At 37.5% G+C, this 115,343-nt stretch carries 98 protein-coding genes and 1 pseudogene (1 of these 99 running past the window's edge); 42 read left to right on the top strand and 57 right to left on the bottom strand.

From position 1 onward, the window contains the following. The 4 genes from GQR44_RS12225 to djlA all read right to left on the bottom strand — a co-directional run. Window positions 1–354, bottom strand: the 5' end (the start) of a protein-coding gene (locus GQR44_RS12225; protein ID WP_166372050.1) for a phosphate ABC transporter substrate-binding/OmpA family protein. It extends 1,422 nt beyond the left edge of the window; 354 of the gene's 1,776 nt are visible here — the first part of the coding sequence; the start codon lies at window positions 352–354; its stop codon lies beyond the left edge, outside the window. Window positions 355–639: 285 nt separating this feature from the next. Further along, window positions 640–1,668 (bottom strand): 2,3,4,5-tetrahydropyridine-2,6-dicarboxylate N-succinyltransferase, encoded by a 1,029-nt coding sequence (gene dapD, locus GQR44_RS12220; RefSeq protein ID WP_166372049.1) that lies wholly within the window; start codon window positions 1,666–1,668, stop codon window positions 640–642. Window positions 1,669–1,976: 308 nt separating this feature from the next. Next, window positions 1,977–2,528: a DUF2937 family protein gene (locus GQR44_RS12215; RefSeq protein ID WP_166372048.1), complete on the bottom strand. Its 552-nt coding sequence runs from the start codon at window positions 2,526–2,528 to the stop codon at window positions 1,977–1,979. A 1-nt stretch (window position 2,529) separates the two neighbouring features. Continuing rightward, window positions 2,530–3,345 (bottom strand): co-chaperone DjlA, encoded by an 816-nt coding sequence (gene djlA, locus GQR44_RS12210; protein WP_166372047.1) that lies wholly within the window; start codon window positions 3,343–3,345, stop codon window positions 2,530–2,532. 222 nt (window positions 3,346–3,567) lie between these two features. On the opposite strand from djlA, the gene lptD reads away from it, so the two are divergent. Genes lptD through GQR44_RS12185 form a run of 5 tightly spaced genes read left to right on the top strand, consistent with a single transcriptional unit; the run spans window position 3,568 to window position 9,960 of the window. After that, window positions 3,568–5,970 (top strand): LPS assembly protein LptD, encoded by a 2,403-nt coding sequence (lptD, locus tag GQR44_RS12205; RefSeq protein WP_166372046.1) that lies wholly within the window; start codon window positions 3,568–3,570, stop codon window positions 5,968–5,970. 10 nt (window positions 5,971–5,980) lie between these two features. Further along, window positions 5,981–7,297, top strand: a complete 1,317-nt coding sequence (surA, locus tag GQR44_RS12200; RefSeq protein ID WP_166372045.1) for a peptidylprolyl isomerase SurA — start codon at window positions 5,981–5,983, stop codon at window positions 7,295–7,297. After that, window positions 7,297–8,295, top strand: a complete 999-nt coding sequence (pdxA, locus tag GQR44_RS12195; protein WP_166372044.1) for a 4-hydroxythreonine-4-phosphate dehydrogenase PdxA — start codon at window positions 7,297–7,299, stop codon at window positions 8,293–8,295. Before surA ends, pdxA begins: the two co-directional genes overlap by 1 nt. Window position 8,296: 1 nt before the next feature. Next, on the top strand, window positions 8,297–9,112 hold the full coding sequence (gene rsmA, locus GQR44_RS12190; RefSeq protein ID WP_166372043.1) for a 16S rRNA (adenine(1518)-N(6)/adenine(1519)-N(6))-dimethyltransferase RsmA: 816 nt from the start codon (window positions 8,297–8,299) through the stop codon (window positions 9,110–9,112). Window positions 9,113–9,147: 35 nt separating this feature from the next. Further along, the gene (locus GQR44_RS12185) at window positions 9,148–9,960 is read left to right on the top strand and encodes a symmetrical bis(5'-nucleosyl)-tetraphosphatase (RefSeq protein ID WP_166372042.1); all 813 of its coding nucleotides are present in this window, start codon (window positions 9,148–9,150) and stop codon (window positions 9,958–9,960) included. Between the two features lie 7 nt (window positions 9,961–9,967). Here the strand turns inward: GQR44_RS12185 and folA are convergent, their stop codons facing one another. After that, a complete protein-coding gene (gene folA, locus GQR44_RS12180; protein WP_166372041.1) occupies window positions 9,968–10,459 on the bottom strand; it encodes a type 3 dihydrofolate reductase in 492 nt (163 codons plus the stop codon). A gap of 394 nt (window positions 10,460–10,853) precedes the next feature. Between folA and GQR44_RS12175 the strand changes: the two genes are divergently transcribed. Then, window positions 10,854–11,843 carry a DUF2333 family protein gene (locus tag GQR44_RS12175; protein ID WP_166372040.1) on the top strand — a complete coding sequence of 330 codons (990 nt, stop codon included), beginning with the start codon at window positions 10,854–10,856 and terminating at the stop codon, window positions 11,841–11,843. 161 nt (window positions 11,844–12,004) lie between these two features. Here the strand turns inward: GQR44_RS12175 and GQR44_RS12170 are convergent, their stop codons facing one another. From GQR44_RS12170 to GQR44_RS12155, 4 genes are all read right to left on the bottom strand, one after another. Continuing rightward, window positions 12,005–12,340: a PBPRA1643 family SWIM/SEC-C metal-binding motif protein gene (locus GQR44_RS12170; protein WP_166372039.1), complete on the bottom strand. Its 336-nt coding sequence runs from the start codon at window positions 12,338–12,340 to the stop codon at window positions 12,005–12,007. Window positions 12,341–12,519: 179 nt separating this feature from the next. After that, window positions 12,520–12,996 (bottom strand): threonine/serine exporter family protein, encoded by a 477-nt coding sequence (locus tag GQR44_RS12165; protein ID WP_205963059.1) that lies wholly within the window; start codon window positions 12,994–12,996, stop codon window positions 12,520–12,522. Then, window positions 12,996–13,772: a threonine/serine exporter family protein gene (locus GQR44_RS12160; RefSeq protein ID WP_205963058.1), complete on the bottom strand. Its 777-nt coding sequence runs from the start codon at window positions 13,770–13,772 to the stop codon at window positions 12,996–12,998. The genes GQR44_RS12165 and GQR44_RS12160 overlap by 1 nt, the downstream gene beginning before the upstream one ends. 12 nt (window positions 13,773–13,784) lie before the next feature. After that, window positions 13,785–14,741, bottom strand: a complete 957-nt coding sequence (locus GQR44_RS12155) for a hypothetical protein (protein WP_166372038.1) — start codon at window positions 14,739–14,741, stop codon at window positions 13,785–13,787. Window positions 14,742–14,994: 253 nt separating this feature from the next. Between GQR44_RS12155 and rsmE the strand changes: the two genes are divergently transcribed. The 10 genes from rsmE (at window position 14,995) to GQR44_RS12105 (ending at window position 23,292) form a co-directional block, all read left to right on the top strand. Continuing rightward, entirely contained in the window at window positions 14,995–15,723 is a 729-nt protein-coding gene (gene rsmE / locus GQR44_RS12150; RefSeq protein ID WP_166372037.1) for a 16S rRNA (uracil(1498)-N(3))-methyltransferase, read from the top strand. 36 nt (window positions 15,724–15,759) lie between these two features. Further along, complete coding sequence (gene gshB, locus GQR44_RS12145; protein ID WP_166372036.1) at window positions 15,760–16,713, top strand: glutathione synthase; 954 nt, start codon at window positions 15,760–15,762, stop codon at window positions 16,711–16,713. 256 nt (window positions 16,714–16,969) lie between these two features. Next, entirely contained in the window at window positions 16,970–17,644 is a 675-nt protein-coding gene (locus tag GQR44_RS12140; RefSeq protein ID WP_277344381.1) for a YqgE/AlgH family protein, read from the top strand. Further along, entirely contained in the window at window positions 17,644–18,120 is a 477-nt protein-coding gene (gene ruvX, locus GQR44_RS12135) for a Holliday junction resolvase RuvX (RefSeq protein ID WP_166372035.1), read from the top strand. Before GQR44_RS12140 ends, ruvX begins: the two co-directional genes overlap by 1 nt. 304 nt (window positions 18,121–18,424) lie before the next feature. Continuing rightward, entirely contained in the window at window positions 18,425–18,931 is a 507-nt protein-coding gene (locus tag GQR44_RS12130) for a DUF3087 domain-containing protein (RefSeq protein WP_166372034.1), read from the top strand. Continuing rightward, window positions 18,931–19,560 (top strand): LysE family translocator, encoded by a 630-nt coding sequence (locus GQR44_RS12125; RefSeq protein ID WP_166372033.1) that lies wholly within the window; start codon window positions 18,931–18,933, stop codon window positions 19,558–19,560. The genes GQR44_RS12130 and GQR44_RS12125 overlap by 1 nt, the downstream gene beginning before the upstream one ends. Before the next feature lie 428 nt (window positions 19,561–19,988). Next, on the top strand, window positions 19,989–21,017 hold the full coding sequence (locus GQR44_RS12120; RefSeq protein WP_166372032.1) for a DUF2157 domain-containing protein: 1,029 nt from the start codon (window positions 19,989–19,991) through the stop codon (window positions 21,015–21,017). A gap of 271 nt (window positions 21,018–21,288) precedes the next feature. Further along, the gene (locus tag GQR44_RS12115; RefSeq protein WP_166372031.1) at window positions 21,289–22,167 is read left to right on the top strand and encodes a DMT family transporter; all 879 of its coding nucleotides are present in this window, start codon (window positions 21,289–21,291) and stop codon (window positions 22,165–22,167) included. Between the two features lie 55 nt (window positions 22,168–22,222). After that, window positions 22,223–22,546 carry a N(4)-acetylcytidine aminohydrolase gene (yqfB, locus tag GQR44_RS12110; protein ID WP_166372030.1) on the top strand — a complete coding sequence of 108 codons (324 nt, stop codon included), beginning with the start codon at window positions 22,223–22,225 and terminating at the stop codon, window positions 22,544–22,546. 98 nt (window positions 22,547–22,644) lie between these two features. Further along, window positions 22,645–23,292, top strand: coding sequence for a peroxiredoxin-like family protein (locus GQR44_RS12105; protein ID WP_166372029.1), 648 nt, complete (start codon window positions 22,645–22,647; stop codon window positions 23,290–23,292). A gap of 235 nt (window positions 23,293–23,527) precedes the next feature. Here GQR44_RS12105 and GQR44_RS12100 read toward each other — a convergent pair whose 3' ends face one another. The 4 genes from GQR44_RS12100 to ung form a co-directional block, all read right to left on the bottom strand. Beyond that, on the bottom strand, window positions 23,528–24,601 hold the full coding sequence (locus GQR44_RS12100) for a Preprotein translocase subunit SecY (protein WP_240923643.1): 1,074 nt from the start codon (window positions 24,599–24,601) through the stop codon (window positions 23,528–23,530). A gap of 469 nt (window positions 24,602–25,070) precedes the next feature. Continuing rightward, complete coding sequence (locus tag GQR44_RS12095; RefSeq protein ID WP_205963057.1) at window positions 25,071–25,745, bottom strand: 2OG-Fe(II) oxygenase; 675 nt, start codon at window positions 25,743–25,745, stop codon at window positions 25,071–25,073. Between the two features lie 413 nt (window positions 25,746–26,158). After that, window positions 26,159–26,698, bottom strand: coding sequence for a hemerythrin domain-containing protein (locus GQR44_RS12090; RefSeq protein WP_166372028.1), 540 nt, complete (start codon window positions 26,696–26,698; stop codon window positions 26,159–26,161). A 137-nt stretch (window positions 26,699–26,835) separates the two neighbouring features. Continuing rightward, on the bottom strand, window positions 26,836–27,495 hold the full coding sequence (gene ung, locus GQR44_RS12085) for a uracil-DNA glycosylase (protein WP_166372027.1): 660 nt from the start codon (window positions 27,493–27,495) through the stop codon (window positions 26,836–26,838). Between the two features lie 374 nt (window positions 27,496–27,869). Here ung and grcA point away from each other — a divergent pair, with 374 nt between their 5' ends. Continuing rightward, window positions 27,870–28,250 (top strand): autonomous glycyl radical cofactor GrcA, encoded by a 381-nt coding sequence (gene grcA, locus GQR44_RS12080; RefSeq protein ID WP_166372026.1) that lies wholly within the window; start codon window positions 27,870–27,872, stop codon window positions 28,248–28,250. A gap of 254 nt (window positions 28,251–28,504) precedes the next feature. Here the strand turns inward: grcA and GQR44_RS12075 are convergent, their stop codons facing one another. Beyond that, entirely contained in the window at window positions 28,505–29,416 is a 912-nt protein-coding gene (locus GQR44_RS12075) for a ZIP family metal transporter (protein ID WP_166372025.1), read from the bottom strand. Window positions 29,417–29,870: 454 nt separating this feature from the next. Here GQR44_RS12075 and GQR44_RS12070 point away from each other — a divergent pair, with 454 nt between their 5' ends. After that, window positions 29,871–31,616, top strand: a complete 1,746-nt coding sequence (locus GQR44_RS12070) for a carboxypeptidase regulatory-like domain-containing protein (protein ID WP_166372024.1) — start codon at window positions 29,871–29,873, stop codon at window positions 31,614–31,616. 270 nt (window positions 31,617–31,886) lie between these two features. On the opposite strand, the gene leuE is transcribed toward GQR44_RS12070, so the two are convergent. Further along, window positions 31,887–32,558: a leucine efflux protein LeuE gene (gene leuE, locus GQR44_RS12065; RefSeq protein ID WP_166372023.1), complete on the bottom strand. Its 672-nt coding sequence runs from the start codon at window positions 32,556–32,558 to the stop codon at window positions 31,887–31,889. Between the two features lie 433 nt (window positions 32,559–32,991). Here leuE and GQR44_RS12060 point away from each other — a divergent pair, with 433 nt between their 5' ends. Further along, the gene (locus GQR44_RS12060; protein ID WP_166372022.1) at window positions 32,992–34,284 is read left to right on the top strand and encodes an alpha/beta fold hydrolase; all 1,293 of its coding nucleotides are present in this window, start codon (window positions 32,992–32,994) and stop codon (window positions 34,282–34,284) included. A 355-nt stretch (window positions 34,285–34,639) separates the two neighbouring features. Here GQR44_RS12060 and GQR44_RS12055 read toward each other — a convergent pair whose 3' ends face one another. The 11 genes and pseudogenes from GQR44_RS12055 to gltB form a co-directional block, all read right to left on the bottom strand. Further along, the gene (locus GQR44_RS12055; protein WP_166372021.1) at window positions 34,640–37,618 is read right to left on the bottom strand and encodes a DUF748 domain-containing protein; all 2,979 of its coding nucleotides are present in this window, start codon (window positions 37,616–37,618) and stop codon (window positions 34,640–34,642) included. Between the two features lie 386 nt (window positions 37,619–38,004). Further along, window positions 38,005–38,103 (bottom strand): annotated as a pseudogene (locus GQR44_RS12050) (transposase); the annotation flags it as partial. A 576-nt stretch (window positions 38,104–38,679) separates the two neighbouring features. Next, window positions 38,680–39,567, bottom strand: coding sequence for a DMT family transporter (locus GQR44_RS12045; protein ID WP_166372020.1), 888 nt, complete (start codon window positions 39,565–39,567; stop codon window positions 38,680–38,682). A gap of 583 nt (window positions 39,568–40,150) precedes the next feature. Continuing rightward, window positions 40,151–41,245: a YdcF family protein gene (locus tag GQR44_RS12040; RefSeq protein WP_166372019.1), complete on the bottom strand. Its 1,095-nt coding sequence runs from the start codon at window positions 41,243–41,245 to the stop codon at window positions 40,151–40,153. 544 nt (window positions 41,246–41,789) lie between these two features. Continuing rightward, window positions 41,790–42,059: an EamA family transporter gene (locus tag GQR44_RS12035; RefSeq protein ID WP_166372018.1), complete on the bottom strand. Its 270-nt coding sequence runs from the start codon at window positions 42,057–42,059 to the stop codon at window positions 41,790–41,792. 412 nt (window positions 42,060–42,471) lie between these two features. Beyond that, the gene (locus GQR44_RS12030) at window positions 42,472–42,624 is read right to left on the bottom strand and encodes a hypothetical protein (RefSeq protein WP_166372017.1); all 153 of its coding nucleotides are present in this window, start codon (window positions 42,622–42,624) and stop codon (window positions 42,472–42,474) included. Window positions 42,625–42,642: 18 nt separating this feature from the next. Further along, on the bottom strand, window positions 42,643–43,362 hold the full coding sequence (locus GQR44_RS12025) for a zeta toxin family protein (protein WP_166372016.1): 720 nt from the start codon (window positions 43,360–43,362) through the stop codon (window positions 42,643–42,645). Between the two features lie 638 nt (window positions 43,363–44,000). Then, the gene (gene hrpA / locus GQR44_RS12020; protein WP_166372015.1) at window positions 44,001–47,888 is read right to left on the bottom strand and encodes an ATP-dependent RNA helicase HrpA; all 3,888 of its coding nucleotides are present in this window, start codon (window positions 47,886–47,888) and stop codon (window positions 44,001–44,003) included. A 333-nt stretch (window positions 47,889–48,221) separates the two neighbouring features. Next, window positions 48,222–49,808: a Na+/H+ antiporter NhaC family protein gene (locus GQR44_RS12015; RefSeq protein ID WP_166372014.1), complete on the bottom strand. Its 1,587-nt coding sequence runs from the start codon at window positions 49,806–49,808 to the stop codon at window positions 48,222–48,224. A 231-nt stretch (window positions 49,809–50,039) separates the two neighbouring features. After that, window positions 50,040–51,509 (bottom strand): glutamate synthase subunit beta, encoded by a 1,470-nt coding sequence (locus tag GQR44_RS12010; protein ID WP_166372013.1) that lies wholly within the window; start codon window positions 51,507–51,509, stop codon window positions 50,040–50,042. Beyond that, window positions 51,509–56,029 carry a glutamate synthase large subunit gene (gene gltB / locus GQR44_RS12005; RefSeq protein ID WP_166372012.1) on the bottom strand — a complete coding sequence of 1,507 codons (4,521 nt, stop codon included), beginning with the start codon at window positions 56,027–56,029 and terminating at the stop codon, window positions 51,509–51,511. Before gltB ends, GQR44_RS12010 begins: the two co-directional genes overlap by 1 nt. A 686-nt stretch (window positions 56,030–56,715) precedes the next feature. Between gltB and GQR44_RS12000 the strand changes: the two genes are divergently transcribed. Next, complete coding sequence (locus GQR44_RS12000; RefSeq protein WP_240923641.1) at window positions 56,716–57,897, top strand: MFS transporter; 1,182 nt, start codon at window positions 56,716–56,718, stop codon at window positions 57,895–57,897. A gap of 3 nt (window positions 57,898–57,900) precedes the next feature. Next, complete coding sequence (locus GQR44_RS11995; protein WP_166372011.1) at window positions 57,901–58,200, top strand: MGMT family protein; 300 nt, start codon at window positions 57,901–57,903, stop codon at window positions 58,198–58,200. 707 nt (window positions 58,201–58,907) lie between these two features. Here the strand turns inward: GQR44_RS11995 and aroC are convergent. Both aroC and prmB read right to left on the bottom strand, forming a co-directional pair. Further along, the gene (gene aroC / locus GQR44_RS11990; RefSeq protein ID WP_166372010.1) at window positions 58,908–59,996 is read right to left on the bottom strand and encodes a chorismate synthase; all 1,089 of its coding nucleotides are present in this window, start codon (window positions 59,994–59,996) and stop codon (window positions 58,908–58,910) included. Between the two features lie 241 nt (window positions 59,997–60,237). Further along, window positions 60,238–61,149, bottom strand: a complete 912-nt coding sequence (prmB, locus tag GQR44_RS11985) for a 50S ribosomal protein L3 N(5)-glutamine methyltransferase (RefSeq protein WP_166372009.1) — start codon at window positions 61,147–61,149, stop codon at window positions 60,238–60,240. Between the two features lie 57 nt (window positions 61,150–61,206). On the opposite strand from prmB, the gene smrB reads away from it, so the two are divergent. Further along, complete coding sequence (gene smrB, locus GQR44_RS11980; RefSeq protein ID WP_166372008.1) at window positions 61,207–61,752, top strand: endonuclease SmrB; 546 nt, start codon at window positions 61,207–61,209, stop codon at window positions 61,750–61,752. Window positions 61,753–61,778: 26 nt separating this feature from the next. On the opposite strand, the gene GQR44_RS11975 is transcribed toward smrB, so the two are convergent. Further along, complete coding sequence (locus tag GQR44_RS11975; RefSeq protein WP_166372007.1) at window positions 61,779–62,684, bottom strand: LysR family transcriptional regulator; 906 nt, start codon at window positions 62,682–62,684, stop codon at window positions 61,779–61,781. A gap of 172 nt (window positions 62,685–62,856) precedes the next feature. On the opposite strand from GQR44_RS11975, the gene GQR44_RS11970 reads away from it, so the two are divergent. Then, window positions 62,857–63,282: a PACE efflux transporter gene (locus GQR44_RS11970; protein ID WP_166372006.1), complete on the top strand. Its 426-nt coding sequence runs from the start codon at window positions 62,857–62,859 to the stop codon at window positions 63,280–63,282. A gap of 235 nt (window positions 63,283–63,517) precedes the next feature. Here GQR44_RS11970 and GQR44_RS11965 read toward each other — a convergent pair whose 3' ends face one another. Continuing rightward, window positions 63,518–65,416, bottom strand: a complete 1,899-nt coding sequence (locus tag GQR44_RS11965) for an EAL domain-containing protein (protein WP_166372005.1) — start codon at window positions 65,414–65,416, stop codon at window positions 63,518–63,520. Window positions 65,417–66,127: 711 nt separating this feature from the next. Between GQR44_RS11965 and GQR44_RS11960 the strand changes: the two genes are divergently transcribed. Genes GQR44_RS11960 through GQR44_RS11950 form a run of 3 tightly spaced genes read left to right on the top strand, consistent with a single transcriptional unit; the run spans window position 66,128 to window position 68,724 of the window. Continuing rightward, complete coding sequence (locus tag GQR44_RS11960) at window positions 66,128–67,144, top strand: ABC transporter substrate-binding protein (protein WP_166372004.1); 1,017 nt, start codon at window positions 66,128–66,130, stop codon at window positions 67,142–67,144. 13 nt (window positions 67,145–67,157) lie between these two features. Further along, window positions 67,158–67,928: an ABC transporter ATP-binding protein gene (locus GQR44_RS11955; RefSeq protein ID WP_166372003.1), complete on the top strand. Its 771-nt coding sequence runs from the start codon at window positions 67,158–67,160 to the stop codon at window positions 67,926–67,928. Continuing rightward, window positions 67,918–68,724: an ABC transporter permease gene (locus GQR44_RS11950; RefSeq protein ID WP_166372002.1), complete on the top strand. Its 807-nt coding sequence runs from the start codon at window positions 67,918–67,920 to the stop codon at window positions 68,722–68,724. The genes GQR44_RS11955 and GQR44_RS11950 overlap by 11 nt, the downstream gene beginning before the upstream one ends. 247 nt (window positions 68,725–68,971) lie before the next feature. Here the strand turns inward: GQR44_RS11950 and GQR44_RS11945 are convergent, their stop codons facing one another. Continuing rightward, a complete protein-coding gene (locus tag GQR44_RS11945; RefSeq protein ID WP_166372001.1) occupies window positions 68,972–69,961 on the bottom strand; it encodes an LLM class flavin-dependent oxidoreductase in 990 nt (329 codons plus the stop codon). 191 nt (window positions 69,962–70,152) lie between these two features. Then, window positions 70,153–71,088: an EamA family transporter gene (locus GQR44_RS11940; protein WP_166372000.1), complete on the bottom strand. Its 936-nt coding sequence runs from the start codon at window positions 71,086–71,088 to the stop codon at window positions 70,153–70,155. A gap of 126 nt (window positions 71,089–71,214) precedes the next feature. On the opposite strand from GQR44_RS11940, the gene GQR44_RS11935 reads away from it, so the two are divergent. Next, window positions 71,215–71,673, top strand: coding sequence for an Lrp/AsnC family transcriptional regulator (locus GQR44_RS11935; RefSeq protein ID WP_205963056.1), 459 nt, complete (start codon window positions 71,215–71,217; stop codon window positions 71,671–71,673). A gap of 280 nt (window positions 71,674–71,953) precedes the next feature. On the opposite strand, the gene GQR44_RS11930 is transcribed toward GQR44_RS11935, so the two are convergent. The 5 genes from GQR44_RS11930 to GQR44_RS11910 form a co-directional block, all read right to left on the bottom strand. Beyond that, window positions 71,954–72,502 (bottom strand): hypothetical protein, encoded by a 549-nt coding sequence (locus GQR44_RS11930; protein ID WP_166371999.1) that lies wholly within the window; start codon window positions 72,500–72,502, stop codon window positions 71,954–71,956. A 273-nt stretch (window positions 72,503–72,775) separates the two neighbouring features. After that, window positions 72,776–73,804 carry a LacI family DNA-binding transcriptional regulator gene (locus tag GQR44_RS11925; RefSeq protein WP_166371998.1) on the bottom strand — a complete coding sequence of 343 codons (1,029 nt, stop codon included), beginning with the start codon at window positions 73,802–73,804 and terminating at the stop codon, window positions 72,776–72,778. A gap of 9 nt (window positions 73,805–73,813) precedes the next feature. Then, complete coding sequence (locus tag GQR44_RS11920; RefSeq protein ID WP_166371997.1) at window positions 73,814–75,256, bottom strand: sucrose-6-phosphate hydrolase; 1,443 nt, start codon at window positions 75,254–75,256, stop codon at window positions 73,814–73,816. A gap of 1 nt (window position 75,257) precedes the next feature. Beyond that, window positions 75,258–76,196 (bottom strand): carbohydrate kinase, encoded by a 939-nt coding sequence (locus GQR44_RS11915; RefSeq protein WP_166371996.1) that lies wholly within the window; start codon window positions 76,194–76,196, stop codon window positions 75,258–75,260. 92 nt (window positions 76,197–76,288) lie between these two features. Next, the gene (locus GQR44_RS11910) at window positions 76,289–77,638 is read right to left on the bottom strand and encodes a PTS transporter subunit EIIC (RefSeq protein ID WP_166371995.1); all 1,350 of its coding nucleotides are present in this window, start codon (window positions 77,636–77,638) and stop codon (window positions 76,289–76,291) included. A gap of 517 nt (window positions 77,639–78,155) precedes the next feature. On the opposite strand from GQR44_RS11910, the gene GQR44_RS11905 reads away from it, so the two are divergent. The 3 genes from GQR44_RS11905 to GQR44_RS11895 all read left to right on the top strand — a co-directional run bounded on the left by GQR44_RS11905 (window position 78,156) and on the right by GQR44_RS11895 (window position 80,842). Then, window positions 78,156–79,199 (top strand): GMP reductase, encoded by a 1,044-nt coding sequence (locus GQR44_RS11905; protein WP_166371994.1) that lies wholly within the window; start codon window positions 78,156–78,158, stop codon window positions 79,197–79,199. Between the two features lie 384 nt (window positions 79,200–79,583). Beyond that, a complete protein-coding gene (locus GQR44_RS11900; RefSeq protein WP_166371993.1) occupies window positions 79,584–80,408 on the top strand; it encodes a DUF2914 domain-containing protein in 825 nt (274 codons plus the stop codon). A gap of 50 nt (window positions 80,409–80,458) precedes the next feature. Further along, entirely contained in the window at window positions 80,459–80,842 is a 384-nt protein-coding gene (locus tag GQR44_RS11895; RefSeq protein ID WP_166371992.1) for a 3D domain-containing protein, read from the top strand. Window positions 80,843–81,921: 1,079 nt separating this feature from the next. On the opposite strand, the gene GQR44_RS11885 is transcribed toward GQR44_RS11895, so the two are convergent. The 7 genes from GQR44_RS11885 to GQR44_RS11855 form a co-directional block, all read right to left on the bottom strand. Continuing rightward, window positions 81,922–82,215 (bottom strand): hypothetical protein, encoded by a 294-nt coding sequence (locus tag GQR44_RS11885; RefSeq protein ID WP_166371991.1) that lies wholly within the window; start codon window positions 82,213–82,215, stop codon window positions 81,922–81,924. A gap of 297 nt (window positions 82,216–82,512) precedes the next feature. Further along, on the bottom strand, window positions 82,513–83,388 hold the full coding sequence (locus GQR44_RS20055) for a HEPN domain-containing protein (RefSeq protein ID WP_166371990.1): 876 nt from the start codon (window positions 83,386–83,388) through the stop codon (window positions 82,513–82,515). Between the two features lie 423 nt (window positions 83,389–83,811). Then, window positions 83,812–85,035 carry an organoarsenical effux MFS transporter ArsJ gene (gene arsJ / locus GQR44_RS11875; RefSeq protein WP_166371989.1) on the bottom strand — a complete coding sequence of 408 codons (1,224 nt, stop codon included), beginning with the start codon at window positions 85,033–85,035 and terminating at the stop codon, window positions 83,812–83,814. Window positions 85,036–85,089: 54 nt separating this feature from the next. After that, window positions 85,090–86,091, bottom strand: coding sequence for an ArsJ-associated glyceraldehyde-3-phosphate dehydrogenase (locus GQR44_RS11870; protein WP_166371988.1), 1,002 nt, complete (start codon window positions 86,089–86,091; stop codon window positions 85,090–85,092). 178 nt (window positions 86,092–86,269) lie between these two features. Then, window positions 86,270–86,608, bottom strand: coding sequence for a metalloregulator ArsR/SmtB family transcription factor (locus tag GQR44_RS11865; RefSeq protein WP_028867049.1), 339 nt, complete (start codon window positions 86,606–86,608; stop codon window positions 86,270–86,272). Between the two features lie 235 nt (window positions 86,609–86,843). Beyond that, window positions 86,844–87,761 carry a pyridoxamine 5'-phosphate oxidase family protein gene (locus GQR44_RS11860; protein WP_166371987.1) on the bottom strand — a complete coding sequence of 306 codons (918 nt, stop codon included), beginning with the start codon at window positions 87,759–87,761 and terminating at the stop codon, window positions 86,844–86,846. A 40-nt stretch (window positions 87,762–87,801) separates the two neighbouring features. Beyond that, window positions 87,802–88,257: a VOC family protein gene (locus tag GQR44_RS11855; protein WP_166371986.1), complete on the bottom strand. Its 456-nt coding sequence runs from the start codon at window positions 88,255–88,257 to the stop codon at window positions 87,802–87,804. Window positions 88,258–88,395: 138 nt separating this feature from the next. Here GQR44_RS11855 and GQR44_RS11850 point away from each other — a divergent pair, with 138 nt between their 5' ends. Next, window positions 88,396–89,001, top strand: a complete 606-nt coding sequence (locus tag GQR44_RS11850; RefSeq protein ID WP_166371985.1) for a TetR family transcriptional regulator — start codon at window positions 88,396–88,398, stop codon at window positions 88,999–89,001. A 154-nt stretch (window positions 89,002–89,155) separates the two neighbouring features. Here the strand turns inward: GQR44_RS11850 and sixA are convergent, their stop codons facing one another. Beyond that, entirely contained in the window at window positions 89,156–89,632 is a 477-nt protein-coding gene (gene sixA / locus GQR44_RS11845; RefSeq protein WP_166371984.1) for a phosphohistidine phosphatase SixA, read from the bottom strand. A 106-nt stretch (window positions 89,633–89,738) separates the two neighbouring features. Then, window positions 89,739–89,879, bottom strand: a complete 141-nt coding sequence (locus tag GQR44_RS11840; RefSeq protein WP_084296167.1) for a TIGR02808 family protein — start codon at window positions 89,877–89,879, stop codon at window positions 89,739–89,741. A 226-nt stretch (window positions 89,880–90,105) separates the two neighbouring features. Here GQR44_RS11840 and GQR44_RS11835 point away from each other — a divergent pair, with 226 nt between their 5' ends. The 10 genes from GQR44_RS11835 (at window position 90,106) to GQR44_RS11790 (ending at window position 101,730) form a co-directional block, all read left to right on the top strand. Then, window positions 90,106–91,065, top strand: a complete 960-nt coding sequence (locus GQR44_RS11835) for a MoxR family ATPase (RefSeq protein WP_166371983.1) — start codon at window positions 90,106–90,108, stop codon at window positions 91,063–91,065. Then, on the top strand, window positions 91,065–92,006 hold the full coding sequence (locus GQR44_RS11830; protein ID WP_028867054.1) for a DUF58 domain-containing protein: 942 nt from the start codon (window positions 91,065–91,067) through the stop codon (window positions 92,004–92,006). Before GQR44_RS11835 ends, GQR44_RS11830 begins: the two co-directional genes overlap by 1 nt. Beyond that, a complete protein-coding gene (locus tag GQR44_RS11825) occupies window positions 91,990–92,505 on the top strand; it encodes a DUF4381 domain-containing protein (RefSeq protein WP_166371982.1) in 516 nt (171 codons plus the stop codon). Before GQR44_RS11830 ends, GQR44_RS11825 begins: the two co-directional genes overlap by 17 nt. After that, entirely contained in the window at window positions 92,498–93,481 is a 984-nt protein-coding gene (locus GQR44_RS11820; protein WP_166371981.1) for a VWA domain-containing protein, read from the top strand. Before GQR44_RS11825 ends, GQR44_RS11820 begins: the two co-directional genes overlap by 8 nt. Then, on the top strand, window positions 93,471–95,519 hold the full coding sequence (locus GQR44_RS11815; RefSeq protein ID WP_166371980.1) for a VWA domain-containing protein: 2,049 nt from the start codon (window positions 93,471–93,473) through the stop codon (window positions 95,517–95,519). Before GQR44_RS11820 ends, GQR44_RS11815 begins: the two co-directional genes overlap by 11 nt. Next, window positions 95,519–97,300 (top strand): BatD family protein, encoded by a 1,782-nt coding sequence (locus GQR44_RS11810; RefSeq protein ID WP_166371979.1) that lies wholly within the window; start codon window positions 95,519–95,521, stop codon window positions 97,298–97,300. Before GQR44_RS11815 ends, GQR44_RS11810 begins: the two co-directional genes overlap by 1 nt. 328 nt (window positions 97,301–97,628) lie before the next feature. After that, on the top strand, window positions 97,629–98,642 hold the full coding sequence (locus GQR44_RS11805; protein ID WP_028867058.1) for an amino acid ABC transporter substrate-binding protein: 1,014 nt from the start codon (window positions 97,629–97,631) through the stop codon (window positions 98,640–98,642). A 64-nt stretch (window positions 98,643–98,706) separates the two neighbouring features. Further along, window positions 98,707–99,891 carry an amino acid ABC transporter permease gene (locus GQR44_RS11800; RefSeq protein ID WP_205963055.1) on the top strand — a complete coding sequence of 395 codons (1,185 nt, stop codon included), beginning with the start codon at window positions 98,707–98,709 and terminating at the stop codon, window positions 99,889–99,891. A 1-nt stretch (window position 99,892) separates the two neighbouring features. Beyond that, window positions 99,893–100,972 carry an amino acid ABC transporter permease gene (locus GQR44_RS11795; RefSeq protein ID WP_166371978.1) on the top strand — a complete coding sequence of 360 codons (1,080 nt, stop codon included), beginning with the start codon at window positions 99,893–99,895 and terminating at the stop codon, window positions 100,970–100,972. 11 nt (window positions 100,973–100,983) lie between these two features. Continuing rightward, window positions 100,984–101,730 carry an amino acid ABC transporter ATP-binding protein gene (locus tag GQR44_RS11790; protein ID WP_028867061.1) on the top strand — a complete coding sequence of 249 codons (747 nt, stop codon included), beginning with the start codon at window positions 100,984–100,986 and terminating at the stop codon, window positions 101,728–101,730. A gap of 170 nt (window positions 101,731–101,900) precedes the next feature. Here GQR44_RS11790 and add read toward each other — a convergent pair whose 3' ends face one another. The 8 genes from add to GQR44_RS11750 all read right to left on the bottom strand — a co-directional run bounded on the left by add (window position 101,901) and on the right by GQR44_RS11750 (window position 109,982). Beyond that, window positions 101,901–102,902, bottom strand: a complete 1,002-nt coding sequence (gene add, locus GQR44_RS11785; RefSeq protein ID WP_028867062.1) for an adenosine deaminase — start codon at window positions 102,900–102,902, stop codon at window positions 101,901–101,903. A 626-nt stretch (window positions 102,903–103,528) separates the two neighbouring features. After that, window positions 103,529–104,314, bottom strand: coding sequence for an outer membrane protein OmpK (locus tag GQR44_RS11780; RefSeq protein WP_166371977.1), 786 nt, complete (start codon window positions 104,312–104,314; stop codon window positions 103,529–103,531). 173 nt (window positions 104,315–104,487) lie between these two features. Next, entirely contained in the window at window positions 104,488–105,198 is a 711-nt protein-coding gene (deoD, locus tag GQR44_RS11775; protein WP_028867064.1) for a purine-nucleoside phosphorylase, read from the bottom strand. Between the two features lie 16 nt (window positions 105,199–105,214). Next, window positions 105,215–106,462 carry a phosphopentomutase gene (locus GQR44_RS11770; protein WP_166371976.1) on the bottom strand — a complete coding sequence of 416 codons (1,248 nt, stop codon included), beginning with the start codon at window positions 106,460–106,462 and terminating at the stop codon, window positions 105,215–105,217. Continuing rightward, the gene (gene deoC / locus GQR44_RS11765; protein WP_166371975.1) at window positions 106,462–107,235 is read right to left on the bottom strand and encodes a deoxyribose-phosphate aldolase; all 774 of its coding nucleotides are present in this window, start codon (window positions 107,233–107,235) and stop codon (window positions 106,462–106,464) included. The genes GQR44_RS11770 and deoC overlap by 1 nt, the downstream gene beginning before the upstream one ends. Window positions 107,236–107,357: 122 nt before the next feature. Beyond that, window positions 107,358–108,620, bottom strand: coding sequence for a NupC/NupG family nucleoside CNT transporter (locus GQR44_RS11760; protein ID WP_166371974.1), 1,263 nt, complete (start codon window positions 108,618–108,620; stop codon window positions 107,358–107,360). Window positions 108,621–108,777: 157 nt separating this feature from the next. Further along, window positions 108,778–109,728, bottom strand: a complete 951-nt coding sequence (gene tal, locus GQR44_RS11755; RefSeq protein ID WP_166371973.1) for a transaldolase — start codon at window positions 109,726–109,728, stop codon at window positions 108,778–108,780. An 83-nt stretch (window positions 109,729–109,811) separates the two neighbouring features. Further along, the gene (locus tag GQR44_RS11750; RefSeq protein ID WP_166371972.1) at window positions 109,812–109,982 is read right to left on the bottom strand and encodes a XapX domain-containing protein; all 171 of its coding nucleotides are present in this window, start codon (window positions 109,980–109,982) and stop codon (window positions 109,812–109,814) included. 157 nt (window positions 109,983–110,139) lie between these two features. Here GQR44_RS11750 and GQR44_RS11745 point away from each other — a divergent pair, with 157 nt between their 5' ends. Then, on the top strand, window positions 110,140–111,510 hold the full coding sequence (locus GQR44_RS11745) for a hypothetical protein (RefSeq protein ID WP_166371971.1): 1,371 nt from the start codon (window positions 110,140–110,142) through the stop codon (window positions 111,508–111,510). A gap of 154 nt (window positions 111,511–111,664) precedes the next feature. On the opposite strand, the gene cdd is transcribed toward GQR44_RS11745, so the two are convergent. From cdd to tkt, 3 genes are all read right to left on the bottom strand, one after another. Further along, window positions 111,665–112,072: a cytidine deaminase gene (cdd, locus tag GQR44_RS11740; protein WP_028867070.1), complete on the bottom strand. Its 408-nt coding sequence runs from the start codon at window positions 112,070–112,072 to the stop codon at window positions 111,665–111,667. 380 nt (window positions 112,073–112,452) lie between these two features. Beyond that, a complete protein-coding gene (udp, locus tag GQR44_RS11735) occupies window positions 112,453–113,211 on the bottom strand; it encodes a uridine phosphorylase (protein ID WP_166371970.1) in 759 nt (252 codons plus the stop codon). Window positions 113,212–113,356: 145 nt separating this feature from the next. After that, the coding region (gene tkt, locus GQR44_RS11730) for a transketolase (protein ID WP_240923640.1) at window positions 113,357–115,343 on the bottom strand (1,987 nt) is incomplete at its 5' end.

The following is a 115,343-nucleotide window of genomic DNA, read 5'->3' as shown; positions in this document are numbered from 1 at the left end:
CGCCAACAGTAAAATAACGAAAGAAGATTTATTAAGTGTATGCTCTCTTATCGTATTAGCGTGTTTAATACGCTGGTTATTGAGTTTAACTGTTGTTTCTTGCTTACTCACATTCCCAGTTGCTGGCTCAATATACACAGCTGTTTGCTGCAATGATTTTACTTGTGCCGTAACTTGCTCATTACCTAAGCTAAGTAATTCATCAAAAACATTTAACCTATACACAGTATCATGTACCAATTTATCAATCGGCAACTGAATATCAAAGGCTCGACTCAGGGTTGCCTTGAGTTTGATCAGTTTATTTTTAAAGTCCACATTCAATGTGAATGACGTTTTATTATTGACTGACATTTGCACTTCCCCTAGCGCTTTACTTACCAAGCATGGTATAGATCCAGCATGACAATCATGTGACGCTTTAAAACCCTGAAGCGAGCAAACACTATTTAACAGTGGTTGTAGTTTATAAAGAGGAATACAGCGATATAAAAATAGATAGGTTTAAAAGTAGACAGATAAAAATAAAAAATTATAAAAAATAGACGAGTATAAAAAAGGCTACTAAATTGTAGCCTCAATGATTAAACGCACATTCAAATATTACCTAAAATAATACTTAGAATATTAGTTAGGGTATTAGTTAGAATGCAACATGCTGTTTAATTCTACTGCACTTTTATTAACTAGACATTCAATTTGACCTGTCGTTGAATTACGACGGAATAATAAGTCATCTTTATTTGCTAAATCACGTGCTTTAACAAATCCAGCGTCATTACCTTCGTTATCTAACATTTTAACTTTAGAGCCCGCTGTAACGTATAAACCAGATTCAATAGTACAACGGTTACCCAGTGGGAAGCCTAAGCCAGCATTAGCACCTAATAAGCTATTTTCGCCAATAGCGACAACCATTTTACCACCGCCAGACAGTGTACCCATAATAGAAGCGCCACCACCGATGTCACTTCCTTCACCAACCATAACACCCGCTGAAATACGACCTTCAACCATGCTAACACCCGCTGTACCAGCATTGAAGTTAATGAAACCTTCATGCATGACTGTTGTACCTTCACCAACGTGAGCACCTAAACGAACACGTGAAGTATCAGCAATACGTACGCCCGCTGGCACCACGTAATCAACCATTTTAGGGAATTTATCAACACAATCTACAATGATCGTTTTGCCTTTTAAGCGCGCTTTCATTTGACGTTCTTTAAGTTCAGGTAAGTCGATAGCACCTTTGTTTGTCCATGCGATATTGTGTAATAAACCAAAGATACCGTCTAACACTACGCCGTGCGGTTTAACTAAACGATGCGAGATAAGTTGCAGTTTTAAGTAACCTTCAGCGACACTCTGTGGTGCTTCGTCAGTGGCTAAAATAACTAACACTAATGTTTGTTTTGATTTAGCTGCAGCAACTGCAAAATCTGCATTATCAGCATCGTCTTCACCATTAAAAGCGGCAGCCAGTTGCTCAGCAACAGCTGGTTTAATTTCGATAACTTGATTGCCACCTTCATAACCAGCAATTGCACCAATAGTTGCAACTAGATCTTCGTTTGGATTTAAAATTGGGTTTGGAAAAAATGCTTCAATGATTTTTTGGTCACGGTTTTTAGTCGCAGTACCAAACGCAAGTGAAAATGTAGACATGTATTGAGCTCCGATTTAAGGTCTATTCGGTGAAACACCGTAATTGATTACTAAAATAATAAATAGGCAATAATAGAGAAGCACCACGACAGATGCAAAATTAAAATGTTATATGAGTAAATTAATTAGTCTAGCATCGCTTTATGTGACTACTTTTTATAAAAACCTTTTGCAGACAGGAAGACAAAGAGAGAAGGAATCCTCGAGAATTGTTCGGTTAATAATTGATGACAGGTTGATTATTGATTATTCATGACTGATGATTAATAGAATAGATTTATTGCAGCTCCTACAATATGCTCTCTGGCTTATAAGCCAATTTTTCTCTTTAGTTTTTTCGGCTTTTGTTTAACATAAGAAAAAATACGACAACAACAATACTTGCTTAATCCTAGCAATATCTCAAGGCATAACATCATCAACACAGCTACCACGACTCCCACTAAAATAGCCTGTTGATTAAGTATAATATTAGCTTGATAGCCAAACCAAGCCTCTTTAACAATAGGCTGTTTTATTTGTTGGCTTAATGACCACAGTCGATACCATATTGGCTGGTCAAGAATATCTATTTGTTGCTGTAATTGTTGTACACGTAAATAATGTGATTCAATTAACAGGGCTTCATCTTTGAATACTCGCACATCACTACTTTTATGTTGTGCAATAAGTGCTTGCAAGTCACCTTGAAAATATTGATCCGCTAATGACTGAAACTTACCCAGTTGCATTTTTGCCTCAGCAAAATGGCCCTGCAAACGTAATTCGTATTGCTGTAAAAAATTCGGTAACTGTAAACCTAATAATAAGCTAATAGTAAATACTAGCTGTAAACTATAGCGTTTTATTACCGATAGCATGTTATTTAAAACCTCGGCTACTTCGCAGTACTTCATAGGCTTTTTGAATATCTTGCGTTTTCTCTTTAGCTAATTCCATCATTTCTTCCGGCAGCCCCTTTGAAGCTAGTTTATCAGGATGGTTTTGACTCATTAACTTACGATAAGCTCGTTTCACTTCTTTATCCGTAGCGGTACTTTCAACCCCTAAGACTTGATAAGCATCATCTTCAACTTCCGCTTTATTGTATTGCTGACCACCCTGCTTACCTTGATGGAAGTGTTGCTGCCCCTGAATCATTTGAATCAAGCGGTCTAGTTCAAAACGAGAGAAGTTTAAATTTTCAGCAATGGTATACAGCAAGGCTTTTTCGTTATCATCAATCACACCATCTGAGTAAGCGACTTGAACTTGAATGGCCAAAAACATTTGCAGTACATTCCGCTCGCCGTGCAATTTACGAACAAATTCTTGCAATGTTTCTACTAGTGCAAAGTCAGCACTTTTACCATTATTGAAGGCATGTTGAGCTTGCGATCTTGCATCACCGTGCAAATTCATTTGGTCCATATAGGCATTAGCGACTTGAATATCGGTTTGAGTGACTTGCCCCTTTGCTTTGGCAACGTGTCCCATCACCGAAAAAGCAGTCTCAAAAAATGCTTTTTGTTTATCCGCACTGTTGGTTCGCCCACCTAACATGCCATCACGCATATTAAAGTTACGCCCTACGGCCACATCAAAACGATGCCCTAACCAAACGCCTAACAGCAGGCCAAAGAAATGACCAAACATAAATCCAAAAAAACCACCTAATAACTTGCCCCATATGCGCATAATTAATCATTACCTTTAAAATTAAGAAAATATTGAATTTTTCTATTATTTTGACTAACTATGTGAAGATTTACCAATTATTTGTAATAAATAGCCAAAATACTCGTGTATTAGCCAATCAAAGATTGGAGACAGCAAAAGATTACTTTATTATAAGGGGTTATATTGTTGTTTCTGCTTAGCGTCTCCTTTTTCTTTCTAAGCCCTTGTAGTGAGTTATTAATGTTAAAACTAATCCCCTTATTATTTGTCTTATCTCCAGTTGCTAGTGCGGTTGCACAGGAAATTGAAAATAAAAACACTTCTGGAACGCAAAGTAATACAGATAGTAGTGTTAGCACCAAGAGCAATGCAACAACTAAGATTGCCAGCTTAGAAGAAAAATCAGCGCCACGTGACGTACAAGTATTCTTTAAGCAGTGTTATAGCCAAGTCCCTCCGGTAACAACTCGTAATAGCAATCTTGATAAAAACCAAATTCCAATCAGCATCAATGCCAATTCATTACGAGGTATTAATGGCGAAATTATTTATCAAGGTGATGTCAACGTGGTTCAAGGCGAAAAGAGTCTAGATGCAGACCGATTAATTTATAACCGCAATACTGAGCAAGCAAATGCAATAGGCAATGCGCGCTACGTCGATGGGCAAATCACCCTGTTAGCCGACCAAATCGATACTAATTTTAAAACTGATGAAGCCTCGTTATTACAAACCCAGTATCAATTCCATGGTCAGTCGGGTCGTGGTAATGCAGATCGTGTGTATGATAATGGCCAAGGTTTTTATGAGTTAAATTCGTCTAGTTACACAGCGTGTCCACCGGGAGATATTACTTGGAGCATCGACTCATCGACCCTATACATTGATAAAGAAAATGATATGGGCACAGCTTATAATGCTGTATTAAGAATAAAAGATGTACCTGTTTTTTACTTCCCTTATATCAGCTACCCTTTATCCGACACACGAAAGACCGGGCTTTTATTTCCAAAATATGAGTTTTCATCAGTTAATGGTTTTTCTTACAGCCAGCCTTTGTACCTGAATTTAACATCCAATCAAGACGCAACGATCACACCGACTTATATGGAAAACCGGGGTCTATTAGTTGCTACTGAATATCGTTATATGTTTGATATTGGTTCAGGTCAGATTCAAGCTGAATATCTTGGCGACGATAGAATACGTGAAGACGATGATGGCGATTTAATTGGAGAGCGCTATTTATTTCATTTTGAGCATCACGTGAATCTTTCCCAAGATTGGGCGTTTACTGCAGATTACAACAAAGTCAGTGATGATTATTATTTCACCGATATTGATACCGAGTACGGTACCAGTACAGATAACCAATTATTACAAACTGCTAAATTAAGTTATACAAAAAGTAATTGGAATAGTGAACTGGAAGTACGCGATTTCCAAATATTAGGCGATGACGATACACCACACATTGTATTACCTAAATTAGCCATAAGTGCTTACCAACCGCTCAACTGGAAAAGCCTACAATTTGATTGGTACTCAGAAGTCACGCGCTTTGAACACAGTGACAGTGATGTATATACCGGTACGCGTATTCATGCTGAACCAAAGTTATCTTTACCACTTTATTACGATTCTCTGTTTATCAATACTGAACTAAAGTACATGCTTAGCGTCTATCAACAGGACTTAGATAACGCAACAAAATACAGTTGGTATGATGAATTAGATGAATCTGTTGTGCGCTACCTTCCGTCATTTAAAATACATTCAGGTATCAACTTAGAACGCGACTTTTCAGTCTTTGGTAATAGTTACCGACAAACATTAGTACCGCAAATGCAGTATTTATATGTGCCATACCAAAATCAATCAGATATTGGTTTATACGATACAACAACATTACAACAGGATTATTACGGCTTATTTCGAGATAATCGTTATTCTGGTTATGACCGTATTGCCGAAGCAAACCAGATCACTGTGGGTGTTTCAAGTAGCTTCTTAAATGAACAAGGTGAAGAAAAATTACGCTTTGCTATTGGGCAAAATTATTATTTATCGAAATCTCGTACCGTATTACCAACCGATGACGATGATGACAGCCAATCTGTGAGCCGTTCTTCAATTATTGCTGAGTTTGATGTTAACTTTGAAAATGATTATTTCCTTCATGCAGGGATAGAGTGGGACAGTGATGAAAACCTTCTTAAACGTGCTAATACTACGCTTGAGAAACGTTGGGCTTACAATACTTTTATGCAGTTAAGCTACCGTTATTATAAAGAAGATGAAGATGCGGAGTGGGATGAAATTGTTAACCAAGTTGGCAGTAAAGTAAACTGGTCAATCAACACGCAATGGTCAGCCTATGCAAGTTATTATTATGATCTTGAATTTGAAAATAGTTATGAAAGTATCATAGGTATCAAGTATCAATCTTGTTGTTGGGCTCTTGGTTTAAGCTACGATAAACATATGCAATCTTATTATGGAACAGAATCTGATTTTAACGATGATATGGAAACAGAGAACAGCATCAACTTAACAATTGAATTAATGGGGTTAGGTGGTGTCGGTTATTCAGATAGTGAAGATGGTTTATTCGACTACGGTCGTCCATTTTATTTAAAGTAATGGGTAAAAAATGAAATTAACAAAACGATTTTTAAGTGTATTGGTCTTAGCAAGTACTTTACCTCAATTGGCAACGGCTGCGGAAGTACAACTAGATAAGATTGAAGCAGTAGTGAACAAAGAACTGATTTTAAGCAGTGATATGAGCAACCTTAAGCGTGACTTAATCACACGCTATCAAGATAGTGGTCAAACATTACCGGATCCAAAAAATATTGATAAGCAAATTCTTGATAAATTAATCAGTGATAAATTACAGTTACAAATTGCAGAACGTATAGGCTTGCGTATCAGTGATGCACAACTTGATCAAACCATTACCGAAATGGCGAAAAAGCAAAATAAAACATTAAACGAACTACGTGCCGATATAGAAGCATCGGGTACTAATTATAAGGCATTCGTTGCTAACATTCGTGACGAACTGACTATTAATGAAGTACGTCAAGTGCAGGTTCGTCGCCGTATCAACATTTCCGATCAAGAAATTCAACAAGTAGTCGACCGTATTAAAGAACAAGGTGAGCAAACCACTGAATTTCATTTTGCACACATTCTACTTAAGTTATCACCGGAAGCTTCTGAAGAAAAACGAGTCGCGGTAACCGATGAAGCAAACTCGTTAGTAGAAAAAATAGAAAACGGTGCAGATATCAAACAGCTAGCGATTGCTAATTCTGAAGGACCAAAGGCCTTAGAAGGCGGTGATTGGGGATGGCGTAAACTAGATTCGATTCCAAGTTTATTTGTAGATAACCTACAAGAGAGCAATAAAAAAGGCGATATCATTGGTCCTTTCAATACCAGAATGGGAGTACATATCATTCAAGTATTAGATAAAAAAGGTAATGATAACGTGATAACGGAAGAAGTGAATGCACGTCATATTCTGGTTAAGCCCACTATTATTTTGAGTGATGAAAAAGCCAAATTATTGTTAACAACTTTACGTCAGCAAATATTATCAGGTACAAAAACCTTTGATGAATTAGCCAAAGAGTATTCTCAAGATCCAGGCTCTGCCGTAAAAGGTGGTGAACTAGGTTGGGCTGATCCGAACATGTATGTACCTGAATTTCGTGATTTAGCACAATCACAAGCAATCGGTGAAATCAGTCAGCCTTTCCATACAATGCATGGCTGGCATATTCTTCAGGTGCTTGATAAGCGCGAATCTGATACGACAGAGAGTGCCACTAAACAAAAAGCTTATAGCATGTTATTTAGACAACGCTTTCCTGCTGAAGCTTACGCTTGGTTAAATGAAATACGCCAAGAAGCGTATATTAAAATTAATAATCCTGCTTATATTATTGAGGAAGAATAATGTTACCTCGTATTGTTGTCACTGCTGGTGAACCAAGCGGCATCGGTCCTGATTTAGTTTTACAATTAGCAGAACAGACTTGGCCGGTTGAATTAGTTATTTGTGCTGACTTAACACTGCTGAAAGAGCGTGCACAGCACTTAAATAAAAAAATCGATTTTATTGAATATGATGCTGCACAACCTCAATCAACACCGACTTTAGGTCAATTAACCGTAGCCCACATTGCGACTGACGTCCCCGTACAGATAGGGCAACTCGATGCTCGCAATGGTGAATATGTTTTAGAAACCTTACGTTTTGCAAGCCAAGGTTGTTTAAGTGGTGAGTTTTCTGCGGTAGTGACAGCACCAGTACATAAAGGCATTATTAATGATGCCGGCGTTACTTTTAGCGGCCATACTGAATTTTTTGCTGAGCAAGCTAACGTTGATTTAGTGGTAATGATGCTTGCTACAACGGGTTTACGTGTTGCCTTAGCAACTACGCATTTACCACTTTCAGCTGTGCCCAGCGCGATTACAAAACCTCTATTAGCAAATATTATTACAATTTTAAATGCTGAGTTAAAAGAAAAATACGGCATTAAACAGCCTACTATCTATGTCTGTGGATTAAACCCACACGCAGGAGAAGGAGGTCATATGGGCAGAGAAGAAATAGATACCATTGAACCTGCACTAGACAACCTTCGAGCACAAGGAATTCAGTTAATAGGCCCACTGCCTGCTGATACTTTATTTCAAGATAAATACTTACAACATGCCGATGCGGTATTAGCTATGTATCACGACCAAGGCCTACCTGTTTTAAAATACAAAGGTTTTGGTCGATCCGTTAATATCACTTTAGGTTTACCATTTATACGTACATCTGTTGACCATGGCACCGCATTAGATTTAGCAGGAACAGGAAAAGCTGACTCAGGTAGTTTATTATGTGCAGTCAACGAGGCTATCACCATGGTCCAAAGTAACATCAACAAGGTTAATGAATAAAATGAATGATAAAACCCACCTAGGCCATACCGCTCGTAAACGATTTGGACAAAATTTCTTACACGACGATTACATCATCGACTCAATTGTAGCTGCAATCGCACCACAACCTGACGATAATATTGTAGAAATTGGCCCCGGTTTAGGCGCATTAACAGAGCCTGTTGCACGTAAAGTAAACTGCTTAAATGTAGTTGAATTAGACCGTGATTTAGCGGCACGTTTAGAGCAACATCCAACGTTACGTGATAAATTAAAAATAACCCAAGCAGATGCCATGCGTTTTGACTTTGGGCAATTAGTCCAAGGTGATAAACAATTACGTGTGTTTGGTAACTTACCATACAACATTTCAACGCCTTTAATGTTTCACTTATTTGAGTTTGCAGACAAAATTTCTGACATGCATTTCATGTTGCAAAAAGAAGTTGTAAATCGTTTATGTGCAGGTCCAGATTGTAAAGCTTACGGACGTTTAAGTGTAATGGCGCAATATTACTGTAATGTAATTCCAGTATTAGAAGTACCACCGACGGCTTTTAAACCCGCACCTAAAGTTGATTCTGCAGTAGTAAGATTAGAGCCTTACGATACGCCGCCTTTTGTTGCCAAGAGCATGAAAGTATTAAACCAAGTCTGTTCAATGGCCTTTAACCAACGCCGTAAAACAGTACGTAATGGTTGGAGAGATTTATTAACTGCTGAAGAATTGACTGATCTTGGCATTAATATTGGCCACCGTGCAGAAAACATCTCTGTTGAAGAGTATGTGCGTGTTGCAAACTATGTTTATGATCGTTTACAAAAAGAAGATTAAACCTCAATAACATTTTTTAATAGGATCAAATAACGATGGCAACTTATATAGTAGGTGACATTCAAGGTTGTTATGACGAATTGATGCAGCTTCTATCTTTGGCCAATTTTGATCCAAAAAATGATGAATTATGGGTTGCTGGCGATTTAGTCGCTCGCGGCCCTAAGTCATTACAAACATTACGCTACCTTAAAAAGCTAAAGGCAAAAGTGATTCTAGGTAATCATGATTTGCACTTATTAGCGACGTCTTTAGGCATTCATAAAGCCAAGGAAAAAGACAAAATATCCCCTATTTTAGAAGCGGAAGACAGTCAACAACTTCTAACATGGTTACGTAAGCAACCTTTATTATTAGAACATCCTGAACATAAGTTTATTATGGTTCATGCGGGTATATTGCCTTCTTGGACAATCCCACAAGCAAAACAATTTGCCAAAGAAGTTGAACAACAGTTGCATGGTGAAGATTACCAATCACTGCTTAAAAATATGTACGGTAACCATCCTACTAAATGGCAAGCGTCACTGTCAGGTATTGAGCGTATACGCTACATTATCAATGTGTTCACTCGTATGCGTTATTGCACATTAGATGGTGAGCTAGAGTTCTATAACAAACTATCACCAGCGGAAACAGATAGTAGTGTATTAAAACCTTGGTTCGAAATAACGCCAAGAGATCATAATCAGCCTATCTTATTTGGTCACTGGGCAGCATTATTAGGCCAAACAAATCAACAAAACTTATATGCATTAGATACGGGGTGTGTGTGGGGAAACAGACTTACCATGATACGCTGGCAAGATAAAAAACTATTTTCATTATCCTGCCCTGCATACGGTTAATTAACGCTTAGTTTACTCGGTCTAAGGTTACAAACTCTAAATTGTGCGCATTCTTTTCATCTGCTAAATAATGTTCACTACTTACTTTTTCCCATTCACCTTGAGTTAGGTAATCAGGAAAGTGCGTATCACCTTTAGTTTCCAAATCAATAAATGTTAGATACAGGCGATTAGCGACCGGTAAAAAGTGTTCATATATAGTTGCTCCACCAATAATCATCACTTCTGCAACACCTTTAGCAGCTAATAATGCTTGTTCAACCGAAGTCACGCAGGTTACACCAGTAATCTCTAAACTATCATCACGAGAAACAACAATATTTAAACGCCCTGGTAATGCTCTACCTATTGAATCATAGGTTTTTCGTCCCATTATCACCGGTTTTCCTAGTGTTGTCTTTTTGAAATATTGTAAATCTGCTGGCAAATGCCATGGCATTTTGTTGTCTAAACCAATTACACGATGATTCGCCATGGCTACTATCATTGAAATTTTCATTTATTTTCCAAATTTTTACATATTGAGCATGAGTTTATCAATTACGTTTTAAAATTCATCTATTTAATTACTATCTTCTTCTGAAATGACCTTATTGATAGGTAATCAGGTGAATACCATTATGTTTATTAATTTTTTAATCTTTTTGTCCGTTAACACTTAACCCTAGCGCCAACTATTTATAAGTATTCATTATTTGTATTCGAGCAATGACGACAATATTTTCTTTAAAATCTACACAACTAAACGCACCAATCAACATGAAAAATAACGAAATAGAATAATATTTATAACTTTATGATTTTACACTCCCATTAACGATAATTGAGGTGAAATAACAAATAGGGTTATGGTAAAGTTAATACCCATTCAACATGATATTAAGGAATAGATCATGGCTACTTTAACTAAAAAAAGCATCATTCCAATACTGCTGATCATTGTTTTCTTATTATGGATAATGTCTATTTGGTCTGGCTGGATGCCATCAACATTTGATGTAAAAGCAAAAACACAAGAAGCAGCAACTGCATCCAATAGTGAAATAGTACCTGGTTATGCAACCACAACAACGCTTATTGATGTAACTAGTTGGTTAGTAGATAAACGCGGTGGTTTCCTATCTAACGATGTCACTCCACCAGGATTTTTTATGGATAATATGCCTGCCTTTGAGTACGGTGTATTAGAGCAAGTTCGAGATTTAGCATTGGTGATGCGTTTAGACTTCAGTCGTTCACAATCACAATCGACGGGTGATAAAGATTTAGAAATAGCACAGAATAAAATGAATATTTCACATACTAACTGGGTTTTACCTAGCGCAGAAAGTGAATATAAAGATGCAATTAAGGCCTTCAAACGCTATCGTGCTCGCCTCTCTGCAACAGACCAAACAGAAGCGCAATTTTATACGCGTGCGGATAATCTAAGTGATTGGTTACGTGAGATTGAAAAACGATTAGGCTCCATTTCACAAAACTTAAGCGCTAGTGTCGGTAATGATATATTTGATACGAACCTAGCAGGTGATACTTCAGCAAAACAATCAACGGCCAGTGCTGACGAAATTGAGATCAAAACAAATTGGTTTAAGATTGATGATGTTTTTTATCAGAGCCGCGGTTCAACGTGGGCTATTCTGCATTTTTTAAAAGCAGTAGAAATTGACTTTCAAGATGTGCTCGAAAAGAAAAATGCACAGGTTAGTTTAAAACAAATTATTCGTGATTTGGAAGCAACTCAACAAGCGGTCTGGAGCCCAATGGTATTAAATGGTAATGGTTTCGGTTTCCTAGCAAACCACTCCTTGGTCATGGCAAACTATGTTTCTCGTGCAAATGCAGCACTGATTGATTTAAGACGTTTGTTAGAGCAAGGTTAAAATAAGTGATGACTGATTAAGGTTGCTCTTATTAAGATCACCAATACAAAAATATAAAATAGCAGCCACAAAAAAGCCCCGATAAATATTACTCTATCGGGGCTTTTTAATGTCTGCTTTACGCTTGTTCTATTAACTCTTTAATAAATTAATAGTACCAATTAACCACAGCACTTTTTATATTTTTTACCACTACCACAAACACAAGGTTCGTTACGAGCAGGCATTTTTTCAAAACGAGTAGTGACTGGTTTATTAATCAACACATCTAATTCGGTAGTATTCTCAGCTTGTTCAGCATCAACGGTAATAGCGATAACTAAGTTATGTTCTTCAGCTAGTGCTTGTACTTCTTCAGCACGGGCATCAGTATTAACAACAACCTGTAAAGGTAGCTCTTCTGTACCTATTTTTACTGCACGCTTTGTATTAAAACCATAACTTGAATGTTTTGGTTTTTTCTCTTTTTTACCTTTAAAGAAAAATTTATCTGACATATTGGACCTTTTTTATTCCACACACTTTGTTCTGCACACTTTATGTACTTAGTATTTTTCGCACAGTGTACAGTATTCCTTAGACCAATCTAGCGTAATATTCGCTGATCCACTTACCTATTTTTTGCGATTAAACTAATCCTTGCAATTATATGCTCACTGTTAGTATTAAATTATGATTAAATAATTGGACGACCGCGATAAATTAAAATAGATGGAATAGCTAAACCAAAACTTAATGCCGTTAAGATAAACAAAGTACGTAAACCATTTTCCATCACTACACGCATGATCTCTAAGCTATAACCACTGGTATTGATCTCCACTAAACCAATCATCGCAGTAAAAGCATAACTACCAGGAATCATTGGAATAACAGAAGCAACGGTAAAAACAGGACGAGGGATCAGGTGTTTACGCGACCAATACAAACCTAAAAATCCCATACTTGCAGATGCAACAAATGTTGCCCACTCAATCGGTAAACTAAAGTGCATTAATAAAAAGCGCAAACTATGTGCAAATGCACCACCTGCGGCACAATAAACTAACATTTTACGCGGCACATTAAACACCATGGCAAAACCCACTGCAGGTATCCAAGCAAACCAAGCATCGGTTAAAAATAAGATGAAAAGATCAAAAAATGCCATCATTATAGTGCCCACCCTGAAACGCCTGTTAATTCTATCGCAGCAACAATACCAATCGATACACTGACCGCTAATAATGTTGAAAACACCCAACGTGCAATACCCATATTCACGTAACCTTTAAGCATATCTGACACTGCATTAATCAAAGGAAAACCAGGAACCAGTAATAATACACTCGCTGCCATCGCAATTTTCGGGTTTTCACCTATTTCAAAAACTGAGGCTAAACAAGTAATGGTAGTCGCAACAAAAGCGGTTAAAGCAAAGTTAACAAAAGGGTTATGCTGACGATGGCCAAGTTCTTGACGTATTACCATTGCGCAACTGGATGCAATAAAAGTAGTCCAATAAACAGCGCGATCACCACCAAAGAAATGACTAAAACTGGCACATGAAAAACCAATCATTAATACCACTAACCAGCGATTGTATTTATAAGGTTTTAAACGGTGCAATCGTTTTTTGACTTCTTTTATATCAATTAGCTGTTTTTCTAACATCACACAAATACGCTGTACTTCACAAACCATTTGCATATTAATGCCACGGTCGCCGCAACGCCTTGTGGTTGTTACACAATGCCCCTCAACCAAGCTAGTGATCACAATTGCATCTGGAGTAATCGCTAATTCTATACTCTCTGCCCCAAGCGCAATGCCTAAACGCTGGGTCGTTTGTTCAATCAAACGGCTTTCTGCACCATGCTGATGTAAAATTTGCCCAGCGAATACTGCTATCCGTGTAATTTCTGTTTGTTGTTCCTTTGACAAGATCATTATTTCATCGACTTATAGTTGTGATTCAGCCAGTTTTAAATCCAACGTGGCTTTAAGAAGTTTAAATAATAATATAGCAGCATCTATCTCTTCTTTGCGATTGGTTAAACTTTCTATATTTAAACCTAATGGAATATTTAGTGGTAATACCGCTAATAAAATTTGCTCGAAGTTATTTCGACTAATTTGCAAAGACTCTTTGAGTGGATTTTCTGACTCAAGAATACGTAGCGATGTTGCTTCCGGCACGGAAATCCCCAACCATTCGATAAATTCTAATGTTTTAGCACTGCCACAAGGAGAAAAAGTTAAAATTACCCGTTTAGGTTGTACACCCTGTTGTCGGCATTCACTCGCATAGCGAGTTAATAAATCAATGGTGGCCTGTGCATTATAAACAGCTTGTGTAATAAAATATTCACAGCCCTGCTCTTGCTTAGCACGTAAACGGACATGCTCATCCCCTTTAGCAACATGGCGCTCTGCAATTGTCACTCCGCCTAGGTAAAACTCTTGAGGATGTGCCGCTAAGCTTTTGTAAGCATCAGAAAGCGATAGTTTGATTTCACCGTCCGATGATGGCGAGCCTACCAATACGATATCCCGCACTGAAAACTGATGCCAAGCATCAGACAACCAGCGTGAAAAGTCAGCTTCATCGCGTTGTGAAACACTTTTATAAGTGATCACCGGCTTACCGACTTTATCGTGTAATATTTTTGAATATAAGCGTGAATCATGCGTATATCTAAATGGAAAAGGACGCGGTTTATCAATACGAGAGGTTTCATCTTGAATGTCGTAAACGATAAAACCATCGTAATCAATTTCTTCTAATCGCCCTACTAGTTTATCGGCAATACCAGAAACAAGTTCAAGGTCAGTATCATGTTTGGGAGGGGTGGTACCAATGAAATAAACGCCACGCTTAGCGTCAGTAGTTATACTTTTTAACTTAGAACTGTACATATTAAATTCCTGAACCATCACACAAAAATAAAAGCAAAAATTATCCCATATGTTGCCCTAAATTGATATTAAGGAAGTAATAATTCAATATATCCTTTAGCAATAGTTTATACCCGTTACCCAGGAAGACTCTCAATGCTCACTGATTAACATAAGTTATGCTAACTAAGTGTAATAATTCAGTCTTTAGCAATAGTGATATTAAAAATTTTCGCGTTATACTAAGCTTTTATTTTCAATCAAAAGTAACCTTATGCGTAATCCTCGTTTTTATGAACCGCAATCATTGACCGAAAACACCTGTATCACATTATCAGACGACGCTACTCAGCATATTCGCGTGTTACGTTTAAATGTTGGCGATAGTATTACCTTATTTAATGGTCAAGGTGGTCAGTATTTAACACAACTGCATGAAGTCCAAAAACGAACTTGCCAAGCGAATATTCTTTCATTCCAAGAAACTGACAATGAAAGCCCGCTTCATTTACATTTAGGGCAAGTTATTTCACGTGGTGACCGCATGGAATTTGTGATCCAAAAGGCAGTCGAATTGGGTGTAAATGAAATAACTCCCTTGATCAGTGAACGTTGTGGTGTAAAACTTAACGCAGAACGGATGGCAAAAAAGCAACAACAGTGGCAAAAAATAGCCATCGCAGCCTGCGAGCAATCGGGTAGAAATATTGTACCAACAATACATACAACACAAGCTTTAACACAATGGTGTGAATATGAGATTGATTGCTGTAAATTAACCTTGCATCCTCGCGCAAAATATTCAATTAATACATTACCCAACGATATCAAACATGTGCGTTTATTAATTGGTCCTGAAGGAGGCTTAAGCGATGATGAGATAAGCCTCACTGAAAACTTGGACTTTACTGAAACATTATTAGGCCCTCGCGTATTACGCACAGAAACAGCAGCATTAACTGCAATCACAGCATTGCAATGTCGCTTTGGCGATTTAGCATAGCTTTTATTACTTAATAGATTAACGACAGGAATAGATATGACCATAAAAATTGGCATCGTGATGGATCCCATCGCAGACATCAACATTAAAAAAGACTCAAGCTTTGCAATGTTATTAGAAGCTCAATCTCGTGGTTGGGAACTTTATTATTTAGAAATGAAAGATTTATATCTAGAAAATGGTCGTTGTTTTGCTACCAGCAAAAAATTAACGGTACAACGTGAAGCTGGCAATTTTTATCAATTAGAAGATGCAGTAGATCACCCTCTTTCAGACCTTGATGCTGTATTAATGCGTAAAGATCCACCTTTTGACACAGAATATATCTACGCTACTTATTTATTAGAGCGTGCTGAAGACGAAGGTTGTTTAATCGTTAATAAACCACAAAGCTTACGTGATGCAAATGAAAAACTATTCACCGCTTGGTTTAGTGAATTCACTCCGATCACCTTAGTGACAAGAAGTGCAGCAAAAATTCGTGCTTTCCATCAACAACATAAAGATGTAATTTTAAAGCCATTAGACGGTATGGGCGGCGCTTCTATTTTCCGTATTAAAGAAAATGATAGTAATGTTGGCGTGATCATTGAAACACTAACAGAGCATCAGCAACGTTACTGTATGGCACAAGCTTTTATTCCAGAAATTAAAGACGGTGATAAGCGTATTCTGATTGTTGATGGTGAGCCAATGCCTTATGCATTAGCACGTATTCCTGCAAAAGGTGAAACACGTGGTAATTTAGCGGCTGGCGGCACTGGTGTTGCTCAACCTCTTTCTGAGTCTGATTGGCATATTGCTAATACCATTGGTCCAAAGTTAAAAGAAAAAGGACTCATTTTTGTTGGCTTAGATGTTATCGGTGACAAAGTGACAGAAATCAATGTGACTAGCCCAACTTGTATTCAAGAAATTGATAATGCTTATGGGACGAATATCAGCGGCAAATTAATGGATGCAATTGAAAAACGTATCAAAGGCGCTTAAAAGATATCGTACTTAAGGCCAACAAAACGATCGCTATTCGATTGAATATATTACCCGCGATTACCGCGGGTAATATACATGTGACCAATCAAGATAAGACTTAACATGATGATCTTTTGAGCGGTTTACTAGATTAATCCTGTATTGGTAGGTGTAAATACAAGTCTTAATACCTAAAGTCTATTCACTTCTTGGCTTGCTGATTTTTGCCTCTTAAATAGTGACCGGCATATATTCATTCCTGATGGAGAATCAAATGACAATAGATAAAACTAAAAACCCTTTTTCTGATTCTGACATGAGTGATGAACATTCAGTTCCCCTACCAACAGATCAAGAAAAACAGTTGGAAAATAATACTCAAACTGAAATCGTAAGTTCATTAAAGAATCATTTTTTAATCGCTATGCCTTCATTAACAGACCCATACTTTAAGCAATCTGTTGTTTATTTATGTGAGCACGATGATCAAGGTGCGATGGGCTTTATTATTAACTACCCGGTTAAGTTAACGTTACAAGAGTTATTAGAAAATGCAGAAAGCATTGAACATGAACCTAGCCCACCTTTGATTGACCCCGTCTTTTTAGGTGGTCCATTAGACATGGACAGAGGTTTTGTATTACACAGCCCGACATCTGACATATCACAAAGCACTATGCTTAATGAACAATTAATGATGTCTAACTCGAATAAGATCCTGTCTAGTTTAGGGACAGATAACGCACCTGAGCACTATATGGTAGCCTTGGGCTATTCAAGTTGGGACTCGGGACAATTAGAAGAAGAGATAAACCAGAATCAATGGTTAATCATTCATTGTGAAAATGACATTATTTTTAACACACCGGTCGAACAACGTTGGAATACTTCCTTACAACGTTTAGGCGTCGACCCATCACAATTAAGTAGCGACGTAGGCCACGCATAATGACATCAGTAAGCGATTCAGAACAAGAAAAGAACACCTCAGCAAACGAGCCTAAAGTGCCAAGTACTTTATTAGGTTTTGACTTTGGTACAAAAAGTATTGGTGTTGCAACAGGGCAAATGATCACCGCGACTGCACAACCACTAGCAGCCATTAAAGCAAATGATGGTATTCCTAATTGGGATACGGTTGCAGCTGTTATTAAAGACTGGGCACCGGATTTAGTCGTCGTAGGATTACCATTAAATATGGATGGAACCGAGCAACCTATTACGCAAAGAGCAAAAAAATTTGGCAATCGCTTAACTGGGCGTTTTGGTGTAAAAATAGCTTTTCAAGACGAACGCTTAACAACGGCAAGCGCTAAAGAATTTATTTTTGAACGCGGCGGATTTAAAGCGCTTGAAAAAGGAAAAGTAGATAGTGTATCTGCAGCTCTTATTTTAGAAAGCTGGATGGAAAGCTACTATCAATAAGTGCATAGCAATAAAAGCATAGTAATAAATATCAATAAACACATAACAATAAATAAAGCGCAACAAATACAGTGCGATCAATGACTAACAATGAATAACTGCTTATAAATTACTGTCTATAAATGACTATAAATTATTTACATTACATAACCTATGAGCGATTATTCACACTCTTAATAACCTATACCAGTAATCTATTGTTAGTAATCTATGTTGATAATCAGTGTCAATCCCTCTCATCACATTCAGGATTAACATTTCATAACCATGTTTGCCCATTTTGTTAAAGGAATAAATAACCAGAATGCAACTTATTGAAATAGATCCAGAGCGCTATCGTAAACGCTTAAACAAAGTCATTTTTGCCTGTATTGGTACGCTTACTGTTGGCAGTTTAGGTATTAGCCAATTACTTATTCGACTAATGCCTTCGCCGGACGGTAGTCATTTTTACTGGAATTTATTGGGTGTTATTGTTACTGCAGGGGCACTTTTATTTATATTAAATAAACTTAAAAGCCATGCCTATTTCCACGAGGTCACTTATGTTTGGCATTTAAAACAAGCTTTAAATAGAATTAATCGACGTATGAAAAAAATAGAATCTGCTGCGCAGCAAGGTGATCCCACTGCGATGCAAATTTTACACTTTAATTACGCAGGATCTCGCCAACTTTGGCAATTAGACAATAATACATTAACTATTAACCACTTAACTCACCTTGAAAATAAGCTTAATGAGCTTGCTGAAGCACATCAAGTCACTTTAGATGTGAGCCTTTATAATCCACAACAATTAACGGACTACTGATGCCTATTTTACACATTGAAGCGTTTTTAATTGCGATTACTATTTTAACGATGACACCAGGCCTAGATACTACCTTGGTGATTAGAAATACTAGTCGTGGCGGTGAAAAAGATGGTTTTGTTACTAGTCTGGGTATATGTACGGGATTATTTTTTCATGCATCTTTGTCTGCGGTAGGTATTTCACTAGTATTGTCACAATCGCCGCAGTTGTTCCAAGCAGTAAAAATGATTGGTGCACTGTATATTTTATATTTAGGAGTTCAGGGACTAAGACACAGTTTCTTTGCTTCAACTAAAGGTCCCGCTAAGCTATCAGCACAGGGTAACTTTAAATTAACAAAAAGTTTTAGAGAAGGTTTACTCTCAAACGTTTTAAATCCTAAAACGGCTATCTTTTATCTGGCTTTTTTACCACAGTTCATCAATCCTGAATATTCTGCATTTATGCAATCATTACTAATGGCAGCTATTCACTTTGCGATTGCAATGTGTTGGCAAGCATTCATCAGCCGCATGATTGTTACCGCGCAAAAACGATTTGATGGTGGTAAAACGCAAGTAATAATGGAACGTTTAACCGGTGTCGTATTAATTGGGTTAGCCGTTAAGTTATTATTAGAAAAGTAACTTCATTTAAAACGTAAAGGGTTTTCATTGTCAAAGTGATAACCCTTTATATATTTCCTTACTGCCTCCATAACAACCAACTCATCAAAAGTACCTGAAAGAACTCACCCTGTTATTACTTTCTTTTATTGCCCTTGTTATTAACTCAGTATTACTGTTAATGTTTTATTGAATTTAAGATGGAGCTGTTAAAGCAGTATCACCGAACTTGGCTTTACTGAGTTTTATAACCAATTTAAATCTAGCAGCATTCAGTTTTATAGTAATTCATGGGAGTATGTGCCTTTAAAATCAAAGGTAGGATTCTGTATCCAAAAATGATCAAATAGGCATAAACTGATAACTCACTTCACAGTTTAATAACGAAATAGACAGCGAAATACGGTAGTAAAATATAACTGCTAAATATAGCAACAAGGGAGATTAGATTGAACTTAACAAAACAAGATCTTAAAAATGCTGTAAATGAAAATATAATTTCCTTTGAGCAATCAGAAAAATTAATTGAATTTCTCAATAAACAACCCCACTCTGGGCCTAAATTCGATTTCACTCATGTGCTTTATTATGTGGGTGGCATGATCGCAATCGGTGCCATGACACTTTTTATGAATTTAGGCTGGCAGTCCTTCGGAGGCATAGGAATTACTGTAATTGCTTTATTATACACAGCGATAGGCATTAAACTTACTCATCAGTTTAAAGCCAAAGGTTATGCAATACCCGCTGGAATATGTGCTACTTTTGTGATCGCATTAACTCCTTTAACTATCTATGGGCTACAACAATCATTAGGCTTTTGGCCTGACGACAGTGTCTATCGTGATTACCATCGTTATGTTCAATGGCACTGGCTTTACATGGAGCTAGGCACATTAGTTGTCGGTATTATTTTAGCTTGGAAATATAAATATCCGTTTTTAATGATGCCGATTGCCGTGACACTTTGGTACCTATCAATGGATATTACCGCAATGCTAACAGGCGGTGATTTTAACTGGGAATTAAGAAAACTAGTTTCAATGATCAGTGGATTAGTGATGATTGGTTTAGCTTTCTGGGTCGATATTCGCGCGAGAAATAAAGCAGACTATGCATTTTGGATCTATTTATTTGGCGTGATTGCATTTTGGAGCGGAATGTCACTTCAGTATTCAGATAGTGAGTTATCTAAATTTCTTTACCTTTGCATTAATTTATTGATGATTGTTATAGGCGTAACATTAGTTCGTCGTGTATTTGTTATCTTTGGTGCAATAGGGATTAGTGGTTATTTAGCTCACCTAGCCTTTAGTATTTTTGAAGACAGTTGGTTATTTCCAATTATCTTAACGGCATTAGGTTTATTAGTCATTTACTTTGGTATTCTTTGGCAAAAACATGAACCAATCCTCACTAAAAAAGTGAGAAGTAAACTGCCCACAGCATTGGCGGAGTTATTAGCATCAAAAACATAAACGGTAAGCGATAGAGGACTTTAATAGCTTATCTCTGCCTTGTACAAAATAAAGCAGCATAAAATGTAACATCGGAAACAGTTCAATACGATTATTGCCAATTAACTAAATGATTTAATTGGCAACAATTCTTCCACTACAGAATTAACATTAGTAAATTAAAAAAATAAAACCGTGTTTTTATTACTGAATTATTGCAAAAAATAGTTTACTCTAATGTGCTTCCTTATCAACACTCAAACACAGTCAACCTTAAAAATAAGGGTATATTTTGCAACAAAAATTTGCATTCCGAGCAGAACTGATTTTAATACTAGTGACTATTTTAGCAGGCCTTGGTTGGATTTTTTCTAAAGAAGCCTTAGCGGGAATGACACCTCTATTTTTTGTTTCCATGCGTTTTTTAATTGGCGGCATTGTATTGTTCTTAATTGGCCCCCGCTATTTTCGAAACCTTAAATGGAATGATGTTAAACCCATTATGTTAATTGGTGGCGTTATGGGCTTGGCGATGATGTGCTGGGTATTAGGGTTAGATCAAGCCTCTAACCTTGGTGTTGGCGCATTCATTACCTGTCTTGGTGTTGTTTTTGTTCCTATTATTGGACGCTTTATGTTTGGTGATAGGCCCGCCACCAGCATTTGGGTTGCGCTACCCGTTGCCGTAACAGGCTTGATTTTTTTAGCACTAAGTAATGGTATGAGTTTTGAAATTGCTCACTTATATTTCTTAGGTACTGCTATCGGTGTCGCATTCCAGCTTAATCTACTGTCTCGTTTTTTAATGCGTATGCATGCTTTAGTGATCACCAGTATTCAATTAACCAGTGCAGGTGTTTTATTACTGATCATGTCATTATTCACTGAAGCAATGCCACAAGGCATTACCTTTAGTATTACCCTTTGGTTTTTAGCCAGTACTTTAATCGCAACCAGTTTACGTTACCTACTTCAGATGTATGCAATGAGCTTAACACCCGTTAGTCATGCAGCAGTGATCATGAATTTAGAGCCGGTATGGGCTGCTATTTTTGCTGTTTTGTGGTTTGGAGAAGTGATGACATTAGGGCAAATTTTTGGGTGTTTCCTCATTTTTATGGCAATGCTCATTAGCCGTTGGTCGCAGATAAGAAAACTGTTTAAAGGTTAACTTAAAATAATCAATTTATGCCCTTCAGTAGGCATCGCAAAACTGGATATAAATAATGACAATCCTGATAACTAATAAAATTACGTTTTTTGAGTTTTTAACGCCATCTGTCGCATCGGGCGAAAAAACCATTACCATTCGCGATAAATCTGAGAGTCACTATGTCGTAGGCTCTGAGGTAGAAGTCTTTACCTTAGAAACAGATCAAAAGGTATGTAATATAAAGATTGAATCAGTGACACCATTAAAGTTTGAGGATATTAATGAATTTCATGCTCAACAAGAAGCAATGAAATTACAACCGCTTAAAGATTTAATACAAAAAATTTATCCAAATACTAACGAGTTATTCATGATAACTTACAGCCTGTTACCTTAAGACTTGGAACAATAACGCCTATATAACCTTAATGTAATTATAACCTCAATGTAATTGGGAATACCAAGGCCGCCATATCAACCACTCAGGAATAAAATATGACAACGTTAAAACAACAAACTGAAGCAAAAGTAGAAGCTGGACGTAAAGGTGATCCTGATTTTATGGCCGGTGTTGATCAGGTTATTGCCCAAGCAAAATCTTTTCAGCAAGGTAAAGATGCACTCGATGTGGGTAAAAATGCGCCTAATTTTGAACTTCCTGATGCGCAGGGTAAATCTATTTCACTAGCGGATTTATTAATAAAAGGCCCTGTTGTGATCACTTTTTATCGAGGCAGTTGGTGCCCTTACTGCAATCTACAACTAAAAGCATTGCAGGCTCAATTAGCAGACATTCAAGCATTAGGCGCAACCTTAGTCGCAATTAGTCCACAGATACCCGATGGTTCATTAACTGCCGATGAAATAAACAATATGGGATTTACAGTATTATCAGATCAAGATGCAAAAGTGGCTGCTGAATATGGCGTAGCATGGCAGGTACCAGAGTTTTTGCTGGATCATATGCGTAATGACCGTCAACTAGACTTAGAAGCCATTAATAATGGTAATGCTAATATCATTCCAATTCCCGCAACCTTTATCCTTAACAGTGACGGTGAAGTGACATGGCGTTTTGTTGACCTTGATTACCGTATTCGTTCTGAACCTTCGGATATTATTGAAGCACTGCAGAAGTTATAGGTTATAGATTAAATAACAAAGCAAAAAACCTTTATCCTAAAATAGATTAAATAGGGTAAAGGTCCTCTAGTATCGTTAAAATCAAATGAATGACAGCAGTTATTAGCAATCATTATGTGATGACTTTATGTTTATTAGCTAGCCTCACTGCGTTGACAAGCATAAGTAAATCCTGCTAACCCTGAACCTATTAACCCTTAACCTAGTAACGTTTATTTAAAAATAACGCTACCGATTAAGCAGCCTGTTCAATCATCGATGGTAATTTTTCAGACACGCTTTGTTTATTACTATTTTGTCCACCCTCACCTTGCCAAACAAAATGGCGATTCGGTTTTTGCCTAATTAATCCCTTTGCTAATAAAGCAGTAAACACTTGATCCGTATCTTCAGCATTCAATGTTAGTTTGTCGGATAATGCCTTTTTAGAGCAACGCACACTACCGCTACTTAATAATGGAATAGCTTGTTGCAATAATTCTTCACTGCGAGACACTGTACTCGCTTTATGGCTAGCACTATTATCGAGTAAATCGGGCTCAGGTGACGAGTGCTTATTTTGTTCAACTTGCTGCAATTTTAAGGTACGGGTAAAACGCAGCTCTTCGCCAATTAACCCCACAAAAAAAGCGGCAAATAAATCTAATAATACCGATAGAAATATGACCAGTGATAATTGTGCAGTCTTAGTCTCAATATTTAATGCCGTTGCCACACTACCGATTAACCCTAATACTGAACCTTGGCTTGCAACAGGTTGTTTATCGCGTTCAATCGCAAGTGCTAACTGTTGTTGACGTAATTCAGTATTCTCTTTTTGAATACGCGCAACACCAGTGACGATACGATTTAACTCAATGTATTTTTCTGCTGCAACATTATTAAGCGCAATCTGTTTATCAATTGCCGCAATTTGAAAATCAAATGTCGCCTTTTTATTGTTTTGTACATCTAAGTGGCTCTGCGCAGTATTAGTTGCACTATTGATCCCACCGATACTACCGCCAATGGAGATAATGGCTAAAATGCTATAGAAAATAAAAGCGGAAAAAGCTGCGCTAATATTGTGCCTTGCTAAACGCTCCCCAAACTCGTACCAAGCAAAGAATTTGCCCAATTCAAATATAACAGCTAACGAACCAAACAAAACTTGCATCCACAGTCCATCATCAATCGATAAGAATAATAACAATGAAAAAATAATAGAAGCTAATATAGATGCGCCGGTAAAACTATAAACAACGGTCATAGCAAAAGGGCCTTTGGCATGGCGAATGCGTTTTTTAGGTAGTGTCGTGAGACTAGTCATGAATTATCTACTTATAATTGTTGATCATTGCTCAAGTCGTGAAAGCGGACAGCTAACAAAGCGGATCAAATAAAGACGGAAATTGGCGGCGAATTGTAGAGGGGCTTTTAGCGAAAAGCCAGTAATGACGGGTTAGCAATGAAAATAAAAGTAAAATATTAATAATTTGTTTGTTTTTCACACAAGGCTAAAAAGACAAAACGCCACTCTAAGTAATAACTTGATGATCTTGTAAGGCATTATCGAATGTTACAATGCGCCCTCATTTTACAAACAGGTATTTTTGAGTAAGCGACCCATGTGGCAAGTCGCGAGGTAACCCTGTTAGTTGTAGTTATAAAATGGCAATAAAGGTTCGATTTACCCCATTAGACCTTGAACTGTATACTTAGTACCTGCTCAGTTCATGGCTTGATGATTCTTGTATTTTAAATCACCACGAGTATATCGTTTACATTAACAGGACTAATTAACGTGGTGGATCAACGCGGTCTGTCACTGATGTATTAACCCTGAACCATCCAGCAATAGAATAACGGTCACGATTCGCCGCTAACACCTCATGAGGAAATTCTTCACTTAAAAAAGCCACCACAGTCCCCATTAATGGCACAACTTTAATGCCTTCTTTATCATGGTCACTTTTGTATAACACCAATTCACCACCATCAGTCGCTAACCAATGGCTATTAAAATAGACCACTAGTGACAAAATGCGATTTGATTCACCTTTAAAAGCATCATAGTGGCGTTTGTAATAATCGCCAGGACTGTAATGGGCGAAATGGCTTTCAAATGAAAATAATCCTAAAAATAATCGTCTATTTAAATAACGTTGAAAACTAGCTGTCCACTCCAGCCATTCTTTACCAGCTTCGCTTTCACCCGTTATCCAACTGATAGCATCGGTTCTAACAAACTCATTTTTTAAATATTCTTTCCCCCTACCAATACCAGCATTTTTAAACTTATCAGCCTCCATGTCCTGTTGATGCATAAATAGCGTTTCAGTTAACTGTTCAGGCAAAGCTGTTGGTCTAATACTGTAACCTTGTTGATGGATATCTTTTGCGATCAATGCAAATAGAGATTCATCAATTATTTTATTTCCGCCTATTTCTCTGATCTTTTTTGCTGCTAGCAAAGTGGTGGCCTTAACATAAGTATGAATAGATAATAAGTTAACTAAAAAGTAGCGAGTGCATAATTGACAGAGCGTTTATCACCATGAACTGGGGGTGATGAAATGCCTTATCAACAAAGCTATTAGGCAATTGTTGACTGTCTTTTTACTACTTTTAACGGGAGCGCATAATGCCACTTTTACATCAGAAGAAAAGCTTTATTATGCGAATCTAAGATTGAAGTTTGAGAAGTCTAAAATTGAGATGAAAAACTGTTATCTAAACACTTATCATTTAAATCTAAGCCAACATTTAATATGTCTTTTTAACCATTAGCTTAATGGTAGTAGTGGTACAGGTAGCGGCTTAAAAGAATTAGTCTTAAAAGAGTTATACCACTAAGTTAAGTTCGGTTCGGTTAAATTAAGTTGAATTAGGTTAAGTTAATACGTGCCGCTAAAGATTTAAACTCATGGCTAATGTTAGCCCCAAATAGTGGGTCAGCATATTCGTTATGTTTCCATTCCAAACTGAGGTGGATCCAATCATCGGCAGTTAAACTTTTTTTGATAGCAGGCAAAATATCTTGCTCTTCATAATTCAAATGCGACTTTTGATTACTGACGAATTGAGCCAATTTTTCAGTGAAGAGTTCTTTAGGAATAATTGCATCCAACAAAATCATATCTAACATCTCATCTAACTCACGAGTCATGACTTTTAAATGTTGATGATCATCGGCCAAACGATTAGCAACTTGGTCTTTTACTACTCGATATTTTAAATAATAAGCATAAATAAGATCTTCCATCGGATGATGGTATTTATCCGCATAGTTTTTCAGATAACTGATAATTGATTTAATAAGTCGATAATCAATTTCTTTGTCTTCTTTTAATAAATTGACTTTAGCCTCTAGAACCTGCAATAACTGCATTATATTGCGGTGATCTTGTTGAATTTTTGCAATCATTTGTTAAGCCTCGAATGTAATAGAACAATATATGGATGGTATTTAATCACTCATAACAAGGTCAAATTATAATCAAAGTGACAATTTAAATACCTGTAGTAAATCAAGAAACCAATTAATAATCTAGATTCGTATAATCAGTCAGCTTTCCAATTTATTGGTGTCTTATTTTGCACAATCAATAAATTATTCGTTTTAGAAAAATGCTGGCAACCAAAAAATCCACGATAAGCAGATAATGGAGAAGGATGCACAGCAGTTAAAATATGATGCTTGTTTGAATCTATCAAAGTCGATTTTTTTATTGCATAACTACCCCACAATAAAAATACGACCCCTTCATTATTATCATTAATATGTTGGATTACATTATTCGTAAATTGCTCCCAACCTCGTTTGGCATGACTGCCTGCATTACTCTTTTCAACGGTTAACACCGCATTAATTAATAACACACCTTGTTTCGCCCACTCACTCAAATCACCATTTTCAGGTAAGTTATCCCAACATAAATCATCAGCAAGTTCTTTATAAATATTACGTAAAGAAGGCGGTAACTTAACACCTTTTGGTACTGAAAAACTTAGGCCATGGGCCTGCCCTTCTCCGTGATAAGGATCTTGACCTAAAATAACCACTTTAGTATTTTTTAGCTCAGTTAACGAAAAAGCTTTAAAGCGATCTTCTTCACTAGGATAAATACTTTTGCCCGCTGTAATCTCTTGATCAATAAATTGCTGCAAATTCTTATAATATGTTTTTTGCTGCTCTTTTTTTATAAACTCTTGCCAGCACATGGCACACTCTCCTTTAAGAACCTCAATACAGAATAACACATAAGCAATTGTTAAATATTAACTTTTAAGTTACATTTAATTAACACTTACGATTGAAAAGAAACATCAATATTATTCCATTTAAGATCTCATTAAAAACAGCAAGTTATAAAACCACCTTGATATCGCTCAATTTAAATACAATTAAACCATACAAAAAACAAGTGAATATTGATTTACATCAATCAAATCCCGCCATATAATCTGACGTAGATTCATTAAAACGTTATATTAAATATAGTTTATTTACAGTATCGTAATTTTATTACGATATAAAATGACTATTAATCGTTTTAATTAACATTAATTATTTCAACCAATATTAAGGAAATATCATGGCTTTAGGTATCCAGATTACTAAATCAGATAACGCAGCATTATTAAACTCTTTCTGGTTATTAGATCAAAAAAACGCTCAAGCACGTTGTTTATGTGTAAAAGACAATGCATACGCTGAAGATCAAGTGATTTCATTAGCTGAGTTGGGTGATATTGAATATAAAGAAGTACCTGTTCAAGCACCTGCTGCACAGGAAGGCGGACAGCACTTAAATGTAAATGTGCTACGTCGTGAAACATTAGAAGATGCAGTTAAACACCCTGAAAAATACCCGCAATTAACTATTCGAGTATCAGGATATGCAGTACGTTTTAACTCATTAACACCAGAACAACAACAAGATGTATTAACGCGTACTTTCACTGAAAGTTTATAATCATAGCGTTATTTTTTGTTTAAAATAAAAGCGTTCTTAATGCCATTAAGAACGCTTTTTAGCACAACTATTCAGTCAGTATTCATTACCTTCCCTACTCTGTGCTCTTATTACCTGCCAGCTAGCCCAAATAGCTAAGTAGATAGCTACTTATACAACCCCACTTGGGTCACCAATTATCTCGTTTCCTATAAAGCGTAAAACGAAATATGACGCGTAAATAGTTATAAACTGTCAATAAGCGCCATTGGTATTTACCCTAGAGTAGTATCCAATAACATCATCAGAGCAAAGCCAATCATTAAACCAATGGTGGCCACCGTCTTATTACCATTACTATGTGTTTCGGGGATCACTTCATGAGACACCACAAATAACATCGCCGCACCGGCTAAACCTAAACCGATCGGATAAGCAATCAGATAACCACCAGCCAAACTGACTCCCAATAATGCACCAAGTGGCTCAAGTAGCCCAGTTGCAGCAGCAATTAATACAGAGAACCCTGCTTTAAACCCCGTTGCACGAAGAGTTACTGCCACCGCTAAACCTTCTGGAATATCTTGCAATGCGATAGCTGTCGTTAATGGGATGCCAACCGATAAATCACCTTGTGCATAACCAACCCCAATCGCCATACCTTCAGGAAAATTATGTAATGCAATCGCAAATACAAAAAGCCACGCACTACTATAAGCTTCGTGCCCTGCACCACATGGGCCAGAATCCAAATGTTCATGAGGTACAAATTCATCTAACCCCATCATCAAAGCCACACCCATGATCATACCAAACAGCACAATCATCCCACCCAAGAAAGCACTGCCAGAAATATCAATGGCAGCTTCAATACCCGGTAATAATAATGAAAAAGCAGCAGCAGCTAACATCATGCCTGCAGCAAAACCTAACATTGTGTCTGATAACTTTCTTGGGATCTCTTTAATAAACAAAGCAGGTAATGTACCTATCGCAGTCGCTAAAAAACCAGCGGTTCCACCTATTAAGGCATACTTAATAAATACTTGTTGATCCGAATAGACTGAATTCAATATCATCAAAGCAATGAATACAATAGAGGCAATAAGAATTAAGATTAAATAAGGATGGTTTTTACAATGTTTTTTAAATCCAAAAAACCAACTTGAAGGTGCAGTGACATCCATATTCGTTCCCCATATGATGTTAGTTTTTGCAGTTTAAGATAATTGATTAAATCAAAACAAATAGTAGCACACCTCAATATTTATCTTTGCTGAATCACAGCTAGAAAATTGAACTCTACCTCCTATATTGCCAAAAATTTATATTTTAAAGTGAAAATATATCATTTCCTTTGTATCACTTAATATAAAGCTCTTAGCAATAATTACATCCACCAATTTTACATGTTCTTTGCTAATTTTTTTTAAAGTAAAAATATCCGACACATTAAAGTCAAAAAAACAACATTTACAATTTAATATTTTTCCCTTATAAATAAATCACTTATAATTAAAATTATGACCTAAATCTGACTTTTAATATATTATATATATTAAATTTATAATAGAATGCCAAATCAAAAAATAGTACTTTCATTGAAATACAACAATAAATTAAAAAAGGAATTTAAAATCCATGAAGTTTAAATACTCAAAAGTCGCTATGTTGTTGGCGCTATCTAGCGCTTTAGTTGCCTGTAATGATACATCCAATAATCAAGAAATAGTGCAGCAGAAAGAGGGAAAATCATCGGTAACGGGTAATTTAAAAGATTATTATACCAATGCTGCTATCGCTCAAAAATCGGTACAGCTTTCTATTAACGGAGTGGTCGTTGATAGCACAATGAGTAATGATGATGGTTCATTCGAGCTACAATTTTTAGATACCTTAATCTTTGATAATGCCATCCTGTCTTCAGATGCAGTGGGTTATACGGAAGTATCAAAAAGAGTGGCTAGCACTGAAATTGATTTAGAGAACAATCTATATTTACCCCCAATTCATGCTCAAGTAGTGTTTTCAGCTTCTGAAAATAGTGAACTTCAAGTGGATGGTAATACTTTAGTCTCGATAGACGCTGACAGCTTTGTTAATGCTAATGGTGAGACTGTCACTGGCAATATTACATCCGAACTATTTATCATTGACCCAACCAATGATATCGACTTAATGCCAGGTGAAATGGTAACTGCCAGTGCAACAGATCCTTCAGCAGAAGTACCAATTGAATCATTTGGGGCAATTACTGCAACCTTTACTGATGATTCAGGTGAAGCAGTAAAATTAGCAGATGGAAAAACAGCAGAAGTACGCATTCCAGCTTCAGGCTCCCCGCTTCCGGAAACAATGCCTTTGTATTATTACGATAATATTAATGGGATCTGGGTAGAGGAAGGTGTAGCGACATTAACGGACTTGGATTCTGGTTATTATTACGTTGGTACAGTTTCTCACTTTACAACTTGGAATGCCGATAGAGTATACGAAACGATTATGATTGGAGGTTGCGTTGTTGACACGGAAGGTGAAGCTATAAGTAATGCCCGTATTAGCACTGAAGGACAAGATTATAATGGTCGTTCATCTGCTTATTCAGATGCCGATGGTTACTTTTCAATTGCAGCAAAAATGGATAGCCAAGTATTTGTATCTGCAAATACAGGCCAACAAAGTAGAACACTGACCATTGATACAGAGGATCAAAATACCACTATCGATGAGTGTTTAATACTAGATAACGCGACCTCTAAAATAGAGCTGAAATGGGGTCTAAACCCTGATGATCTTGATAGTCATTTCTTCGGTCCAAGCGATGAAAATAATCGTTTTCATATTGCTTATTACAATCAAACAGTAGTAGTGAATGGATCAAATATTTACCTCGATGTAGATGATACCGATAGTTACGGACCTGAGATAATTACCGTACCTCAATACAGCTTACCTGGGATATATAAATATGCTATTTATAACTTCTCAAACGAAACAGCCATTAAGCCATCAGAAACACGAGTAGAACTAATTCTTGATGAGCAAAGAACCCTTTTTGTTCCACCTACAGGCGAAGCTAAACGTTGGTGGCATGTTTTCGAAGTTGAAGTATTTGAAGATGGCACAAAAACAGTTACAACAGTTAATGAATGGTCAAACGCTGCGCCTGAAGAAACGGATGGTGAAGAAGAGTTTGAAGAAGAGTTTGAATCTAATGATGGTAATAGTTTACAGCAAGCATCAACTGCTCAACTATCGTCCATTTCTATGCAATCAACAAGATCATTAATAAATAGCAATGACAGTAAAAAAATAACAACCAGTAACATTGTAGAGCAATCAAATACTGCATCTTCTTTGTTAATTAATAAGTATTACGCCAAGTAATTTAAATAACTTAAGTCGCTATAACTTAAATTCAAGTAATGATACTAAGGGCTTGTTATTACGCCTATTAATACAATAATAAAAGTCTGTTAATATAACTCAACTTTCATTAACAGACTTATTTAAGGATTTATATAAAGGGGAAACCACCATAAATAACTTATTCACGAACGAACAACATTCAAGTTAGCTAACATATTAAAAAATTCAAAATCCACAGCCACACAATGATCTATTCCAAATCAATAAGCTCAAATTAACTTTCTGTGACTAACTTGCACTCGCTAATGCTAGCTTAATTGCAAAGCCTACAAAACCAACGCCTACACCACCAGCAGAAATTGAACTTACTTTTTGACGTTTTCTAAAACCCTCTGCCAACTTTTGCCCTGCGTAAACTAATATCACTAAATATGTGAGGCTCAATGCTTGCAGAGTCAGGGCTAATATCAAAAATGGCACCGCAGGTTGCGGGTAGCTAGGGTCAACAAACTGTGCAAAGAATGAAAGGAAAAACAAAATAGCTTTAGGGTTTAACAGGCTCACTAATAAAGACTTTTTAAACGCTTTCGCCCCCGTAGTCCGGTTCTCAGTAATTGAGCTTTGTAAATCAGTTGTATCGACTTTGCGCCACGTTGTAATGGCATCTTTAATTAAGTGATAGCCGATATAGATAAGGTAAGCTGCTCCAGCGTATTTAATGATCATAAACAAGGCAGGATAAGTCACCAGAATAGACACAGCACCAAGCGCAGTCGCTAGCATCAATAATGAGTCGCCGACCAAAATACCCAATAAAGCAGCCCAACCTAGGCGTGCTCCTTGTCGAGCAGAAAGCGCAAGAACATAAAGTGAATTAGGACCAGGCAATAACACAATAAATAACGTACCCACAAAATAGGTCGTATAACTCAATACACCCAGGTTTTCTAAATTTAACATTTATCTTCCATCTCCTAATGCCAATGACGGCTAATCATTTAATATCAATTTGGTCTGTAAAGTATAATAAAAAAGTAAAGCAAACAACCTTACTTAAGGTAACTTTCTCATGTTATTTCAAGATGCTTTTTAAAGTTTAAGCTAGGCCACGTAAACTAACGATTTAAGCGAAGAGCGGATAGTAAGTGAGGACACCAAATAATATTGTTCATTGCTCATTCAGCATCGACCATCGCTAAATTTTATACCTATCTTTACCACTACAATCATCAGGTTTAAATTAACTTTAAAAGTAAATAATGACTATTTGCGACTTTTTTATCTTGAAGTATCATGGTTAACCATAGATTGATGACGGGTGCTAAGAAAAACATTAATAGCAAAAAGCTATTGTTAGGCTCCGCGAGTAAAAACTCATAAAAAGGATAGTACTTTGCAAACAAGTTTTATTGATGGAACAACCTTATATCGTCAACACCACTTTCAATTACCGCTCGATCATAGCCATTCTGATGGACAGAAAATTGCTGTTTTTGCGCGAGAGTTGGTAGATGTAAAAAAAGACAAACAAGATTTACCCTGGTTAGTTTTTTTTCAAGGCGGTCCCGGTTTCCAATCACCTCGTACAAGTGGTGAATCCGGTTGGTTAAAACGATTATTGCAAGAGTATCGAGTGTTGTTATTAGACCAACGAGGAACAGGTAACAGCTCGATGATCAATCAAGCGTCTTTGGCTCACTTATCGGCAACTGAACAGGCAGAGTATTTAACACACTTTAGAGCCGACAGTATTGTGCGTGATGCCGAAGCGATTCGCATTAAGTTTAATATCAAACAATGGGCAACGTTAGGGCAAAGCTTTGGTGGATTTTGTATATTAACCTACCTATCATTATTCCCAGAAAGCCTACTACGTTGCTATGTTACAGGTGGCATTCCTTCGCTTACACGACAAACCGATGATGTTTATCATGCAACTTATCAACGTACGACAGATAAAAATAAGGCCTTTTTTGCGCAGTTCCCAGCGGCACAACAAATGTGTTGTGATATTGCTCAATATTTACTGAATAACGAAGTTACCTTACCCAACGGACAACGCTTCACAGTAGAGCAATTTCAGTTAATAGGTATTAATTTGGGCCGAGGAAATGCCGCTTTACCGCTCTACTATCTTTTAGAAAGTGCATTTATACACTGCAATGGGCACAAACAACTTAGTTACAGCTTCTTAAATCAGATGCAACAAGAGCAAGGTTACCTTACCAACCCAATCTATGCCATTTTGCATGAATCCATTTATTGCCAAGAAAGTGCATCAAATTGGTCAGCGCATCGTGTGCGTGAACAATATTCACAGTTTAATTACCAATCTGGTAAAGCATTCATGTTCACCGGAGAGATGGTCTATCCATGGATGTTTGAGCAATTAGAAACATTAAAAGCACTTCGCCCTGCGGCCAATCTTTTAGCAGAAAAACAAAATTGGGGTAAGTTATACGACACTGACATATTAAGTAAAAACAAAGTCCCGTTAGCATGTGCCGCATACGCAGATGATATGTTTGTAGAGCTTGATTATACGCGAGAAACCTTAGCGAGTATTCCGATGTCAAAAGCTTGGATCACCAATGAATATGAACATAATGGTATTGGCGTTGACGGTGAGAAAATTCTCAGCCGTTTAATTAAAATAGCAAATGCATTGGATAATTTACCGAAATAGCTTTGCGAGCTATTCATTCTTACTTTCTATTATCAGAAAGGAAAGTAGGAAAAAGGCAGACCCAATTGTTTTTAATCTATAAAGCAACACCGATGTTCAATGGACTTTTCTCTATAATTATCTTCAATACATAGATAAGAACAGCGAATACGATATGAAATACAGTAATAATCAGGCGATTAGATAGGATACTTAAGACTGACGAGGCGGTATCAGAGCAACGCCCTCTTCGCATGTAAAAAACACTAAAAATTCTCTTCGAAGAGTTATATTGGATAAATGAAAAGAGCGACTAAAATCCCGCTCTTTTCATTTTTAATTAGTGCACTGCGTGATTAAAAGTAGCTTGAACAAATTATTTTGCGCTCAAAGTAAACTCTGTGATAATTTTGTCTTTGTCTGCTATGCCATCCAAAGAAGGATTTAAAACAAACACTTGTGAGTTAGGTAATTTATTTACTTTAATCAGTTCTTGTTTAATTACGCTGACGCGCTTTTTAGCTAATGTTAACATATCTAAACTTTCTAATGGTTGAGTCTCTAATAACGCATCGGTTAAAGCCTGTTGGTAACGAGCTTTATACTCATCTTCTTTTTGTTCAGTCTCCACATTTAACTTAATTTGAGCTTCAAGCTGATCAAGTTTTTGCCTTGATTCACGACTAGCATATAACGCTTCCATTGCATCAACAAGCTCGTTAGAGTCATTAATATTAACATCGGATTCAATGAAATATTGATCCAGATTGTAAGTTTTCAATGCTTTTTCTTCTGCTTTTTGGTCGACATTAACCCGTACCTCTAATACTAACTCAGGACGTTTATTTAATACTTCAGCTAATACTTTTAATGCCTCTTTTTGTTCTAAATTAAGTTCACTGCTGCCTAAAGAAAATGCAATTTTATTCAAGTTATCGGTGTTGCTACCAGCAAGACTAGCAATAGCAGAGAAAGGAGAAGTAATCGCTTTTGTTAGTAAGTTACCTAATGTTTTTAATAATATTGCTGTGATTTTAAATTCAGGATCATCTAAATTGCCAGTGACCGGTAAATCAATATCAATCACTCCATCTTTATTTTTAAATAAGGCTAATGCTAATTTAATGGGTAAATCTAACGCTTCATCACTTTTAACAGTATCTCCTAAGTTAAACTGATCTAAAATAATACGATTTTTCGCTTCTAATTTATTATCTTTTATTTTGTAATCAAGCTGAACATTTAACTTACCTTTATCAATTATATAACCGATATGGCGGCCTGAATAAGGCGTAAATGCCGTTAAATCTATCTTATCAAACTTAACGTTTAAGTCTGTATACAGGTCATTAGATAAAGGGTTTAATTTACCCTTGACCAACATCGTTGCATAGTCGTCAATCGTGCCTTTAATTTCAACATTGGCTATTTTTGTATTATCTGAAGACAAGTTGCTTATTTGACCATTCATATGTTCAATGGCGGTGCCAAACTGAGGTTGTAAAGAGAGATCTGCAAAATAAGCACTACCTTCACTTAAACTAACTTCACCAATGCTTAATGGTAATGGCGCATCATTAGAGGAAGTAGTTTTAGGTGCTTTGTCCTTCTTATTGGTTGCTTTTTCAACACTTAACTTTGATAGATTAACACTGCGGTCTTTAGCAATTACAACTCTAAAGTAGGGTTCAATTAAAGCAATTTTTCCAATATCAATAGCGAGAGGATTAAGGTCAACTTTTATGGGGTTAATTGATAATTCATTCCACCCGAGAAGGCGTTTATTTAACACTTTGTCCAGGCTATTAAATGCTTTGATATTAATGTTACCAGTGAATTCGCCCTGAATTTGTCCATCGGCAGCTTCATTCAACTGAAAGTCTGCATCTGTAAACAAGCGTCCTTTTTCAAGTTTAATTTGAACAGACTCTGCGACGTAAGGCTGTACTGCGGTTAAATCTATTCCTGCAAGCGTTAAATGTGAGTTTAATTTTAAAGGGGCAATGACTAAGTCGCCCACCACTGTATTCTTTTGTGATGAATCAACAAAATAATTTATTGAAAAAGGTAATGTTGATGTTAAATCTTGGTTTAATTTATTTAATTCAATATTAATCTGTTTAACCGCAATAGCGGCCGGTTTTTTTGGTTGTTTATCTAGCCAATTAACGTGACTATTTTGCACTAAAACCTGCTCAACAGACCACATAAATGGAGGTGTCACTTGTGATGATGCATCATCTTTTACAGTAATGTCTTTAGCATCGTCAGTTTGTGTTGTATTAGTGTCGCTTTCAGGTGTTTTGGAGTTGGCTAATGGTGCTAGCATTGCTAATTCACCCTGTTGATCTCGTAATATATCAAGCAACAAAGTATCAATAACAACTTGTTTAATGGCTATGTTGTTTTCCTGTAGGTCAAAATGACTTGGACCAATATGGATTTTTTTAATTGCAAGTAATCCGTCAGGTGTGTTTTCTGAAGTTAGCTTAATGCTATCAATATCAATTAGCGAATTTTCTATTTTTAAAGCGAGCTCGTCTTTTAATAGACTCACTTCATAGTCACCCTTCACTGAAGCAATGGCATTAATTAATTGATAAGGAACTGCATCTTGGAGATACGGCCAAAGTTCATGCACTTTAATGCCTGACAGATCTAAAGAACCAGATGAATGGATAGGGTTTACCGAAATTAAACCATTCCAATTTATTGTCTGGCCAGTGCCTAATGTTATATCAAGTTTATATTGACCATCTTCATTCAATTTTGTTGAGAAATTTTCTAAGTCAAAGGAGATTGGTGTCACTTGATGTACAACCGAATTACTTGGCTGAAAATTAGTGAGTTTTAAAGCACCATTTTGTAAGCTGATTTTATCAATTAATAAAGGAATAATAGATGATTCTTCTTCCTCATCTTCAATTTCGTTTTTTTCAGGAGCAACGGCATGCTTTGCAAGGGCTTTACTAAGGTTATTTTCACCTTCTTTGTTGATGGTTATATCAATACGAGGATCAATTAACTCAATACTTTGAAAAGTAACGGCTAACTCAAATATTGAACGTAAAGTGAAATTTGTATAAAAACGAGAAAAACCAATGACTTCTTTGTTATTTTGGTCAATGATACTCAATTGTTCAATATTTAAAGCTAAGCTATAAGGATTTAATTCGATTTTTCCAATTTCAGTATTCCAACCTAAATTCGATTGAACTTGTTCCTTTATCGTCTGTTGAATTAAAACAGGCGCTAATAAAAACCCTGCAGCACTATATATTGCAGCAAAAAGTAATACCCAAAATAGAAAATGGCGATAACAATGACGGCTGAATAAATTTTTAAAATGTTGCACAGGAAATCCTTTCATTTATGGTAGAAAAACTCGCTATTAAAGTATACGGAATAGGCAAGATATTGCACATAAGCAAATTATAAATAATGAATAAGAATACGATATTTTTAATCTGCATAATTGTAAACAACAAACAAAACGTGCTCCCTCCTCAAAAAAGCTAAATGCATGACACCCGGTTTTAGGACAGAGTTCAGATCGAAAGTTCCAAATCGGACAGGCAAATACTTTTACAGTAAAAATATTGTTAATTGATAACGAGGAGATAGTGAAAAGATCGGCCATTAAAGTTTCTGCGCAAAGCAAAAGCCACCGTATAACTCACGTCGAATCAATTATAATGGCTCCTTCGGGGCCATTTTGCACACAATCAAAGACCCTATAGTTTTTTCTCCACATAAATAAGCGCAACCAGCACAACGTGAAATACAGTGATAATAAGGTGTATCTGATAACGACATTTGAGGTTGGCGAGACTGAGTCATAACAACGCCCCTAGACATGTAAAACTACATCATTAAAAGATAGAGCTGAAAATATTACTTATCACACGTCAAAGTTTATGGCTGTCTTGCTCTTTATTTTGGTTCGCCTTTACTTATCAAGGTTATGTTGATATTTCCGGCTTTGTATTTAGCCCTATCGGCGGCTTTACTTTATCTCTGCCAGCAGAGAGCCAGATACTTACAAGAGTGCAAAGAGACTGGCACCGAGTCACTTTCTTCATCTAAACCATCAATTTTTTTCTTAACACAACAATTCATACTGCAAACGTCCTATTTACAATTCATAATTTGGGAAAGCTCAACAGAGGAGAAGTCGCAACCTCATTTAGAATCAATTTAATCATTAACTAATTGATATTAAAAACTTAAATGTATGGGCACCCACAAGTTTTTACACCTTTTTTGTCCATAACTTTTATAATTTTTTGCGGGCTTTCAATTTTTGACAAAGACCGCAACAGCTATTATGTGCTTATTTAAGTCACTTGATGGAAAATGTGTAATTGGAATACCACTGATTAACACGACACTCCCGAAAACCCACAAACACCTAATTTAATCAACAACTCGCTTCCGCGTTAGCGCTATTCCTAAAATTATTAATAACATCGCCGCTAGGCTGTGCCATTCAATGGCTTCGCCCAAAAGAAGCGCGCCAGTAAAATACGCCACAATAGGAATCACGTAATTAATATACGATAGAAACGTAGGGCCTGCCGTGCCGATAACAGCAAATAAAAGAATGGTAGCAAATGCAGTCGGCCCGACACCTAACCACAACATGGATAACGAGGCTTTTAAAGAGTAACTTTGTTGCCACGGTAAATCTTGCCACAGCCACAATGGCACTATCACGATACTGGAAATAATCATCACGCCTGCCGCTGTCACAACAGGATTATAAGAAGGTAATCGCCTCACCAAAATGGCATTTATCGCATAACTAAAAGTGGCTAGTAAAATCAATAAACCGCTCAGTAAATTACTGTAAGCTCCTACTAACGACGGCCATAGCACAATCACCACGCCAGTAATACCTAACACAAAACCGAATATTTTAAAGCGATTGAGGCTTTCTCCTGATACAAAATAATGTGCCAAAATCATTGTCGCCAATGGCATAAAAGCCATCAACAATCCCGTAATGCCCGAGCTAATATCTTTCTGACCCGTTGAGATAAGAAGAAATGGCAACAAGTTACCCATAACACCCAGCAATAAAAATACCGCCCAAGCCAACGGCTCTACAGGCAAACGCCAACCCTTGGCATACATAAACAGAGTTAGAATAATCGCAGCAATCAACACTCTAAGAGAAACGATAGCCACAGGACTAAAGCTTTGCAGTGAAACAGCGGTAAACATAAATGATGTGCCCCACAGCAAAATGAGTAACAGCAGAGAAAGCCAGTCTTTAACAGTAGGTGTGTAGTTATGAGGCATGTGTTTTATCCAATTAGCATGTTTAATAGGTAAATATTACTAGAGAATGATAACTAGAGAGTTTAACCAACAACCTCCTATTTGTTGATGGTTTTAATACAGAATTACAGCTCCAAATAACTTTAAATCGTAAAAATCTAATTTGATTGTGAGCAAGTAATGGATCCAATACTTTTATGTTGGTAGTACTACCACAATTAAACCTGCGAGCATACACGCAGTAACAACACCTCCCATGAGTATCATATTATTCGTTTCAATTTGAATTGGTTAGGTGTGGCGTTATATTTAACCTTTGCAGGAAAACAATAATTCAATTAACTATTAACATTGTCTTAAATTAACTTTAGCGATCTCAATCCTGATAATTTACTTTTCAAATTATCTAATTAAATTTTTAGCCTTGAGTGTTTTCGGTATGGTCATTCTGTAATAAGGGAACGATTGATTAGCAAGATTGGGTCATAACAAACTACCTCCAAGTGCAAAGTATGCACCTTTAAAAGGCAGTTTGTGAACAATCATCAGTCAAAGTAATAGGTGCCCAGTACTTTGTTATCTTTCCTGATTTTTTCCATTTCTACTATCGTGCAAGTAGTGGTTTAGAACGGTAGCTCCACATACCATAGGTGCGTAAAGCATCTCGGTAAATGCCTAAAAGTTCTTTATCACTAGGAACTTTTAGATTAGAAAGGGGCTTATCAGGGAAAGCTACAGTATCAAAAGTAATCCCTTTAGGGCCCGTTTGCCAACTAGCAATTTCAAATAAAGATTGTCCACGCCTTACATGACTTGCTGAGCTAATAATTGTTGCATGGTCAATGTTATGACGAGCAAGAGCATAACTACTAAGTAACGCGTTATCAACGGTACTTGTCGCATAGTTTTCTTCAATGATTCTATTTTTATCAACACCTTTATTAATCAACCAGTCAGCCATAAGCTTGCCTTCGGTTTTATGATTTTTTGGTACACCACCAGTAAGAACAATAAGAGACTCAGGCTGTTTTTTTGCCATTTCAAGTGTTGTTTGTAAACGCTTAATTAATATCTCATCCATTGAACCGTCCGGATTCAATGCATAACCTAGAGTAACAATAGCGGTATTTCCTGCGAGTGGTTTCCCTGGTTTATCTTTCAATGGAGTATCTACTACACGGTCTATTGTTTTAAATATACGCTTAAGATCAGCTTCTTGACCGGAATCTAACTCTGCTATTCGAGCCATATATTTTTGTGAAACAGCTTCATTACCCTTGAATTTTTGCCATACCGCAAGATAAGAATTCAAATCCACATCATCTGGTGCAACAGAAAGGGCTTGTTCAAAAAGCTCTATAGCATAATCTATATTTTTATTGTAGACCTGTGCATTAGCAGCAGAAATCAGCAGATCAGTTCTATATGGTTCTAGTGCATAAGCGGATAATAATCGTTCAGTAATAGTTGCCATATTACTCGGCATTTTCGCGGTGAAGCCAGCATGTGAGATACGGGCAGGAGATTCAAATACTTTTAAAGCTTCTCCTAACAACTGATCAACAACCTGCCGTTTCGTCATAAAATCAGCAGGAGAAACTTGAGCTTGTACAGCAACCTCTTGCTTGGCGAATACAACTGGAGACATCGATAAAGCTAATGCACCTGTTAGCGCTATAGCAATTATATTTTTTTTCATATCTATTACCTTATTATAATGGGACCTTCAGAACTTCTGTTATTTCGCACTATGAATTATCTTTTTTTAACGAAAATATAATATCACTCAAACTTCTGACAACAAGACGTAAACCTTAAAATAAACGTGACCTACCACTAAAATAAAGCCATTTCCTATTATTTAATTTATTTAAACGAGACACTTCCATTAATTCACCAAGCGAATTAAGATTAAAAATAATTGTAATTTTCTAATTATTAACATTCGATGAAGAAAAACAATGGCATATCCATATCTTTTAAAAATGGTTTACATTGCCAGTAGATCTCATTTAGACACATGAAATTAGTGTAGATAAATTAGGAAGGAAACTAGTAAATAGGTAAATTAGTAAATTAGTAAATTAGTAAATAGCCATAAACTATGAAGCGGAACAAACAGGAAAACTTGTGATTGTTGAGATTGAGCTATAAAAAATTACTCCAAGTGAAAAATATGCACCTTGAAAGATAGTTTTATTAAGAATCATCAGACAAAGTTTATGGGTGTTCTGAACTTGGCTCTAAATTTTTGGGTGTCCAGAACTGCTGCTAGAACTGCCCAGCAATAAAAATACCGCCCAAGACAACGGCTCTACAGGCAAACGCCAACCCTTGGCATACATAAACACAGTTAGAATAATCGCAGCAATCAACACTCTAAGAGAAACGATACCCACAGGGCTAAAGCTTTGCAGTGAAACAGCGGTAAACATAAATGATGTCCCCCACAGCAAAATGAGTAACAGCAGAGAAAGCCAATCTTTAACAGTAGGTGTGTAGTTATGAGGCATGTGTTTTATCCAATTAGCATGTTTAATAGGTAAATATTACTAGAGAATGATGACTAGAGAGTTTAACCGACAACCTCCCTCTTTGTTGATAATTTTAATATAGAATGACTGGATACCCAGTGTATTAAAATCGTAAAGGGTTGATTTTATTGTGATCAACTAATGATAGTCTAGAACTTCTATCAAGGAAGTCGTAGCCACATTGAACATCGTTTGAAGATTAACTAATTGATATTATTGACTTCAATGTATAGGAGTCCACTACTTTCAGTGTTCCAGACGGGCCAATCCTTGCCCTAAAAATACTAAAGTGTGCATTCCCACAGAGGACAGTGGGAACGAGAAAAAAGCGGATTCTACTACGTAGTTTAAATCTGCTTAGCTATTTAGAAACAGCGAGCATAAATAATAGTTACACAGCAGCTTTAGCTTTCTCGATAGTAGAATTTTGAGACTGTGAAGCTGCCGTAATGACTTTTTGATAGACTTTTTTCTTTTCATCAGAAGAAGCTCTCTTCACAAAATCTGATAATGGCGTTGAAGCCACTTTCTTATTATTCAACATAAAATATTCTCCCTACCTTTAAATTCCTACGATTGCTTTTAATGCTTCTAAAGTATAACTCTCCTTCAGGTAAGGCTTCAAGGTATTAATATCAGTATGATGAGTTCTAGTATTACCATCGTTATCTTTGATTAATAAATCAACTTGAATTCTATCCCCAAACTTTTCTTTCAATATTTTGATCACTTCTTGAGCATCAAAAAATTGTTTAATAAAGTGCTCTGGCAGAATTTTTCTACCTTCAACTTTTTCTCTAGCACAAACAAACTCCCAAGCTAACTCAGGACGTTGATACACAAATATTATCAGCACATCTCTATTTTTTTCTAAAGATCTTTGTATGTTTTTTTCTGCAACGGAGTAACTCGCTAAAGTACCATCCAATAAAAAACTTTGACCATTTTTAAAGATGTAATCCATAGTCCGTTCAATAAGTATCACAACTGCTTTCTGAAATAGGTATGAATTCGAACCATCATAATCTTTAAATTCAACGCGTAAATCATCAGGATCTAAACGGAGAGTTTTAGTTTTACCATCGGAAATAGAAGCGACAAATTCTTTAGATGATTCAGTTTTACCAGCTCCGGGTGACCCGCCCATAAATACAGATACAGGGTAACTTTCTGGTAAATACATTGTTTTGTCTGTAAGCCTTCTACATATCTCAGTTCTATTCTTTTTGGCAAACGTAACAGCACGCTCTCTAATCTCAATTTCTGCATCATTAAGCTTCATATATCAGACTCCGATAAGTAACGAGTATATATACTATAGTTGTCGCATCTATAAACTGATATTAAAAATCTCAAAAATATTATAAATCCCCCCTTTCTCGACTGTCCAAAAAATCGGTCGATAATCATCAATATGTTTCTACGAACGCTGACGAGCATTAACTAATTAATTTCAAAGGAAATAGTAAATAGAGTAAATCCTGCGCCCCAACATCGAACCTTTACGGTTCGTCTAAAGTACAGAAACTATAAACGAAATTAATAATAATAACCTTACTCAAGGTGGCTACATCCATCCCCACCGTTGAGCTTTCCCAAACGAACAATACCTTTCAGCAACAGCAAACAGGACGTTTGCTGTAAGTTCATTCGGCACAGGGACGTGCCGTATGAACTGGTGCGTTAGGAAAGGTATTGCTCGTTTGGATAAGAAAGCGATTCGGTGCCAGTCTCTTTGAACTCTTGTAGGTATCAAGTTCTCTGCTGGCAGAGAGAAAGTAAAGTCGCCGACAAGGCGAAAACACTGAAATTAATCAGCACAATGTCCCGATGAGCGAAGACGAACCTTCAAAACTAAAAAAGCATAAAAAAAGCAAGCCGAAGCTTGCTTATCAATTTACATTTTAAAAGGTTAATGACTTAACCCTTAAGTTCCGTCAACTTCAACCTCACTCGTTTCGCTGACACTGGATACGGAGTCCCCAACTGCTGTGCAAACAATGAAACGCGTAACTCTTCCATCATCCAATACACTTCTGCCAAATCAGTATTTTCAGTTTCATCACTTAATAAGCTCTTACAAAGTGCACGATAACGCTCTTCGAGGTCGTGTAACTCAATAGTATTTAAACGGTCTTGATTTGGATTAACGGGTAACTTCTCTAAACGCTTTTGTAACGCTAATAAATAACGCTTAATGTCGTTAAGTTTTCCCTCACCCACTTGGCAAACAAACCCAGGGAAAATCAAACGCTCTAGCTGCGACTTAATGTCCCCTTTAGCCACCAACATACTTAAATCCGCTTTGCCTTTTAATTGCTTATTGACGGCATGAGCAAGGGTTAATACTTGTTCCACTTGCTGTGTAATTTGTAACGTTTTATCTGCCAATTCAGCGCGCACTTTTTCTTTTTGTCGCTCAAATTCAGGTGCTTCTTGCGGATGTGTCTGCCCCACAAGAATTGCATCAACGGCGCAGCTAATGCAGTCATCAATTAAGTCTTTCACTTGACCAAAAGGGTTAAAGTACAGCCCAAGCTTGGCCTTATTAGGTAAACTTTGTTGCAGGTATTTAATTGGTGAAGGTACGTTCAACAAAATTAATCGACGTAATCCTGCTTGATTAAAACGTTGTGCTTTGGCTTCGCTGTCAAATAACTCAATCGCCACACTTTTGCTTTTATCTACCAAGGCAGGATAAGCCTTCACTTCATATCCGCCATGGTCTTTTTTAAACGATGTTGGTAACTTACCAAAATCCCATTCTAATAAATCTGATTTTTCAATACCTTGCTTTGAAACCTTTGATAAGGTTTGTTTCACTTTACCTTTTAGGTCGTGCTGCAATAATTTTAAATCGGTGCCGACAGCAACACTTTTTTGCTTATCGTCAATCACTTTAAACTTGATACGCAGATGCGTCGGTAATGCAGATAGATCCCATGAATTTTCAGGAATTCGAACACCAGTCATGCGTAGTAATTGTTTTTCAAAAGCCTCTAATAACGGCCCCTGTAAAGGGGCTAAATTAGCCATTGCGGCTTCTGCATAGTTTGGAGCAGGGACAAAATTACGACGAATAGGTTTAGGCAATGTTTTAATTAGCGCGACTAATAACTCTTCACGTAGCGCTGGTATTTGCCACTCAAAACCTTGGTCTGATATTTGGTTTAATAATGCCAGTGGAATATTCACCGTTACACCATCTTGGCTAGTGCCTGGTTCAAAGGCATATTCAAGCTGTAAACGGAAATCACCTTGCTGCCAATGATCTGGATAAGCATTGGCGGTGACTTTATCTGCATCATGCGCCATGACTTGATCACGTTGATAGTTTAATAATTGTGGCTGTTGTTTTTTTTCTTTATTCCACCAACTATCAAACTGTTTTGCACTACATACATTTTGCGGCACAAGTTCATCGTAAAACAAAAACAACGTTTCATCATCGACCAAAATATCGCGGCGACGTGATTTATGCTCTAACTCTTCAATGTCATTTAATAACGCTTGGTTATCTTTAAAGAATTGATGACGTGTTTCAAACTCCCCTTCTACTAAGGCATGACGAATAAATAACTCACGACATAATATTGGGTCAATATGGGTGTAAATAACTTTACGCTTACTGACAATAGGAATGCCGTATAAGGTTTGTGTTTCGAACGCGCCAACCACGCCTGACTTTTTCTGCCAATGCGGTTCAACGTAACTACGTTTAATAAGATGTTGCGCTTGGTGTTCTACCCACTCTGGCTTGATACGTGCCGCGACTCGTGCAAATAGTTTTGATGTTTCAACGAGTTCCGCAAACATGCCCCACTTTGGCTGTTTTTTAAATAAACCTGAGCCTGGGAACATATAAAATTTACTATTCCGCGCACCTAAATATTCGGCGTCTTTATCTTTTAAACCGATATGTGATAAAAGGCCTGCTAATAAAGCTTGATGGATCGCATCAAAGTTAGACGGCGTGCTGCTCACCTTAATGTCTAGCTCATCGGTCACTTGTTTGATTTGTGTATAAATATCCTGCCATTCACGCACGCGCATATAAGCTAAAAAGTCTTTTTGGCACATTTTACGGAAATGGCTACTAGACAATTCTTGGCGCTGTTCGTTGATGTAATTCCATAAATTAACATAGGTGATAAAGTCAGAATCTTTATCTTGAAAGCGACGATGTTTTTCATCGGATGCTTGTTGCTTATCCATTGGACGTTCGCGCGGATCTTGAATACTTAAGGCCGCACTGATCACCATCACTTCATGTACACAATCAAAGTCTTTAGCCGCTAAAATCATACGCGCTAAACGTGGGTCTACGGGTAATTTCGCTAGTTGACGACCCAAAGGTGTTAATTTTTTGCGTGGATCTTTGGCTTTTAGGTCAACCGCGCCTAGTTCTTCTAATAGGCTCAAACCATCTTTGATATTTCTATCTTCCGGAGGCTCTACAAATGGGAATTTATTAAGCTCACCTAAGCCAAGCGATAACATCTGCAAAATAACTGACGATAAGTTAGTACGTAGAATTTCTGGATCAGTAAATTCAGGACGACCATTAAAGTCATCTTCACTGAATAAACGGATACACACACCTTCGCTAACACGGCCACAACGACCTTTACGCTGATTTGCACTGGCTTGCGATATTGCCTCAATCGGTAGACGTTGCACTTTAGTACGGTAGCTATAACGGCTGATACGCACGGTACCTGTATCAATGACGTATTTAATACCCGGTATGGTTAAGGATGTTTCTGCTACGTTGGTGGCTAGCACGATACGTTGACCACGATGCCCTTGGAATATCTTGTTTTGCTCTGCCACACTTAAACGCGCAAACAAAGGCAGTACTTCGGTATCCCGTAGTTTTCGTTTGGTTAATGCTTCTGCAGTATCGCGAATTTCACGTTCACCATTCATGAAAATAAGAATGTCGCCACGACCTAAACGTTGTAGTTCATCAACGGCTTGGAAAATACCTTCGATTTGGTCGCCTGCTGCGTATTCATCCAATGGACGATATAAGGTTTCAACAGGAAATGTACGGCCAGACACTTCTATAATAGGCGCAGCTTTACCACGTTTATCACAAAAGTGTTGTGCAAAACGTTCTGGGTCAATGGTCGCGGAAGTGATAATTACTTTTAAATCTGGGCGACGGGGTAATAGACGTTTTAAGTAACCCATTAAAAAGTCGATATTTAAACTACGCTCGTGCGCTTCATCGATAATGATGGTGTCATATTGACTTAAGAAACGGTCGTTTTGTATTTCAGCTAATAAAATACCGTCGGTCATTAGTTTGATATAAGATTTGTCGCTTACTTTGTCCGTAAAACGAACACGATAACCTACTGTTTCGCCAAGCTCAGAATCTAACTCTTCAGCAATACGATTTGCCACGGTTCTAGCGGCTAAACGTCTCGGTTGAGTATGACCAATCAAGCCCGATACACCGCGCCCTAGCTCTAAACAGATTTTAGGTATTTGCGTTGTTTTACCAGAGCCTGTTTCACCAGCAATAATGACCACTTGGTTATTGGCAATGGCTTTGGCTATTTCGTCTTTTTTCTGGCTAACGGGCAGGTCAGGATAAGTCACTTCTGGCAGGTTATCTAAACGTTGCTTACGTTTATCCATCGAGACCTGTATATCAATGGCAATTTTAGTTAGGCTTTGTTCTACTTTTTCAGGCGATTTTAAGTTAGCAAGATCATCAATCCTACGTTTTAAACGGAATTGGTCTTTGTATAACACGTCATTTAAATGGTCTTTTAAAGCAGTAGCAGAAATGGTCAAAACAGTTACCTAGCAGAAACAAAAAACAGATCCTAGCAAGGCTACTCGAAAAAGGATAGTCACGGAGGCTTGTTTATTATTGGGTAAGCTAAATTGCGCCTCAGTTACCAATAAGAATGCAGAATCTGTAAGCCTTAAAGTCAAATAAGGTGAGCAGGTGAGACATTAAAGGCATGTTTTTGAAGTTACGGAATTGAAGGTATGATATTGATACGAAGGTATTAAAGCATGTTATTGAAGGTATGGCATGAGTCATCACATTAAGCGTAAATCTACAGGCACAAAAAAAGCAGGCAAGCCTGCTTTTTAGTTTTATTCAAAGTTTAGTTTTTATCACTGAGTAATAGGCGAAGAAATTGACGAACGAAGTGAATATGTTTTCATCACCACAATCACGGTCACAAAGGCAGCTGCTGAGGCAACTAAAGCACCTATAGTTGAACCAGTAAAACCAATCACAACAAAACCAACAATAGACACTAATGCCATTGCAAGCGCGTAGGGTAATTGTGTTGCAACGTGGTCAATATGTTCACAACGCGCACCCGTTGACGATAAAATAGTGGTGTCTGAAATCGGAGAACAGTGGTCGCCAAATACAGAACCCGCTAATACCGCACTTAACATCGGTAACATCATGGTTAAATCCGTTGCGCCGGCCATGTCGCCCGCAATCGGTAACATGATCCCAAAGGTACCCCAAGAAGTTCCTGTTGAGAACGCCATTGCACCAGAAAGGACAAATAAGATAACCGGTAACCAATGTAATCCAATATTACCTTGTACTAAACTTGATAGATAAGTACCGGTATTCATATCACCGATCACAGTACCAATAGACCAAGCAAAAAATAGAATAATAATGGCACCGAACATCGATTTTGCGCCAACCCAAAGAGCAAATTTAATATTTGTAAAGCTTTGCTTTTGTCTTACTACGGTCAATAAAGAAAGTACTAAGCCGATTGAGCCACCGTAAACTAAAGAAGCACCGACATCAGTATTCTCAAAGGCACCTAATACAGAGAAATTTTGACCTGCTTCAGCTAATGCAGCATTACCGGTATAAAGCATAAAAAATAACGTTCCGATAATTAAGCCAATGATTGGGTAAACTAAATCGCCAACCTTACCTTGTTCATGCTCTTCAATACCCATTTCATCTTGTAAATCGATATAGTCTTGTTCACCCTTGGTGATCTCTTTTTCTGCCATTGCTTCATGTTTTTTCATTGGCCCAATATCAAGTTTGAAAATAATCACAGCAAAGACCATTAACAAAGTAAATATTGCGTAGAAATTCATAGGAATTAATGCAACATAAGCCCCTAACGGCGAATACTCTGTCATACCATGGCTAACCAAAATACCACTGATAATGGTCATGATATAGGCGCCCCAGCTTGAAACTGGCATCAGAATACACATTGGCGCAGCAGTTGAATCAAGTATATAAGCTAATTTTTCGCGTGACACATTAAAACGGTCAGTAACAGGGCGAGAGATAGAACCAACGGCCAAACTATTAAAGTAATCATCTATAAATATGAACACGCCTAAAAATGCCGCCAATAGCGACGCACCACGTTTATCTTTAATATGGTCAAGTGCCCAATCAGCAAAGGCACGCGTGCCACCAGAAAGCGTCAATACCGCCGTCATCATGCCCAGCAATAACAGGAAAGCGACAATACTCATATTCCAAGTATTTAATCCGCCATCTTCAACTACCACACCTTTAACCGTGTTAAAAATGTAAGTTCCCGCTGCTACCACTGAAAAATCAACCAGTAATAAAGCACCTAATATAATACCTAAACCTAACGACAATAAAACTCGACGCGTAAGAATAGCTAACCCCAGTGCAACCACTGCAGGTAAAATCGACAGCGTAGAAGCTGAAAAATCGATTAAAGACATTAATCTTTCCTTTGTTCTACATTTGAAAATAAACTGCACGATACAGCAGACTTTCAAATGTTTTTAGTATGACCGGTACAAAATACCGAATTTAAGGGAAACGGATTTTAACCTACTTTTAAAACAAAAAAACCCCCTGCTCTAAAAAGAGAGGGGGTTTATTAACACTAAATTACATGTTAAGTAATGTTGTTAGCAGATTGCCTAACAAACAACCAATAATGGTTTGTTTTAGTTAGCCATCATTAATGAATCATTGATACATTCAAGATTAGAGTTACCCATCAAGTATGCATCAATAGCACGTGAAGCTTCACGGCCTTCATTAATACAACGTACGATCAGAGACTGACCAGTACGCATATCACCTGCGGCAAATACGCCTGCTTGGGTTGTTTGGTAATCGTTAGTTTTAACGTTACCGCGCTCATCTAAGCCAATTGATAACTGCGCTAAAACACCCGTTGGTTCTGGGTGTAAGAACCCCATTGCCAAGAAAGCTTTAGTACAAGGAATTGAACGTACAGAACCTTCAATTTCTTTAAAGTTAGGACGTTGACCCGGTGCTGCTTCTTCCCATTCGATATCTGCAACCACTAACTCTTTAACATTACCATTTTCATCACCGATGAATTCTTTAGTTAGGATTGACCAATGACGATCTACACCTTCTTCGTGTGAAGTTGTTGTTTTCAAGATCATTGGGTAAGAAGGCCATGGCATATTCACAGTACGTTTTTCAGGTGGGATCGGCATAATTTCCACTTGCGTAACCGATGCGGCTTTATGACGGTTAGAAGTACCAACACAGTCAGAACCCGTATCACCACCACCGATAACCACTACATGGTCATCTGCTGCATGAATTTCTTCAGTCTTAAGATCCATACCGTTTGCACGGCGGTTATTTTGACCAAGGAATTCCATTGCAAAATGAACACCTTTTAAGTCACGACCAGGGATTGGTAGGTCACGAGGAACCGTTGAACCACCTGTTAATAACACAACGTCAAATTGCTTACGCAAATCTTTTGCATCAAAATCAACACCAATGTGTGCATTCACAACCATTTTAATACCAGCTGCTTCCATTACCGCAATCTTACGATCGATAATGTCCATACCTAGTTTAAAGTCTGGAATACCAAAGCGTAATAAACCGCCTATTTTTTCATCGCGCTCATAAACAGTCACAGTGTGACCTGCTGAGTTTAATTGCTCTGCTGCTGCAAGACCTGCAGGGCCAGAACCGATGATAGCAATTGTTTTGCCACTACGAGATCTTGGTATTTTTGGTTGAACATAACCATTCTCGTATGCTTTTTCTACAATTGTTTTTTCAATATTACAAATCGTAATAGGATCTTGGTTAATACCTAAAACACATGAAGTTTCACATGGAGCAGGACAAACACGCCCAGTAAATTCAGGAAAGTTATTCGTTGAGCTCAGGATTTCCCAAGCCTCTAACCAACTTTCACGATAAACCGCATCGTTGAATTCAGGAATGATGTTACCAATTGGACAACCGTTATGACAAAACGGTACGCCACAGTCCATACAACGAGAGGCTTGGTCATTAATCTTTTTACCAAACACGTCGTTTTGTACAAACTCTTTATTATCTTTTAGACGCTCTTCAACCGATAATTTCGGTGGAAGTTCACGACCTAATTCTAAAAATCCAGTAGGCTTACCCATTATGCTGCTTCTCCTTTGACTCGAGCTGCTAATGCCGCTTTATAATCACGAGGCATCACTTTAACAACTTTTGCTAAGCTTGCTTCAACATCCGCTAAGAACTTCGCCGCCATATTAGACTCCGTAAGCTCTAAATGTTTCGTGACTTTTGCAATTAACAGGTCTTTATCTGCTTGATCTAGAGGATCGAGGTCAACCAGTTCCATATTACAATTAGCTGTAAACTTATCATCTTGGTCCCAAATATAAGCAACACCGCCACTCATACCCGCCGCAAAGTTACGACCCGTAGACCCTAAGTTGATCATTATACCGCCGGTCATGTATTCACAACCGTGATCACCGATACCTTCAACAACTACTTCTGCACCCGAGTTACGTACACAGAAACGTTCACCAGCCATACCATTAATGTATGATTGACCAGATGTTGCGCCATAAAAACATACGTTACCAACGATAATATTATCTTTAGCAACTAATGTTGATGAGCGGTATGGATAAACCACGATTTGACCACCAGATAAACCTTTACCCCAGTAATCATTTGCATCACCTTCAACAGTAAACTCAACACCCTTAGCAAGGAAACAACCAAATGATTGTCCAGCAGAGCCTTTGAATTTAACTTGCATCGATTTAGGCAAACCTTGGTCGTCATAGACTTTTGAAATTTCATTAGAAAGCATGGCGCCACAAGAACGGTCGACATTAGTGATAGGGAATTCACCCGATACTGCCTCGCCTTTCTCTAACGCTGGTGCTGCTAACTCAATTAGTTTTCTATCTAATACTGCTTCAAGGTTATGATTTTGAGTTGTTTGGTTAAACATCCCATCTTCTTCTTTACCCTGTTGCTTGAATAGAATAGTACTTAAATCTAAGTTTTTATATTTCCAGTGCGTCACATCTTCGCGTACTTTCAAGTTTTGTGTTTGGCCAACCATTTCAGTGATTGATTTGTAGCCTAACATCGCCATGTTTTCACGCATGCCTTGAACCATATAACCAAAGAAAGTAACAACATCATCTACACGGCCGTCGAAACGTTCACGTAATGTTTTGTTTTGTGTTGCGATACCAACAGGACAAGTATTTAAATGACACTTACGCATCATAATACAACCTTCAACCACTAAAGCAGCCGTTGCAACGCCCCATTCTTCAGAACCTAGTAAAGCAGCAATTGTTAAGTCACGAGGTGTTTTCATCTGGCCATCAGCTTGTAACACAACACGGTTACGTAAACCGTTTTTCATTAGCGTTTGATGTGCTTCAGATAAACCTAGTTCCCATGGTAAACCAGCATGACGAATAGATGATAATGGTGATGCACCTGTACCGCCGTCAAAACCAGCGATTAAGATTACGTCAGCTTTTGCTTTAGCAACACCTGATGCAATCGTACCAACACCGGCTTCTGATACTAATTTAACGTTAACACGACCTTCGCGGTTAGCATTTTTCAAATCGTAGATAAGCTGCGCTAAATCTTCGATTGAGTAAATATCATGATGCGGTGGCGGTGAAATTAGACCTACGCCAGGAGTAGAGTGACGAGTACGACCAATCCAGTCATCAACTTTATGACCTGGTAATTGACCACCCTCACCTGGTTTAGCGCCCTGTGCCATTTTAATTTGGATTTCAGCAGCGTTTGTTAGGTAGTACGACGTAACACCAAAACGACCTGATGCTACCTGCTTGATAGCAGAACGTTCCCAATCACCATTTTCTTTTGGTTTGAAACGGATTGGATCTTCACCACCTTCACCAGAGTTTGACTTCGCGCCAATTCGGTTCATTGCTATCGCAAGTGTTGAGTGAGCTTCATGTGAGATAGAGCCAAAGCTCATCGCACCCGTTGCAAAACGTTTTAGAATTGATTCCGCTGGCTCGACTTCGTCAATTGAGATTGGACCTGTTTCTTTAGGTACAAATACAAATTGGCTACGTAACGTTGCTGCATCATCACCCTGTTTATCAACGGCTTCTGCGTATTGTTTGAACTGCTCATAATTTTTGTTACGAGTCGATTCTTGCAATAATGAAATCGTTGTTGGGTTAAATAAATGTTTCTCACCACGTTGTTTCCACTGGTATACACCGCCTACATCTAAACGTTGCACAGGTACTGCACGTAATGGGTAAGCAAAACGATGACGCACTAAAATTTCATGTGCAATATCATCAATTGATAAACCTTGAATACGCGTTACAGTGCCTTTGAAGTAATCATCAACCACTGCTTTACTAATGCCCAATGCTTCAAATATTTGTGCGCCTTGATAAGACTGAATCGTTGAGATACCCATTTTTGAGAAAATCTTCAACAGACCTGCGTCAATCGCATATTTGTAAGATTTAAAGATTTCATCAACAGATTTATCAGCTGGTAAACGTTTCTTGTTTTGTAGATCAACAATCATTTCTTCAATTAAGTAAGCATTAACGGCAGAAGCACCGTAACCGATTACTGTTGCAAAATGATGTGTTTCACGTACGTCACCTGTTTCCACTACGATGTCACACATAGCACGTAGACCACGTTTGATTAAGTAGTGATGTACCGCACCTGTTACTAACATAGCAGGAATTGGCGCATGGTCAGACGTTGCATTACGGTCAGAAAGAATGATGATTGAGTAACCATCGTGAATCGCATCTTCTGCGTAACGACAAATACGTGCTAGCGCTTTTTTCAACTTACCTGGCTCACCAGAAGCGGCAAAGAAAGTTTCTAATGTCTTAGCTTGTAAGTGCTTGTCATCCAGTGCATTAATTTTTTGTAACTCAGCATTACTTAATACAGGCGATTCCAGCTCAACTTTATGACAATGTTCTGGCGTTTCTGCCAGTAAATTTTTGTCTTTACCTAAATAAGTATTTAACGACATAACCATACGCTCACGAATCGGATCGATTGGTGGGTTAGTTACTTGTGCAAATAATTGTTTAAAGTAATGAGATAAATGTTGAGATTGATGTGACAGTACCGCTAACGGCCAATCCACACCCATTGCACCTAATGGCTCTTTACCATCAAGTAACATCGGTAGAATAATGTCATTAACTTCTTCAGAAGTTACACCAAACGATTGTAAACGTTTTAACAATTTACCCGCATCTGGTTGGATATTACGCTCTAATGCTGCAGGCTGATCTTCTAATTTAACTAAGTTATTTTGTAACCAAGTTTCATAAGGTTTTCTTGCTGCAATGCCATCTTTCACTTCATCATCAGAAATGATACGGCCTTGTTCAAGGTCAGCAACAAAAATACGACCAGGTTGTAAACGACCACGTAACTTAATGTTTTCAGGGTCAATTTCAACAACACCTGATTCAGATGCCATCACTAGGAAGTCATCTTTTGTCACTGTATAACGAGATGGACGTAAACCATTACGGTCAAGTGTTGCACCTACTTGTACACCATCGGTGAAACAAACAGAAGCTGGGCCATCCCAAGGTTCCATTAGATTTGCGTGGTATTGGTAGAAAGCACGACGCTTAGGATCCATACTTTTATTTTCTTGCCAAGCTTCAGGGATCATCATCATCAATGCATGAGGAAGACTACGGCCAGACAGCACTAATAATTCTAATGCCATATCAAAGCTTGCAGAGTCAGACATACCGTCAGTACAGATTGGCATTAACATGTCTAATTCAGAACGAGTGAAGAACTCAGCTTCAAGCAAAGCTTCACGTGCTTTCATCCAGTTGATATTACCGCGAACCGTATTAATCTCGCCATTGTGAGCAATGTAACGGAACGGTTGCGCTAAACGCCAACGTGGGAATGTGTTTGTTGAGAAACGAGAATGAACCAATGCAAGTGCAGTCACCATACTTGGATTTTGTAAATCTAAGAAATATTGTGGCACTTGTTCAGTGGTTAATTGACCTTTATATACAATCGTTTTGTAAGAGAAAGTGTTAATGTAAAAGTTATCTTTAATGCCATTAACAGACTCTAAACAAATGCGTGTTGCATAATTACGTAGAATAAATAATTTACGTTCTAATACAGCAGGTTCCATATCAGGACCGCCAGTCACGAACATATGTTCAAACTGTGGTTCGCTGCTTAATGGATCAGCACCAATCATTGAGTTATCGGTAGGTAGTACACGGTAACCAATCACTTCAAGAGAAAGACGTTCAGCAGTTCTTGCTAAAATTTCGCGACAATGGTCACGATGATTTTCATCTTTAGGGAATAGAATGGTTCCTACGCCGTACTGATCAAATTTAGGAAGGGTAATGCCTTCTTTTAATGCTTCTGTTACTAAAAACTCATGTGGTTTTTGTAAAAGAATACCCGCGCCATCACCACTACATGGATCGCAACCTTGACCACCACGGTGTTCCATACGCGCTAGCATATCTAAAGCTTGTGTCACAATCTTGTGAGACTTGCTGTTTTTTAGATGTGCGACGAAACCGATACCACAAGCATCATGTTCCAGTTCAGGCACATAAAGGCCTTGAGCGTTTTGCTCTATATTAGTCATAAACATGTCCTTCAAGATAAAACAGTAATGTTACTTAACTGTAAGATCTAATGTTTTCGAAGTGCTACACACGACTTGTAATTGAGTTACCAAAAACAAGCAATTAATTTTTTTACTTTTTTTGTAAAGGAAACTACTTTCTTATGAAAAGTGCACTTAACAAAAACTCCCTTGACCAAGAAATAACGCGCATAAGAGCAGTACAAGCACAGGGCTTATACATTATTTCTTGAAATCACCCTACTGTTAAAGGTGTAATTTTGTCTGTATTCTATCTTTTAAGCGGCATAAAATCCAATTTTCTTATTCACTTCCCCCGCACTCTCGTGTTAAAGCAATGTTAACCGCATCAGAACCCTTGTGATCACCCTGTTAAAGCCTATGATCCACTAGGAATAAAGCGAGATGGGAGATGACGTCTAAAGATAATGATAAAGATAACTACTAACAAAGGTAGACTCAAACGCTATAAGACACTTACTTTATGAATTTATATTTACGAATAATGCATATAAATTCACAAAAAAATCAACTTAACACCGTTTGATAAAGTAAAGATATCACCATAAGATGCTTAACGGCTAGATTTTATTGTCATTAACTAAATTACAGCGCAACTAAAGACAAGATTCGCTTTAGACAGTAAAAAGCGTAAAATGTTTTTTTATCATAAATCACGGCTACCCATGAAATCGCATCCTTTTTTACAAAAACCTGAAAGTTTATTACTTGTAATGGCTTTTATCATGCCATTAGTATTTTCCGTATGGATGGTGTTGTTGAATAACTTTGTGGTTGAAAAAGCAGACTTTACGGGTGTTGAAATAGGAATTTTACAAAGTTTACGTGAAATCCCCGGCTTTTTAGCTTTTACTGTCATTTATGTTCTCTTATTTATTAAAGAGCAACGCTTAGCGATCCTCTCTTTGGGCATAACGTCGGTAGGTGTTGCTATTACAGGCTACTTCCCACAGGTAATGGGCTTATATTTAACGACTATGTTAATGTCGATCGGGTTTCATTATTTCGAAACAGTTAATCAATCGCTCACCCTGCAATGGATCAATAAATCAGAAGCAGCGCATTTCATGGGCCGAATACTTTCTGTTAAAGCCATTGCTTCATTACTCGCTTATGCCAGTGTTTGGGTTTTGATGGACCACTTCAAAGTAAGTTATGAAGTCACTTATTTATTATTTGGTGGATTAGGCTTAATATTAACGCTCCTTTTAGCTTCAGCTTTTAAACAATTCCCGCCACTTACCGAACAAAGCAAAAAGTTCATAATAAAAAAACGCTATTGGTTGTATTACGCACTGACTTTTTTCAGTGGCGCTCGTCGACAGATTTTTGTGGTATTTGCTGGTTTCCTAATGGTAGAAAAATTTCACTACAGCGTCGCTGAGATCAGTGCATTATTCTTAATTAATTATGTTTTTAATTGGTTGTTTGCCGCTAAAATTGGCAAACTCATTGCTTATTTCGGAGAGCGTTCCGTACTTATTTTCGAATATTTAGGGCTAATTATTTTATTTATTGCCTACGGTTTAGTTGAAAACAGCACTATTGCTGCTTCGTTATACGTTATTGACCACCTCTTTTTTGCGCTAGCAATTGCCATTAAAACTTACTTTCAAAAAATAGCAAATCCAGAAGATATAGCGGCGACGGCTGGTATTAGCTTTTCAATTAATCATATTGCAGCGGTGGTGATCCCTGTATTATTAGGTTTGGTTTGGATAGCTAACCCATCGTGGGTATTTTACTGCGGAGCAGGCTTTGCACTTTGTTCTTTGAGCCTTTCTTTTCTGATTCCTAACAACCCTTCGAAGGGCAACGAATTTACATATCAAACAAGAGAAGCCTGAAAGATGGAAGAGTTTGCACAAAACGTCTATACCATTTTGTCTTATTTAGACGAAGGTAAGTTAATAACCTATGGGCAACTAGCGAAACAAGCCGGCTTTCCTCTTCATTCCCGCCATGTTGGCAAGGTACTAGCGAGGCTACCTAAAGATTCCCGCTTACCCTGGTTCAGGGTGGTGAATTCGCAGGGTAAAATATCTTTAATAGGCGAGGCATTTATCAGGCAAAAGGCTTTATTGGAAAAAGAAGGTATAGAAATAACTGACCAAGGTAAAATTGTAAAATTTAAACAGTACTTGGATTAAATATCAGTTAAAGCTAATTAACTACGAGGTTACGAATTTAAGGTGAAAAACTTCAAGCAAAAGCGAATTAACCACGAAGGCACGAAGTTAAAAGAAGTAAACCTTAAAACAATACAAAAGTTGCTACTTAATTTCTCAGTTTATTTTTTCTTCGTGCTCTTCGTGCTCTTCGTGCAGCGTAGCGGCTTCGTGGTTGCTTAGGTCTTAAATCAAAAGCCATTTAACCACGAAGGCACGAAGTGAAAAGAAGTAAACCTTAAAAAATACAAGAATAAATACCTTTAAATATTTTCTGCTTGTTCTTTTCTTCGTGCTCTCTGCGTGGCTGCTTAGGTCTTAAAGTCAAAAGCCATTTAACCACGAAGACACGAAGTTAAAAGAAGTAAACCTTAAAACAATACAAAAGTTGCTACTTAATTTCTCAGTTTATTTTTTCTTCGTGCTCTTCGTGCTCTTCGTGCAGCGTAGCGGCTTCGTGGTTGCTTAGGTCTTAAATCAAAAGCCATTTAACCACGAAGGCACGAAGTTAAAAGAAGGAAACCTTAAAAGAAGAAAAACATAACTAATTCTTTCTTCTTTTATTTATATTCTCCAAGTGGATAACACAGTAAATAGGTATAAAAAAATCCGAGGCTGTTAGGCATCGGATTTTTATTTTCTGACTTATTGCTTAAGAGTGCCTTAAGCGAATTAAACGACCATTAACACTATCTTAAGTGCGGGGTATTAGTGGTCACGTGCAAGTTTTGTGCACGGTGACGTAATACGTGGTCAAGTAACGTGATCGCCATTTGCGCTTCTGCGATAGGCACTGCACGAATACCAACACAAGGGTCATGACGCCCTTTTGTAATCATTTCTGTTGCTTCACCGTCAGTTGTGATGGTGCGACCAGGAATAGTTAAACTTGATGTTGGTTTTAAAGCAATAGACGCAATGATATCTTGCCCAGTTGAAATACCACCTAATACACCACCAGCATGGTTTGATAAGAAACCTTCAGGTGTCATCTCATCGCGATGTTCGGTACCTTTTTGGTTCGCCACAGCAAAACCGTCACCAATCTCAACACCTTTAACTGCGTTAATACTCATTAACGAGTGAGCTAATTCAGCATCTAAGCGATCAAATACAGGTTCGCCTAGTCCAACCGGCACTCCAGAAGCGACCACAGTGACTTTAGCGCCAACAGAATTACCTTCTTTAATCAACGCTTTCATATAATCTTCAAGCGCTGTAATTTTGCTGGCATCAGGGAAGAAGAATGGATTATTTTCTACTTCATTCCAGTCAATCGTATCCGGTGTAATATCCCCTAATTGGCTTAAATAACCACGGATTTCAACACCAAACTGCTCTTTTAGATACTTTTTAGCAATCGCACCTGCAGCAACACGCATTGCAGTTTCACGTGCAGAAGAACGGCCACCGCCACGGTAATCACGGTGTCCATATTTCTGATGGTAAGTATAATCTGCATGGCCAGGGCGAAATAAATCTTTAATTGCAGAATAATCTTTAGAACGCTGATCGGTATTTTCAATAATCAATCCAATGCTGCATCCCGTCGTTTTACCTTCAAATACACCCGATAAGATCTTTACTTGATCGCCTTCTTGGCGCATCGTGGTATAACGAGATTGTCCCGGACGACGACGGTCTAAATCGTGCTGTAAGTCTGCTTCAGTGATTGCTAAATTAGGTGGAATACCGTCAATAATACAACCTAATGCTGCACCATGGCTTTCACCAAAAGTTGTCACCTTAAAAACTTGACCAATACTGCTTCCTGCCATTTTTAATTTCCCACTTCATAATGTTTGATATTGAAAAGGCACCTTACTCGCCTTTCCAGTTAACTTATTTACAAATTTCAATGCCACTTTTTAATGCTATTTTTCAGTTTTATTTTAAAAGTACTTAAGAGCATTTAGTCTAATTTAAGTGTTTCATTGCAGCTTAAATATCGGCTTATAATTATGCTTAACTATGCTTATTTTATGCTTTTATAGCCTTTTATAGCCTTTTATAGCTTAATTATATTTTAATATTATCAAGCTGTGCTTTAGTTAAAACAAATACGCCATGTCCACCAATAGAGAATTCAATCCATTGGAATGGGATATCAGGATAAGCAGCTTGTAAATGTACCTGTGAATTACCTACTTCTACAAACATAACGCCATCTTCATTTAACATTGAAGAGGCTTGACGAAGCATATCACGTACCAAATCTAAGCCATCATTACCGCAAGCTAATCCTAATTCAGGCTCATGCTTATATTCTTCCGGTAAGTTTGCCATATCTTCAGCATCTACATAAGGCGGGTTTGACACAATTAAGTCATATTTCTCGTTTTCAACACCGCTGAACAAATCAGACTGGATAGGGAAAACTTGCTGCGATACACCATGATTTTGAATGTTAATGTCTGCAACTTCTAAGGCGTCTTCAGATAAATCAACGGCATCCACTTCCGCATCAGGAAAGGCATAAGCACAAGCAATCGCAATACAACCGCTACCAGTACATAAATCGAGAATACGTTTTGGAGACTCTTTTACCCAAGGGGCAAACTTAGCTTCAATTAATTCAGCAATAGGTGAACGAGGCACTAAGGTGCGTTCATCAACGTAAAACTCTAATCCTGCAAACCAAGCACTATTGGTTAAATAAGGGACTGGAATACGTTGTTCAATGCGCGTCACAACCAAATCAACTAACATTTGGCGCTCACGTTTGGTTAGTCGCGATTGCAGAATCATAACATTGCTTTGCAGCTCGATATTCAACGATGGAAAAATTAATTGTACTGCTTCGTCCCAGGCATTATCAGTGCCATGACCAAAAAATAAGCCCGCACGATTAAACTCAGTCACAGCCCAACGTACAACATCTTGAATGGTTACTAACTCTTCAACCGCTTCATCACTAAAAATCGTATCCAATTTATTCTCCACTTGAGGTAAACTTCGCACATTCAACTACCTAGTTTTGGAAAAAACATGACCGATAAAAATAATGATAATGATTTTTCGCTGTTTAGCGCAGAATTTGCTGGTATAAAAAAATTGCAACAGGATACCATAAAATTGCCACCGAAAAACATCAAGAATAAAGCGGTCATTAAAGAAAAACGTGAACAAAATTTTGAGCAGAGCCACTTCTCGGATGCCTTTGAGCCTCATTTACCTGAAGATGGCCCTGTTCGCTACAGCCGAACTGATGCACAAAAATATTTAGTGAAACAATTACGCCGAGGCGATTTCACGCCAGAAATTATTCTTGATTTACATGGTTTGACACAACACCAAGCAAAGAATGAACTGGCTGCGCTGATTAGCTGTTGTAAAAAAGAAGGATTATATTGCTGTAGTGTGATTCACGGAGTGGGTAAACATATATTAAAAAAACAAGTGCCGTTATGGTTAGCACAACATCCCGATATCCTAGCGTTTCACCAAGCACCACTGGAATTTGGTGGCCAAGGTGCTTTATCGGTGTTAGTAGAGTTAGCCGATTGGCAAATGAAAGAAGAAAAAAAGCGTTAACATCCAAGCATTATGACTTAAGAGGATTATGATTTAAGAGTCCAATGTTTATTAAGCAAACTATGATCTTTTAATGTTTTAACCACTTTTTCTAATACTGGTCCCGATGCATGACGACGAGAAACTAAACAACCGACAACAGTCAGCCAACCATCAAACTCGTGTGAAACAGGTAATGAAATAACACTCCCATTGTTGATTTGTTGATGCGCTAATAACTCAGGTACAACAGCCCAACCTATATTATTTTTAACAAGCTCAATCAAGGCCATATGACTGTTTGCATACCAAGCCGTGGGGCTTATTTTATAACTAAACCATAACTCCTTTTTGTGCGCACTACGATGTACACATTGCCGATGAGCTTGCAAATCGGACTCAGTCACTGAGGATAAAGCGGAAAGTGGATGTTGCGGCGATGCAATGGTTAAAAAGCGAGCATGCCCCAAAGTAAAAAAATCCATACCGGTTTTTAATTCACCATCAACATAGATAATACCAATATGAGCTTGTCCCACTCTCACTAACTCTTCCACATCAAAAGTAGAGGTAATGATGATCTCTACATCTGTAATAGGAAACTGATTTGCCAATGGCGAGAGTATAGTCATCAATTCGTCATTAACCACACTTTCATCAATCGCAATGACCAATTCATGTTCAGCTCCCTTCGCTAATGATTCAACCTTCTGATCAAAAAACTGCTGCTGATGCAATATCGACTTTGCAATTGGCAGTAATGCTTTCCCCTGCGAGGTTAAGCTCGGTATGTTTTTTTCCCGGCTAAACAACTCTTGGTTGATCGCTATCTCAAGGTTAGAAATAGCTTGGCTTACGCCCGATTGAGCACGTTTCAACTGGCGAGCTGCTGCCGAGAAAGAGCCTTCTTCACAAATTGTCACAAAGATTTTTAATTGTTCCAGACTATACATGATGCTTACTCGAGAAAATAATAATTCAGACTATCATCATTCGTGATGGCTGTTAATTTTATCCTGTGATAAAGATCACTATAATCGCAATTTCTATCCGTACTTCCTATCTGTATTCACTACCTGTATAGGAACCTTTTATCAAAAACTTAAAGAGAGAGAAAGTAACAAAATGAAACCGATTGAACGTATCTTTCATGCTGTATTATTTGAAGTATTAGCAGTCACCTTAGCAATTGTTGTACTGAGCACATTTACAACCCATGATGCAGGAGCACTATCAGGAACAATGATAGCTGTAGCAACTATCGCGATGGCATGGAATTTCATCTATAACTGGGGTTTTGACCAAATTGTCACAGGCGATAAAACAAAACGTACGTTAATTTTACGTATTGCTCACACTGTTTTATTTCAAATAGGTTTATTAATTGTAACTATTCCTGTGATCGCATTATTGTTGGAAATCGGTTTATGGCAGGCACTTATTATGGATATTAGCGTCACTATTTGCATAACAATTTATGCCTTTATTTATAACTTAACCTATGACCATGCAAGAGCATTTATTGTTCGCAAGCCTTTGGCAGTTAGTTAAGTCATTAATTTTAGCAGTAGTAAAATGCACCATGTATTTTGTAGATTACAAAATACATGGTGCAAGATTAGTGGTCATTAATTGTTTTATTGCTTTCTGTTAATGAGCGTCAGTTAATGTGAGTCTTTTATCACTTGATTCTTTAAGCCTTTTTATTTCACCCCATGATTTTTAATAAATAACCTAAGTAGATTCAAGTTATTTGTTAACTGGTATTAATTGCTATTAAGAATTATCAAGCGTTTTTAATATCATTATATATTTTAAATATATCGATTTGTTCAGCTAAAACAGGACGTTGGAAAAAATACCCTTGAGCAAAGTCACACTTCTGCTGTTGTAACATAGCCAAACTATGTTGGGTCTCCACTCCCTCTGCAATAATTTTCATATCGAATTGTTTACCCATACTAATAATAGTGGATGCAATCGTATCGTAATCACTGACAAAGCTTTTATCGATTTTTAATACATCAAAGGGGAGCTGTCTTAAATAACTTAAACAAGAGTACCCTGTTCCAAAATCATCCATTAATAGCCTAACACCCATTTCTGAAAGTTCATTTAATGTTTTTAAGAACACATCATTATCAGAAACTGTCATGCTTTCTGTAATTTCAAGGTCTAAACAATGTGGGGGAATATCAAACTCAGCAAGTATACTTTGTACTAATTTAGGAAAATTCGGATTGAATAATTGATAAGGAGATACATTCACAGCAATATTTAATTTGCTAGCACCACTATCTCGCCATAGTTTATTTTGTCGACAGGCATTTCTTAATACCCATTCACCTATCTCTATAATCTGACCAGAATACTCAGCAATAGGAATAAATACCTCAGGTGAAACAAACGTATCTGGGTCCAATTGCCAACGTAATAAAGCCTCTGTACCTTGCGTTGTATAATTATTTAAATTAACTACAGGTTGATAAGCAATATGCAGTTGATCTTTATCTATTGCAGAGCGTAATTGAGACTCATAGGATAAACGTCGAGCATGGTCTTTACTAAAAAGATCCTGATAAAATAGATATTGATTTTTGCCCTCTTTTTTAGCTTTATACATGGCTGTATCAGCATATTTAACAAGACTTTCAGCATCATCGGCATTATTTGGATAAACCGAGATACCAATACTAGCAGTGACATGAACCTCGCTATCTTCTAATGCGATAGGCTCAGCAATAACCTTAATAATATTAGCGGCAATATGTTCAACTTCATGAGTATCAGTTGAAAAGTTAACGATAGCAACAAACTCATCTCCCCCAAACCTAAATACAGCATCATTATCACTCATCGCTTTAAATAACCGTTTGGCTATAATATTCAGTAATTTATCACCTTGTGCATGGCCTCGAGTATCATTCACATCTTTAAAGCGGTCTAGGTCAATAAAAAACACGGCAAACTTTTTATCGCCACACATTAAAATATTGTGGTTTATTTTTTTGTCTAACGCGTTTCGATTAGGTAATTCGGTGAGTGAATCTTTATGAGCAAGCAGTCTATTTTTTTTCTCACTAATCATTAATGCACTTTTTGTTTTTTCCATTTTTTCTACAACTTTTAAAATTGCTTTAGCAATAGTAAGCGCCATTAGAAAAAAGACTACTGATAATACAACTGTCACCATCGTTGAGGTTGTAACAATAAAATCAGCTAATTTATTAACCGGTACAATAAACTCAATAGAGTTGATTCTGAATTTTTTATAACCCTCATTAAGGTCAGATTTCATGGTAGCTGGAGAGATCAATCCTTGCTCAAATAATCTAATACTTTCCAATAAGTCATCTGCGATTTTGATATCATATTTACAAATGGTAATGATACTTTCCGCATTGATCATTCTCATAAAAAATCGGTCAATCTTGCTAGGTAATTCAATGCAAGCTTCAGGTTGATCTTGAATTTTTTGTACCACTTTTTTAAGCGTAGCAGTGTCAGGAATGGCATTAGGATAACGAGAAATCAACTCACTGAGTTCGATAACATGATTAAAATGTTGACTATTAAGTTGGTGGAATCTTGCAGCATCAGCAATTTTGAAGGCACTAGTCACAACAATAATAGAAAATAATGAGATAAGTAACATTAAGATGGTGAGTTGTTTATTGATCGTCATTAAAAGTCCATTTTTTAATTAATCTGAATATATCAGTGTAAAACAAATTTCTTTATATAGACTTTATGATGGTTATTTAAGCCTAGTTCAGTGCAAATTTAAGATAAACATCCTTGATTAAAAAACATCAAAGCTCTTTATAAATACCATCCATTTTGTATTATAAAGTTTGAACAAAACCATCAAAGTATATTGACAATAAAAGTATAGAGCAGTTAATAAAAAGCACGTCCAAGTATCAGTAATCAATCATTTCATCAATCTAAAATAACTAATATGGAGTTTCATCTAAAACTTGTTCCTATACATTTATGTACGCATATTAAATGAAAATACATACATAAATGTTAAATAATTGATATTAAGTTAACTGACGCATAGCTTAGGTCACAAAGGCTATAATATAAAGTTTATTCAACACCCCTCATGTTTTTCGAGAAGGCACTCTAATTAAAATTAAGTATTTTGAGTAATAACTGCTTTTTATTAAATGCGAAAACCAAAGTCAGATGCATTATCTAAACTCATAATGATGAAAACTTAGTACATAAGTTTGATCCACTATCAAATAACGCAAGCAAGCGTGCTTAATGTGTTGTAAGTTAATATAAAATAAATTATTTTTTGATATTAGTCATTCTCACATAAATCTAGGTTATCTATTTAAGTTATCTACTTTTTAGATAATTCACTCCATCAATAAGGGTTACCATGATAGGAAAAATAAATAAAAGCTCACTTCTCTTAGGCCTACTTACGTTCATTTTAAGTATAAATGCGGCCAATGCAGCAGAAAAAATTCGTGTTGGGGCATTACGCTGGACATCTCACGCTGCAAGCTTTGTGGCATATGAACGTGGATATTTTAAAGAAGCGGGATTAGATGTTGAATTTAAATTTTTTAAAGCGGCACAACCCATGGCAATCGCTATTGCTTCCGGTGATGTTGATTTTGGTATCACGGCCGTTTCAGGTGGTTTAATTAACCTTGCTGGAAAAGGTGCGATAAAAGTGATCGGTGGTGTGTTAAATGAAGAAGACGGTGTTGATGGTCAAATGATCCTTGCGTCTAAAAAAGCCTATGACGCAGGACTCAAAACACCTGCAGACTTAAAGGGGCACTCCTTTGGTATCACTCAAACTGGCTCATCTTTTCATTATATGGCGCATAAAATAGCACAAAAAGAAGGTTTTTTAGACTCCGATATCAGCTTTAAACCGTTACAAAAAATTGGATCAATTATTGGTGCATTAAAAACTCAACAAATTGATGCTTGGGCAGTGGTACCTCATATCGCTAAAGAGCTGATTAAAAATAAGAATATTACGTTGATTGGCAAAATCTCTGATTATATACCCAACTACCAGGTGACCACTGTTTTCACTTCGTCCAACACCGCTAAAAATAAACCTGAACAGGTGAAATCATTTCTTGCTGCATTTTCAAAAGGTGGAGCTGATTTTAATGCTGCATTAGTAGATAAAACTGCAGGTGAAGAAGCTGCTACTGAAATGGTGACATTAATTCACAAATACGTTTATAGCGATAAACCTTATGATAAAGCCGCACCTTCTATCATCAATGGCGCAATGCGACTTAACCAAGGTGCAAAATTAAATATCGCCAGTATTGAAGATCAATTAAATTGGTTTAAAACCGAAGGTTTGGTTAAAAGTAATATAACAATGGATATGTTAGTTGATCCTAGTTATGTAGATAGCTACTAAATTTGAGTATTTTATGAACTTACATATCAACAATATTTCTCATCGTTACTCAGATGTTAATGTGCTAGAAAATATAAACCTTGAAATTAATCAACACCAGATTGTCTGTTTAGTAGGGCCTTCTGGCTGTGGAAAGTCAACATTGCTTAGACTCATTGGAGGCTTGGAAAAGCCTTCTAGTGGTCAAGTCACACAAATTGGAAATCCACCAGAAAACTCTATTAATCCACTTACCTATATATTTCAAGATTTTGCGCTGCTGCCTTGGCGCAGTGTCTATGACAATATTTCATTAGTGCTTGAAGATCATGGCATCGCCAAAAAAGAAATTAAATCAATCATCGATGATGTACTCGAAAGAACAAAACTCAGTGAATTCGCCAATGCTATGCCCAAACAACTCAGTGGAGGTATGAAACAAAGGGTTGCCATTGCCAGAGCTTTGAGCGTTCGCCCTGCAGTTTTATTGATGGATGAACCACTTTCGGCATTGGATAGCCAAACCAGCGAATTACTGATGGATGATTTAGTTTCTCTTTGGGATAGAGAAAAGTTTACCGCATGCTATGTAACACACAATTTAAGTGAGGCAGTACGCTTAGGTCATAAAATTGTGGTACTCAGCCGAAGACCGGGCACCATTAGCGAAGTAGTCACTATCGACATTCCCCTAAATGAAAGGAAAAACCACAGCGAAGCACTGGATATTAAGCAAAAATATTTATGGAACCTGATGCGCGAAGAAGCTTTACTTGCCGATAAGGAGCTGATCAATGTCAACTAACAAACAGCAAGTGAGCAAAGAAGTCCCCTTTAGAGGAGGTGGTTTTACACATAAACCAATCATTTTTGTTGGCCCACTTGTCTTTGTCTGCCTGATCGCTTTACTTGAATGGGGAACGAGTACGGGATGGATTTCAGACTTAACATTGCCTCGCCCATCAGGTGTAGCGCAAACCCTTGTTGACCTTTACAACTCAGGCCTGTTATTTAAGCATCTACTACCTTCATTAACACGTTTACTAATGGGTTCAATAATGGGTATAACTGCCGGTATTGCTGTCGGGCTATTAATTGGGCTGTTTAATCTAGTGAGAGCGGGTGCATTACCTGTTGTTGCCGCCCTTTTCCCTGTGCCTAAAATCGCCCTTTTACCTTTATTTGTGATTTGGTTTGGCATTGATGAAGGCTCAAAATATGCTTTGATCGCTTTAGGATCTTTCACACCGACCGTAGTGGCGACCTATGCAGCTATTGATAATGTGGATAGAGGTTATATTCGCATGGGGCAAAGCTTTGGACTGTCATGGGTTTCAATAGTACGTAAAATTGTATTACCCGGTGCGCTTCCAGGCATTCTGTCAGGACTTAGAATTTCCCTTGCAATATCAATTATTCTTTTAGTTGCTGCAGAAATGCTAGGGGCAAGTTATGGAATAGGCGCTTATGTGCTTGAAGCAGGATCACTTTATGATTTAGAGCGTCTTTTTGCAGGTGTATTTATATTGTCTGTGCTTGGCGTAATTATAAATTGGTTTGTTGGTGTATTAGAGCATCGACTTTTAAGTTGGAGAACTTAGAAAGTAGTGCTTATAAAGATTTCTATCAAAAGTATCTTCCGGTCACACCCGAAGGAACATTTATGACAGCGCTTTAAGACTGTCGGAAAGCAAAGCAGTAGCTATTTTTCTCAGCTAGCTACTGCTTCTTAATTAACGATTGCTGTTTTGTAGCTATCTAAATATTTGTACCTAGTATCTGCATCTAAAAGCTCGAAACTTACACCTAGCAACTATCAATCTAGCACCTAAAATCTAACAACAATAATCATTGTTTGATTGACATTAATATGTCCAATGCTTGATGACGTTTTTCGCTATCATAAAGATCATTTGTAAATATAAATTCATCAATATTTAATTGCTGTGCGATTATTTCCAGTTTGTGCTTGATACTCGTAGGGCCTCCTATCACGCTAAGACTTAAAAAGTTATCTACTTGTGCTTTTTCCTGTGCGTTCCATAAATTATCCATGCTAGTAACCGGTGCTTTTAACCATAAACCTTGACCACGCATTAATGCCAATACGCGTTGCTTTGAAGTGGTGGATAAATATTCAGCTTCTTCGTCGGTTGCGGCGGCAACGAGTGGTAGTGCAAGCATAAAGTAAGGTACTTTAAGTGTTTCAGAGGGTTTAAATTCACGTCGATATAACGCCACAGCATCATGCAAGAATCGAGGAGCAAAATGGCCGGCAAACACATAAGGTAAGCCTTTTTGTGCAGCTAATTGCGCACTAAATAAACTAGAGCCTAACAACCACAGCGGCACATTTGTATTTTCACCGGGGATGGCACGAATAGAATGCTTTCCATCATAGGGACCTAATAGTTGTTGTAACTCACTCACTTCAGAAGGAAAGTTATCTGCACGGCGTAAATCACTGTTTAATGCTTGGCTAGTTACTGGATCACTGCCCGGAGCTCTGCCTAAACCCAAATCAATTCGCCCTGGATATAAACTTTCTAGAGTACCAAATTGCTCTGCGACTACTAAAGTGGAATGATTAGGTAACATAATACCACCTGAACCTACACGGATTTTTTGGGTATTACCCGCAATATGACCAATTAAAATCGACGTTGCAGCACAAACAATACCAGGCATATTATGATGTTCAGCAAGCCAAAAACGATGGAAGCCAAGTTGATCGGCGTGTTGCGCATACTGAGTACTTTTTTGTAGTGTTTCAGAGACACTTGCATCTTCCCGCATGGGCGCAAGTTCTAATAATGAAAAAGGGATATTAGCTAACAATGTTTCACCTCGTAATGAAAATAAACTTATCACGGCAAAAATATAACAATCATAATCAAGCTGTAAGCAGTATTTCAAGTTATAGCAAATTTTCCCACTTTTCAATGACAAAGACTCTCAGCTAAAAAATAGCAAGGGCAAGGAGCAGATTAAAATGAACATTATTAACCTACCCTCATTTATCAATAATCTCACTTCAAGCTTTCAGCCACTGGTTTGACTTTTACTGCACCATTGCCGTTTATTTTTACTGCTACATTATTGGTTGTATTAACCGAAGGTGATAACACAGAAGCGATGGAGGCAAACACAATAATGCTAATACCAATACTTTGTGTAATAACAAGTTGCTCATTTAAAATAAAGAACCCAGCCAATGCACCTAAAACAGGTTCTCCACTTGTGAGTACACCATAGGTTTTAGTCGGTAAATGTCGTAATGCTTGCATCTCCAAAACTAAAGGGATCAAACTCGATAATAATGCAACGCAGATCAACAACCCCACTATTTCGATGCTCATATCACTTAAAGAAAATGAGTTTGCTGCTACCGGTAATAGCGCCATCGATGCAACGATTAACCCTAACGCAGGGGCTCTAAAACCGTGAGCGGCACCTGCTTTTTTACCAATAATAATATAACTCCCCCAAAAAAAACCAGCAATTGCTGCATACACTAAGCCCCGACTATCTAAGACTACATCACTTGAAGCACTAGGGATCAGTAGATAAATACCTATCGCTGCGAGTACCGCCCACATAAAATCACTTTTCTTTTGAGAAAAAAGAATTGCAACCAATAACGGACCAATTAATTGAACAGCTAATCCAACGCCAATGGGGATAGTTTTAATGGCCAAATAAAAAAATAAGTTCATGCCAGCAATGGAAATACCATAAAGAAACACTGAACCTCTATTTTGACGCGTTATTTTGACCTCCCACACACGACAAACAAAAAACAACATGATCGCCGCCATAGTTAAGCGCATAAAAGTAACGCTTTCAGGTTTGACAGAAGAAAATATAGACTTCGCCAGTGAGGCCCCAACTGTGATTGATAACATCGCGACTATTATCGCTACAACAGCGAATAGAGTTTGATTTTTATTGATTAAGGAACGCATAGGCTTCTCACTTTGATGAAGAAATATCTGTGATAAAATTTATCAATAATGAGTGATTAATATTGTTTATTTAGCGGGCAATATGATAAAAATTATCATTATTCATTTAAAAAAGGCCTTGTAATTATGGACAACATAGATCTTAAGATTCTTCAACAACTACAAATAGATGCCAAGACATCGATGGCTGAGATTGCAGCACAAATTGGCCTCTCTGAACCTGCTTGTTATCGTCGAGTAAGAGAGTTACGCAAAAGTGGTGTTATTGAAAAAGAGATGGCGATCATCAAACCTAAAAATATGGGCTGGCCGTTAAGTATGATGTTATTGGTTGAATTGGAAAGAGACCATAGCACTATCGTCAATGCATTTTTAAGCAGAATAAATAAACAACCAGAAATCATCGACTCATGGTTTGTAACAGGCGATTATGACTTAGTTTTACAAGTGATCGCAGCAGATATGGAAGCCTTCGATCAATTCACACAACAAGTGCTACATAAGGATAATAGCGTCAAAAACTTTAAAACTTTAGTTGTGATGCGTCACTCCAAAGCACATGGCGCTATTCCACCAGCTCAATAATAGAAAATGCTTTATATCTAGTTTTGCTTTTTAACTTAATGTGAAAAGAACACTACTACTCACTTTACGTATTCGAAATGAGGTTACTTAACCTCAATTCTGGATAATGAAAGCGTATTCATATTTAAATTCATAAAGCTATATTGCACATTAGACGGCATCACTAGTTTTGTGAAGTTTAAAGCGGTTTAATGAAGTAATAACCGGTTATCCCAAGATAAATCAACACAGAAACTATTAAAAAGAACGGTGTTGACTTGTTTTGCTTATCCCAAGGAGGTCACTTAATCATTTGTTGATGCATTGCTTTAACCAAAGCAACTAGAGCATCTTTTGATAACTTATCAGCCTTGTGAACGGTATCCGCTAGGCTTTTTTTGTCAGCGACAATTGGCATGAAATCAATGGTTGGCTTAAGTACTTTTTTAATTAATTTTTTAGCTGTTTCAGGATCATTATTAGCAATAATTTCCAACACTTCCGCTTTCATTGCAGCATTTTTATCCAACAGTAACTTAGCCACGTGAGTAAAACCTACGACTTCACATTGCGCTAATGTGCCAAATTTAGGCAGCATACGCCAAGAAATCAACGTATTAGGTGTTACTTCTTCAATATCTGTTGAACACTCATCGATAACATTTGACCAAACCCAATCTAGAAAAGCTTCATCACTACACAGTATTTCTCTCGCTTTGTTACAAGCTTTACCAATTTTATATTTAGCTTCTTGTTTCTGTTCTGCCGTGGGTGAATCAAAATCAATATAATGTGTTGTATTTAAATATTGTAAGATAATTTCTTGCTGTTCTTGTAACGCTGAGCTCATGAGTATGCCTATTTTAAACACTTTTTAATGTGTCGTTTTTATGTGTATGTTTTACGTATATTGACGAATTCAGCGCAGTGTATCGGCCACTCGCTAGAAAACCAATACTAAATTGTAACATTCGATAAAGACTAGCCATTATCATCATGTTACGCCTTGTTTTGTCATCTTAGTGAGCGAATGAATAATACATTTTGATAGCTAACGGGTATATAACACGACAAAACTAATTGCTGATCTAGGCGGACAACAAATTGTAATCACTTCGAATAATCAATTACTGTTTAATTTGACACTATTTCTGATCTCTAACTTATATTGAACGAATTCAATATGATTTTTTAAGAAATCTTTTTCGTCACTCTGTATCAATCGATATAACAAGTTTGCAGCTGCTCTTCCGGCTGAATTAGAGTCATAAAAAAGAGAGGTTATCTTTGGGTTGTAGTGTTGGGCAAACACTCCACCACCTACCCCACATACGCTAACATCTCCAGGTATAGAAAGGCCTTGATCCAAAATATAGTTTATTGCGCCAATTGCCATCTTATCGTTTGCAGCAAATATTGCATCAGGAGCAGAACCAAATTGTTCGAATATACGCTGACAAGCATCATAGCCACTTATAACAGAAAATGCCCCGATGCTGAGTAGCCGTTCATCTTTCTTTATGCCATGTTTTTCAAGTGCATTCAAATACCCTTGTTTACGCTCAACTCCTACTGAGACATCTTCCTCGCTAACCCCTATATAACCAATATTATGATGATGATTATCGAGTAAATAATTGGTTAACTCTTGAGCCGCTGCTATTTCATTAAATACAACACATGGCGTTCCATCTAACGATTTTTGTCCCATAATAACAATAGGAATATGAAGTCGTTTAATACGAGACTGGTGTTCAGGGGTGAGTGTTGTTGCAATTAAAATAATCCCATCAACTTGCTTCTCTTTAAACAGGTCAAGATATTCAAATTCTTTATCTACAGAGTGGTTTGTGTTGCCGAGAATAACGCTATAACCTTGCTTTGAAAAATAATCATCAATACCTGCAACATTTTCACCCGATGAAGTGGCATTAATTTTTGGCAAAATAACACCAATTGTAAGACTTTTTTTGCTATGAAGTGCTTTAGCAAATGCGTTTGGCCGATACCCTGTTTCATCGAGTATGACTTGGATACGATCACGTACTTCTTTTTTTACATAACCAGAAGAGTTGATCACTCTTGATACGCTGGAAGATGATGTTTGCGCTAGATTAGCAATATCTTTTAGATTCAAAATACTTTTCGTCAACCTGTTACCTCATGATAAGTCATATTTATCAAATCTTGCTATTGTACAAGATCCATGGGAGTAAATACTAATATTACGAGCTTCACTTAATGGAAACACACGGCTAGTAAAAACTTCTTCTCCATTATTAACAAATATTTCAATAGATGATTTATCTAGAAACATATGCAGCTTTAAACTTTGCTTTGATAGCAATGTACAACTGCGTACACCTGATTGATTTGGTGTTGAATTTCGGTCTAAACTTAATTTGCTATTGTTAGGGTTGAATGTAAGATCAATATGATAATGGTCATAAGCATTAAAATGAACACCACATTTCCCCTGAATGTCATTTAATTCGATTTCAATTTCACAGCAAGGTGTGTGTATTTGAGTAAATGATTGTGAATTGCTAACTAGAATGTCTTGATAACTCAATTGGTTTTTACGTAACTGTTTTAATTCTTCAACTGGGTACTGATATAAACGACCATTTTTAATTTTAAGCTCACGAACCAGTGTTAGGGCATGTAGCCAGTTATACGCTAATGTGGGTTGCTCATCTTCTTCGGGTATTCCCATCCACGCACTCATTAAGCGCCGTCCCTTTGAGTCAGTAGTCGTTTGCGGAGCATAAAACTCAAAACCGCGATCAAGTTCTATAAATTCATTATGCTTAAACTCATGAGCTTGTATATTATATGAGCCTATAAAATATCCTGATTGATATTTATTGTGGTACTTATCCCCCTCCTTTTCTATCCCTTGAGGTGAGCATATCAAAATGTGGTTATTATCGAGTTCAAAGAAATCTGGGCATTCCCACATATAACCAAAATAACCCAATTCATTAAGCCCACTACCAGCTAATGGCCCCATTAACTCCCAATCATTTAACTTGGTGGCACGATATAATAATATCTGCCCTTTTTTATCGATCGTTTGTGCGCCAATCACACAATACCAAACCCCATTATCATGCCAAATTTTAGGGTCACGAAAATGTGCAGTATAACCTGCAGGAGGACTATCGATCACAGGCCCCTTTTTTATAAACTTGTCATTTAAGCTATTCGCTTCTGCGATACATTGAGTTGACAGCCTTGTTCCATCTTTATTTTTTACATTTCCAGTATAAAATAGCATCAACTTTTCATTATCAACAAACGCGCTACCAGAATAACAACCATTTTTATCATAATCCTGATCAGGTGCCATTGCTGTAGGCAACAAACGCCAATTAACTAAATCATCACTGATACAATGTGCCCAAAACTTACTTCCATGTGCGCATTCAAATGGATTCCATTGATAAAATAAATGATATATACCTTTATGCTCTATAAAACCATTAGGGTCGTTGAGCAAACCAACGGCTGGGCTTATATGGTATTTAAGACGAAATGGATCTTCAATATTACACAGAGCAGCACTCGCAGCGTTATCTGCCTTTAATAGCAAATCAACCATACTATTTTACTTCCTTTAGTTGGTCTAATGTTGGGATGGCAGATATTGCCCCCATTTGAGTACAAGTTAATGCACCTACTTTGTTTGCAAACGTCACCATTTGACATAACTCAGAATGATCAAAACTCACTTTTCTATGTTTTGCTAGTTGATATAATATTGCGCCAATAAAAGCGTCTCCTGCCCCCGTAGAGTCAATAGATTTGATAGGAATACTGGGTACTATTTTATGTAGGTTATTATAAGAAACTAATGTTCCCTTTTTTCCAAGTGTCACCAGAATAAAAGGGCAACCAAGACCATGTAAATATTCAAGCCCAATAGAGCTATCATTGTTTCCCCCTAAAATAACTAACTCTTCTTCACTGACTTTTAACAAATGTGTCCACTTTAAACAGGGTAAAACGGCTGTTTTGAACGCATCTTCGTTCAACCAAAGTGCTGAACGGTAATTAGGATCAAATGAAACAAACTCATCTTTTGAAGAACACTCTTCCATAACACTAATATAAGTATCTCTTGTAACACTAGGCAAAAGAGCTGTTGCTGAGCCAAAATGATAAATTTCTGACTGATTAGTTTTTATCAAGACATCAGTCCGAGTAAGCTCTCCATCCGCACCTCGATTAAACACAAAGTCTCGCTCTCCGTCATCTGTTAACGAAACAAAAGCTAATGTAGTTGGATGTTCAGCATCAAATAAAACCCCCTTAGTTCCGACGTTAGCATCAGTTAACACCTGCTTTAGAAAAACACCAAAAGGATCATTTCCCACTTTTCCGATGAACTCTGCTTTACCTCCTAACTTACTGACGGTTGCCGCAACATTAGCAGGTGCACCACCGGCTTTTTTGATAAAATTTACGCTGTCATGCAACTGCTTATTTGTATCTGTACAAATAAAATCGATCAGCAACTCACCAATACAAACCACTTTCATGTTAGATCCTTTATAAATATATTAACTATTTATTGGTTGATAAAAATATCTATGGATAGAAAAATGGCTCATTAAATAGTGAGCCATCCCCCCTATCTATTCGTATTTGGTCTTACTAATATTTTAGTGAAAATCATTGCACTTCCCATTCCGATAACAATCATTGCTAAATACATTCCTAGCCCATGACCTAGATACGCAGGTATTGCGGGTAAAAAAGTAACGCCCATTACGGCTGGAGCAATATGTGTAATAGCGGCAAATGTACCTGCAATTGCGCCACCGATAATGCCAGAGATAAATACTTTTGAGTTTGTTAATGTGACACCAAAAAGTAGCGGTTCAGTGATCCCAAAGAAACAAGGTATTATCGAAGAGTATTTAAGCGCTTTTTCTTTTTTATCTTTAATGGTCATGGTGTAAGCGATAGCTGCACCAGCTTGCCCAGCCATCGAAGCGGTAATGAAAGCATTGAGCGGATTCACACCTTTAATGGAAGAAAGGAAGTCAAGTTCGACAACCATTAATGAATGATGCAGACCTGTCACTGTCAATACTTGTTGAATACCACCAAAAATAGCGCCGCCTAAGCCAAATGGTAAGTTAATAATCGCATCAGCTGAAATCATTACCCCATGTTCTACAACATTAAATACAGGGCCAATAACTAACAACCCAGCAAACACGGCAATAATAATGGTTAAAAATGGTGTGAATACAAGGGCAACTACAGATGGCATCCAGGATTTAATCCAACGTTCTACATACGACCCAAAAATACCGACGATAAGGGCAGGAATAATTGTCCCTTGAAAACCTTGCACTTTAAATATACCAAATGTAAGCGCTTCGGCATTCCCACTCGCTACGTCCCATGCATTTGGCAACATCGGGGCTATCAACATTAAACCAAGCACAATACCAATAACCGGTGTACCACCAAATCGATTAAACGCAGACCACACAACAAGAGCAGGTAGAAATATAAAAACGGTATCAGTGATCATTTGTGACATAACAAGCAAGTCACTTGAAAATGTCATACCTAATTGCTGAGCAAATCCACGTAAGCCCATAAATAGGCCAGTAGCTACTAAAACGGGTATCAATGGTACAAACACATCTGCTAAAGCACGCAGTGATTTTTGAAAGACATTTAAGTCATCGTAAGCTGCACTTTTTGCATTATCGTCAGTCTCACCGACCATATTTTTCAAAATACTATAAATTTCATTGACCAACCCCGTACCGATAACAATTTGATGTTGGCCAAATTGAAAAAAGTAACCCGCTACTTTTTCTACTTTTTTAATTGCTTTGGGATCCACCAAGTTGTTGTCATCAACCACAATTCGTAATCTAGTTGAACAGTGTTCCATAGCCCTTATATTTTCTTTGCCGCCCAATGATTTTAGCAACGATCCTGCGATGTCATTATTCATTTGTAACCTCACGTAAACAAAAAATGTGAAAACCTTTTCACACAACATGGTAAGCTTTTCACATCTATATTTTAAGATCAATAACGAGCTAACTTCATTTTAAATAATATGAAGTTCATCACCTTTATCATGCTTAAAGTTTTTACTTACTGACGCTGAGTATTAAGCAGTACTATTAATAAAAATTCGATTTAGAGAAGGACATTACATATAAAAGAGGTGAAAACCAAAGTAGTAAAGTAGGAAAAATTTAATCCAAAATGATGCTATGCTAGTTCATAAAAGTTATTATTTTGCAGTAAATATAGGTTACTTCCTTCAAATTAATGAATTAACAAGTTGTTTAATAGCATGTTATAAGTTGCCATAATTAATTTACACCGTACAATACTGAAAACCGGGGCCTTTGATAAATATCAAATGCCCCGGTTTTTTTTGCCCATTTTTTAGTGTTTTGATTTTTAGCCGATCAAAACATAGGCATTATTATTAATGGCTGATCTCAAAAGGAATAATCATGCGTATTGAACAAGATTTAAAGTTAGGCTTTAAAGATGTACTTTTTCGTCCTAAACGATCCACGCTTAAAAGTCGCTCTCAAGTAGACCTAACTCGCTCTTATACTTTTAAACATAGTGGACGTGAATGGTCAGGCGTGCCCATTATTGCCGCTAATATGGACTCAGTTGCAACTTTTGAGATGGCTGAAACGCTGGCTTCCCATAATGTAATGACGGCTATTCACAAACATTATAGTGTTGAAGAATGGGCTACTTTTATTAATAAAACTGATGCCAATGTATTAAAGAATATGATGGTGTCTTCAGGGACTTCTGAAGCTGACTTTCAAAAAACCAAACAGATTATGGCATTAACAGATGATCTCATTTTTATCTGTGTTGATATTGCAAATGGCTATTCTGAACACCTCGTTGATTATGTTGAGCGTGTTAGAGCTGAGTTCCCAGACAAAGTAATCAGTGCAGGTAACGTAGTCACCGGAGACATGGTTGAAGAACTTATTTTAGCAGGCGCTGATATTGTGAAAGTAGGTATTGGACCTGGCTCAGTATGCACCACCCGTGTAAAAACAGGCGTTGGATATCCTCAACTGTCTGCCATTATTGAATGTGCTGATTCTGCTCATGGTTTAGGTGGCATGATCATCGGTGACGGCGGCTGTAGTTGCCCCGGTGATGTATCAAAAGCCTTTGGTGGTGGTGCTGATTTTGTAATGTTAGGTGGAATGCTCGCAGGCCACCAAGAAAGCGGCGGTGAAATCATCGAACAGGATGGTAAGCAATTCATGAAGTTTTATGGCATGTCTTCACAAAGCGCAATGAAAAAACATTCTGGTGGTGTCGCTAAATACCGTGCTGCCGAAGGAAAAACAGTACTGCTTTCCTATAAAGGTAGCGTTAATGCAACCATTGAAGATATCATGGGTGGTGTTCGTTCAACCTGTACTTATGTAGGTGCATCTAAGCTCAAAGAACTAACTAAACGCACTACGTTTATTCGCGTGCAAGAACAAGAAAATAACGTTTACGGTAAAGAATAACGTCCTATCTGAGCCAAGTCGTTATGGGCTATGGAGTTCAAAGAAGGGTATTCGTAGTGATACCCTTCTTCACCCCAAAAGTAATAAATAATAAATGTAGCTGAAGCACTTAAAAAACGGCAAATATACAATTATAGATATTTAAAAAAATACCCACCTATGGCAACGTTTGATAACAACTTTTGATGGCAGTGCTTGAACGCAATATTTAATGGCAACATCAGATGGTTCAGCACACTGGGGAATGCAGGCATTAGCATAAATCAGAAAAATAAAAGCAAAATTAAAAGCAAATCATACTTAAACAACCCGAAATAATAGCTGAATTTAAAGCGCATTTTAAATACAACCATCTATTTCTCAAACTTCAGTGAGAATAACAATATGAAGGAATCGGAAAAATTTACCATCCGTGTTAACTTTAATCGAAGACAGAGCAATATATCGCAGGACGAAGACACTCATGGTTATCATTGGGGAAGGATTTTAGGGGTTTTGTTGCTTGTTATCATTGCAATTTGGTCATTTATTTTTGCGAGTGGATATTATTCCGAGCAAAATAATCTCTCTGATAAAAAAACGGCAATACCGGTAGTGAGTACCGCAGCGTTAACACCAACAAACAAAACTCCTAGCGCGGTAGAAAAAGATGAAGTGTCACCCTCCTCCATTACAATATCAGACAAAGCTGAAAGCGAAAAAGCTAAAATAACAGCACAAACAGATGAATTGTTAAATGATAAAATCACGGAATCTACCAGCAATAGTTATCAAGATAAAAGTGAAAGTTTAACGAAAACTGAGTCAGTATCGGCCCCCTCGACTAATTCAACCATAGAAAATACAGACAATGCTGCTATATTCTCTCAATCTGACATTGAAATACTGTCGAGTAATGTCGCGCGTTTTGTTATTACCTCATCAGTAATAGAAAATGAGCCTAATGGTAAGATCGATAACATTATTTTCAAAGATAATATCGCAACCGTGTATGCCTTTTCTGAAGTTAATGATTTAAAAGATACCACACTCTATTATATTTGGAGTATGGATGGTCAGCAGATTGCAAAGGTTAAATTAGCGATTAACGGTGATCGTTGGAGAAGCCATTCAAGTAAATTTATTCAACCAACAATGCACGGACAATGGAAAGTAGAACTAAAAAATGGGCAGGATGAAATACTCGCCGTCAATAGATTTACTTATTAGCTTTGCTTACTAGGTTTACTTACTTTGATTTTTACAAGGGACAACATTTTATGAAGCCGAGCTTTTACCTTATAACTGCAATGGGCATACTCTCTCTCATGAGTTGTGCTGAAGCAGAACAATCTTTAACGGTAACGGCAAGTGCCTATACGTCAAGTGTTGGTGAAACTGATTCAACTCCAAACCTAGCGGCATGGGGTGATACCTTGAAACCAGGAATGAAATCAATCGCAGTATCAAGAGACTTAATCAAATTGGGATTAACTCACCAACAAGAAGTAAGAATCGAAGGATTTGATGGAAAATACACAGTACTGGATAAAATGAATAAACGTTGGACCAATAAAATTGATATCTACATGGGAGAGGATGTCGAAAAAGCAAACCAATGGGGAAAGCAAGAAGTAGTGATATATTGGATTGATCAGGATTAGCAATTTAACTATTCAGCGATAAGATAGCTTGATTCGGAATACTTAATAAAGGAATTGATGTCCACAACTAGGACAATGAAGGTTCAAAGTATGCCTTAATCGCATTAGTCTCTTTCACTCCGACCCTGGTACGACCTATACAGCTATTGATAATGTGGATAGAGGTTATATTCACATGGGGCAAAGCTTTGGACTGTTATGGAATAGGCGCCCATGTATCTAAAGCACGGTAACCCAATGATTTATAAATATTTTTTGACGTGTATTTATTTTATCTGTTCTTGACGTGATTATAAATTGGTTTGTTGGTGTGCTAGAACGCAGGCTTTTAAGTTGGAGGACTTAAAAAACATGCTTCACTTATGTCTAAGCCGGTAGATTCAACTCATCATTGCATTACTTTATTATGTAGTGAAATAGAGTGACCTATGGGGATCACATTTACCGTTCGTCTTTGCTCATCCTATCACTTGGGTATTTATTAACTTTGATTTCGCCATGTCGCCGACTTTACTTTCTCTCTGCCAGCAGAGAAAGTAAGCAAAGAGACTGGCCCCGATAGTTTTTTTAATCTGACTCAATGATTACCTTCTTAACGCACCGTTCATACTCCACATCCCTGTATCGAGCTGAACTAGCAACGGCATCCATGCCTAAACTTGCTAAAGGCACTCATTGAGCCAGAAAAACATAACGGGGGAATGGACGTAGCCACAATGAGCGTCGACTTTACTCATTAATTAGTTGGAATTCTTAGTTTCCATATATGGACATCTCCTACTCACGTACTATGTTCAACAGCACGTCAGGTATAGCTCAAATCAGCACATGGATGTGCTGTTTTGAGTAGTGCGTTAAAAAGACGTTGAATAATACAAGATCAAAAAGATGGCTTGGGTGCCTGTACAGTCAAGTTCTTTGGTTACTTTATTTTGGGCAAGTAAAAGAAAGTAACACGCCGCTAGGGCGAAATACAAAGCTGGAAATATCTATTCTAAATGATGAGCGTAGCCGACCCACACTTATCAAAAACTAAGTTTAGAGATTTAACTATCTAATTTTAATCTGATCCCAGTTATTTATTCCTTTGAACCACAGAACAACTTTAACTGCATACACTTCACTTTATTAATCACATGGGGTTGAAATTTATGACTGATATAAATCCCAATTGCAGATAAAATTAATGCTGGTAGTTGGCTATAAATAAACATATAGCTACTTTGTAGAGGATGTAAAACCCAATCTAATATAAAAAATACCAATATATTACCAATGACATAAAGGCTTAATACATACTTCAATTTAAAGAACAGCGCGACGATCGTAAAAAACAAAGTAATCATTGAAGCCATTATGATTAAAGATACCACGTCAGTCCAACCTCCTTGAGAAAACAGCACATAACGCAACATGCCCACAAATATTAATACTGAAAATCAACTTGAATTGATTAATGCTTAAACCATCCATTGACGGTGATGTTCACATAATTTGCCTGAATATTGGTCAAAGTTTGTGGGTGTCCAAAACTACTATTAATAGGAACCAATTCAACTATTCAACGGATAAATAGGTTAATTAAAATATTGCGCAAAGTTAGATGCTGTACACGACTAAATATTTGTGCACTTGTAGCCCAACATACAACCTCTTTTGACAAATAGTAATTACTCTATTATTGCTAACAACATATCAGACATATAAACTTCCATGGCTGACGCCAATCTACTAATATTATATTTGCTTTCATCCACTCCCCCTTCATGTACTAATTTACTTCTGGCGTCATAACATTCTTTAATAAAAATATGTGAATCTACCCCGTTGTATTGCTTTTCAGATAAGTATTCAATAGCCATTTTTTTTAAACTTAAAGATATAGAATCTTTTTTTAACCATTTTAATGATCCTGCTATAGAATTTTGTTCAGATTCACTAAGCTCTGTACTTCTTACCACAGAAATAAGCTCTTTAACTACTGCTTTAACTTTTTCATTCTTACTATCAATGACGAGAATAGCTTCAGCTGCAAGTACTAAAGTTAAAAATTTAGAACGCGAACTCGTTTCAAAAAATGAAGCTGTAACTAATTCCATTGCTAAAAGAACTTTATTACTAATTTTTTTACCACTGCTAAATAAAGAGCAAATTTCATTAGAAAAAAGAGAGCAGTCTTTAGCATTTCTAATGCTATTCATTCTGGGTGAAAAAACATAAGAGATAGGGTGCTCTTCTGAGTAAACACTAAGCCCATGTACGTCTGGCTCTAGTCTAATTCCACTTTCTCTAAATTGGGCCTCTCTAATGCTATCCCCTAAAAAGCAGCTTGCTTTGTTTTTTCCCAAATCAATACCTATACGACATTTAACCGCAAAACATAATAATGAATTTTTCATTGTTGTGCCGGCTAATAAAGCATCGTTTTCACTATAAAAACCTCCAGAAAGGATAAAAAATCGAGTGGACTCTGAAATAGTTTTGGCATCAATAGCGACTAAGACTGCATTTTCACCGCTAGGTAATTTAAACCTATACTTTTTCACATCCCCTGTAATATTCCCCTTACTAGAAATATTAAAACGAATTCTAAATTGATAAGTAACGGTAATGGTATTCTCCCAACTTTAAAATGACACTTAACACTTAGTTAATCGGAGTACAAGTTGATATCGTTTATGCACTTTTGCCTTTATGCAAAACGATACCAGTCATTTGCCCTTTCATTCTTGTCGTATTGTTAAGTTTTTATACCAATATTCAATGGCTTTCTCTACAGCACCATCTTTAAATACTTTTCCGCTAATATTTCTATATTATTCTCAACATATTTTTTTACGTGAACAACAATCTCAAATACGTAATTTAAAACCTAAAAATATGTTTAATATTAAAATAAAATGTGAAAAAACGTTATCCGTAGCCCTTATTCCAAAGAGTTAATTTATCCTTTACTTAAATTTCCTTAACTACACTTTACTCGACTCCGGCAGCTTTAATGAAATCAAACAGGTGATTAGCAGAAATGCAAAGGCTATCCATAAACAGGCGGCAAAACCGTAGGCTTGGTAAACCCACCCAGATAATACGGTTCCTACTAAACGCCCCATGGCATTTGCCATATAGTAAAAACCTACATCTAATGACACGCCATCTTGTTTGGCATAGCTGATGATTAAGTAAGAATGTAAAGATGAGTTAATGGCGAAGATTGCACCAAAGATTAATAAACCCACGATTATCAGTTTCTGCACTTGCCATTCAAGTTGAATGCCTGCTGCTAATACACCTGTCACAACTGCTAATAATGCACACCATAACATGGCATGTTTACCGCCTGGCGCTGAGCCCTCTTTAGCAAAGAACGCAGTGATCTTAGGCGCAAATCCTTGCACGATGCCGTAGGCAATCACCCAAGCAGCCAAGAAACCACCAACTATTGAATGTGACCAACCAAAGATACTCGCTAAGTAGATAGGCAGAGCTACTACAAACCAGACATCACGTGAAGCAAACAAGAATAATCGCGCCGCTGACAATATGTTCACGGGACCAGATTTAGAGAACATCTGGCTAAATTTAGGTTTAGTTTTTGCTTTGCCTAAGTCCCCTTCTAGGAACAATAAACTCATTATAAATACTACGCTTAAAACGCCTGCCATGATCAACAAAGCAACTTGGAATCCCACCAGCGTTAACAGTAAACCACCAATGAAAAACCCCGCGCCTTTTAAAGCATTTTTGGAACCAGTTAATACTGCAACCCAATGATAAAGTTTACCTTGTTGGTTATTAGGAATGAGGGTTTTGATGGAACTTTTGGCACTCATTTTATTCAGATCTTTGGCAATACCCGACAAAGCCTGTGCCATCATCACCCAAGGAATAGTTAACCATTCACTGGGGACGGTCAGTAGCAATAATGCAAACACTTGCATACCTAAACCGATATTCATGGTGCGATTTAAACCTACTCTTGCACCTAACCAACCGCCAACAAGGTTAGTCACCACACCAAAAATTTCATAAAATAAAAACAATAAAGCAATATTTAATGGGCTGTAACCCAGTTGATAAAAGTACAGCACCACTAACATACGCAGTGCGCCGTCAGTGACAGTAAAGTTCCAATAGTTAAACGTTACTAAAAGGTACTGTCTTAAGGATTTATCAAGCTTTAAAAACCACTTCATTGCTACTATTCCTAATGCTACCTGCGATTAAGTCGTTTAAGTCGTTTAAGTCGTTTAAGCTAAAGCGACTTTTTTCATTAACTCAGCGGTACGCGTTGCATAACCCATTTCGTTATCGTACCAAGCGTAGATTTTTAACATACGCTTACCAATCAACATGGTAGATAATCCATCAACAATGGTTGAGCGTTGGTCTCCTCGGTAATCGATTGAAACTAACGGGCGCATTTCAAACCCTAAGATACCTGCTAGTTCACCGTCAGCCGCTTCTGCTAATAACTGATTGACTTCTTCCACCGTAGTATCGCGCGCTACTTCAAAAACGATATCGGTTAATGAAGCATTAGCTAAGGGAACACGTACTGCGTGACCATTTATTTTATCTTTTAATTCTGGAAATATTTCTACAATCGCTTTCGCTGACCCAGTTGTGGTTGGGATCAAACTCATGCCACAGGCACGGGCACGACGTAGATCTTTATGCGGTGCATCAAGAATAGTTTGAGTGTTAGTTAAATCATGAATAGTCGTAAATGCGGCGTTGCTGATACCAATTTTTTCATGAATAACTTTAACGATTGGCGCCAAGCAGTTAGTAGTACATGACGCAGCGGTAACAATTTTATGTAACTGCGGATCAAAAACATGGTCATTCACACCCACAACAATGTTTGCGATGTCAGGATGCTTAACCGGTGCAGATACCACCACACGCTTCACACCTTGTTGAATGTATTTATCTAATAATGCTTTATCTCGATTCACACCCGTTGCCTCAATCACAACATCACAAGCAGACCAATCCACAGCATCAATTTCACCCTGTTGTGTCACCGCAATCGATTTACCCGCAACTTGCATGGTATTTTTGGTACAAGCCACCTCATGCTTCCAGCGCCCTTGTACTGAATCGAACTCTAATAGATGAGCTAATGTTGCGGCATCACCTGCGACATCATTGATTAGTACAAATTCTACTTCAGGCCAATCAAATGCTGCACGCATTGCTAAACGACCGATACGTCCGAATCCATTTATACCTACTTTAATTGTCATTACATTTCTCACTTTTATAAATTAAGCTTTTATTAGCATTCTCGAATTCAAGTAATAAGCTTTCGTTAGCATTAATTGTTTTAGACCAAGCCTGAGTTCGGTGTTTTTCAAGACAGTTAACACAGGCGTTACCGATTAAGTTTTTAATTATTTTTTAGTAACTAATTTGTTTTAGCGACTAACTTGTTTTAGCTATTTGTTTCGCAAGTTGAAATTTTTCAATATCTTGTTGATATTCTGCTTTCAAGCAATTGGATGCGGTTAATCCACTAATGACTTTACGCATCCATCCTGGCAACTCTGAATTCACTTTGTAATACACCCACTGCCCTTCACGTTGATCAAGTAACACACCTGACTGTCGTAAAATAGCAAGATGCCTTGAAATTTTGGGCTGGCTTTGTTCCAGCGCGATACATAATTCACCGACACTCACGCGATCTTCACGCGCAATTAAAATCAAACAACGTAAACGTGTTTCATCTGATAACATTTTGAAAAATTGGTTAGGTAACATAACTACATCCACATATACGAATATCCACATATGTTAAATTAATTGAATAATATTTCAACGAAAAAATTAATAAAATAATTTCAGAAATAATAAACGTGAAATATTTTTTAATATCATAAAGATACGTTTCAGCTGAGATGAAGCTGTTTTTCAGATCGAATGGTATGCAGGTTCTATGACAGGAATATGAATGAATTAATATTTTAACCAAATAGGAGGTAATAAAACATCACGATTAAATAACTCGATACGCCAAGCTATCGGTTAATTTTTCTATTTTAATTGGAGTAAAACAAAGTGTGCGTGCTGTTTTTTGTTGCGTATTCACTTGAATACTTTGTAGTCTTTGCTCTGACCACAAAATTTCACTTGATACCGTTATTTGATAGGCATGACCTTGTTGCCAATCGCAAAATAATAAACTCGCAATAGGATTTTCTAACAAATTACCTAAGGTATTAAAAAAACCATTACCAACGTAATCAGGCACTAATAACTGTCCTTTTTCATTAATAGTAATGAAACCAGCCACACCACCTCGATGAGAAATATCAACACCTCGATTATTTAATGCCTGTCCATCATCAAAGCGGCTGGCAATAAAAAAGGCATCTGCATTAATTATCAATTCTTGAATGTTTTGCGTTAACGATACGGTCGAACTAGTTGATTGAGCATCATAATGTGGATTCGTTACCAGTATTTTAGGTTGAATATATTTAGGACAATTGCCGTAGCTTTGTAATACCTTAACTTGAATATTTTTTTGGTTGATATCGGTAATTATCACGTTGAGTCGGTTGCGCCTTTTACTGATAAACTCAATCCCCAACAACCCAATCCTATCACCCACATTAAGATGATTATTATTAAAATCATTAAGCGAATATTGTGTATTGATCTGCAAGGTGGTTTCACTGGATGAAGTTATAAAGCCGGGTTCACCAAATAATAGGCTGGCGCGAGTTTCCGACTTTGAATCACTATAACCGATATATATCATCGATAGAGATTGAAAAAAATCACGATGTTGTTGTGGCATAAATTCTCGAATAAATTTAGGGCCAATTTCTGCCATTTTTTGCGCTGTACCCGCACGTTTTTGTACCGATAATTCACCTTGATGCCAGCTATTGACCACTAGTTTATTCATTTGATTAACTCACTTATAATTAGATTTTTTTGTTAACTTACTATTCACTAATAAGTTCAAGTCTAATGCCACCTGGGATCAAACACATCATGTGTTGAAAAGGTGAAGTACCTAAGGCTTCTGGTGCAAATTCAATCTCAACATTATCGAGTTTAGTCAGGTTTTGATAAACGGCTTGTAACTGATCGATAGTGCTAACTTTCAAGGCAAAATGATGTAGGCCTACATTTTTTGTACGGTCAAACTCCACTCTATTATCAACATCTTTAATCTGCCATAACGTCAACATCACCGTACCATCAGAGATAAAAATAGCTGGGTAGTCAGGTTTTTCACCGACCTGTTTAAAATTTAATTGCTCAATGAAAAAACTAGCCACCTCTTTAATATTGGTAACGCTCAGACCAAGATGGTGAATACCTAAAGTAGTAATAGCCGTTACATCGCTGTTTGTAGTTGTGTTTGATGCTGTATTTGATGATGAAGTAGTGCACATAATGAAGCCCTTTTAGTTTTATAAATTAGAGTGAACAAATCTGTTCACTCACTATAGGTGAACAGAACTGTTTACGTCAAGTTTAAATTGGTTATACTTACTAAAAATAAAATGGTGGTCTAAAGGACAATCGATAATATGCAACCAAGAAAACAACATTTGATCGAAACTGCGCTGACTCTGTTTAATCAATATGGCTACCATGCAACGGGTATTGATTTGATTTTAGCGGAATCAGGGGTTTCCAAAGCAACCCTATACAAACATTTTCGCAGTAAAGAGGCGTTAATTTTAGCTGCGCTGCAACTTCGTCATGAACAAGTGATTACAAGACTTCAAGCGACCATTGATAACAATACTAAAACACAGTTAAAGCATGACTTAACGGACCAAAAAACCATGAATAACGCATCAACTAATGCGGCAACGAATAAAGCAGATAGTGAAAAACTATTGGATATTTTTGATGATTTAAATGATTGGTTTAACAGTGAAACGTTCTTTGGCTGTAACTTTATTAATGTCAGTGCGGAATATGCCGATCCTAATCATCCAATCAATCTTTTTGCGGCAAAACATAAACAAGCGATTGTAGATGTCATCGGTGCACAGTTAGCAGAACAAGAAAGTCACAAAGCGGATCAAATAGGTTTATTAATTGAAGGGGCTATTGTGATGGCTCACACGCGGGGTATGAAACAATCAGCCTTGCTCGCAAAAGAGATGGCTAGACAATTGATTTAATGCTTTAAGATTTCGGATTTCGGATTTCGGATTTCGGGCATTTTAAACTGAGCAAATCTATTGATTGGAATAACCGATAATAATAACTTACCATCTCAGCAACACACTTTTAGGGCTGAGACAGTTGTTATTCATTACTCTTGTTTGAGCAATATTAATCGCTTATTTGAGGAACCGTTGTCAAACTTAATAACTCGGCAAAACCATCTTCATCACTCAAAGAAAGGTGTCCAACCGCTGACGTTGAAAAAGCAGGCACGCCAGCTGCAGGTGCTAGCTCACCCACAATATAACCCACTAAAGGTAGGTGAGAAATAATCATCACTGACTTCACCCCTTGTGCTTGCATTACTAATAACTCATCCACCGTTTTACGGGCGCTGCCGCTAGGGGTCAAACAAGGTAATACTTGAATGTTAGTAACACCTTCAAAAAATGGGCTTACAGACTCCCAAGTTTGCTGCGCTCTAACATAGGGACTGACTAATACGGCATCTAGTGACACATCCTGTTCCACTAAATATTTAGCCATTAATTCAGACTCTAAACGACCGATATCGGTCAAATTACGCTCAGCATCTGAATAAGCCATCATCTCTGCCTGTCCGTGGCGCATTATATATATCTGCATAAACTTATTTCTCCTGAGCAAAAAAAAGCCCCATTACATTAAAATGGAGCTTGAGCATTATAAACAATTGATAGCTATCTTTATAGGTAGTATTAACATGCTTTGATTAATCTTCGACAGGTGTATCACCTGAGATTTTTAAAATAGCAACAGCACCTATAAATACAGCGACAAAACCAGCCACAAAAATAGTTGGCATAGCCATATAACCTAGTACATGCCAAATGATCGATTCTAATTGACTCATAGTGGTTCCCTTAAATAATGAATGGATAAAGTAATACAATCAATATAGCCTAAATAAAATAATAAAAGTCTTTTTTCAGCAAAGCTTTTGATCTATTACAATATTTTTAAGTACTTTAAAGAAATAATTGTAACTTATTGTTTATAACGATTGAACTTTTGGGTCTTGAACTTGCCTTTTATAAGCAGTATATTTTCCTCAAAATAAATTAATGAAGATATTTACAATGGCAAAACAACAATTAAATCAATTACGTCACTATTTAAATCAAATGATATTAGGGCAAAGCGAGTTAGTTGATAGCTTATTAATTGCCTTATTAGCCGATGGACATATTTTAGTTGAAAGCCCACCTGGTTTAGCAAAAACACGTGCTATCAATGCATTATCTGATGGTATTGAAGGTGACTTCCACCGTATTCAATTTACCCCCGACTTATTACCTTCTGATGTCACAGGTACTGATATTTTTCGTCAGGAAACGGGTCAATTTATTTTTGAAAAGGGTCCGATTTTTCATAACCTGATCTTAGCTGATGAAATTAATCGAGCACCGGCTAAAGTACAATCTGCATTACTTGAAGCAATGGCAGAACGGCAGGTAACCGTTGGTAAAACAACCTATCCGTTACCGGAGCTATTTTTAGTGATGGCAACACAGAATCCGCTTGAGCAGGAAGGCACTTACCCCTTACCTGAAGCACAATTAGACCGTTTTATTATGCATATTCAACTGGATTATCCGGATGCACAAACCGAACGCGCGATTCTACAGTTGAACCAAAAAGAGATTTTGAAAGAGAAAGTAGCGGAAGTTACTCCCCTATTAAATGAACAAATTTTTGCCATGCGTGAAGAGGTCATGAAAGTGAGTATTGCTCCGCACCTAGAGCAATATCTGATTGATTTAATTATTGCAACGCGCCAGCCAGCTCGTTTTGGTGAGCAGTTAGCACAATGGATAAGCTATGGCGCTAGCCCGCGTGCAACACTGGCTTTAATGCGTACCGCCAAAGCACGCGCTTGGTTAAATGACCGTGATTATGTAATGCCAGAAGATATCATTAGTAACTTGTATCCAGTGTTACGCCATCGTCTTATTTTAAGTTATGAAGCCGAAGCACAAGGTGTCAGCGCCAATCAAGTTATTCAAGAAATCATTAATCAGGTGGCTATTGCAGGATAATGGATAATAACGTGCCCGCTATTTTTACTAATACGCCTTATACCACAGGGGTGGATGTGCAATTAACTGAATTGCTCAGTTATAAACAGCACGGTAAGCTTTCGCTTAATGCCAAACGCTTACCGGCAACACGCCAACTCTCTGGTAATTATTTAGCGAATATTAAAGGCCGTGGTATGGAGTTTGCTGAAGTACGTCATTACCAACCTGGTGATGATGTACGTGCCATTGATTGGGCGGTAACCGCAAGAACAGGCAAAGCACACACTAAATTATTTCAAGAAGAAAAAGAACGCCCTGTTTTTTTATTAGTTGATGTTTCCGATAGTATGATCTTTGGCAGCCAATTAGTGTTCAAATCTGTACAAGCCTGCCATTTAGCCGCCCTATTAAGTTGGCAAGCCAAACAGAGAAATGACCGTTTGGGTGGGATTGTATTTAATCAACAACAGGTTGCAGAGCTAAAACCAACATCACGTAATAAAGGCTTAATGGCCTTTTTACATCAAAGCCAAACGTTATGTAAAAAAATAGCGTTTAAAACAGCGCAGCAACAATCACTTTTTTTACAGCTAAAACGACTATCTCATTTAGTGCAAACCGGTAGCCAAGTTCATTTAATCAGTGACTTTTCTCAATTAGATTCAGCCTGTTATAAACTTATTAATTTAATGCGGCGACATAATCAGGTCACTGTCTGGCAAATTAGTGACCCTCTTGAATCGCACTTACCCAAACAAGCGTTACAAGCGGGTTTAAAAATTAATTCAATCAAGGGCAGTGGTTTTTTACGTAATCAACGACAACAACAATCTTACCAAGAAGCTGCTAGTCAACGTCAGCAATTAATGGAAAATAATTTACTTAAGTATGGTATTGCACATTACCATATCAGTGCAGCAGTGCCATTATTGGAGCAATTTAATGCCTACGCCCAATAATCCATTTGAACAAATAATATTGCCTGTCGATGTGCCGTCTGCTTGGCCTCCAGCACCTATTTATTGGTTAATTTTGGTTGCGGTCATTGCCGTTAGCTGGTTAACGTTTTTTTTAGTTAAACGCTATATCAAAAAGAAAAGAATAGTTAAACAAGCCTTGGCATCATTGCAGCAATTACAAAAAGATAATGCTAGCTTTGCACAATTAAACCAATTATTAAAAGGCTTATGTTTACATTATTACCCTCGTGAACAAGTCGCATCGATTACTGGACAAGCATGGTTTAACTTTTTACAAGCACACCATACGCAACAAGGTGTTACTCTGTTCAATAATCAGGATGAGTTTTGCCGTCGTTTATATCAAGATAACTCCTCTTGTACTGAAAAGGATTTTCTCTCTGCCAAAAAATGGATACAAGCATTTCCAACACAGTTTAAAGCACGTCAAACGTTAGCTTTAAAAAATAAGCAGTTAGCAGGTAAAAAAGATGTTTGAATTTGTATACTGGTGGATTTTTCTATTATTACCAATGCCTTTATTAGTCCGTTATTTTCTAAGCCCTAAAAAACAATCTTACACACAGGTATGGATCCCGCTTGCTGATGGTTTACAGCAACAAAAAACGACTAAAAGAAATCCTCTGATCAGTTTTATTATTCCTTGGTTGTTATGGCTTTTATTACTTGCCACCATCGCTAAACCTATTTGGTACGATCAACCTATTCGCATTCAACAACAAAGCCGCGATATGATTTTATCTTTGGATTTATCAGGCAGTATGGATGAAGTGGATATGCCATTAAATGGTAAAACGGTAAATCGTTTAACCTTAGTAAAATCAATCGTTAAAGACTTTGTTAAAACACGACAAGGTGATCGCTTAGGGCTTATTTTGTTTGCCGACCATGCTTATTTACAGACTCCGTTAACCTTTGATGTGGAGACTGTTTCCACCATGGTAGATGAAACACAAATCGGCCTAGTAGGGAACCGTACCGCGATCGGAGAGTCGATCGCAATGGCCATTAAACGCTTTGTAGAAAATAAAAATGAACAACGTGTTTTAATATTACTGACCGATGGCGCAAATACAGCGGGTAAAATTAAACCGATTGCCGCAGCGCAACAAGCCGCTAAAAATAATATTAAAATATATACCATTGGTATTGGTGCCGATGAAATGATTAAGCGAGGTTTCTTTGGCAACCAACGTGTTAACCCTTCTGCGGACTTAGATGAAAAAACATTAACTAAGATTGCAACATTAACTAATGGGCAATACTTTAGAGCCAGAAACCAGGAAGACTTACAAAAAATTTACGATACGATTAACCAATTACAACCCGTAGATAGTGAGTTTTTAGAGTTTAGACCAGAGAAAAACTTGTTTTTTTGGCCTTTATCGTTGGCAATATTGATTTTATCAATGGTAATTATTTCATTAAAACTAAGAGGTGAAGATGAACTTTAATGACACCTTAGCCAGCACTTTTGGCCCATTAAGCTTTATTCGTCCTTATTGGCTAATTGGGTTAATCATTATCGCCGTCTATAGTTTATGGCGTTATCAGCGTAGTCAACATAAACAAACCGGTATTATTGCCAATCATTTAAGTGAACATTTGGTTACCTTGCCTGAAACCAGCAAAAATAATCGCCTAGTTATCACTATATTATCTGCCATTGCCTGTATTGCATTATCAGGGCCGAGCCTGCGTAGTGTTGAATTACCTGTTTATGAAATACAAAAAGCACAAGTTATTGCACTCGATTTATCTTATTCGATGTATGCAACGGATATTAAACCTAACCGATTAAGCCGCGCCAAATACAAAGCAATCGAACTATTAAAACAATGGTCGGAAGGTGAAAAAGGGCTGATTGCCTATGCCGGAGATGCCTTTACTATCACCCCTCTCACCATAGACAGTAATGCCATTATTAATCATATTCCGCACCTTTCACCGGAGTTAATGCCAGTGAAAGGTTCTCGACCTGACCTAGCGCTACAAAAAGCGATTTCATTACTCGAAAATGCTGGGTATCAACAGGGACAAATTGTCTTTATTAGTGACGGGTTTGATCAACAAAGTTTGAATAAAATGAAGGATCTCATTACAGGTACAAAATGGATGGTATCAGTATTAGCAATGGCTACACCTGCGGGGGCTGCGATCACGTTACCTAATGGCAGCTTATTAAAAGATGATGCGGGTAATATCGTTATACCAAAACTAGAAGCAAATAAGCTTTATCCGATCGCTAATATGAGTGATGGTTTGTATTTAACTTTCGATGCTAAGGGACAAGAAATTCCTTTACTAGCGAATCATTATGACACTAATAATACAGTAAAAGAGAACCAGAAAAATGCTAAAAACATGGCCAGTAAACAATTGATTGATGATGGTTATTGGTTAAGTTTATTACTTTTACCCCTGTTTTTATTGTTATTTAGGAAAGGTACTTTTTATGTTGCATTATTAGCGCTCACTTTGCCATTAACAACACCGAAAGTAGAAGCGTCAATATGGAAAAATAGTGAGCAGAATGCCTATCAGGCTTTGCAAGATGGCGACTATACACAAGCCAGTGACAACTTTCACAACCCAGATTGGAAAGCCGCCGCACTATTCAAAGATAAACAATACAAACAAGCTGAAGCGATTTATTCAGAACAAACAACAGCAAATCCCAAAAATGCAACCACGCTTTATAACCTCGGTAATGCACAAGCGATGCAAAAAAAGTATCAACAAGCATTAGAAAGTTATCAGCAGGGATTAGCACTCCAGCCAGACTTTGCACAAGCTAAAGCTAATAAAGAAGCGGTTGAAAAATTACTTGAGCAGCAAGAGCAAGAGAAAAAACAGCAACAGGATCAGCAAGGTCAAAGCCAGCAAGATAAACAACAATCATCTGAGCAGCAGGATCAACAAAGTCAAAGCCAACAAGATGAACAACAATCATCTGAGCAACAGAATCAACAAGACCAACAAGGTCAAAGCCAACAAGATGAACAACAATCATCTGAGCAGCAGAACCAACAAGACCAGCAAGGTCAAAGCCAGCAAGATGAACAACAATCATCTGAGCAGCAGAACCAACAAGACCAGCAAGGTCAAAGCCAGCAAGATGAACAACAATCATCTAAGCAGCAGAACCAACAAGACCAGCAAGGTCAAAGCCAGCAAGATGAACAACAATCATCTGAGCAGCAGAACCAACAAGACCAGCAAGATGAGCAACAAGAGCAACTGGCTCAGCAACAAGCGGAAATGAATGCAGCGGCACAGTCACCGCAGGATCAAGCCGCTGAGCAGGAAGCCAATGCATTATCATCAACAAATGAAGAAGACGTTAATAAAGAGTATGAAGAATTACCGATTTGGTTAAAAAATATGCCCGATGATCCTTCTTTATTATTACGCAATAAAATGCAGCTTGAATATAGAAAGAGAGCCGCTAATAAACCTGTTTTACAAAAAAATAACGGAGAAATCTGGTAATGCCGTTTTTACATAAATGTTTAAGTGTGATCCTACTTTTAATTGCGATCAGCTCCTCTGCTTCTGCCGCGACACAAGCAACGGCATCGGTTAGTAATAATCAGGTTTTTCAGGGGGATACTTTTATTTTAACCATAGAAGTTAATGACACGGGGTCAGAATATCAACTCGATACCAGTGCATTGACTGATGACTTTAAAGTAAGTGGCCCGTCTCGAAGTCAAAGCACTTCAATTATTAATGGTGATATTAATCGAAAAATCACATGGGTATTACGCTTACAGGCCAATAAAGTAGGTGATTTTACCATTCCTGCTCTAGCAATCGGTGATCTATTAACCGACCCAATAACAATACAAGTTAAAGAAGCTGGTGAAGAGCAACAATCTACATCGGGCGACACTATCTTTATTGAAAACAGCGTCGATAAAACACAAGTTTATTTAGATCAACCTATTATTTTAGAAAGCAAAATTTATGTCTCTGAAAATATCGTCGATGGTGATGTACAAGCGCCAACATTAGCAGCTGCAAATATAGAGCGTATCAGTAATGATAACCAGCAAACACAAGTGATACTTAATGGACTTCGCTATAAGGTATTCACTTATCAATATCAGATAACGCCAACAGAAGCCGGTGATGTGAAGATAACTTCGCCACTATTGGTGGGTTCAATTCGTAAAAATGTCAGTGTCAGCGATTGGCAAAATAGGATCATTTCACAACCTATTAATATACGAGGTAATAGCATTGCCATCACTGTAAAACCGATGCCGGCTAATTATCAAGGCGATTGGTTGATCAGTGAAGATGTACATTTAGTTGAAAATAATAACTTACAGGCAGCTTCTTATACCGTTGGCGACCCTATCACACGCAGCATTAGTTTACGTGTTGCATCAATTAGCGTCGACAAAATGCCTGAAATTAAACTTAATTATGACAGCTCCTTACGTTACTACCCTGATCAAGATGATTTAAAGCAAGGGACGTTAAATGGCGTGTTATATAGCCAACGAACTATTACCCATGCGATTATTGCTGATAAAAGTGGTGAGCTAGTTTTACCTGAAATAAAAATTCCTTGGTGGAATAGTAAAACTGAACAACAAGAGTTTGCAACACTACCCGCGCAAACATTAACTATCAAAGCTGCATTACCAAACACCAATAATGGTCATCAGGGCAATGCCAGTAACAGCGCAAGTAATATTGCCAGTAACGTTGTAAATAATGATGCAAGCACTCAGGGTGCCCTCTCGGCTGCTTCACAATTAGCCAACAACGATGCACAAAACAAGCTCAATGAATATGCGGCTGAAAATGAACAATTAACAAAACGTTTATTTTTCTGGCAAATCAGTGCACTAATACTTTTAATTCTAGTTATTTCACTTTGTATCTATTTATACTTTGTAAAAACTAATAAACAATTAAAAGCAGTGGTTAGCCCAAGTAATAACAATAAAACAGCAACACCCTACCAACAATTATTACAAGCTTGTGAGCAATCAACGCCGCAACAGGTTTATACCTATTTATTACGCTATTTTCAGTCACAACATGCTGATATTACGCAATTACAACAAATTACGGTATTTAGCCCATTGCCGGATGATCAAAAACAACAACTTCAAAGTAATTTGCAACAACTTGAGCTAGCTTGTTCAGGTAAAACGCACCAATGGGATGCAAAACAACTAATAAAGTTAATAAAAATGCACCAAAAAACAGCAAAAATACATAACAGCCACTCAATTAACACCCTCAACCCTTAACTTCAGTCAAAAATGAGCAGATTGTTCTTTTTTAATTTGCTCATAAATGACGTTTAAAACTCATTTTTCGTTAAAAAACAAACCGAAACATGACCTAAATCAAATAAATAGATAGACAAACCCTAATGAGGTAGAACCCTCGCATATGATGCAACTGTTCAATATACGGGATGGCGTTTTAATTACTCCTTTTTCGTATTATTAATGAGCATTCATCATAAAGTGGCATGTAAGTTGCTGTAATTACTTTATATGAATATCGTTTTTAATGCGTCCCCATATATTCATAGTTGATTTGACTATAATTTTAAGCCACAAGGAAAATACAATGAAAGTGACAAAATTAGCATTATTGGTTGGTCTTACTGCAGCAATCCCTTCTCTATCTCACGCTGACACATTACAAGATGTAATGGAAAAAGATGTTTTAAACTGTGGTGTATCGACAGGTATCCCAGGTTTCTCAGCAGCAGATTCTAAAGGTGTATGGAAAGGTATCGATGTTGACATGTGTCGCTCTGTTGCTAGTGCAGTATTAGGTGATGCAAGTAAAGTTAAATATATCCCACTGACAGCAAAAGAGCGTTTTACAGCACTACAAAGTGGTGAAATTGATCTGTTAGCACGTTCATCTACTTGGACAGCGACTCGTGATACATCACTAGGTTTAAACTTTGCTGGTGTTAACTATTATGATGGTCAAGGTTTCTTAATCAGTAAAAAACTAGGTGTAACATCGGCTAAAGAGCTAGATGGTGCAACGTTCTGTATTCAAGCAGGTACTACTTCTGAACTTAATCTAACTGATTACTTTAAGTCTAATGGCATGGAATACAAAGCCGTAACTTATGATACATCAGGTCAAACTATTGATGGTTTCAAAAAAGGTCGTTGTGATGCAGTAACATCAGATGCATCTCAGTTATACGGTTTGAAATTAAAAATGGATGATCCAAACACAGTAATGGTATTACCTGAAATCATTTCTAAAGAACCATTGGGTCCTGTTGTTCGTCAAGGTGATGATAATTGGTTCAACGTAGTACGTTGGAGCTTATTTGCAGCACTTGAAGCTGAAGAACTAGGTGTTACTTCTAGTAATGCAGAAGCAATGATGAAATCAGAAAACCCAAGTATCAAACGTTTATTAGGTACTACAGGTAACGCTGGTGAAAACCTAGGTCTTAAATCTGACTGGGCTTACCAAATTGTTAAACAAGTAGGTAACTACAGCGAAATGTTTGATAAAAATGTAGGTAAAGATTCTCCGCTAAATATTGACCGTGGTTTAAACAAACTATGGAACCAAGGCGGTCTAATGTACGCAATGCCAATTCGTTAATTTTAAACAGTCTCTTAGGGGGAGTTTACCTCCCCCTTTTCCCTAGCTGATTAAAAGGCACATTATGAACAACAAACAACTCCCAATAGACGGTAAAGGTTTCTTAAACAACCCCCAACACCGTGCAGTTTTCTTCCAAATTATTGCCTTAATCGCCGTCATTTTTTGTGCATTTTATTTTGCTAATAATATGTTCGATAATATTGAAAAGCGTGGCATAACAACTGGATTCTCTTTCTTAGATAACACCGCTGGTTTCGGGATCAGCCAAACTCTTACCAATTACGATGATGGTACATCGACTTACTTTGATGTATTTATTGTCGGTTTATTAAATACTTTATTAGTCTCTATTTTAGGCATTATTTTCGCTTCTATTCTGGGGTTATTAGTTGGTATTGGACGTTTATCAAACAATTTTTTGATTTCTAAACTATCACTTATCTATATAGAAACATTCCGTAATATTCCTATTCTATTACAAATTCTATTTTGGTATAACGTTGTACTAGCGGCATTACCTAGCCCACGTCAAAGTATGAATTACTTAGACAGTGTGTTCTTAAATAATCGTGGTTTATTAATACCAGAACCTATTTTTGAAAGTGGTAGTAGCGCGATTTTAATCTCGTTTATCATTGCTGTCGCAGCGGTTTTCTATCTGACTCGATGGTCAAGAAAACGCCACGATAAAACAGGTGAAGAATTCCCACTTATTAAAGTCTCTCTTGCTATTTTAATCCTAGCGCCAACATTAGTTTACTTTATTGTAGGACAGCCTATTTCAGCTGTTTATCCTGAATTAAAAGGATTTAACTTTAGAGGTGGCCTAGCCATTATTCCTGAGTTATTAGCGCTTTTATTTGCACTAAGCATCTACACAGCAACTTATATCGCAGAAGCAGTTCGTGCCGGCATTGAAGCCGTGCCTAAAGGACAAAAAGAAGCGGCTAAAGCATTGGGTTTAAAAGATCATGTTATTTTATCAAAGGTTGTTTTACCACAGGCATTACGCGTGATCATTCCACCTGTGATTAATCAATTTTTAAACTTAACTAAAAACTCATCCTTGGCAACCGCGATTGGTTATCCTGAACTGGTCACATTATTCTCTGGAACAACATTAAACCAAGTCGGTCAAGCAATTGAAATAATACTCATGACCATGGCTGTTTACCTCACTATCAGTATTGTTATCTCACTGTTATTGAACTGGGTTAACGCCAAAATGGCTATAAAAGGACGTTAAAATGGCAACTTATACAATGAAAGAAGCCAAGCCTGCCCCTTCGGGAAGTAAAGGCATTATTTTTTGGTTAAAAACAAATCTATTCTCGGACGTAAGAAATAGCTTATTAAGTTTGGTTGGTCTGTATCTTATTTACCTCACCATTCCGTCGCTATTAAATTGGATGATATTTGATGCAACTTGGAGCGGAACACAGGATGAAGTGGTTAATTCAGGCGCACGATGGATATTTATCATAGAGAAGTTCGATCAGTTTATTTATGGTTTTTATCCTGAACATTTACATTGGCGCCCTAACCTAGTTGCAGTGCTATGTGTTGCATTCCTAATGGCATTAAAAGTATTAAAAAATAACAAAACTAAAATTGTGATAATGCTTCTATTCCCTTTTGTTTGTTTCATTTTAATTAGTGGTGGCTGGTTTGGTCTAGAAACTGTTGAAACAGAAAAATGGGGCGGTTTAATGCTAACCATTTTAGTTGCAGCCGTTGGTATTATCGCTTCGTTCCCTATTGGTATTGTATTAGCCCTAGGTCGTCAATCTGATATGCCAATTCTAAGAACCTTATGTATTGGTTTTATTGAATTTGTACGTGGTGTGCCGCTAATTACTATTCTATTCATGGCTTCAGTGGTATTACCGTTATTTTTTCATGATGGTATTGAGTTTGATAAGTTACTGCGCGCTTTAATAGGGATCACGCTATTCCAAGCGGCTTATATTGCAGAAGTGGTACGTGGTGGTTTACAGGCGATACCAAAAGGTCAATACGAAGCAAGTGAAGCACTGGGTCTTAGCTACTGGCAGGGGATGATTTTAATCATTCTTCCGCAGGCTTTAAAAATATCTATTCCTAATCTAGTGGGTTCGTTTATCTCGTTATTTAAAGATACTACCCTTGTTTTAATCATCGGTTTGTTCGACATTCTTGCCATGGTAACACTGACTAACAGTGATACTAATTGGCTAGGCTACGAAGTAGAAGGCTATGTTTTTGTAACCCTTATTTACTGGGTATGCTGTTTTACTATGTCACAATATTCAAAATCGATTGAACGCAAATTTAACACCGAGCATTAAAAGGAAACGTCATGTCAGACCAAGAATTTATGATAACAATGAAGGACGTCAACAAGTGGTATGGTGATTTCCATGTACTAAAAGATGTAAATCTAAATATTAAAAAAGGCGAGAAAGTCGTTATCTGTGGCCCATCGGGCTCAGGTAAATCAACCACTATCCGTTGTTTGAATCACCTTGAGAAATTTCAACAAGGCCAAATTCATATTAATGGAACAGAGCTGATTGATGATGTGAAGATCGTACGTCACATTCGCGCACAAGTGGGCATGGTGTTCCAACACTTTAATTTATTTCCACACCTTTCAGTGTTAGAGAACTTATTGATTGCGCCTACTTGGGTACACAAAAAGCCTCGTAAAGAAGCCATCGAAACAGCGATGTATTACCTTGAGCGTGTGAAAATTGCGGATCAAGCACATAAGTACCCTAACCAGTTATCAGGTGGACAACAACAACGTGTAGCGATTGCACGTTGTCTATGTATTAACCCTGAGATAATGTTATTTGATGAACCAACATCAGCACTGGATCCAGAAATGGTATCGGAAGTATTAGACGTAATGGTGGAGTTAGCTGACGAAGGTATCACGATGATTTGTGTAACCCATGAAATGGGCTTTGCGAAGAAAGTAGCAGATCGCGTCATCTTTATGGATGCTGGACAAGTAATTGAAGAGAATGAACCGCATCAGTTCTTTGATAACCCACAATCTGACCGACTTAAGCTATTCTTAGATCAAATACTTTCACACTAATCTACTTAGGGCTGTTGATGTTTCTGGTTTAAACGAAACAATCAACAGTCGTCATATACCTTAGTATTTTACAGAACCAAAAAAGGGCTAATTAATTAGCCCTTTTTTATGTCTGTTTATATTTTTTATATTCTAACTTCAACTAAAAAGAATAGAAGTATCTCAATAAATTAGCGTTTTGCAGCAATATCACGTAAAGCTTGTTTTTCTTGTGCTGATAAAAATGACATTTCTAAACCATTAATTTGCGCTTGTTTAATTTGTGCTAATGACAGCCCTGCTTGTATTGCCGCTACTTCGTATTCATAAGGTAATTCGATACCTTCAACTGCAGGATCATCAGTGTTTAATGACGCCATTACACCGTGATTTAAAAAAGTTTTAATAGGATGATTAGTAATATCGGCAATAGTACTGGTTTGTAAGTTAGAAGTAATACAAGACTCGATACCAATCTTATTCGCTGCAAGATAATCCATTAACTTCATATCTTCGATAGCTTTAACGCCATGCCCAATACGTTCCGCACCTAACTCTTTAATCGCCTGCCACATGCTTTCTGCACCAGCAGCTTCTCCAGCATGCACAGTGACGCGTAAACCTGCATCCCTCACCTGCTTAAAGTGATTAACAAACAGGTCACCTGGTTTACCTAATTCATCACCAGCAAGGTCTACTGCAACCAACTTATCTTTCTGGCTAAGTAAGCCGTCTAGTTCTATTTGACATGCTTCAGTACCATATGAACGGCTCATAATACCAATTAAATTAGTTTTTACATTGAAGTCTCGACTACCTGCAGCAACACCAGCAACGACAGCTTCAACCACACCTTGTACCGGTAAATTGTGTTTTAACGCCATGTAATAAGGTGAAAAACGCAATTCAGTGTAATCAATCTGCGCATTTTTAGCATCTTCGACATTTTCATAGGCCACTTGATAACAAGCTTCTAAATCGCCCAGCACTGCCACGCCCCAATCTAGTTTTGATAAGAAAGCAACTAAGTTAGGCTCAGCTTCAATGACTTGCACAAAGGGACGCAATGTATCAATTGTTGTTGCAGGTAAAGCAAGATTAAATTTTTGGCCTAATTCTAAAATGGTTTCAATACGAATGTTGCCATCTAAATGGCGATGTATATCAGTAAGCGGTAAGTTTTTAGTGATCATATTCATTCCTCTGTATTTGAAACCATGATAAAAAATTAAACCACCTTAAAATGCAATTTCCGAGGTTACAAATTAAAGTGGTTTAGTAAATGTAGTATAAAGAATGTGGTTATTTTTTGTCATCATAAAATCCGACTAAATGTCACTTTTCAAACTAAACTTAAACCCTATTAACATAATGTGTTGGCAGGATGTAATTAGCACAGGCAGAACATATTTCGAATAATAACGCACTATTGTAATTTTTATGCCCGTTGTCGTTAAAAGCGAGTATAAATTTCTATTTACCCCTTAGCTCTTCATTTTTATGCACTTATTATTTGAACCTAAGCTTAACAACAAATAACCGCACTTTTGATTATTTTGGCTAATAACAATTTCAGCCTTAAATTTATGTCCTCTGCTTGATATTCGTTCAATTAGTTAATGAAACAGGCATCAAGAAGTGAATAATTAAATGATTTGAGTGTGAATAGCTAAATGATTTGAAAATAGGTTTAAGTCTATTTACAAATAATTCAGAGGTTAATATCGGGGTTTTGTGAAATGAATTGCAGGATAAAAGACTATCCTGCAATTATTTAGATTGGCTACATGTTATTTAGATGCAGTCAAAAAAGCGATGCTTAGAACTTGTAAGTAGCAGCAAAGTAATGACCGAATCCAGTTGATTTAAAGCCGCTAGAATCTTCGATTCCATAAACGTCTTTAAACGCTTTAAGGCCATATCCCAATGCAAAGTTATCTGAGTGCCAGTAAATACCATTAAACATTACACCACCATTGCTTGATGAAGAATATTCACTTTTCAAATCAACTTGGTAATCAATATAACCTTGGTAAGAAAAGAACGAACCATTTTCAAAGAAGTAAAAAGGTTTAAACCAGTTAGTAGAAACTTGGTAACCATTCCAATCTTTCTTGTTTAAGTCATATAGACCGTAAACATTGAAGCCAACTTTACCTAACCAAGGCACCATTATATCAGAACCAAGGCCCCAAAAAGAGTTGTTCACTGTAGAATCTTCGTTACCACCACCCCAGTTAAACAAGGTTGCAAAGTATAATTCTTTAACAGGACCAAACGATAAATCTGTACCTGTTAAACCATCAAGTGAAATACGAGGTGCAAATTTAATAAAGATTTTATCCTGCCCATCTTTATCTGAAGAGTCACTATTAGTTAAGTTGAATACATCAGCATAACCATAGTAATCTAAGATTCCAGAACGACCACCAAACTCAAGCTCAAGGTAGTCATGGTCTGATTCACCTGGAAGTTCATTAACGGCATACATTAAATTGCCTTGCATCCAGTTATAATCGTTTTTATGCGTATCGCCATCGGTATAATCGGCTGCAAACGTTGGCATTGCTGCTGCTAAGCTAAGAGCAAGTATTGTTTTTTTCATTGTAAAGTTCCTTTTATTAAGTAAAACAAACCCTAGACATGATAATTCACGTCCAAAAATAGGCTATTTTTTATGACTATCATCCATAACGTCACATTGGATGATGGCTAAAATTCCTGCCGCTTAGGGAGGACCATAAGCATTAAATGGCAGGAATTTTTAGATGTACTTTTTTATTCTGCAACCACAGAATCAAGCGCTATTAACAACATTTCATTAAAGCTTGTTTGACGATCATCTGAAGACAGTTTTTCGCCAGTACGGATATGATCCGATACGGTTAAAATACATAGTGCTTTTGCACCGTATTCAGCTGCCACGCCGTATAGACCAGCCGCTTCCATTTCTACGCCTAAAATATTGTATTTTTCTAACGTATCGAACACTTCAGGCTCAGGTGTATAGAAAGTATCAGCAGAGAAAATATTACCCACTTGCGCTTTAATACCGTGCGCTTTTGCTGAGTTCACAGCTTTTTCTAATAGGCTGTAATCTGCAATAGCAGCAAAATCATGATTAGCAAAACGGATACGGTTTGCTTTTGAATCTGTTGATGCACCCATACCAATGATCACATCACGGACTTTAATGTCTTTGCTTACTGCGCCACAACTACCTACACGGATAATGCTTTTAACGCCATAATCCTTGATCAATTCAGTAGCATAAATTGAACATGATGGGATACCCATACCGCTGCCCATAACTGAAATGCGTTTACCTTTGTAAGTACCAGTAAAACCAAGCATATTACGAACATCCGTCACTTGCACAACGTCTTCTAAAAAGGTCTCTGCAATGTATTTAGCTCGTAAAGGGTCGCCTGGCATTAATACTGTTTCTGCAAATGCGCCGTCGACTGCGTTAATATGTGGTGTTGCCATGTTAATTCTCCAATAATTATTTAAAAATACTTTTACCGTATTCAAGATCTGGTAATTGATGATATTCCGCGATTGTTTGTCCGATATCAGCAAAGGTGTCACGCAAACCGACTGGGCCTGCAGGTACATTTTTACCGTAGAAAATGACCGGAATATGTTCACGAGTGTGGTCAGAACCAGGCCAAGTTGGGTCACAACCATGGTCTGCTGATAACACCAATAGGTCGTCGTCATCCATCAACTCAAGCATTTCTGGTAAACGAGTATCAAAATACTCAAGCGCTGCGGCATAACCTGCCACATCACGACGATGACCAAAATCCGCATCAAAATTTACAAAATTTGTAAATATAATGGTTTCTTTATCTGCGTCTTTTAGCGATTGTAAAGTGGTATCAAATAATGCTTCTAGACCCGTTGCTTTAATCGCTTGGGTAATACCTTGGGTTGCAAAGATATCCGAAATCTTACCAATACTGACCACTTCTCCACCGGCATTTTTCATGCGATCTAACAAGGTTTCAGAAGGTGGTAATACCGAGTAATCATGACGATTACCAGTACGCGCAAAATTGCCCGGTGCGGTGCCTAAAAATGGACGCGCAATAACTCGGCCAATGTTGTAAGGCTCTAATAGCTCACGTGCAATTTCACATAGCTCATACAAACGCTCAACACCGTAGGTTTCTTCATGACAGGCAATCTGAAAAACACTATCACTTGATGTATAGAAAATCGGCTTACCGGTTTTCATGTGCTCTTCGCCTAACTCATCTAAAATCACCGTACCTGATGAATGGCAATTTCCTAGGTAACCAGAAATGCCAGAACGTTCAACAATTGCATCTAATAATTCTTTCGGGAAACTATTTTTCTTGTTTTTAAAGTATCCCCATTCGTACAAAACAGGTGCGCCAGTAATTTCCCAGTGGCCACTTGGTGTATCTTTACCCGTAGAGATTTCCTGTGCGTAACCATACGCAGAGACAGGAACAACAGTTTCGTCGAGTTCTAGTGGGAACTCACCTGAACTATCTCGGCAAGCATGTGCTAGGCCTAATTTAGTTAGGTTAGGTACCACTAACGGCCCCTTACGATTTATATCTGCTTGACCTGTTGCACAAAGTTTGGCGATACTGCCAAATGTATTTGCACCCACATCATTAAAAGTAGTGCCATCGGCTAAGCTACCTTCAAATTGGTCTGCATCGTGACTTGCGCCTATACCTAAAGAATCAAGTAATAGAATAATGGTGCGTTTCATTAGTAACCTCCAGTTTCAGCGGGTTTAGTCGCTAAATTTAATTCCGCTAATAAGCTTCCTAAAAGGCTTGAAGCCCCAAAACGGAAATGCTCTGTGTTCACCCAATCGTCACCCATAATATCTCGGGCTAATTGCATGTAATCATTTGCAGTTTGTGCATCTTTCACACCACCTGCGGCTTTAAAGCCAATATCCTTGCCTGACTTTTTAATTGCTTCAATCATTACTCTTGTTGCTTCTAATGTTGCGTTGACTGGTACTTTACCCGTTGATGTTTTAATAAAGTCAGCGCCTGCATTAATACAAATTGAACTTGCTTGCTCAATTAACTCGGCAGTTTTTAACTCACCGCTTTCAATAATCACTTTTAAAGTGACTTGCTCGCCGCAAACTTCTCGGCAGGCTTTAACCATTTTTTCTCCAACCGTAGCGTTGCCCGCTATTAATGCTCGGTATGGAAATACTAAATCCACTTCATCAGCGCCATAGGCTACGGCAGCTTTAGTTTCAGCGACAGCAATGTCAATATCGTCATTACCGTGTGGGAAATTTGTGACTGTTGCGATTTTAATATCGCCAGTGTTTTGTGCTTGTAATGTTTTACGTGCAATCGGAATAAAGCGAGGGTAAATACAAACAGCAGCTGTGTTACCTGCAGCACTCTGTGCTTGCTTGCATAACGCAATCACTTTTTGATCCGTGTCGTCATCATTCAGTGTGGTTAAATCCATCAAATGAATTGCTTGTCGCGATGCTTGTTGTAAATCACTCATTAAAAAATCCTTTGATTTCATTTTTTGGGTCATTAAGTTGTATCGTATTTATTGATACTACCTAAAGGTTAAATAACTGAGGGCTCATTAAGAGCACCTCAGTGCTTATTTAAATATGTAGGTTATGCAACGCTTAGTGCGAAGAAAATACCTACTAGAGTTGCACTCATTAAGTTAGATAATGTACCAGCCATTACCGCTTTTAAGCCTAAGCGTGCGATATCAGGGCGACGTGAAGGAGCTAATACACCCAGACCACCTAATAAAATAGCCATTGACGATAAGTTAGCAAAACCACATAACGCAACAGTAATAATTACCTGTGTATGTTCGCTCAATGCTTCTTTAACATTTATAAAGTCGATGTAAGCAACAAACTCATTCACTACTAATTTCTGACCTAATAAGCTACCTGCAACAACAGCTTCAGACCATGGCACACCAATTAAGAAAGCGATTGGAGCAAATAAGTAACCTAGAATTTGTTCAAGTGTTAATGCCTCAAAACCAACAACATCACCAAACGCACCTAACATAGTATTAATTAATGCAATTAATGCGATGAAAGCGATTAACATTGCACCAACATTTAGCGCAAGTTTAAGACCAGATGATGCACCTGAAGCCGCAGCATCAATAACGTTAACAGGTTGATCTTCATCTTCAGCTTCAACTAGTAATAGTTCTTCAGCAGTAAGTTCCTTAGGTTTCTCTGTTTCAGGTTCTAAAATTTTAGCCATTAACAGACCACCAGGAGCGGCCATGAATGATGCAGCGATTAAGTACTCAAGGCTAACACCTAAAGATGCATAACCTACCAATACAGAACCAGCAACCGACGCTAAACCACCACACATTACTGCAAACAATTCAGAACGAGTCATATGTTTAATGTAAGGTTTAACCACTAATGGTGCTTCAGTTTGCCCAACAAAAACGTTCGCAGCAGCTGACATTGACTCAGTACGACTTGTGCCTAGTAATTTTTGTAGCGCGCCACCAAAGATTTTGATAATGAATTGCATTACACCTAGGTAATACAAAACCGCCATGAATGAAGCAAAGAAGATAATGATAGGAAGTACTCTAAAGGCAAAGACAAAACCGCCACCGCCAAACACCTCAAACATCTTACCTGATACAAGACCACCAAATAGGAAACTTACCCCTGCATTAGCACTATCGATAACACCTTGAACTGCGCCAGAGATACCCTGTAGGAATGTTGCACCCCACGGAGTAAAAATAACGAAAGCTGGAATGATTGCTTGTATTGCAAAAGCCCCACCCACAGTTCGAATATTAATTGATTTTTTATTCTTAGAAAAAAGAAAAGCAATTAAAAGAAGGGATATAACTCCCACTAGACCCATAATTATGTGCATATATTTACTCCATTCATTTATGTCAATTAGACTGAAGAATAACTCTACAGTCATCTCCCTCTGATATCCTGGCCAACCCAGGCATGTATAATCCGAAAAATTCGAATTTGTGCGGTTTGTTACCTATTGATAACAAACCTAATTTGTTACACCTCGATTATAGTTTATCCATAATCATGGTTTCTAATTTATTCTGGTCAATCGCAAAATTGCGAATACCTTCGGCTAATTTTTCAACCGCCATAGGATCTTGATGATGAGCCCATAAAAACTCAGATTCTGTTAATGCACTTGGCGCTGCTTTAACTTCCGTAGTCGCGATTAATTTTGTTTCAACTTCACCATCAGTATCACGTAATTCTTGTAATAATTGCGGGCTAATCGTTAAACGGTCACAACCTGCTAACTCTAGTATTTCACCGACATTTCTAAAACTTGCACCCATTACCACTGTGTTATAACCATGTTCTTTGTAATAGTTATAAATAGACGTTACAGAGATCACACCAGGGTCTTCACTAGGTTCAAAATCAACACCTTGCTTTGCTTTGTACCAATCCATAATACGGCCAACAAAAGGTGAAATTAAAAACACCTCGGCTTCAGCGCAAGCCTGTGCTTGAGCGAATGAAAAAAGCAGCGTGAGGTTACAGTTTATCCCTTCTTTTTCAAGTATTTTAGCTGCTTGAATACCATTCCAAGTTGCCGCTAGCTTGATTAAAATACGATCATTGCTTATTCCTGCATCATTATACATTTTCACCAACTGACGAGCCTTTGCTAAACTTGCTTCAGTATCGTAAGAAAGACGCGCATCCACTTCGGTAGAAATTCGACCAGGAATTGTTTTTAAAATTTCTTTACCGATATTGACCGCTAACATGTCACAGGCAACTTCTACTTGTTGTTGTTTGTTATCACCCTGCTTTTTAGCATATTCAATCGCATCTGCGATTAATGGTGCATAGGCTTCAATAGTCGCAGCTTTTAATATCAGAGATGGGTTCGTTGTAGCATCTTCAGGTTGGTACTGTTTGATTGCTTCAATATCACCTGTATCTGCAACAACTGTTGTCACTTGGCGTAATTGCTCTAATTTATTTTGCATGTTTATTCCTTTCACTTGATTCTTTATTTGCAACTGAAACCTAGTTGAAAGCGTCTCACTTTTTATTTATATTAAGTATTTATTTACGACAATAATGGGATGATAAATTGTTGATAAACTATGCCACCAAGATAAACACCAAAAATTCCGATAATGCCTGAAAGTACTGGTGGAGCTGGTAGCGGCAGTTTCAAAAAGGCAAATATCAACCCTACAACAACCCCCGCAAATAAAGCTAATAGTATTTCTTGCATCTCTGTTCCTCGTCATTCTTCAATGAGTAAATAGTAGGCATTCAAAGCACTTTAAAATGAGATCTTGATCTATAGATTTGATATTGACTGAAAAGCATTAACTAGCGTTAACAAAATATGTGGTTTATGCTAATGGTAGATTTAAGGGACCAATATTATGTTTAATATAAGAGAAGATTTTAATTGTTGTAAAACAGTTAGTTGCAGAAATTTCGGCATAAATAAAAGCGATGACTATATTTATAAAAGTAAACGCTTAGGGTATCTTGCAGTAGAATGTAAGGCCTGTGGTAGTCTCCCACCCTGGGTAAATAACCAAATAATCGAAAATATTTTAAAAGAAAAGCTTGCATTCCATTTTGCTAGGAAAATTAGCCACTGTACCCATTGTTATCAATATTTCTTTTTTAACGAAAAAAATGAAGCTCAGTTACACGGTTTCACTGCAGCGGGTACGCAACGTTTGAAATGTAAAAATTGCCAACGGGTGTATAGCGTAGGTAAACATAAGAATATTGATGCAATCACACAGGTATTGCAAACAGTAATAGATAAGCTAGATACAAGTGCTGCGATCAAACAAACCGGTTTATCGGCACGCCTTTATTACTTTTACCTCGAAAAATTATCATTATTGTTGACCAACTATAGCCGTTTAAAAGAGCAAGGAGTAGTACAGCGCGACTACATAGCACTGCAGACTGAAGGCAAGGTTGTACATTTAGACCACAAGCGAGGTTTTTATGCATTGTTCACTGCGGAGGCAGATAGTGGCTATATTTTGTTACAAACCAGTAATATCACACAACAAAAGCTAACCAAACAAGATACTTACCACAGCACTGAAAATACTGTCATTAAAGATGGGTATTCTAGTAATGTTGAAAATGAAATTAATCAACGTTACCAGCAAACGATGCAGCGTAAACATTTCGAAAAATTATTGGTTGGAGAATTAAAGCCGATCAACCGCTGTAGTTTAATCAACCCAGCAAGGCTCTCATACGTGCATTTTTCGATGCTACGCGCCTTTATATACAAAACAGAGCATTACAGACATTATATCGAGTTAGAAAGTAGTATTCGTGCCGCGGCATTAATGTCAGCCTATCCAGAGATTAAAACTGAAAAAGCGGAAATCTATTATTATTTACCTTTTGCTAACAGCAAAGAAACATTAATTAATAAAAAAGCGGGATGGTGGGGAGATCGTTGGTCAAGTTTTGAATCAGGTGCATATAGCGCGATCACTAAAAATTTGCAAAGTAGCCCCCCTTTTGACTTAAAGGATACGGAATATTTGAATCGTTATTTTGCTTATTTAAAAGGAAGTTTGAATAAAGGGTTAAATAGTATTAATACCCTGGCAAACTTTTCAGAGATTCATCGCGTATTATTTAATTTTTGTGAAACTAATAAAGGAAAAAGTCCTGCGATGCAGTTTGCTTTAGCGGATAAACCCTATACGGCACAGGAACTACTAGAAGAAGCGATTGTGCTTAACGAAAATTTACCGCAAAAAGACTAAAAGGTGAAGAGATAACAAAAGAAATAAAGGCCAAGACATTGGCCTTTATTTCCTAAAGTGAACGTAACAATTATTGTTTATTACTGTACAGATTAAAGAGTTTAATAGCGTGCTATTAAAACTTAATACCGTGCAGGTTAAAGTCTAATAATGATTAAAGCTCTTCACCTAAGAAAGCAAAAGGTAATAATGCTGCAATCGTATTTTGTGTGTATTCACCTTCTGATTCATAGCTATAGACTAAACAATCGTTCATTGACTGCTCAGCAATCACCTGTCGACATGCGCCACATGGATGCGCCGTAACCAACAGTTTTTCCGCATTACGAGCAGCAATATGCACTTCTTGAATGTCGCCTTTATTAATACCTTCAGCAACGGCTGTAAAAATGGCATTACGTTCAGCACAGATAGTCGTTGGATAAGCAGCAGATTCAACATTAACCCCCTTGAATTCGCGTCCATCTTTGCACACCACAATAGAAGCAACATTGAATCCTGAGTATGGCGCAGAGCTATTATCTAATAGCGTTTTTAATTCATTAAAATAGTTTTTTTTCATATGAAATTTCTCTCTTTTTCTACATTGGTGATGTATTTAATACAATTTTACAGCAGACAATAAGTTAACTCGATATTAGCAGTCATTAATCGTACAACAGCACCCATGGCATAAACATAACGCTAAGGACTATCGACCTTTCAAACTCTAGAGTCAGATAATAAGTGCAATCAATGACGTATAAAACTTTCTTAGGTGATTGGGTCTGATTTCATTCAGCTTAAGCACATCAAGCAAATGAACCACCTAAAGCAAAGCTACTGGTGGTAAAAAATTACACAGCCTACATGAACAGGCAGAAGATATAAGCGACTCTTTGTTGTACTTAAAGAGTCACTTTAAACGATAGCTGAGTACAAAGATCACAGCCTACAGCATCGTTATTTTAATAATTTTTTCGCAGCAGCAACGACAATAGTAATCGCATGTGATTCCGTTTTTTTCATGGTTGCTTCGTCTGGGATCTCTTGTTGTGTACGGTTAACTATCACGCCTGCAACACAAGCAGCAGCCCAACCTTGAGAAGCACACATAGTAAATAAGGTAGATGACTCCATCTCGTAATTTAATACACCAAGGTCCTGCCACTCTTGCATTGAACCTTTAAACTGGCGAGTAACACGACCAGACACTGTATCGTAACGCTCTTGACCTGGGTAAAAAGTATCACTTGAAGCAGTGATACCCACATGTGGTTCAATATCAAGATCACGACATGCAGCGACCATTGCCGTTGTAGCATGAAAATCTGCAACCGCAGGGAATTCCATAGGAGCAAAATGTAAACTTGCACCATCCAGACGTACAGAAGCTTGAGTCACAATCACATCGCCTACATTTACATGTGGTTGAATCGCTCCAGTGGTACCGATACGTAAGAAAGTACGAACACCTAACTGTGCCAGCTCTTCCACAGCAATTGAAGTCGAAGGACCACCAATACCAGTTGAACAAACCACAACAGCTTTACCGTCGATGTATGCTAAGTAACTAGTGTATTCACGGTGGCTTGCTAAAAATGTTGCATTTTCCATTAATTCCGCAATACGAGCAACGCGCTCAGGGTCACCAGGGACAATCGCTAAGGTTGCACCATCTAACATCGCTTTTGTTAAACCTAAATGAAATACTTCAGACATAATTTTTTTCCTTTTTTAAAAGGCAGTCACACTGCCTTTATTTGTTATAATATTTTTATTATAAAAACTTAATATAAGAACTTGCTAGTCGTGTTTGATATAAAACTTCAATGTAACCACTTAATTTATAAGCTAAACACTGTATTTATAAGTTAATTGCTGTATTGACGACATTATCTACAGTGAAACCAAATATTTCAAATAATTGATCCGCTGGCGCTGACTCACCAAATGTGGTCATACCAATCACTGCACCGTTTAAGCCAACGTATTTGTACCAGTAATCAGCAATACCTGCTTCAATTGCTACACGTTTAGTTACCGCTGCTGGTAGTACTGACTCTTTATATTCAGCTGATTGAAGCTCAAACTGCTCTGTACAAGGAATTGATACAACACGTACCGCTTTACCTTGAGCTGTTAATTCTGCAGCACCTTGCATTGCTAACTCAACCTCAGAGCCTGTCGCAATTAAGATGATTTCAGCAGGTGTTTCAGAGTCAAGCAATACATAACCACCTTTTGCCACATCCGCTAATTGCTGTGTATCACGCGCTTGTGGTTTCAGGTTTTGACGGCTAAAGATAAGTGATGACGGTGCATCAACAGATTCAATCGCAAATTTCCAAGCAACAGCAGATTCAACGCTGTCACATGGACGCCATGTGTTCATGTTCGGTGTTAAACGTAAACTTGCAATTTGCTCGACAGGTTGGTGTGTTGGACCATCTTCACCTAGACCAATTGAGTCATGCGTAAACACTTGAATAGAACGTTGCTTCATTATTGCAGACATACGTAGTGCGTTACGTGCGTATTCCATAAACATTAAGAATGTTGCGCCGTAAGGAACAAAACCTTTATGTAATGCAATACCATTGATAATGGCAGCCATTGCAAACTCACGTACGCCGTAATGTAAGTAGTTACCCGTAGCGTCATCAGCAGTAATGGCTTTAGTACCAGACCACATGGTTAAGTTAGATGGCGCTAAATCAGCAGAACCACCTAATAGCTCTGGTAACATTGCACCAAATGCTTCGATACAGTTTTGTGAGGCTTTACGTGTTGCAATATTGCCTTGGTTAGCTTGTAAATCAACAATGTAAGCAGAAGATTTAGCTTCCCATTCAGCAGGCAATTCGTTATTAACACGACGTTTATATTCAGCTGCTAATTCAGGGTAAGCCGCAGCGTAGGCTGCGAATTTTTCATCCCAAGATTGCTCTGCGGCTTGGCCTTGTGTTTTGTTATCCCAACCTGCATAAATATCGGCAGGGATTTCAAATGGACCGTGGTTCCAACCTAATGCTTTACGCGTTGCAGCGATTTCATCGTGACCTAATGGTGCACCGTGACAATCGTGTGTACCTTGCTTAGCAGGTGAGCCAAAACCAATAATTGTTTTACAACAAATCATCGTTGGTTTAGTCGTTTCTGCTTTTGCAGAGATGATAGCCGCTTTAATTTCTTCAGGGTTATGCCCATCAACAGAAATAACTTGCCATCCGTAAGCTTCAAAACGCTTAGGTGTATCATCAGTGAACCAACCTTCTACGTCACCATCGATTGAAATACCGTTGTCATCCCAGAATGCAATCAGTTTACCTAGGCCTAAGGTTCCCGCTAAAGAACAAGCTTCATGAGAAATACCTTCCATTAAACAACCATCACCTAGGAAAGTGTAAGTATGGTGGTCAACAATATCGTGGCCTTCTTTGTTAAAAGAAGCCGCTAAAGAGCGTTCAGCAATCGCCATACCAACGGCATTAGTAATACCTTGGCCTAATGGGCCTGTTGTTGTTTCGACACCTGGTGCGTAACCATATTCCGGATGACCCGGTGTTTTTGAATGTAATTGGCGGAAGCTCTTAAGATCTTCAATTGAAAGGTCGTAACCTGTTAAATGCAATAGAGAATAGATAAGCATTGAACCATGGCCGTTAGACAAAATAAAGCGGTCGCGATCAGCCCAGTTTGGGTTAGTCGGGTTATGCTTTAAAAAGTCAGTCCATAAGACCTGCGCAATATCAGCCATACCCATTGGTGCGCCTGGGTGACCTGAATTGGCTTTTTGGACAGCATCCATACTAAGGGCGCGTATTGCGTTAGCTAACTCTTGACGAGAAGGC

The sequence above is a fragment of the Psychromonas sp. SA13A genome (assembly GCF_011378715.1).
In the GTDB taxonomy this organism is placed as follows: Bacteria; Pseudomonadota; Gammaproteobacteria; order Enterobacterales; family Psychromonadaceae; genus Psychromonas.
Note: the sequence above shows the minus strand (reverse complement) of the source record. Positions and strands in the feature narration are given on the sequence as shown.

Bases quoted from the DNA above. Each gene is read 5' to 3' on its own strand.
- dapD (WP_166372049.1), bottom strand. From the start codon at position 1,668: ATGTCTACATTTTCACTTGCGTTTGGTACTGCGACTAAAAACCGTGAC.
- GQR44_RS12215 (WP_166372048.1), bottom strand. From the start codon at position 2,528: ATGCTATCGGTAATAAAACGCTATAGTTTACAGCTAGTATTTACTATT.
- djlA (WP_166372047.1), bottom strand. From the start codon at position 3,345: ATGCGCATATGGGGCAAGTTATTAGGTGGTTTTTTTGGATTTATGTTT.
- lptD (WP_166372046.1), top strand. From the start codon at position 3,568: ATGTTAAAACTAATCCCCTTATTATTTGTCTTATCTCCAGTTGCTAGT.
- surA (WP_166372045.1), top strand. From the start codon at position 5,981: ATGAAATTAACAAAACGATTTTTAAGTGTATTGGTCTTAGCAAGTACT.
- pdxA (WP_166372044.1), top strand. From the start codon at position 7,297: ATGTTACCTCGTATTGTTGTCACTGCTGGTGAACCAAGCGGCATCGGT.
- rsmA (WP_166372043.1), top strand. From the start codon at position 8,297: ATGAATGATAAAACCCACCTAGGCCATACCGCTCGTAAACGATTTGGA.
- GQR44_RS12185 (WP_166372042.1), top strand. From the start codon at position 9,148: ATGGCAACTTATATAGTAGGTGACATTCAAGGTTGTTATGACGAATTG.
- folA (WP_166372041.1), bottom strand. From the start codon at position 10,459: ATGAAAATTTCAATGATAGTAGCCATGGCGAATCATCGTGTAATTGGT.
- GQR44_RS12175 (WP_166372040.1), top strand. From the start codon at position 10,854: ATGGCTACTTTAACTAAAAAAAGCATCATTCCAATACTGCTGATCATT.
- GQR44_RS12170 (WP_166372039.1), bottom strand. From the start codon at position 12,340: ATGTCAGATAAATTTTTCTTTAAAGGTAAAAAAGAGAAAAAACCAAAA.
- GQR44_RS12165 (WP_205963059.1), bottom strand. From the start codon at position 12,996: ATGATGGCATTTTTTGATCTTTTCATCTTATTTTTAACCGATGCTTGG.
- GQR44_RS12160 (WP_205963058.1), bottom strand. From the start codon at position 13,772: ATGATCTTGTCAAAGGAACAACAAACAGAAATTACACGGATAGCAGTA.
- GQR44_RS12155 (WP_166372038.1), bottom strand. From the start codon at position 14,741: ATGTACAGTTCTAAGTTAAAAAGTATAACTACTGACGCTAAGCGTGGC.
- rsmE (WP_166372037.1), top strand. From the start codon at position 14,995: ATGCGTAATCCTCGTTTTTATGAACCGCAATCATTGACCGAAAACACC.
- gshB (WP_166372036.1), top strand. From the start codon at position 15,760: ATGACCATAAAAATTGGCATCGTGATGGATCCCATCGCAGACATCAAC.
- GQR44_RS12140 (WP_277344381.1), top strand. From the start codon at position 16,970: ATGACAATAGATAAAACTAAAAACCCTTTTTCTGATTCTGACATGAGT.
- ruvX (WP_166372035.1), top strand. From the start codon at position 17,644: ATGACATCAGTAAGCGATTCAGAACAAGAAAAGAACACCTCAGCAAAC.
- GQR44_RS12130 (WP_166372034.1), top strand. From the start codon at position 18,425: ATGCAACTTATTGAAATAGATCCAGAGCGCTATCGTAAACGCTTAAAC.
- GQR44_RS12125 (WP_166372033.1), top strand. From the start codon at position 18,931: ATGCCTATTTTACACATTGAAGCGTTTTTAATTGCGATTACTATTTTA.
- yqfB (WP_166372030.1), top strand. From the start codon at position 22,223: ATGACAATCCTGATAACTAATAAAATTACGTTTTTTGAGTTTTTAACG.
- GQR44_RS12105 (WP_166372029.1), top strand. From the start codon at position 22,645: ATGACAACGTTAAAACAACAAACTGAAGCAAAAGTAGAAGCTGGACGT.
- GQR44_RS12100 (WP_240923643.1), bottom strand. From the start codon at position 24,601: ATGACTAGTCTCACGACACTACCTAAAAAACGCATTCGCCATGCCAAA.
- GQR44_RS12090 (WP_166372028.1), bottom strand. From the start codon at position 26,698: ATGATTGCAAAAATTCAACAAGATCACCGCAATATAATGCAGTTATTG.
- ung (WP_166372027.1), bottom strand. From the start codon at position 27,495: ATGTGCTGGCAAGAGTTTATAAAAAAAGAGCAGCAAAAAACATATTAT.
- grcA (WP_166372026.1), top strand. From the start codon at position 27,870: ATGGCTTTAGGTATCCAGATTACTAAATCAGATAACGCAGCATTATTA.
- GQR44_RS12075 (WP_166372025.1), bottom strand. From the start codon at position 29,416: ATGGATGTCACTGCACCTTCAAGTTGGTTTTTTGGATTTAAAAAACAT.
- GQR44_RS12070 (WP_166372024.1), top strand. From the start codon at position 29,871: ATGAAGTTTAAATACTCAAAAGTCGCTATGTTGTTGGCGCTATCTAGC.
- leuE (WP_166372023.1), bottom strand. From the start codon at position 32,558: ATGTTAAATTTAGAAAACCTGGGTGTATTGAGTTATACGACCTATTTT.
- GQR44_RS12045 (WP_166372020.1), bottom strand. From the start codon at position 39,567: ATGCCTCATAACTACACACCTACTGTTAAAGACTGGCTTTCTCTGCTG.
- GQR44_RS12040 (WP_166372019.1), bottom strand. From the start codon at position 41,245: ATGAAAAAAAATATAATTGCTATAGCGCTAACAGGTGCATTAGCTTTA.
- GQR44_RS12035 (WP_166372018.1), bottom strand. From the start codon at position 42,059: ATGCCTCATAACTACACACCTACTGTTAAAGATTGGCTTTCTCTGCTG.
- GQR44_RS12030 (WP_166372017.1), bottom strand. From the start codon at position 42,624: ATGTTGAATAATAAGAAAGTGGCTTCAACGCCATTATCAGATTTTGTG.
- GQR44_RS12025 (WP_166372016.1), bottom strand. From the start codon at position 43,362: ATGAAGCTTAATGATGCAGAAATTGAGATTAGAGAGCGTGCTGTTACG.
- GQR44_RS12015 (WP_166372014.1), bottom strand. From the start codon at position 49,808: ATGTCTTTAATCGATTTTTCAGCTTCTACGCTGTCGATTTTACCTGCA.
- GQR44_RS12010 (WP_166372013.1), bottom strand. From the start codon at position 51,509: ATGGGTAAGCCTACTGGATTTTTAGAATTAGGTCGTGAACTTCCACCG.
- gltB (WP_166372012.1), bottom strand. From the start codon at position 56,029: ATGACTAATATAGAGCAAAACGCTCAAGGCCTTTATGTGCCTGAACTG.
- GQR44_RS12000 (WP_240923641.1), top strand. From the start codon at position 56,716: ATGAAATCGCATCCTTTTTTACAAAAACCTGAAAGTTTATTACTTGTA.
- GQR44_RS11995 (WP_166372011.1), top strand. From the start codon at position 57,901: ATGGAAGAGTTTGCACAAAACGTCTATACCATTTTGTCTTATTTAGAC.
- aroC (WP_166372010.1), bottom strand. From the start codon at position 59,996: ATGGCAGGAAGCAGTATTGGTCAAGTTTTTAAGGTGACAACTTTTGGT.
- smrB (WP_166372008.1), top strand. From the start codon at position 61,207: ATGACCGATAAAAATAATGATAATGATTTTTCGCTGTTTAGCGCAGAA.
- GQR44_RS11975 (WP_166372007.1), bottom strand. From the start codon at position 62,684: ATGTATAGTCTGGAACAATTAAAAATCTTTGTGACAATTTGTGAAGAA.
- GQR44_RS11970 (WP_166372006.1), top strand. From the start codon at position 62,857: ATGAAACCGATTGAACGTATCTTTCATGCTGTATTATTTGAAGTATTA.
- GQR44_RS11965 (WP_166372005.1), bottom strand. From the start codon at position 65,416: ATGACGATCAATAAACAACTCACCATCTTAATGTTACTTATCTCATTA.
- GQR44_RS11960 (WP_166372004.1), top strand. From the start codon at position 66,128: ATGATAGGAAAAATAAATAAAAGCTCACTTCTCTTAGGCCTACTTACG.
- GQR44_RS11955 (WP_166372003.1), top strand. From the start codon at position 67,158: ATGAACTTACATATCAACAATATTTCTCATCGTTACTCAGATGTTAAT.
- GQR44_RS11950 (WP_166372002.1), top strand. From the start codon at position 67,918: ATGTCAACTAACAAACAGCAAGTGAGCAAAGAAGTCCCCTTTAGAGGA.
- GQR44_RS11940 (WP_166372000.1), bottom strand. From the start codon at position 71,088: ATGCGTTCCTTAATCAATAAAAATCAAACTCTATTCGCTGTTGTAGCG.
- GQR44_RS11935 (WP_205963056.1), top strand. From the start codon at position 71,215: ATGGACAACATAGATCTTAAGATTCTTCAACAACTACAAATAGATGCC.
- GQR44_RS11930 (WP_166371999.1), bottom strand. From the start codon at position 72,502: ATGAGCTCAGCGTTACAAGAACAGCAAGAAATTATCTTACAATATTTA.
- GQR44_RS11920 (WP_166371997.1), bottom strand. From the start codon at position 75,256: ATGGTTGATTTGCTATTAAAGGCAGATAACGCTGCGAGTGCTGCTCTG.
- GQR44_RS11915 (WP_166371996.1), bottom strand. From the start codon at position 76,196: ATGAAAGTGGTTTGTATTGGTGAGTTGCTGATCGATTTTATTTGTACA.
- GQR44_RS11910 (WP_166371995.1), bottom strand. From the start codon at position 77,638: ATGAATAATGACATCGCAGGATCGTTGCTAAAATCATTGGGCGGCAAA.
- GQR44_RS11905 (WP_166371994.1), top strand. From the start codon at position 78,156: ATGCGTATTGAACAAGATTTAAAGTTAGGCTTTAAAGATGTACTTTTT.
- GQR44_RS11900 (WP_166371993.1), top strand. From the start codon at position 79,584: ATGAAGGAATCGGAAAAATTTACCATCCGTGTTAACTTTAATCGAAGA.
- GQR44_RS11895 (WP_166371992.1), top strand. From the start codon at position 80,459: ATGAAGCCGAGCTTTTACCTTATAACTGCAATGGGCATACTCTCTCTC.
- arsJ (WP_166371989.1), bottom strand. From the start codon at position 85,035: ATGAAGTGGTTTTTAAAGCTTGATAAATCCTTAAGACAGTACCTTTTA.
- GQR44_RS11870 (WP_166371988.1), bottom strand. From the start codon at position 86,091: ATGACAATTAAAGTAGGTATAAATGGATTCGGACGTATCGGTCGTTTA.
- GQR44_RS11865 (WP_028867049.1), bottom strand. From the start codon at position 86,608: ATGTTACCTAACCAATTTTTCAAAATGTTATCAGATGAAACACGTTTA.
- GQR44_RS11860 (WP_166371987.1), bottom strand. From the start codon at position 87,761: ATGAATAAACTAGTGGTCAATAGCTGGCATCAAGGTGAATTATCGGTA.
- GQR44_RS11855 (WP_166371986.1), bottom strand. From the start codon at position 88,257: ATGTGCACTACTTCATCATCAAATACAGCATCAAACACAACTACAAAC.
- GQR44_RS11850 (WP_166371985.1), top strand. From the start codon at position 88,396: ATGCAACCAAGAAAACAACATTTGATCGAAACTGCGCTGACTCTGTTT.
- sixA (WP_166371984.1), bottom strand. From the start codon at position 89,632: ATGCAGATATATATAATGCGCCACGGACAGGCAGAGATGATGGCTTAT.
- GQR44_RS11840 (WP_084296167.1), bottom strand. From the start codon at position 89,879: ATGAGTCAATTAGAATCGATCATTTGGCATGTACTAGGTTATATGGCT.
- GQR44_RS11835 (WP_166371983.1), top strand. From the start codon at position 90,106: ATGGCAAAACAACAATTAAATCAATTACGTCACTATTTAAATCAAATG.
- GQR44_RS11830 (WP_028867054.1), top strand. From the start codon at position 91,065: ATGGATAATAACGTGCCCGCTATTTTTACTAATACGCCTTATACCACA.
- GQR44_RS11825 (WP_166371982.1), top strand. From the start codon at position 91,990: ATGCCTACGCCCAATAATCCATTTGAACAAATAATATTGCCTGTCGAT.
- GQR44_RS11820 (WP_166371981.1), top strand. From the start codon at position 92,498: ATGTTTGAATTTGTATACTGGTGGATTTTTCTATTATTACCAATGCCT.
- GQR44_RS11815 (WP_166371980.1), top strand. From the start codon at position 93,471: ATGAACTTTAATGACACCTTAGCCAGCACTTTTGGCCCATTAAGCTTT.
- GQR44_RS11810 (WP_166371979.1), top strand. From the start codon at position 95,519: ATGCCGTTTTTACATAAATGTTTAAGTGTGATCCTACTTTTAATTGCG.
- GQR44_RS11805 (WP_028867058.1), top strand. From the start codon at position 97,629: ATGAAAGTGACAAAATTAGCATTATTGGTTGGTCTTACTGCAGCAATC.
- GQR44_RS11800 (WP_205963055.1), top strand. From the start codon at position 98,707: ATGAACAACAAACAACTCCCAATAGACGGTAAAGGTTTCTTAAACAAC.
- GQR44_RS11795 (WP_166371978.1), top strand. From the start codon at position 99,893: ATGGCAACTTATACAATGAAAGAAGCCAAGCCTGCCCCTTCGGGAAGT.
- GQR44_RS11790 (WP_028867061.1), top strand. From the start codon at position 100,984: ATGTCAGACCAAGAATTTATGATAACAATGAAGGACGTCAACAAGTGG.
- add (WP_028867062.1), bottom strand. From the start codon at position 102,902: ATGATCACTAAAAACTTACCGCTTACTGATATACATCGCCATTTAGAT.
- GQR44_RS11780 (WP_166371977.1), bottom strand. From the start codon at position 104,314: ATGAAAAAAACAATACTTGCTCTTAGCTTAGCAGCAGCAATGCCAACG.
- deoD (WP_028867064.1), bottom strand. From the start codon at position 105,198: ATGGCAACACCACATATTAACGCAGTCGACGGCGCATTTGCAGAAACA.
- GQR44_RS11770 (WP_166371976.1), bottom strand. From the start codon at position 106,462: ATGAAACGCACCATTATTCTATTACTTGATTCTTTAGGTATAGGCGCA.
- deoC (WP_166371975.1), bottom strand. From the start codon at position 107,235: ATGAGTGATTTACAACAAGCATCGCGACAAGCAATTCATTTGATGGAT.
- GQR44_RS11760 (WP_166371974.1), bottom strand. From the start codon at position 108,620: ATGCACATAATTATGGGTCTAGTGGGAGTTATATCCCTTCTTTTAATT.
- tal (WP_166371973.1), bottom strand. From the start codon at position 109,728: ATGCAAAATAAATTAGAGCAATTACGCCAAGTGACAACAGTTGTTGCA.
- GQR44_RS11750 (WP_166371972.1), bottom strand. From the start codon at position 109,982: ATGCAAGAAATACTATTAGCTTTATTTGCGGGGGTTGTTGTAGGGTTG.
- GQR44_RS11745 (WP_166371971.1), top strand. From the start codon at position 110,140: ATGTTTAATATAAGAGAAGATTTTAATTGTTGTAAAACAGTTAGTTGC.
- cdd (WP_028867070.1), bottom strand. From the start codon at position 112,072: ATGAAAAAAAACTATTTTAATGAATTAAAAACGCTATTAGATAATAGC.
- udp (WP_166371970.1), bottom strand. From the start codon at position 113,211: ATGTCTGAAGTATTTCATTTAGGTTTAACAAAAGCGATGTTAGATGGT.